Here is a 115,343-nt window from a genome sequence, read left to right as displayed (position 1 = left end):
TCACAAACCACATGCAAACTGTGACCGCCGCCTACCGCCCAGCCTGGCACGACGGCTATCACTACCTTGTTCATAAATCGGATCTGACGCTGCACATCCAAGATATTGAATCTATTGACACCATTGGCGCCCTTGTAGCCCGTATTGGATCTCACCCGCTGATCTCCACCAGAGCAAAATGCCCATCCGCCATCTTTGGGCGACGGCCCCTCACCGGTGATCAATACCACGCCTATATCCTGACTTTCATGACAAATGATGAGGGCTTCCCACAGCTCATCAACTGTTTTGGGGGTGAAAGCATTGCGGCACTCTGGCCTGTTGAATGCAATCCGTGCCACACCATCCAAGGTTTTGAAGGTGATTTCTTCGTACTCTTTTTCTGTTTTCCACTCTAGGTTTGCCATCGTTCTGGAATTGTATTTGGTCCGGTGCAAATGTAAGGATTGGCTGGTAAGAAGGTAATTAGTTCGAAGGAAAATCGGTTAAGCATATTCTTTCTATCAAATATCCATAATTAGCTCCTAACTTTGAGGATCATGAATGGGACGCTAACTGATAAAAAATCACAGTTTGTATGACGCCTGTTGAAATAATCCTTCCTTGCAATAAAATTTTAATAATTATCTTTCTTTGAGATATGAAATTAATTCTTCGAAAAGCGGTCATCACATTTCTGTTTTTTACCTCTTCAGTATCATTATTTGCTCAATTGGATTCAATTTACGAGGGAAGCAATGAAAAAGCCAGTAGTTTTTTTAATGCTTTTGGCCCTCATGACCCTGTATTTTTTGCCTTAGGATATGGGAAAAATTCGGATTTTGAAGACAAGGTAATATATGCCAATTTTCAAATCAGTTTTAGGTTTGAAATATTTAGTATTGCCAAAAAGGAAAACCAGAGTATCTATGATCGATATAGAGGATTCAATTTAATCTACAGTCAACTTTCATTTTGGGACTTGTCGTCTAAGTCTCAACCATTTTATGATACGAGTTACAAGCCGGGGCTCATGTTTTTGTATCAGAAAATTGATGGACAAAACATATCATGGATCCATAGAATCGATTTGGAAGGTGGCTTTCAACATCATTCGAATGGAAGAGAAACAATATACTCCAGGTCAACTAATCAATTTTATTTCAAGCCTACTTTGGTTTGGAAATCTGGGGGTCACCATTTTTTCTTTGCTCCTAAAGTTTGGACCTACTGGAAAACGGAAAAAAGAACCAAAGATATTCAAGACTATTGGGGCAATGCCGATTTTGAACTCACCTGGCGAGCCAAATGGGGACTTCAACTAGAATCCCACAGCATTTTCGCTAAAAACGTGAATACTTTTCATGTCATTGCGACCTATCCTGTCGACAGATTCATTAAAAGATTGAAGTTTTATATAATGTTGGATTATTGGAATGGTGCAGGAAACACCATTCTGAGATACAATGAGAGCACTCAAGGGTTCATTGGTGGCATTGCCTTGACTCGTTAGCAAAGAAACAAAAACAGTGCTCTACATTATCGCAAAATCCAGTCTCAAAGAATTACTCTTAAAAAAACACGATAGTTCTGACTTTTGGATGCAATCAAATGACGGGTAAACGCACCAATTTGAAGCTTATTGGCTTTCACCATATAATTATACTCTACTTCCATACCGTAATCATCCTTTTCAGGATTATTGACTTCGTTGTATAAAATCATCGGTGTTAATAATATATATGACCTTGTAGAAAACACAATCGAATTGACTAATTGCAAAGTAATCCCATGTTGATCTTTTCTAGACAACTCATCTCTACTATCAAATTGGTAACGATAAGACAAATTTGGAAACAAAGAATAGGTTTCCGAAAAAATCAATCCTACAACAACACCAGGAGACAGACTCCACCGCTCCGTTCCCAACCCATTTTCCATACTGCCTGTGGGAAAAAATATATCCATCGACAAACCCAGCCCTCCTATAAACTTATCATAATCCACATACGGAACATAATAAGAGCGCAAACGAATATCAGACAAGCCAAATTTTTCAGTCTTCTGATTATACAAAAATGGAGCTTCAAGCGTAGATTGAAACTTGCCAACAGCATAATTCAAATTGACTCTATATCCCCATGTGTCTACCTCTGATTGAGTGTATTCAAGGTTGTTATTGAGCCTTGTATATATATTCGTTGGCTTTGATAAATCAACGTCATTGGATTCAACTTCTTGTGCAGAGACATAAAACAGCTGAAGGCAAGAAAAAAAAGTTAATATATACTTCATAGTCATTAATAAGTCAGAAAAGCACGCAACCCTACAACTGAATTAAATTCATCATTCACCGTTCTATAAAATTGAAAATTCGGTGCGAAGTTAAGGTACTGGTTCACGAAGAATCTCCAATAAAAATCCATTCCAAACTCCTCCTGACCTGCACGGCTATTGATCATTGTTGAAAAACCTGCCTGATCGCCATTTCTACCCAAAGGATTTTTAAAGGTTAATCCAGCGACATAAGCAGCATTGAGTTTGTCAATTCGGTTTTTTCCATTCGAAAACTTCAAAATCAAAATAAGATCATCAGTCAAACCTTGATTGGCGGTGTACAATACCCCTGAGCCGGACGGCGTTTCTCCTTCTCCTCCCTGGTAGTAATAAATAAGATTATGATCAGAATACAAACCTTTTCCAGCTCCTATTTTGAATCGCATAAACCCAAAGTAATTCCACAACGAACTGCTAAAGTCTGGCGCATAAAGGAAATTATTTTTCTGCTGACCATCCGTCACCATTCCCCCGAAACTTAAGGATTTCGAAGCATGTATCTCCGTATAAAATCCCATACCGCCATCAATATCAGGAACCGGGTCAGAAGCCGAACTCTTAGAAAAGTAATTGTATTTGTCCCATCCGGAATAGTTGGTAAAACTGGTAAGAAACAAAGGATCCATTTTACCAAAGGTCAAATCCAGTTTTCCACTCATCAAAAAATTCTCAACGTATAGATTTTCTAAACTCACATCATGATCTTGTTCATCCGAGGCACTAGGTATCGAAATCATGCCCAACTGTTCGGAGAATTTTTTCGGATAGCTTCCAGACCATAAACTTGTTTGCTCTACCCAGCCGTGCAAATTGAGTTGGTACCGATCATTGTCGATCATCAACCACCTGTAAATGACGCCGGCATCATGATGAATATTATGTGCTGTGTTGTCATTGCCGCTTCCTGCTTGCCACATGGGGGCTAAGTAGAAAAAAGCTGCATGTTCTTCTTTAGAATAGGCCCATCGGTCAAATCGATCTATTTTATCCTCTTCATCATGCGATTCTGCTTCTGAATCATTAAGTGCTTTAATAATATTCTGATCGTCTTGTGCCATAACAGTCAAAGAACAAAAAACAGCAATTATCAACGCTAAATTCTTCATGAGTTTCTATACGAATATTGATTTTAAAAATTCTTTAGCAAGATAAAGCGAATGGCCGTTCCTTCCGGTCGGTTTACTGCCAAATATTCCAAATACCAACGTGTCAAAAACACCCACTTAGTAGATGTTCGGTACCCTAGCTCCATCCCTACTCCATTCACTCTATACTTGTTTACATTAGAAAGATCCGCTCCCCCTTCCTGATTTCCTAATTGATTGGTATTGTATCCAATAATACCCAAATTAAAAACCTTGTCGAAGGTCTTGCCTATGGACCATTCTGTCACCCAGGTAGATGCAGGTCGTATGTTGGTTGTTTTTTGTTTGGAATTGAACTCGAAGGTATTCATTGAACTCAAACTCCATGAGCGTTCTTTATCCAAATAAGCAGTCAACCCTACCCCAACATTATGGGACCAAAAACCTTTTCCTCGGTTGTTATTTGAACCAGCTGTAAAACTTCCCGTAGGCATCCAAACTGCATATCTCGCGTTCACAGCCAACCAATCAAAGTTCCAGGATAACATCAAAGGAATGACCTTGATATCTCCTAGCCCAATGCGCTCAGGGTCGATTTCCAAAGTCTCAGGATTGGGAGCAAGGTTGGTAAACGGTAAAATGAGTGCTGCATTATAATTGGCATTTAGTTTTTTCCATCGTTTGCCCCAAATACCTCCGCTGATATTGGCAATCACATTGACGGGTTTGGATAATGTAGAAACCTTTCCATCATTGTCTTTGTATTCACCAGCATAATAGATGTGTGTGACGTTGACATAGGACCATCCCATCGGAAATCCATGTGCAGAACGTACCCCAAATAAACCTGGGCCGTAATGACCTGTGAGGGCTTGGCCATTGGCTTGCACAACAATTATCAGCAAGAGACAAGAAACAAGGCTTGTAAACTTTCTCATATCATTCTTTTAATACAAAATGGAAATCTTTGCGGATTTCCATTTTGTATTATTAAATAATTTTAACGTTCGTGTCTATGATTGTTTGAACCATGATTGCAACCTGTCAATGCTCCTGGAAGTGCAGCGTAGGCCAACAGTTTCCCTTCCATCAACAAGGCTGTTTTCTCATCATATTGGAAAGTATATTCACCATCCATCAGGGTAGCCATCACTTTGATGTCTTTCAATTTCTCAGGATCAACCTCATAAGGGTTCTCCCCAAGTACTACCAAATCTGCATATTTACCCACTTCAATTGAACCAATTTTATCTTCCATTTGCAATTGCCAAGCAGCATCAATGGTAATCGCCCTGATTGCCTCTTCGACAGTCATTGGTGTTCTGTTTTCTGGAAAGGCTGTAGCATCTGGATTAGAAGCATCTTTTAAAGTTACAGCACACTGTACAACAAACAATGGTCCTTGCATGCTTGCCGGTGTACTCGGTACATCGGCAGAAATACTCACTCTTACACCGTTTCTGGCAAAATGTGGATATCTACCTAATGATGAATTTACTTGCTCTAATCCTCTTATTCTAACATTGTCTTTATCACCGTTACCAAAAGTATTGGTAAAGTTAGGTGTAGAGTTTACTGGAATCTTATTGTCAATGATACGTTGTTGATCATCTGGATGCACATAAATAGCATGGTGTAAGGCACTGCGGTTATTAGGGTCAATTTTACGAGCTGCTAAAATAGCGTCTACTGCTGCTCTAGATGAACGATCGCCATCGGTGTGTACCATTACGTCTAAACCAACTTCGGCAGCTTTTGTAACAATAGTCATGGTTTCCTCTGGTTGCACATTAAACGACCCATTGTGATCTGTACCAGGATAGTTATCAACGTGAGGTGCTGTTCCTGCAACCGTATTCCCTTCTGGGTGAATTTTTAAACTGGTTACCATCAATTTGTCAGAGTTGTATTTTTTGTTCATTTTAACTCCAAAGTCTACAAATTTTTGTGGATCACCTACAGCCGATTTGTATATAGGTAAAGCCACGGTACGCATTTTTAAAGATCCGTCATTTTCCCATCCTTTTAATATGTCCATAGCTACAACAAAATCTTTCTCCATACCACCATGTACATCTTTAATATTAGGTGTTACAATGCCCGGATTTAAAAATGTTGTGGTTCCGTTGCTCGCCCCTATCGTATATAACTGTTCTGCACTTTCACGAATCATATTATCTGGATCCCAGGCAATTTGTCCATACGCCTCAAACCACTGTAGTTCTATACCAACTCCTGTTGGGGTTCCATCGGCATCACGTTTCCAAAAGGTTACACCAGGTACTACATCTGGACTGTCTTTCGTAATGTTTGCTGCTATAAAAGCCGCCGTGTTCAACCAAGCATCGTGGATGGTATTGTCTAGAATAAATGCCGGACGGTTTGGTACAGCCTCATCTAAATCTTTAGCTGTTGGATAACCTTCTAACATGTTGGTGTCCCAGCCTATCCCTTGAATGACTTTTTTATCTGGATTGGCTTCAGCGTATTCCTTTATCATTCTTATGGCGTCGGCTCTATCTTTGGCATCATAAATTTGAACCCCTAGAGATGTCCATGATGAAGCGATTAAATGGTCATGCGCACTCACAAAACCAGGCATCATGGTTTTACCTTGCAAGTCTGTGGTTTCGGTATTGTCTCCTATATAGGCTTGCGCATCGGCCGTTGAGCCCACAAATACAATTTTACCATCTTTTACCGCAACCGCTTCGGCTGAAGGTTGGGCTTCGTTTATCGTATAGATATTACCGTTGGTAAATACCATATCGGCAGCTTCCTGCTTTGATTCTGTCTTGCAGCTAGTGATGACTAGAGCAATTAACATGGTAACTAATAGACTGAGTTTTTTCATTTTAATTTATGTTTTCAGTTTTAATACTTGTTCTACTAATTAGAACAGGGTAGGTTTTACTTTAAACCCCTAATTATTTTTCTATTTCTATCAATCAGAAAAGTATCTCCATGATTTGAAGATACCTTTCCCAATTTTTAAAAGATTACGACCTCATGTTTTATAGTCCTTCTTTATGAGTAAACTCTCCATTTAGAATTGTACCGACACAGATACTTTCTTTTACAAGGTTTTCTGGTTTAATATCTCTTAATGATTTCTCGAAAATAGCCATGTCAGCGTATTTGCCTACTTCAATTGATCCAATTTTGTCTTCCATGCGCATTTGCCATGCAGGAGCTACAGTATAGGCGTGAAGTGCTTCATCAATTGTCATTTTTGGTCTCCATGTTGGGAACGGTTTTGAGCCTTCTAAAGAAGGTTCTACTAAAGTCATAGCTTGTTGCATCAAGTAAGCTGGATAAGCTTTATCTATGCTAGACCCCGGCGTATCTCCAGAAAGAGAAAGGTTTTTATATCGTTTTGCAATCTCCGTGTATTGCGCATAGCATTCTTTAACATAATCTTCATCCATTGTTGCAAAAATGTCTTTTCCTTCCATGCCAGCATCCATCTCGTTGATAAAAACCGGTGTGGCATTGGTAGGAATGTTATTTGCTATTACCTTTTCTTTAGTAGCATTGTCCATCATTGAAATATGGTCTAACCTGTTACGCACATCTCCATAGTTTTCTTTTGCCTCTATGTAAATATCTGTTAAGCGTTTTACCAATCTTGCTCCATCGGCATGTGTGATTATGTCAAGGCCGCTCATATTTGCACGATTAACTACCTCATACATTCTATCTGGCGAAACACCATAATCACCCCAAGTAAAAGCATCTTCTGGGTTTGCCTTTTTGTAAGGCTTTAATTGTGTAGCTCCTCTGGAAGCCCAAGCCAATTCAGGATGGATTTTAACATTGTTTACACGTAACATGTCGTCATTATAGCTTTCACGCATTTCTAAAGTAAAATCTACAACATCTTGCGGATCTGCATCTGGTAATTTGAACATGGGCATTACATTAAGACGCATTTGCGCTTCTCCATTGTCTACACGCTTTTTCAAAATTTTCATGATATCACGCATGTCTTTTTTCATTAAATCTGTACTCACAGCAACTCCTGGTGTTACCAAACCTGGTACCATAGCCGTGGTTACTCCTTGTTTAGCCAAAAAGCCTTGTAAGTTTTCAATAGATTCTGGTACCATTTTTTCTGGTTGCCATGCCCCCATTTTTATATACGCTTCAAAGTAAATCACTTCTATAGCCAAGCCAGTAATGTTACCTTGAGCATCACGTTCCCAATACATTACTCCTGGTTGAATATCTGGAGTCTCATTGGTGATACCTGCGGCTTCTAAGGCCAAGGTGTTCAATCCTGCATCGTGTACAGAATTACCTATAGCAATTGTTGGACGGCCTAAATCCCATTTGTCTAAATCTTTAGCTCTTGGCCCTTGACTTCCAATTATATTTGGCAACCACCCGAAACCTACCAATGGACCTTCTTCGTCTGGATGTGCATCTACGTATTCTTTAAGAATTTTACCAATATCGTCTACAGATCTCGCACCACTTAAATCCACACCATAAACTGTCCATGCAGATGCCACTACATGGTTATGAGATTCAATGAAACCAGGCGTTACATATTTCCCTTTAAGGTCAATGACTTCTGTGTTATCTCCAACAAATTCATTGGCCTGATCAGAAGACCCCACAAATACGATTTTACCATCTTTCATGGCCACAGCCTCTGCATTTGGCTGATCTGGATTCATGGTTTCAATAACTGCATTAGTTAAAACTTTATCCGCCTCAACTACAGTTACATTTTGTTGTTTTGAAGTATTCTGTTCTCCGCATGCTATTAGAAAAACAGCTGCGAGAAGAATGACTGTTGAATTTAAGGTTTTCATTTTAATTTATGTTTTCAGTTTTAATACTTGTTCTACTAATTATAACAGTGCAAGTTTTATTTAAAACCCCTAATCAGGTTTAAATTATTTTCTAATTCCCGCTAAACGTTTGATTTCCTTTATAATAAGTGCCGTTTATTTTTACTTTACTAATTTCATGAGAAGGCACATCGAACAAGTTCTTCTCTAGTACTACAAAATCTGCAGATTTTCCTACTTCAATAGAACCAAACTCTTTATCGCCATTCATTAACCATGCATTACTTATGGTGGCCGCTTTTATGGCATCCTCAAGTGACAATTTATCTATGTCTTTTCCTTGCATAAGCGCTCCTTCTTGTCCGGCTCTGGCTCTGGTGACAAACATTTCAATATTATCCAAAGGTGCAAAACTTGGAAAAGTAGTGGCTACCGGATAATCTGATCCAATACCTACTTTGGCACCTGCTTGAACCACACGACCGGCAGGATAAAAATCGTCAGCTCTATCGCCAACCACATCATAGTTAACATCCATGGATGGTCCTGGCATAATCCATAAGGCTGAGAAACTAACCCCTGCTTGTGCATCATTAAATCGAGGCATATCTGCTGGATCTATCATCATAGCATGCGTCATATTGGCTCTAGCCTTGTCTTTTCCATGTTTGGCTATTGACGCTTCCATAGCATCTACAACAAGCTCAATACCAGCATCACCACACACATGAAAATGCATGTTGATGTTATTAGCATAACATTTATCTACAAGTGCTTTGAATTCATCTATAGGAAAAACGGTCATACCCGTGCCTTCATAACCCGAACCTTCTATATAAGGCTCCTTTAAGAGGCCTGTACCTGTTTCAATAGAGGCATCGACATTAATTTTTATAGAGTTTGAATACACATCGGTACTTTTTGAATTGTTAATTAAGGCTTGCGCAGCAGCAAAATCATCTTCTTGATTTACCGAATAATGCGACATGGATACGCGCATCACGGCACCATGCTTTTCATTAAATGCATGAACGGCATTCATAGCGGGAATGGGTTGCGCAAATAACACCCCTGGATCAAAGGCAGTTGTCAATCCCACACTCGGAAACTTTGGAAAGGCTTTGGTAACTACACTTTCAAGCCATTCTTCAGAAATATCACCAACCATCGGGAAATACACACCAAAATAGGCTGGAATTTCTTCAATAAATCCTGTTGGATTACCATCTGCATCGCGTTGGTAATAACTTTGTTCTGTAGGATCTGGTGTATCTTTTGTAATGTTGGCTACTTTTAAAGCGGCAGTATTTGCCCAAGCGCCATGACCGTCTGAACGCACAAACAGCACCGGTAAATCACCAAAAATTTCATCTAAATCTTCTTTTTTAGGCCCTTCTTTTGGGAAATTGGTTAAATGCCAACCATACGTAATTAAGGGTTCTGTTCGGTCTTCAGGTAAGGATGCTGCGAATTCGCGCAACATTTTATACATTTCTTCATTGGTCTCCGCTGCACCCGTATTAAATTCAGCTGTTAGAATAGAAGCTGCAACCGAGTGAAAATGTGTATCGATAAACCCTGGGGTGGTAAATTGCCCTTTTAAGTCCACCACTTCCGTGGCATCTGCTACATAAGCATTTATTTCGTCATTGCTTCCAATGGCTAGGAACTTCCCGTCTTTGATTGCAAAAGCTTCAGCCCATGGCCGAGCTTCATTGACAGTATAAATTTTGCCGTTGGTGAAAACAGTGTCTGCAGTTTCTTGTTTGGTTTCAGGCTTACAACCAAAGAGAATAGCAGTAAAAGATAGTGCTAATAGCAGATTTATTTTTTTCATGTGAATTGGTTTGTTTCAATATTCTCTTCAATGATAATAGATGTGAATTAGTTCAACCCCACTTTCATTCCTGTTTTTCTAAAGTCAATTTTTTAAATCACACTTCATGGTTATACTTCATAGGCTAAACTATCCACCGAACCAGGCTATCCATTTTTTGTCTAAGGTTTTGAAGCAATAAAAATCTATTGCTAAACAAAAGTCAATGATGATAATAGTATTTTTAAATCATTGACTAATAGCCTACTATAATAATTAAATTCCTAAAAAAAAGAGTCAAGTCAGTGCAATTTTGTTTTCATTGCTCTGAAATCTAACAAATAATCCGATTGGAAAAACGCTTTTCATTCAAAGGGGTATTTTTAATGATTGAACCAATTCTTTTCGAGCAATATTTGGAAATTGAGCCAGCCCTTCTTAATTGAAAGACTATAGATTTTGACAGAGATTTTTAAAAAAACTGAACCATCTTATTGAAAATTGAGTAAAAATAATTGTTCTTTAAGAAAGCAAAATGAACAGAATCTTAATAAGGGTATTCCAGGTTTATGTTCATTTATAATTGAATTCAAATAAATTATATATAGAACTATGAAAAATTTCACCTTAGTAATTTTATCAATTTTAATCCTGTCATCTTGTGCATCCGTCAAGGTTGTATCTGACATGGACAACTCTGTCGATTTTTCTACTTACAAAACGTTTGAATATTACGGCTGGGCTGAGAACAGTGACAAACTGATGACTGATTTGGACAAAGAAAGAATAGAAACGGCTTTTGGGGCTGAATTTAAAAAGCGAGGTCTGGAACTGGTAGAAAATGGAAAAGGCGATATGGAAGTCGCACTCTATGTAGTATCGGACACCAAGCAAAGCACAACGGCACATACCAACTACATGAACACTGGTGGCTACGGTGGTGGCTGGGGCTACGGATATGGCTACGGATATGGTGGCATGGGTACATCTACGACCAACTATACAACAACAGAATATGAGGTAGGTACTTTAGTTGTCAGCGCCTATGATACACAGACAAAGAAATTGATTTGGCAGAGTATTGGGTCAGGAACAGTTGCTGAAGATCCAGCTAAAAGAGCCAAAAACATTCCTAAGGCAGTAGAGAAGATCATGGCAACATGTCCTATCAAGCCTGTAGAATAAGCAAAGTTTGATACTTATAAAAAAAGCGAATCTTATAGATTCGCTTTTTTTATGGCACACATTTCGTTTTTTTGGTCAATAGAATATAACTTTCGTTTATAACCTAATGTAGGTTTTCAATGTATTTTCAAAACTTTAATCTAGCTGATAATAATTTCAATATCGGTAAAGTTGTACTTTGCAATAAGCTTATCAAACATCTGGGAGCGAATCTCACTGATCTTCTTAACTTCAACTGTCGTACGACTAGAAGATAAATAAACTACAGCCAAATAACTACTCCCTGATTTATTGATAAAACTTTTTTCATAGGTCAGATGTTCATTGCTACATTCTTTCAACCAGCTGATAATCTCTTCTTTTTCTTCTTGGTCTTGTAGACTCCCGCCACCAATCTCTATAAAGGATGTTTTTAGAATGGTGAGCGGAGTTTTTAAAAAGGCCACACTCAATATGATTACTAAAATAGCATCTCCAATCGAGTGAAGGAAAGCCAAAGGACTGGTCTCTGGGATAAAAGAAATCATCAAGAAAGAAGCCCCAAGCAACAAAGACATAATGCCATCAATAATCAAAGATTTGGCTTCAACCTGAAGGATGGTACTCTGTCTCTTCGTGGCTCTAAACCGATTGTTGAAATACATTGACATGCCAAATGACAGCACTCCCATGGCTACTGCATAATAAAGTATGGGGCCATAAGTCACTTGGCCTATTTCGTCCCCCATAAAAAAATGTATTACTTCGATCCCGTTTTGTAATAAGGCCATCAAAATAATACCCAATAGTATCAGCCCTTTGAAAAACACAAAAAGCGATTCATAGAGATACAGTCCAAAAGGGAAAGAATCACTTCTGTTGTGTTTGACTTTAGAAATATAAACTGCTATGCCACTTACCAAAGTAGCTATCATGGAAAAGTTACCATCCAGCAACAAGGCTTCAGAATTCGTCAGAAAATAGAAATAATAGCCTGAAAACGCCATTATCAAATTGGCGAAAACGCCCACCCAGAGGGCTTGTTGTTCTATCAGATTATTGTCAGATGGCACTAATCGTACTTACAAAAAGATAGTCAGTCCAGCTCTGAAAGTATTTAAACTGTTGTCAAAATCTCTTTTATAAAACCCTGTGAGCTGCATTCCATTCGCCAACGTATAGGCACCGAATATTTCTTGAACAAAACCATCAGTAGTTACGCCGTTGGTTTTTGTATTAGCCCAAATCGGAGTAACCTGTATAAAGAAATTATCGGAGAAAACTAAAGGAGTAATCACTTGAAATGTGAATCCAGTGGTTGAAAAATCACCAATTGCCATTTTTGCAGCATCATTGACTGGTTTGGAAGAATACTGGTATGACACAATCGGGAAAAACTGAATCCAGTCTGCCGCCATCAAACCGACTGTAATCCCAGGTGAAATAGTCCAGCGACTATCTCCTAATCCGTCTTCAAAACTGCCTGTGGGTGCAAATACATCTACAGAAGGTCCGAATGCTCCAAAAAATTTATCATAATTTTTATAGGGCAGATAAAAATACCTAGCTCTTATATTACCGATTCCAAATTTATCTGTCACACTATTGTGAAGTAAGGGTATCTCCCCTAGAATAAGATGCTCACTTGAAGGGGCCCAGGTGATATTCCCTCTATACCCAAACAAGTTCCCGCCATTGATTTCCTGGTATTCCAGCGTATTATCCAGGAATGTATAAAAATTTGTAGGTTTGGATGCGTCAATTTCTTCATCTTGCGCTGAAACAGTAAATGAGGCAAGTATTAAGAGTGAACATATGTAAAACTTAAAGCTCTGACCGAAAAGGGATAATATATTCATGAGATTGAGAATTTGGTTTAATTTTGATATTTATGTCAAGTAAATAAAGTTAGCATATGACTTGTAAAAAACTAATAAACCTATTGCCAATTTTTATGATGCGTTATTTGGCCACATTTGTACTTGTCATGTGCTATTTGAGTGGCTTTTCTCAACCCATAAATTACAATCAACCATATAACTCAACCTACCTCGCCAAATACGGTATTTCTCCTAAGATATTTAACCTTATTTTGTCTCCAATGTATCAAGAGGAAGCCTCTTTTACTGCTGATTGGAAACTCAGGGACGAAACGAATAATAAGAGCAATGACATCCAAGTTCAAATGGATTATGATCCTCACTATGCCTATGGCAACCAACTCTTCATCATTGTAAAGGATGAAAAAGTGTATGAGAGGATGCCCGAAAAGAAAATCAAAGGGTATGTATCTCGTCAAAACGAAAAATTCAAAGAATTACAAGGATTTGATCTGATTGAAGAAAGTGATGTTGGTCTTATTTATGAAGAAGGCGATAGTACAGTTTTAGGTTTTAATATCAACAAATCCCGACTACCGCTTAAAATAAAAAGATACAGCAAATTACAAGGCAGGGTATTTTTGAAGAACGGTGACTTGCAACGGATCACTTTGTCTTCTAGCAATTTCAAATCGGAAAATATTAAACACAATGAATTTTTGATTGAATTATCTTTTGTTGGAAATAAAAATACTGGCTATCTATTAAGTAAATACCTAGTTAAAGGAAAAGGCCTAAAAAAGAAAGAAAATTACACCTACAATGATTTGATTGAGGTAATCTCATACCAATCGAAAGAAAAAGAACCCATTTCTGAATATCCGATTTCAGAAAGCACACTCTCAAGTACAGGAATTTCTGATACCTTCAAGATCAAACTGGAACGATCTATGCCTTTCCTCGGAAATGCTGCTCGAAAGGCGGGTTATGAATTGCCTCTTCCCTGGGGCATTAATTTATTCAATCACTTCCAAACAGAACAATTTGGATTGAATAACATCATACTAAATGATATCAATTTGTCTGAATTGGTTTTGGAAGAAGCAAACTCTACTGTAGATGCTGATATTGCCGTGGTCGCCGGGATGGGTGATGTTTGGATTCTTCCCTTTCTAAACTTATCCGTCTTGTACGGAAGAATAGGAGGAAGCACAAATGTGATTTTGCCTTTGACTGAAGAAATGAAAGATTTGCTGGGTTGGATCGGTGATCCGGTAGATCAAATTAATTTCAATGTTGATGTCGCAGGTTCTATAGGCGGGTTTGGCATGACAGCTGCCGGAGGCTATAAAAACCTATTTGCAACTGTAGCAGGCCAGTACATGATTCAAACTTCAGAAGGAACAGGAACGACTGTCAAAGCCCTTGTCGTTACTCCATTGATTGGATTACGAATGCCCAGACTAGTCAACTTCATGGTTGGTGCGCAATATCAATATACCGATACAGATTTAAGTGGGTCTTTCAAGTTGGATGGAGTGGATAATGACTTTTCACTTACCTTGAAGCCTAAAACATGGAATTTTATGGTTGGCATTCAAAGAGATATATCGAACCGTTTCAGTGGTGCTTTTCAAGTGGGAATTGGAGACAGAAAATCTTCTACACTCGTCATTGCCTATCGATTCTAATAATAGAAAGCAAAACCAATGTGTAAATTGACTCGATCCACTTTTGTATTTGCACTGTTCGTTTTTTCTCCAAATAGAAAAAGGTCTTCTTGAGGATCAGATAAATTTACTATTTGATTATCCCCTTTGCTCCTTCCTCTAGAATAAGAAAGGCCATAGATCAATTCATAACTTTTTAGTCTGTGACTCAAACCAGCCGCATATTGATACAAATCCCAATAATCTACTGTCGGAACAAAGTCTTGTGATTCAATTATTGCATTTTTATCAAAATTATTAAAGTCAGTATTAAACCCGAGATACAGCGATGTGTTTGTCGTCAATTTTTGAATCACACCTAATCCAAAATTCACTACTGCTTTGTTAGCCATCTGTGGTACACCAAAAGCGGCCCCTCCATCAAAAATACTCGACGAAGAGAGGTCTTCTCTATGAATCATATCATATGTATTTATTGCTGAATAATAGGCTACTCGTAGTGACAATTCAGTTTTGTGAAACAAATAACTTGCTCCAAAATCTAAAGTCAAAGGTTTTTTGAGTCGTGTGTTGACATTTTTCTGGTCTGTGGTAGATCTTACATTACTTTCAGTCAAAACATCTGAAGACACATAAACAGAACGTGTCATAAATCCTTTTCCTATAAAATCAACATTTAACAAAGGACTAGTAAATGTGAACCCTAATTTCAATCGCTCCAATTGGTAGGATACACCTAATTTGCATAACAGGCCAAATCCTACATATGTGATACTTTCATTGAGATTTGAAGTAGCAATTGTTCTATAAAAAGATGGGTCAGAATTCACTGCAATAGCGTTGGCCTCCTGCAACAAATCATACTGCATAGATCGAACCACACCAAAAGCAGAAATCCCAATCCCCCACTTCTCATTGATTTTATATGCTGCAGAGAATCCCACCCAATTTTCCTTTAAATTGTTTGAGTACCGGAAATTTGCCAGATAATGCTCTGTCTCATCACGATCTGAAATAAGGTCCAAATCAGCCTCCTGTCTCACTGAGAATCTTAGATTAGAATACACCTGGCTCAAAGCAGCATATGAGAAGGTCCACTTAGAGCTGTCTTTAGCCATTAGAATTCCAAAAACGTTTTGAGGGATTACTCCTGCGTACCGATTATCTAAATTTAATCCTTCTCCGGCACCATTTTCAATGTCCACATTGTTTATGAAATATGAAAGCACATTGATTGATACACTAGAACTTCTAACAAAAGGAAGTATTCCAGGATTGTAGTATGCCGCAGATAGGTTTTTATCATTAGAAATCACAGCGCCACCATTCAATGCTCCGACCGTACCTTGATGGACAGACCAATAATTATTTTCTTGAGCGTTGGCTTCCAGTGATACAAACAGCGAATAGAGTAAGAACCCCAAGCCTAGCCATCCATTACCTAAATTAATCTTTTCCAAGATACCTCTAATATTTGCTTTCTTAGAAAGATTCACCAAACCGCACCACTAACTGCCAATCGTCTTTTCCTCTTACAAAGTCTAATCCAATATGCGATTTTTCATCTTTCATGAATTTGTACCTAATCCCTGCACCTGCAGCTGGCAGAAGCTGAGTGAATTTACCATCTTCGTCAGTCACGCTTGCAGCAGCCAATAAACCTACTAATCGCCATTTTTTGTAGAGATGCAATCGATATTCTGATTGAGCTGCAATTTTAACATCTCCTCGGTATCGACCTTCAGTATAGCCTGGAATATCCGTATTCCCGATTACTTCTTGCGCTTCAAAAGGTACATCCCCAGTACTAAAACTGGTCATGGCTCTTAGCGCTACCACATCTTTATTTTTGCGTACGCTGATGTACTTATTGACATCAATTGTCCAGTTATCGAAACTCAAAGCAGGCTCATTCAATTTCTTCAAATAGTGATTAGATGTTAAATTTACTTGCCAACCGCTCATCGGGAAATTGACATCATCCCTGGAATCATAGGTCACATTAAGCCCAGGCGCATGCATTTTGCTTCGACCGGTGAATGGAGGGTCAATTTGATATTCCGTATCAGCAGCATAAGAAACCCAATGTCCTCCAACATACAATCGATCCCAAACGTTATAAGTGGCTGCGGCATATATAAATGAGTATTTCGTGCCGAATTTTATAAAAGTCGGAGGATCCATGATACGATCCAAGAACTGAAAATTATAGTCACCAGATCCACCAGCAAGTGTAAGACGCCAAAGATCCTCTTTCAAATACATCTGATTCCAGCCACCTACAAAAAAATTCTTGTTTTGAGAATACATACCTACTACACCAAAACTGCTTGTAGGAGAGATCGTGTCTAGTCTATTGGGTTTGTAATAACCCATTACAACTCCAACAACTCCCCAACCAGTAATTTGATCCCATGTCGGAACTGGTATGGCCGCCCATTTTATTTTTTTGGCAGAGTCTAATTCTACTTTGGCTGGATCTCCACCTCCAAATTGAGCGAAAGACGAGAAGGATAATACGGACAATACTAGAATTATAGAAAATATTCTCATATAAATTAGATAATTGTATAGCCTCCAAAACTAACACAAGAATTCAGTTAATTCACCTCTACTTTAGAGATTCGCTGTGATTGTTTATAGAAAGAGAGTAAAATTCAAGCTATAAGCATAAAGTTTACTCTGAAAAGCACCTCTGTAAAACACTCCGCATTGGAACTTGTCTCTGAAGATATCGAAGACCAACTCTGCTTCTAAAATAAACTCATCTTCTCGTGCATCATCCACGTCTTTCATATCCCAGATCGGAGTAAGCAAGAAAAATGCATCATCATTGATCACATAGGAAGCCAACACCTGAAAATTTGCGCCATGATCAGCCTCATTCAATTCCTCCGGTACATTTTCAGCCGTTGGTTTGGTGGTATAGGTGTATGATAGGGTTGGAAAAAATGATAGGGTGCCTGTTTTATCCGCCATTATCCCACAAGTAAGCCCCGGTGATAATCGCCATGAACTCGAACCCAATTGATGATCATAATTACCCACTGGAGCCGTAACATCCAAAGACACCCCAAACGACCCAAAGGTCTTACTATAATCTCGATAGGGAATATTAAAATAACGAACCCTTACATCAGACAACCCAAACTTCTGGGAAACCGAATGATATTTGAAAGGCAAGTCCACCAAAATCAAATTATCTTCATTGGGTGTATAACTGAGTCGTGGATTATACCCATAGGTATGATACCCTGGGCCAGTAGCATATTCAAAATAATTGTCTACTTGGGAATATACATTGGTCGGTTTGGAATTATCTTTTTCTCCTTGAGCAAACAAGGTCATTGATAAATGAAGCAAGATCAGAAAAAAACAAACGGATAAAAAAGGTTTCATAAATCAAAAGTAGCCGAACAACTAAGGAGTAAAAAATTAAATCACGTCAAATCCTGATCAACATTTGAATCAATAAAGCATATTGATAAAAACCAAAAACCTGACGGTGACTGCTGAATGAACCTTATGTATTTTAGAAATAATCACAAAGGAACAAATGTGAAGTCAGCAGTTACGCTTTTTGTTCCAGTTGAAAATCATTTCTGCAAGGAATAACGGAGAATGAGTCGCTTTAATATTACTCTTTGTCATCTAAATCACCAACCAATCCTTAGCATCTTCTACCGAATCAAAGGCTTTGGAATTATTTCCTGACACTCTATTGAAACCATTGAATAGCACTTTTTTAGCTCCAGTGATACCGACCACAGCCCTTTTTATGGTTAGATGACTGGTCTTTTTTCCACTCTCTTTGGCTTTATCTACTACATCCTTCACTCCAAAAACACCCGTCATATTGGATAGACGAAGGAGTGGTCTGTTGAGCTCCAATGCATAGTCCGTGGCATCATCCATTACTTGTAGTATTTCCTCTTTAGTCATGTCTTGATAATCGACATATAGTATTTCTTTTCCCTTGTGCGTGATGAGACTGTATCCTGCCATTCTTTAAAATTTTAATGGAGCAATATGATAAATTTTGATCGGCCGTCAAAAGGAAATTCTAATTGCTTCTTACCCTTGCTTTGGATCTTGCCGTCAAGAACTTTGAACTTATGTTTTGATGAATCATGAAGATACAATCCACCGTGGAAGTATTCATCGTTCCTTTATTCGGGGGCGACTGGCAGGTTTGTCGAGGGAACATATATACCCCGCAGCAGCAGATACCCTAGACACTGCCGGGTTTGACTTATAGGTTGATTTCTTTTTTGATGACACTTTACAATATAATTACTAATTATTTTAGTAATTTAGTAGACTCATTGCGGGAAAGTAAAACACATCAATTTCATGGATTACATTAAAGGCAGGGGAGCTCAGATCAACCCTGACAATCGCTTTTTAGAACACAGCTACGAAAAAGATTTATCCTTTTTGCAACACTTACATCAAGCTGGCGAAAAGGAGCGAAAACCTAAAACGGAATACATCACAGTTCATCCCAAAACAATTGTCAACAAAGTAGACAGTCCTGATATTGGTTTTTCGTATTCTCTCAATCCCTACCAAGGATGCGAACATGGTTGCATCTATTGTTATGCGCGCAATTCACACCAATACTGGGGCTATAGCGCAGGCACCGATTTCGAATCCAAAATCCTAATAAAAGCTAATGCCGCCGAATTGCTCAAAGAGAAACTTAAATCCAAATCCTGGAAGCCAGTGCCCATCATGTTGTCAGGCAATACGGACTGCTACCAGCCCATAGAGCGAAAGCTGAAAATCACCAGATCGATTCTGGAAATTTGTCTGAAATATCGACATCCTATTGGCGTGATAACCAAAAACGCGATGGTCACCCGTGACATAGATATACTGAGCGAAATGGCTAAAATGAAACTAGTCAAAGTGGTGATATCTCTCACTTCGCTGAAAGACAAAATCAGAAGTTTGCTGGAACCTAGAACTAGTGCAGTCGGTGTTCGACTGAATGCCATTAGAAGTCTATCTGAAGCTGGCATTCCTACGATGGTCATGATGGCACCCATCATCCCATCTATCAACAGTATGGAGATCATGAAGCTGGCCGAAAAAGTATCAGAAAATGGCGCCACGGACTTGGCTTACACCATTATCCGACTCAATGGGATTATTCCAGAGATTTTCACCGATTGGATAGAGAAAAACTTTCCAGATAGATCTGAAAAGGTGTTGAACCAAATCAAAGAATTGCATGGCGGCTCACTCAAGGACAGCCGATTCAAGACGCGGATGCGTGGAGAAGGCGAACTGTCGAATCAGATTCATCAGATGGTAGCCTTGGCCAGACGCAAGTACAAACTAGGCTTGGAAAAGCATCCTTTCGACCTGACCCTGTTCAGGAGAATCAAAGATGATAATCAGATGGAGCTGTTTTAGTCCTTGAGTAGTGAATTGAAAATTCCGATCTGACCAGAATGGTACAAATCATGCTCCACTATACCCTGGATCAAATAGGCATTATTATAGGACCTGTTGGGCGTTTGCTCTTGAAGCCAATCATCATTTTTAGTCTTCAGCAACGACAACAGAGATTCTTGAGACTCGGATAGCTTGGACAAATAATGGACTTTGGCATCTCCTACAGGTTTTGGTATTGGCCAATCCTTATCACTATTTATCGGTACATCATATTCTTTATTTCCTTTGAGTACCTCTATAGCCAATTGGCGCCAAGCCAGCATATGTTCCAGCAAATGGGCCATGGATTTTTTGCCCGGAGTCACGATCTTAGTAAAATGCTCCGCTGGAATACTTGAGAGCAAAGTCATCAATGACGCCCCGTGCCACGGGCTTCCGTCATAGATTTCTTGAAATTTTTGTGTGAGTTGTTCGATAGTCATAGTCGGTGTACTTAGAAAAAATATTAAATTGAAATCAAACCGTAATTCAACTTTATATGCGAACGATCATCTGCCTCTTCAGTTTCATTCTTAGTAGCCTATTAGCCACCAGGCAAAGCCCAAATCCAGAAATCATTTCTGCTAAAGATGGAGAAATAAAAATCTATCCTGTACTTCATTCGACTATGGCCATCCAATACCAAGAGCTCACGATCTACCTAGATCCATATGGTGGAAAAAAGGCATTTGAAGGCGTTCCAGAGGCTAATTTAATCTTGATCACAGACATACATGGTGACCACATGAATTTGGAAACTTTGAATGAATTAGAAGCTCAATCCACTCAAATCCTTGCGCCTCAGGCGGTAGTAGATCAACTGACTCCAGCATTCACTAATCTAACGGTCCTAGCCAATGGAGAAACTACTTCCATTCAAGGTGTTGACATCCTGGCCATACCAATGTACAACTTGCCTGAAGATTCTACTTCCAGGCATCCAAAAGGCAGAGGCAATGGATATTTATTGACCATTGGGGGCAAACGAATTTACATTTCCGGAGATACGGAAGATATTGCCGAAATGAGGGCTCTTAAGAATATTGACATCGCCTTCATTTGCATGAACCTACCCTACACCATGACTGTAGATGCCGCAGCGGATGCCGTATTAGATTTCAAGCCAAAGGTGGTCTATCCATTTCACTATCGTGGAAAAGGTGGGTTTAGTGATGTGGAATCTTTCAAACGAACAATCAATGTAAGTTCTGACGAGACAGAAGTTCGCTTGATCAACTGGTATCCCGAGAAAGAATGATTTAAAGCTTTCGCTTCTTCCCCATCATATCACCTACCGATAGTTGGTCCTTCTCAAGGAAAAGGATTTCTCCCGATTCTCCGAGCTTTATGCTAGAATCAACTACAATGACTTTGTCATTAAACAAAGACTTTACTTCTTCCTGAGAAGTATGACCGACCACTACTCTTTTGACCTCATAGTAATTCAATACCATATCCAATTGAGACTCTGTAAAGTTTGCATCCTTGAAATATCCTCTGTACCAAATTGGCCCTTGAGAGCCATCCAATAATTTAATTTTTGGGTCATTATATATCGAGTCTTCAGGAACAGCATCAATGATTTGATCTGTAAAAATTCGATTAATAGCTTCAACTGAAAACTTACTCGCAGCTAATGAAGGTGCTAATCCCCCATGCACAAACTGAACGTCATTGATACGCAAGGTAACAGGCTTAGTCCGCAACCATTTGCCAAGCTCAGATTCTGGTCCAAATATTTGCCAATAAGGCATCTGAAATAATTGTTCTGTCTGACGATACTTGTCATGAATATACCTCAAGTCCCCAGTCAAAACCATCACTTCATGGTTACCTAGCAGGTAATGAACTTTGCCGCCGGCAGCAGCAGCTTGCTGTTCCAACTGATAGACAAACCACAAGCATTCTTGTACTTTGTCTCCTCTATCAAATATATCTCCGACAATCACAAAATGACCATCGCCATAAGCCCATTGATTCTGAGCATCTATGATGCCATTATTTCGAAGAATTTTAATAAACAGGTCGTACTGTCCATGTACGTCACTCAGTGCCGCAATTTTCTTCACACCTTGAAAATCAAAAGTCTTAGTGTCCTTATTAGTATAACCTGAGAATAGATACTTGGGATTAAAATACTTTTCGTCCTTGCTTTTGAATTTAGAATAATTTTTCGATGAGATCATTCTTTTATTCGCCACACTATCTTCGACCCACCGGACCAGTAGCTTCTTACCCTTTTCAAAAACATAGGGTCCGTCATTTAAAGGTTCTTCTGATACAAATGCGCCAAGCATAACAAGAAAACTGCCCATAGTGAGCAGGTAGATTAATTTTTTCATAGAATAAATATATCTATTACTTCATTAACGAAAAGCCAAGCGTATGATTTTATTAGATCAATTATTCATACCTCAAACTTTCTGTAGGGTTGGCATTGGCACTGCGCAAGGATCTTATAAATATGGTAATCAGGGCCAAAATCAAGGACAGCAATGCTCCGATTAGAAATATTTCCCAAGAATTGATCAACTCTATTCGATAGGCAAAATTCTCGAGCCACAACTGAATAGCATACCAAGCCAAAGGAATTGAAATCAGACTCGCCACGGCTATCATCAAAACAAACTCTCTGGATATAATTTGAAGCAAGGAAACCACACTGGCTCCCAGTGCTTTCCTAATGCCAAATTCTTTTCTTCTCCTTTCGACCACAAAAGATACCAGCCCAAAAATGCCCAAACAAGCGAGAAAAATAGAAACGCCTGAAAACATCTGAAAGATTCGACTTTGCTGCCTTTCCTCCGCATAGAGCTGCTCCAAAGAGTCGTCCATAAACTCATACGAGATAGGGTAATTTGGCACCAACTCAGCATAAATCTCCTCAACCTCTCTGAGCCCATCAAAGATCTGATTAGGGTCAAGCTTGATGCCCATTCTACGATGGTAGTGCCCAGGCACGATCATCAATGGCTCCATTTTGTTCCGCAAAGAGTTGAAATGATAGTCTTCCGTAACACCCACTACCACATGCTCCAAAGTATCCCACATGGGTATCCTAAACTTAGTCCCTATGGCTTCGTCCAACGAAAGCCCTAAATCCTGAAGTGCTTTTTGATTGACCAAAGCAGCGTGTGCGTCATTGAGTCTGTATTCTTTTGAAAAATCTCGGCCTATCGCTAATTCAATATTAAACACGCTCAAATAGTTTTCATCCACAAAGGCGGTACGCATTCTTATATCCTCCACATCACCTAAAAAGTCAACGGTTGTTCCGTCGTGGTACCCTCCTGGCTCACCAGACATGGAAGTGGCTGACTTGATCTTTGAGCTCTGAAGTAATCTGGTTTTAAAGGCCTCCCTGTTGTCTCTAATTTCTTCGTTATCAAAATCAACCATCACAATGGCCTCTCTGTCAAAACCAAGACTTTTATTATTCACATAATCCAGTTGCTCTTTGATGATGAGTGTGGAAATGATCATGAAAATGGAGATAGAAAACTGCGCAATGACCAGCCCCTTTCTCAACCATAAGTTGTTTTTTCTGAGATGTGTCTGTCCTTTGAAAACCTCCAGCGGCTTCAAATTTGATAGTAGAATTGCCGGATATAGACCAGAAAGTAACACAGTAACGACAAGCAACCCTACAAAAAAAACAATAACCAATGGATCCAACCAGGAAGTGACAACTGAAAGATCGAACATACGATTGAATGTAGGTAACACCACCTCGGTCATCCCAATCGCCAAGAGAATAGCCACCAAACAAACCAGCGTAGATTCACCAAGAAATTGCAACACCAGTCTCATCTTATTGCCACCCAACACCTTTCTCATGCCTATCTCCTTGGCTCTTCTAAATGTTAAAGCAACAGCGAGATTCAGATAATTGAAACAGGCAATGAACAATATGGCCAAGGCCACTCCTGCCAGTAAGATCACCGCATCCTTGTTACCATGTTTGGCCCAGTCGTATCTGACCTGATCAAAATAAATATCGTTGAGTGATTCCAGCTCAATATCAATTCGCTTTCCTGACCTTTCGAAGTCCTTTCCAAAATACTTATCCATAAACTGAGGAAATTTTTTGTTAAGTCCCTCAGCAATCAAAGGCGTTTCTACTCGCACATAGGTAAACAGTCCATTATTCCACCAGCCTTTCATAAAACTGAAATCTTCGATGTACTTCATCGACCCCATAAAATCAAAGTCTAAATGTGAATCAGCCGGCCATTCATCCATCACACCACTAACCACAAATGGTTCTTCTTTATCTAAGATCAGAGTTTTACCCAATGGGTTTTCGTTTCCGAAATATTTCTGAGCTGCTGCTTTGGAAAGCACAATAGCATTTGGCTCATTTAATACCGTAGCGGGATCCCCTACTGACAGTGGAAAAGAGAAGAATTCGAAAAAATTTGGATCAGCAAATAAAAGCTTGTCCTCTTTAAAAGTTTTGTCTTCATATTCAAACAGTGCCTCTGTGGAATATATTCTCAGCGTACTTTGAACATCTACTGGAAAATCCAATGCCAAATGCGGTGCGTAAGGGCCAGAAGTAACCCCTATCTTGTAGTTCTCTCCGTTCATTTCACTCAGACGAATTACGCGATATATTTCATCTTTATTTTTATGAAAATTGTCATGAGCCAATTCGCCTTTGATGTAGAAAAACAAAACAAAAACGCACAACATGCCTATGGCATAGCCACTAATATTGAGTATGGTAGTAGAACGGTGCATCCAAAGTCCCCTTATGGTCTGCACGATATTAAAGTTGAACATGATATAAAATTTTGAGTTTTGACTTATTGATTTCATGGTGGACGGTCGCAAATAGGTCAACACTTGATAGAAAAATTGCCACTTAGATTTTAAAGTGTTAGGATTGAGTCTTTCCCTATATTCTATCAAATTGCCTTCGATCTCTTCATGCAGTCCTTCTCTACAAAGTCGATGAACGAGCCACAGCGCCCAACCAGGTATATGATGGTTTTCAGTTGGCATCAACCAAATTGTAAGGCAAATTGTGGCACCTGATCCCATAGGGATTTGCGCATCTCTTTGATAGTACTTAGCTCAGTTTTGCCGGCTGCTGTTACCTGGTAGATTCGTTTCCTTCTCCCCCCTCTTTCTTTGGTTGGTTCTCCCATTTCGGAAGTGAGAAATCCTTTCTTCTCTAGTCTAGAAAGCGTGGTGTGCAATGCGCCCATGGTTATGGATCGATTGGCTTGTTCCAATAGCTGGTTCTGAAGGCTGATCATATAGGCTTCGTCCTGTAAGATCAAAACCATGAGCAAGACCATTTCTTCAAATTCACCGATTGTACTTCGTTTCATTATATATAATTTTACTTTGCAGAGGTAATATACGAACTTTTAAAATATTAGTTCTGCAAAATGAAAGGAAATGACTTTCAACCTTGGATTAATATTTTGCGTAAGCCATAGACATGCTTGCCAAACTCTATCATACCAACACTCGTGTGCTCCGTTACATGATTTTACCCGTATTGGCTATGATATTGACTCACCTGGTTGCCTACAAAAAGTTACCTTTTGATCCTGAGTACCAATTTCCTATTCTTACCTTTTCTTTTGTCCTGGTTATTTGTGCGATCTGCTGTGAGACCAATTTCATTTGTTATGGAACGATGAAAAAGAGGTACGCAAAGGAAAACTTCAGTAGCCGGTCCATTTTCTACCAACTTTTAATTTCTGGAATATTAACCGCCGTGGTTTTTGGATTATTGATCTACAGTATCAACTATTTTGTCTTTGGGGTAGTAACGCCAGCGACACGATTTCTTTCCTCTCTCTTCATTGCTGAATTGATCATCTTGATGGAAACCTTGTACTTTATCACAAGAGACATTTACTTATATCACACATCTGTGGAAGCATCACCAGCCAAGCAAGTATGGCAAATAGTGAATGGAAGAAAGACGCAGTTGATTGAAGAGGCAGATATCGCTTATTTATTTTCCCACTCAGGCATGGTCTACCTGATTACCAATGACGGAGGTAAGATCCTCACGCAATTCAACTCATTCAATGAAGTGAAAAACACCTATAATCTTGAATCCTTCTTTCAAATCAATCGACAATATCTCATCAAACTGCACGCCATTGATACGGTGATGAAGGAGGTAAACCAGAAACTTCAAATCAGATTATCCCCCTCAGCTCCTGAGATTCCAGCGGCAGCCATGATCAGTCGTTACCGGAGTGTTGATTTCAAAAAATGGATGACTCAGTAAGACCATTCATTCCAAAATCACCTACCATTCATTTTAGTAATTGACAATTGTTCTGCCATCCACTAGCATCGGCCGTAACTATGGACAGAAACCAAAATTTAATTACTATGAAAACAATTTCACTTATGATGCTTGCTTTGGTACTCACCAGCGCAGGATCAAATCGGTCATTATCAAAAAAAGAAATCAAGTACACGATTAACTATCTGGACACCTCTATGTCGCTGGCATTTAGTGCTGTCGAGAATCTGTCTCAGGCACAATGGAACTATAAACCCGATCCAGAATCCTGGTCTATCGCTGACATCTGCGAGCACATGCTGATTGCAGAACGAAACATACTCGTAATGATTCAGAACAAAATCATTACAGATGAAGCAAACCGTCAAGTAGATGAGACTAAATTAATTTCAAATGAAGAAATTATTGCAGGACTAAAAGATAGAGGGGAAGGCAAAAGAAGAAAAACAAACGAGAGATTCGAACCTACTGGCGCATTGAAAACACCGGTGCAGTTTATGACAGAATATAAGGCTGCGAGACAAGCGACCATGGATTTCGTAAAGAACACGGATGTAGATTTGAATACTTACTACTGGCCGAGCCCATTAGGAGACAAGCTGTCTGCGTATCAATGGACCATTCTGCTCAGCGCGCACACGGAAAGACATACAGCACAAATAGTAGAAGTACAATCCAACATCAGTTATCCTATGTAGGATAACGAAATAAAATGGTTATTTGAGTTTACTGGCCACTATTCTTGTGGCCAGTTTCATTTACTAAAGTTTAAAATATAAATACAGCTGAAAGCATTCAATAAATATGACGAAAATACCAAATGTCAATTTCGTATCCATAGTTTGTGAGGCAAATTGATACAGGAATACAAGTAACATCAAAGCCAAAATCAAAGGCCGGAAATGTATCAAAACATTGTACTCAGGAATATGGACAGTAAGACAGTCTTTCCCAATTACTTCCAGTTTAACCGGAACATTCAAGATGGGTGTGGCAAAGATATTCACTCCTTGATAACCTCTTGGGACTGATATGCCACCGGTCATTAATCTAAAAGTATGATTCGAAAAGATGACGTCCGTATATCTTTCTCGTTTAAACCTAATTTCCTTTTCCACAAATTCATATTCAGAAAATTTCTCTGGCTGAACCTGACTATCTATTATGAGTAATATGTTAAAAATAGCAACAAACGCAACAAACACGTTTATTCCTTGAAGAGAGTATTTTATTAATTCGATTTGTCGCAATTCAGCTTCTCTAGCCTTCTTCCTTGCATAGGCCTTTGCTCTTCTTCTCCAATCGTCATACGCGTGATCTTGTACATCGTAATCATAAGCGGGAGCACTGGATTGAATGGTGGACGGTCGTGGACCAACATCCGTTAGAAACTTGTAGGCCTCGTTGATTTCTATAAACTTCTCTCTAGCATTTTCATCCTTGCTCACATCAGGATGATATACTTTCGACAATCGCCGATAAGCCGATTTGATCTGAGCTTTAGAAGCTCCCGGGCTCAATTCCAGAACCTCTAGATACTGATTTTGCATGTGTCAAATATAGTAGAGTAAACTAGAAATTGGCCACAAAAAAAACCTGATGGACACCATCAGGGTTATATATTTAACATTGACCCAATTAGTGAGCCATCATTTTTTCTTTTTTCTTTTTTAGTTGCCTTCTTAGGGCTTCTACCGCCTCATCAGTTCCAGCTTCGAATGACTTTGCTTGCTCTTTAGAAAAAACCTGTCCACCAGGTATATTCAATTTAATCTCTACTATCTTGTTTTCTCTTGCGCCGTCTTTTTCGACCTTTAAGATAACCTCTCCGTCAATGATCCTATCATAAAACGTCTCTAATTTGTCAACTTTCTTTTGAATGAAATCAACCAATTTTTGATCTACGTCAAAATGAAGGGAATGAAACTGTAACTTCATAAGATTAATATTTAATGTTAGAAAATAATTTAAGCCTTTGGATGTGCCTGATCAAATACTGACTTCAGTTTGTCCAAAGAATTGTGCGTATAGACCTGAGTAGCCGCCAAACTGGAATGTCCCAGTAAATCTTTGACTGCATTTAGATCTGCACCGTTGTTTAATAAGTGTGTCGCATAGGTATGCCGCAACACATGTGGGCTTTTTTTATACACTTTTGAAATGTATCCCAAATACTTCTGTACGATTCTATACACCATCATTGGGTAGCACTTTTTTCCTTTGTCGGTAGTGAGCAACCAATCATCTGTTGCTACGACCTGTTCCTTTACTTTTGCATACGCCTCGATGAGTCGAATGTTACCCAAAGTCAAAGGAATAATTCTCTCCTTATTTCTTTTACCTAAAACCTTAATGCTTTGATTGAAATGATCGACGTCCTGGTCTTTCAGATGTATTAATTCGGACAAACGAATTCCTGTGCCATACAGCAATTCGATAATTAATTTATCACGAGTCCCTTCAAAGTCATCTGAAAACTCAACCCGATCCAATAGGACATCCATTTCATCTTTCAAGACAAATTCAGGAAGGGCCTTTGCTGTTTTGAGAGGTCGCAGCTTGGTTGCCGGGTTTTCCGAGATCACCTCTCGCTTGAGTAGGAATTTATAAAAAGATCTTAAGGAAGCAATTTTGCGATTCACCGAGCGCGGATTAATATCAGCCTCAATTAATGAAACCACCCAGGCACGAAGCATTTTGTGGCCTGCTTCTTCAAGGGTCAACTCTAAATCAATACATTCCAGATAATCTTGAAACTGAAGGAGATCAGTCTCATAGGCTTGTACAGTGTGTGAACTGTATCTCTTTTCTTGTAGGAGGTATTTGAGGAATGGTTTTATCATTAGTATAACCTTGATTGAAGGCTATACTAACTTATAAAAAACCAAGCACAAAAACTACTGATCTTAGTAGTTTTCTTTGGCGTACATTTTTTGCTTGTAGGCCGCTTTAATCAACTCTTCTCTTCTAGCAACAGAAGGTTTTTTAAAAGCTGTTCTAGCTCTCAATTGCTTCAAAACACCAGTTTTTTCAAACTTCTTTTTGAATCTCTTCAAAGCTCTATCTACTGATTCGTTTTCTTTTACGTTAATAATCAACATTATCTTCTATTTTTAAACGGGCTGCAAATTTATGACACTTGTCATTAATTCACAACCCGATTCTATAATTATCTTAATTTATTTGCTCTACTTATCGAAAAGCGTCCTTGATATAACCAGCTTTTGTATTTCTGACGTTCCTTCTCCAATAGTGCAAAGCTTCGAATCTCTGTAGAATTTCTCTACTGGAAAGTCTTTTACATAGCCATAACCGCCAAATATTTGCACTGCATCATTCGACACGCTTACGGCAGTTTCCGACGAATGTAATTTGGCCATGGCAGATTCTCGATTTACACTCTTGCCCTGATTCTTCAGCTCGGCAGCCTCTTTGATCAATAACCTGGAAGCCATGACTTGTGTAGCCATATCAGCTATTTTAAAGGAGATGCCTTGGAATTTAGAAATTGACTGATTGAATTGTTGCCTTTCTTGCGAATAAGCCACTGCAGCATCTAGTGCTCCTTGAGCAATGCCAAGTCCTAAAGCAGCAATCGAAATTCTACCACCATCCAATATTTTCAAAGCTTGTACAAATCCCTCTCCTACTTCACCGAGTAAGTTCTCAGCTGGTACTCGACAATCATCAAAAATCATTTCTGCAGTTTCAGATGCTCGCATTCCAAGTTTGTCTTCTTTCTTCCCTCCAGAGAATCCTGGCGTTCCTCTTTCCACTACGAATGCTGTCATACCATGCGAATCACCTGGCTCTCCAGTTCTAGTCATTACCACTGCAACATCTCCAGAAATACCATGTGTAATAAAGTTCTTCGTTCCATTAATTATCCAATGATCACCATCTTTTACAGCAGTAGTTTTCATATTTCCAGCATCTGAACCAGTATTTGGTTCAGTCAAACCCCAGGCACCTATCCATTCTGCACTAGCCAATTTTGGCAACCACCGCTTTTTCTGCTCTTCATTACCAAATTGCATAATATGCCCAGTACACAGTGAGTTATGCGCTGCTACCGACAAACCTATCGAACCGCAAACTTTTGCAATCTCAGAAACTACAGTCACGTACTCATGATAGCCAAAACCAGATCCTCCATATTCTTGAGGAACAAGAACACCCATCAGTCCTAGCTCACCTAATTTCTTAAACAGGGGAATTGGGAATTCTTGACTCTCATCCCACTTCATGAAATTTGGCCTGATTTCCTTTTCACAGAAATCATTTACCATGTCCTTTATCATTTGGCAGTTTTCAGCAACCAAATCCGGCGTATTTTCGCTAATTTTATTCATCTTATCTTGTTGGTTATCAATTGTTAACAGCAATATTAAAAAACATTTTCGCCAATTATACTCTCAGAATTAAATATTGTTTCTTAACCGCGGAAAAAGATTCTAAAAGTTAAGTCAGACGACACCAGAATAGCTATCTATAAAAATTACTTATTAATGTAAGATTGGTTCCAAATATTAAACCTTTCGCTTTATTTTTGCGCCTTTAAAAATTGACTTAGAATATGAAAATTGCAGTTGTAGGAACCGGATACGTAGGATTGGTTACAGGAACTTGTTTTGCTGAAACAGGAAATCATGTAACCTGCATAGATATTGATGAGAATAAAGTTGAAAAACTAAAGAATAAAATCATGCCTATCTATGAACCAGGCCTTGATTTATTATTTGAAAGAAACATCAAACAAGGAAGACTTGAGTTTACTACAAACTTAGCAGAAGGAATAAAAGACGCTAAAATCATATTCTTAGCTCTACCAACACCTCCAGGAGAAGATGGCTCCGCAGATCTTAAGTACATATTAGGTGTAGCTGACAATCTTGGTCCACTGTTGGAAGACTATACTGTCATAGTCGATAAAAGCACAGTGCCTGTAGGCACTGCTGAAAAAGTAACTGCAAATATCAAAAAAGGAGCAAAAGTCGATTTTGACGTTGTTTCGAACCCTGAGTTTCTTCGCGAAGGTGTAGCTCTAGATGATTTCATGAAACCCGATAGAGTGGTAATAGGTACGTCTTCTGAACGTGCTAAGAAAATCATGGATGACCTATATGCACCACTCGTTCGACAAGGCAATCCAATCATCGTCATGGATGAAAAATCTGCTGAATTGACCAAATATGCTGCTAATTCATTCTTAGCCACCAAAATTACTTTCATGAACGAAATCGCAAACATGTGCGAATTGGTTGGAGCAGATGTAGATGCTGTGAGAAAAGGAGTTGGTACAGATTCAAGGATTGGTAAAAGATTCTTATTTGCAGGAATAGGATATGGTGGAAGCTGCTTCCCAAAAGATGTGCAAGCTTTGGCAAAATCTGCAAATGAGGTTAACTATGACTTCGAGATTCTTAGAGCAGTCATGAATAAAAATGAGGCTCAAAAAATGAAATTGATTGATCGCATCAATACACATTACAACGGAGACTTATCTGGCAAAACTTTCGCTGTATGGGGACTCGCATTCAAGCCGTATACTGATGATATCAGAGAAGCCCCTTCATTGCTAAACATCAAAGAGCTTTTAGCTGCAGGTGCCAAGATTAAAACCTACGACCCTGAGGCTATGGAAAATGTTAAAGAATTGTTGGACGATCAGATAGAATTCTGCAAAGATGAATATGATGCTGCCCAAGGAGCAGATGCACTACTCATTATGACGGAATGGCCAGTGTTTCGAACTCCTGACTTTTCTAAATTAGACGGCACATTGAAAAGCAAATTAATCTTTGATGGCAGAAACCTTTACAACACTGAAACTATGGCCGAACTAGGTTATACATACTATAGTATCGGTCGAGCAACTGTGAACAAATAACTATGAATAATATCCTTGTAACTGGGGGACTTGGATTTATTGGTTCTCACACTTGTGTAGAACTAATAAATTCTGGTTTTAAGCCAATCATAATAGACAACCTAAACAACTCAGAACCTTGGATTAAGGATCGAATTGAAAAAATTGTAGGACAGTCCATTGTATTCTACGAAGGCGATTGCAGAGACAAGGAATTGCTTGATAAAATTTTCAATGAACAAAAAATAAATGGCATTATTCATTTCGCTGCTTTCAAAGCGGTAGGAGAGTCTGTCAAAGAGCCTCTAAAGTATTACGAAAATAATGTAGGAGGCTTAACCGCCATTTTAGAAGTTTCGCAAAAACACAGTTGTTCTAATCTGGTATTCTCCTCTTCATGTACGGTATACGGAACTCCCGATCAACTTCCGGTAGATGAAGCAGCTCAAATAAAGAGTGCTGAATCACCTTACGGGACGACCAAAATCATTTGTGAGAAAATCATTCAAGATTTATCAAAAGCAGATGAGAACTACAAATCGATTCTTCTTCGATACTTCAACCCCATTGGTGCTCATAAAACATCATTGATTGGTGAATTGCCTTTAGGAGTTCCTAGCAATCTCGTTCCATTTATTACTCAAACGGCCGCAGGTATAAGGGAGAGTTTAACTGTATTTGGCAGTGATTACAACACCAAAGATGGCAGTTGTGTCAGAGATTTTATTCATGTAACGGATTTGGCTAAGGCACACATCAAGGCCTTAGAGTTTTTGATCAACAAGAACGAAGGTACTTGTGAAGCCGTAAATATTGGCACAGGCAATGGTAACACAGTATTAGAGTTAATCAGTGCATTCGAAAAATCTACAGGACAAAAACTCAATTATACCGTTGGAGATAGAAGAGGTGGTGATGTTGAAGCTGTCTATGCGGATGCTACGAAATCAAGAGACCTTCTAGGTTGGGAAGCACAGATTAGCTTGGAGCAATCCTTATTGGATGCGTGGAATTGGCAAAAAACACTTTAATTAGATGATGGCAAAGAAAATATTAATTACGGGTGGGGCTGGATTTATCGGATCGCATGCCGTAAAGTATTTTGTTCGTCAATATCCACACTATCAAATTTTTAATCTCGATAAGCTTACTTATGCGGGCAACCCAAACAACTTGACCGAGATTGATAAAGAACCAAACTATCATTTCATTCAAGGAGATATTTGTGATAGTGATCTATTGGATCAACTTTTCAATGAACACCAATTTGACAGTGTCATTCATTTTGCTGCGGAGTCTCATGTTGATCGCTCAATTGAAGACCCATTGGCTTTTGTCAACACCAATATTATTGGGACAGTAAACTTATTGAACAGTTGCAGAGCACTGTGGAAAAACAACAAAGTAGATAAGCTGTTTTATCATATTTCAACGGACGAAGTGTATGGTTCATTAGCAGATGGCGAGTTTTTTTACGAAACCACTGCATACGATCCACAATCTCCATATTCAGCTTCTAAGGCTAGCTCAGATCACTTTGTTAGAGCTTATAGCAATACCTATAATTTGCCGGTAGTAATATCAAATTGCTCTAATAACTACGGACCCAATCAGTTTCCTGAAAAACTAATTCCTCTTTGCATTCAAAACATTATAGATGAAAAACCTTTACCCGTATATGGTAAGGGTGTAAATATTAGAGACTGGCTTTTCGTTCATGATCATGTCACAGCGATAGATGCGGTCTTTCATAAAGGAGCAAAAGGAGAAACTTATAACATTGGTGGATTCAACGAATGGAAAAACATTGATCTGGTAAAACTACTTTGCCAAATTATGGATAGGAAGCTGAATAGAGCTCCTGGCACCTGCGAATCACTCATTACGTTCGTCACTGATCGCGCAGGTCATGATCACAGATACGCTATCGACTCCACGAAAATATCTAAAGAGCTTAGTTGGAAACCCTCCTTGCAGTTTGAGGAAGGACTTGAAAAAACTGTGGATTGGTATTTAGCCAACCAACAATGGTTGGCCGACATCAAGTCTGGCGCATACCTCAATAAGTAAATTTCTTCTTGGAATTGGGTTCAATTACTCCCTAATTTAGATTTTCTAATCAATTGATTTCCTATGGATATTTCTTCAGAAGTTGTACTTAAATCCCTTGCCATTCATAAAATCACAGAGGAAGATGGTCTGATCAATTCTTCTCAAGCATTGAATATCGTCGATCGTGATTTAAATCAACTATTGGTCAAATATTTTTTCAAATCCTTTAAAGCTGAAGAGCGCTTTAGATTCACACATGAAACATCGTTGGAATACAATGAAATATACAGCTATGTAAAGGCCATATTTGAATCGCCTAACCACCTGCATGAAAAATCAATTGAGATTGCCAAACATCTTTATACGCATTCAAGAAATCAGAATATAAAAGACGGAGACGTGATGGTCACCTATTTCGAAGATTGCGTACTAGGAGATGAAGTAACGGATGCGATTGGGATCTTCAAAGTCGAAAACAAGGACACTTATATCAAAATCATGGGCCACGGTGGAGTTTTCGACATCAGTAGTGAAGAAGGCATCAGCATCAACAAATTAGACAAAGGCCTCATTATTTTCAACACAGATGCTGAGAATGGCTACCAAACCATGATGGTAGACAAAACCAACAAATCAAGTAACGCGCAATATTGGCAAAAAGACTTTTTAGGTGTAGAGCCATTTAATGATGAATATTTTCATACTCAAAGTATCATCAACAACATGCAGGAATTCGCGCAGGAAGCTTTTGCAGGTCAGACCAAGACCGAAAAAATTGCCTTCGTCAATGAATCCATAGATTATATCAAGGCCAATGATCAATTTGATCAATCTGACTATCAGGAAAAAATACTCCAAGCACCAGAGCTCATTGAACACTTTGAAAATTTTCAAGAGAAGAAACAAGTGGAACAGCCAGAATTAAATCTTGAGCATTTCGATATTTCTAAACCAGCCATTAAAAACACCAAGCGTTTCATTCGCTCAGTGATCAAACTAGACAAAAACTTTCATGTCTATGTGCATGGCAATCGTCATAACATAGAACGCGGGTTTGATGAAAATAGAAAGCAGAATTTTTATACGCTTTACTTCGAAAGAGAAGAATAAGAAAGGGAGCTGCTCAGCCCCCCTTTCCTATACTAGCTACCCAATGCTTCTACAGCAGACTTGACATTATCATCCGGGTTTCTATCAATCAATTTATTGATCGGGTCTATTCCCGCTTTCACTGGTTCTTCGTCAAGCATTATTTTCAGAGATGCCTCACCAGCGGTTACTTTATGCTTTTTCAAATAAATCAAACGATCTTTTTCGCCATCTGTCGGCTTTCCATAGACTCCTATATCCACCCAGTCTTCCATTGCAATTTCAGAGGTATTGCCCAGGCTGTCAGCCCTTAGTTTTTTAGACTCAAAGATCAATTCCAATTCGTATTGCTTCTTTCCCATCTTTTTATAACTCACAGTCTTAGCTTTATTTTCAAACAAAGTGATGTTCTCAAACATATCATCAATAATATATTGAAGGCTATCTGGTGTCACTTCTCTAAAATAGTCTACCAGCATATCTGAAGTCACATAAGGGTCTTCCTGGTAAGCGTAGTCTGCAATGAATCGTTGGAGTGCAACATTCACACTATCCTCTGAGATATAGTCTTGAAAAGCATACATGATCACTGATCCCTTGCGATAGTGAATATATCCTTGTCCTTCTACAAGTTCCAAAGGACGTTCTTGTAGCGTCTCAGATTTTCGTCCACGCAAGTATCTGTCCAATTCATGCTTCAAGAATTTCTGCATCATTTCTGGGGGATACTCTTGTTTCATCACCATCAGGGCAGAGTATTGCGACATGGTTTCAGAAAGCATCGCATTGCCCTGCACATTGGCTTCCGTGACTTGATGTGCCCACCACTGATGCGCCAGCTCATGAGCCGTTACATAGTAAGCCATATCCACATCATCTTCTTCAATTTTCAAATTGAAACCAATGCCTTCAGAAAAAGGAACTGTATTGGCAAAAGATTGAGCAAACGAAGAGTATCTAGGAAACTCCATGATACGCATTTGGTCATATTGATAAGGACTGTAATGAGTGGTGAAATAATCGAAGGACTTTTTCATCGATTTCATCATACGGTCCAAATTGTACTCGTGGCCCTTGTGATAGTAAATTTCCAAATCAACGGAATCACCTGCAGCACTTACCCACACATCTCTCATGATTTCATATCGAGCAGATATCATAGAAAAGAAAGGAAGTATTGGCTTGTCCATTTTATAGTGATAGTAGCTTCTCCCATCCTTTTCCCATTGCTTTTGCAAATAGCCGGGTGCGATAGCCACCTGATCTGGAGAAGTACTCATTACAATTTCAAAATTGACCCTGTCAGCATCATCTGTCAACAGCGACATTGACAATCCTCTTGGGTCGTCTCTTTTGAGCATTTTTTCCTTTTCAGGTAAATCTTGCTCCTTTCTTTTGTCAATAGCCGTGAGCTCAAAATTTTCATTATATCCAAATGAAGGAAACATGAAATTATTGAAAAAAGTACCATTATAGACTACACTCGTATTGGAACCACTTTCCACGAAACCAACAGTTTTAAATTCCACAGTCCAATCCATTTTAATCGAATCTCCAGGATTCATGGGTTTGTTTAATGAATAAATGGTGTATTTAAACTTGTTAAATTCCTCTTTGATTTCAGCTCCTCCTTCAAATTCCAAATTTGAAATTTTCAAACTTTGATCGGAGCCAGCTTGAATATGCACATCCGAGATCACTTCATTTGATTTATTAGAAATGATATAGTAACCCTGTGCAGTAAAATCTCTAGTTTCAGGATATATATCCACACTCAAATTGATATCTACAATTTTTGGCTGGGCAAGCGTTACATATTTTTTCAACTGTTTTTCATAATCCGCCTGTAGCTCATCTTGTTCATCGCTATTCTGGTATTCATTGAGAATGTTGGTATTGTAATAAATATAACATCCCGAAAGGCCAAAAATCATCAATGAACTAAGAATGAAAGTCACCACCGGCTTTGTCAATCTCAGCTTGCCTATTTTAAACCGGGTCTTCAAAATAGATTCCGAACCTCTTACCGCAAAGAATATGGCCATGGCCATTAAAAAACATGAGAATCCAAACCAGTACAAGTCCATCCAAGAAAATGACGTAACATAATGACCGTAGCCATTCATATCCGAATATGTCCCAAGGTTAGCTGACCCAAATTGAAAAAGGCTATGCTCCAATCCTAATGAAGATAAAATCCCAGTGGTAATGAAAAATAATATGATAACCGCATGTCCCAAAAACTTGTTGTTTACCATGACATGTATAAAAAAAGACAACATGGTAAACAGTGCCAGAAAAGTAAAGGTGCTTGAGAATAGGTCGGTAAAATATAGCCCAATCTCATAATCATAATATCCTTTAGCCGTTTGAACAATAATTCCGGATACAATCAGGGATAATATAAGCACAACATATACCAAAAGCATCCCGAAAAATTTGCTGAGTAGATTGATCGCGTCAGTTACCGGCATAGAATCATAGATCAAATCCATCTTGACTGCCCGCTCCTTCCAAATCAATTCGCCAGAGAAAAACACCACGATGATCACAAAAAAGATGCTAAATGATCCGCTAATCAGCTCTAGGACCGCATAAGTACTGGCATAGGTATTTGCACCATACATTCTATTCATGTTGGTAGAACTGATAAATATCAATGCCAAACCACTCAGTACAATCCCTAAAAATGTCACTTCTTTTGTGACTACTTTGAAATAGAATATGGATTGTTTGACCAATTGTTTGAAGATCGATCCCTTACCAAATGACCGGGAGATCTTAGGTATTTCTACTTCTATAGGTTCTAATTTTGTTTGCTCGGTGGCCTTTTTCTTTCGACCAAACCACGGGGTACGCACCACATCAAAGCTGAAGCTATAATACGTCACAACTAGACCTATGATTCCCAAGGAAATCCAGAGCACACGATTCCATAGAAAAGCTCCTTCCAGTGGCAAAAGTAAGGTATTTTGTTCGGCCACTGTCCAGTATTGAGTCATATATTGAATAGTACTCGAAGCCATAGGATCTACAATGGCTGCTGTGAGTTTATTATCTAAGTCTCCAGTGAAATTTCTTGCGATTCTATACAGCACAAAAAAGCCAATACCTTGTGTGTATACCGCCAGCATATTTCTACTCAAAGAACCACTGGCAAAAAACAACACACCTGTGAAAAACAAATTGGGGATAATCACCACAAAAAACGGCTGCCAATAGTACCAGGCATTGAAAGGCAGTAGCTTGTCTGCCTCACGTCCAGGCCACCAAGAGCCTATACCTGGCCAAAACTCTCCTAACATAAAACCCAAACTCAATCCGCTGGCAATGAAAACCATCACAACGAATGATCCGGCAAACCTTCCGAATAAATAGTCTCGTTTTTTAATCGGGTTGCTGAACATCAAAGACTCTGTTTTGTGCTCAAAGTCTCTGAGTACTGCTACTCCCATCACTGCTGACGCCATAAACATGATGATCAAGAACATATTCATAGTCATGGCAGCCAGGACGGCAGGAGCATTTTCCTTGACCATGGCATTGGCTCCACCGGCTCTAACTATATCCGTAGTCATGGCCAGGAATGCCATTAAGAAAAGAATTCCAAAATAAATATAAGTAGCTGGTCGCTTCGACCTGTACTTCAGTTCGAATTTGAATATTTCAAAAAACATAGTTTTAAAATTTAAATTCGAAAATCAAACAGCTACTGGCTCATTGAGTGCCTTCTGCTCGGCACCAAAAATCTGAGCAAAGTATACATCTTCTAAATCCGCATCGACAGACTCAAAAGAACCATCGGGTAGGCTGTCTGCATACACATGAATAATTGGCTTACCCGAAATTAATTTTTCAGAGACGACCTGATAATTCTCCTTGTAATCTTCCAGTTCTGATTTTTCAATCACCTTTTTCCAGATTTTTCCTTTAATCGTATCAATCGATTGCATCGGATTACCTTTGAGAAGCACTTGCCCTTTATTGATAATGGCCATATCAGTGCAGAGCTCTTTGACATCTTCTACAATGTGAGTTGAGAGGATAACCACCGTGTTTTCACCCAATTCGCTTAGCAGATTATGAAATCTGTTTCTTTCCGCAGGATCCAAACCTGCTGTTGGCTCATCCACAATGATCAATTTAGGATCGCAAAGCAATGCCTGTGCAATCCCGAAACGCTGCTTCATCCCTCCAGAATATCCTCCTAGGTTTTTCTTTCTGGATTCATACAAGTTGGTCTTATGCAGTAAGGAGGAAACCAGATTTTTCCTCTCAGACCTAATCGTAACGCCTTTTAGAACAGCCAAATGATCTAACAATACTTCTGCTGATATTTTTGGATACACGCCAAACTCCTGGGGTAAGTAGCCCAATAATTTTCTGACATCGTCTTTTTGTTTCAGGACGTCAATATCACCGAAAGTGACTGTACCGGAATCTGGTTCCTGAAGTGTAGCCAGAGTCCTCATCAGACTGGATTTTCCAGCTCCATTTGGTCCAAGTAAACCAAACATACCAGTATTAATCTCAAGATTGATATCCTTGAGTGCCTGTACGCCATTGGCATACGTTTTAGAAAGATTCTTAATTTCAAGTTTCATAAGGCTGTAATGAGTTTTTGTTTAATGTTGGTGAAATGTTGTTTTAAAAATAACAACTATGCACAAGGCACTAAAATCCAACCGAACAATTCATTTGTGTCCGTTGCCTTACTATTCTTACAATCTGAAGAAGATTATTGCTTAAGAGAAGATTTCCTCAAGCTTTTCATTGGTGAGTGGCTTGCTTACAAAACCAACAATATCAGCGTTGTTTCCTGCTCTGTCTATATCTGACTGAATTACCGAAGACGTAACCATATACAAGCTGATTTTACTCTTAATCTCTTTAGAAATATGTGCGTAATCTTCAAGGAATCCCCAACCATCTTTGACAGGCATGTTGACATCCAACATCACTAAGTCCGGTGCATTCCCGTTGGCCCCTTCAGCCTCTAATTTCTTGAAGAAATCGATAGCTTCCTGACCATTATAAAAGTTCAGGATATCGCATTCGATATTCTTCATCTCGATTTGCTTTTTGATGATCAGTTGAAAAACTTCATCATCATCGATTACGGCAATTTTCTTTTTTTCGCTCATTTACTGCTATTCCTAAAATCAAGCGCTATATTTCAGCTGGTTGTAAGTGCTTTAATTTCACTCTGTTCCAAAATTAATAATAAAATTCGATCCTTCACCTATTTTACTCTCAACTCTGATCGCTCCTCCCATAGACTCTATTTGTGCTTTCGTGATGAATAAGCCTACACCTCGAGCTTCTGGATGATTATGGAATGTTTTTCTAAGTCCGAATATTTTGTCACCATACTTATCCATTTCAATTCCAAGCCCATTATCCTGCACCTCCATGTACTTGATCCCATTTTCAATGAATGTTCTAACACGAATTAAAGGTGAGCGTTTGGAGTCTGCGTACTTCAACCCATTAGTTATCAAATTAATCAATATACTTTCAATATAGACTTTCGGGTATATAATTGAGTCAAATGCTGTAAAGTTTCCCTCCACTTTACCTCCTACCTCGATCAATTCACTTTTTATACTTGCAAGGATTTTATCAAGCACTCGTGATAATTTGACCTTCCTTTTTCTTTTATCCAGTTCCCAAGAAGTTTTGACAACTTCATTAAGCTCGACTATTGTTTCATCCAAATTGGCTACACCCTTTTTCAAATTTTCCCAGACAAAATGATCGGTAGCTTCATCCTGTTCACTTTCTTTGATTTGAATTAGGGACATCATATTAGTGATAGGTGCTCGCAAATTATGCGATGCTATATGAGCGAACTCCTCCAATTGATTATTTTGGCGTGTAAGATGTCCATTAAGTCTCTGTAAATTTTTTTCGTTTTCTAATACTTTTTCCTGAGCCAATTTTCTTTCTGTGATATCATAAATTGCAATTTGTACAGCAGGCTCACCTTCAAATGAAATTAAAGTTCCCATAGCCTCCACCCAAATGACACTTCCGTCCATACAAATAAACTTTTGTTCATTCTTGTGAGCAGTTTTCTTTGTATAAATGTTATGAATCCGTTGACTAGCCACATCCTGAGAATCCGGGTGAATGAAATCCATCGGACTTTTTCCTAAAATCTCCTTGGCAAATTTTGCTTTGGTCAGTCTCACTACTTCGGCATTGATTTTCTTGATTATTCCTTTGGAGTGAATAATTATTCCTACTGGAGAATGATCAAAAAGCGATTGCAATCTTTGAGCATCTTCTGACACTTTGGATTCACTTCGAATAATGGCTCGTTTACGACTATTTACCTCAGTGACGTCTTGCAAACTCGTCAGCGACTTTAGAAACTCTCCTGCCTTATTTTTGACAACTACGGATGAAAATAACACATCCATAATTTCTCCATTCTTTTTCACAAACTGAAACGGTATGTCTTTGCAATACCCCGTTTGAACATATTCAGGAAAGACTTTAGACAAACCGTAAGATTTAGATTCAGGTGTGAGAAAATCAAATGCCATTTTTCCAACAACCTCCTCACGAGTAAAACCCGTAGCTTCCAAAAAATATTCGCCAACTTCAGTAATTTTTCCTTCTGAATCCACCGAATTAAATAAGGCCGGAGTATTATAGTACATCGCCTTAAATTTTTCCTCACTATCTTCTAACAGCTTTGTTCTGTGTAGTCGGTCAAGTTCTGTTGCCGCTCGGGTTGAAAAGATCTTCAGAATTTTATCATAGTGCTGAAAAGTGTGGTAATACTTGTTAAACATTACACACATCACCCCTGCAGCCTTTTTATTATTATCAGGATAAAACAATGGAATGCCTATTAAACCCTGGATGTCTCTTTTTTGAAGAAGTTCGAAATTAGGAAAAACCAATTGACAATCAGCCGGAATACTTATTATCTCTTCGTGGTGAAGGTTTTCAAACGGAGTTCCCTCAATCTTACATGATTCTTGCTCCAACATTTTATTATAAGTAGAAAACGAAACCGTTTTCAGTTCCTTTTTATCGAAAAGGGCGATAAAAGAAAAGTCACCGTTGAATGCCTTGCAAAGCTGCTGAGTAAGGTGATCCAAAAAAGCATGCCCCGTAGAAGCCGCTGTTCCTTGATATATGTTCTGGATAAGATTATAATATTGAATAAGCTCTGCCTCCTGCTTTTTTCTGTGAGTAATTTCTCTTACAATGGCAATTACCTCCGAATCTGAAGCTGGCTCTATATCTACTTCGAAATACTTTTCTGCCCCTTCAGTATCAGGCACTGAAAAAAAAGTAGTTTCTGATTTTTGATTATCTAAACAGAATCGAACGACATCTACCCCATTGGGCAAATAGTCAAATTGATTAATGTTTCTACCAACCAGTCTCTCAGAAATAGGTAATGCATTAAATTCCTTATGAACATGACATTCCAATATCTGACCAGAATGATCTATTCTGAATATAGGATTCTTTACTATACTTAATAAGCTTTGTTGGATATCTATCTCACTCATTGACTAATGTTCATGGACCAATCCATAGGCCTGTGTTAGGTTTCACAATTAAGAACAGCGCTTGTTATTGATTTTGGAAGTAAGACCTTTTCAAATAGTTCGAAAATATAAGGAATAAATCGCAATTCAGAGGGTCCAAAAGATAAGATTCATACGATATTTCCATTTTTCAATTCAAATTTTTCCAATCTTATAATTTTCTTCTTCACCCCATTGGATTTCTTTGTTTACATCTTGCCTTCTCGTATTTTTGCGCCTCATAGAAAATCATAAATCATGCAGAGAGATCAACAAGTATTTGACTTAATCGAAAAAGAAAGACAACGTCAGGAAAACGGCCTTGAATTAATCGCTTCGGAAAACTTTGTTTCCACACAAGTGATGGAAGCTGCTGGAAGTGTATTGACAAACAAATACGCTGAAGGATTGCCAGCCAAAAGATATTATGGCGGATGCGAAGTAGTTGATCAAACTGAAAATATTGCCATTGATAGAGCCAAAGAATTGTTTGGCGCCACCTGGGCAAACGTTCAGCCACACTCAGGTGCACAGGCCAATGCAGCAGTGATGTTGGCTTGCTTGAAAGCTGGAGACAAAATATTAGGATTCGACCTTTCGCATGGAGGTCATCTGACACATGGGTCTCCGGTAAACTTTTCCGGAAAATTATATGAGCCACATTTCTATGGTGTGGACAAAGAAACTGGCCGAATTGATTACGATCAATTGGAAGAAGTGGCAAAAAAAGAAAAGCCTAAAATGATCGTTTGTGGTGCCTCTGCCTACAGTAGAGATTGGGATTATGCCAAATTTAGAGAAGTAGCTGATGAAGTCGGTGCCATATTGCTGGCCGATGTTTCTCACCCAGCTGGTTTAATAGCAAGAGGTCTACTCAACGATCCATTAGAATACTGTCATATCATTACTACCACAACGCACAAAACTTTGAGAGGTCCAAGAGGTGGTATGATCTTGATGAGAGAAGACTTCGAAAACCCATTTGGATTGAAAAACCCAAAAGGAGAGCTAAGAAAAATGACTGCATTGTTGGACTCTGGCGTTTTTCCAGGGACACAAGGTGGACCATTAGAGCATATTATTGCCGCGAAGGCTGTTGCTTTTGGAGAAGCACTTTCTGACGACTACATGGAATATATCGTTCAGGTTCAGAAAAATGGTCGCGCGCTAGCTGACGCTTTTATGAGCAAAGGTTATCATGTGATCTCAGGAGGAACAGACAACCACTGCGCACTAATAGATTTAAGATCTAAGGACTTGACTGGAAAGCTAGCTGAGAATGCACTAGTAAGAGCTGACATTACTGTCAACAAAAATATGGTGCCTTACGATGACAAATCTCCGTTTGTGACTTCAGGTATTAGAGTTGGGTCTGCTGCTGTGACTACCAGAGGCATGAAAGAAGCGGATATGACAAAAATCGTCGATTTGATCGATACAGTTTTGATGAATCCTGAAAGCGATGAAAACTTAGCCGCTGTAAGAGGACAAGTCAATAACTGGATGGCGGACTTTCCGTTATACAAGCATTTAGATACTCTAGTATAAGTACATGCAACAACTGCCCGCGGATCAGCAACACCTTGCAGATGAGTCAGAGATGTCCTTCTTGGATCATCTCGAAGAACTAAGATGGCACATTATTCGTGCCTTCATAGCTATCAGTGTATTCACTATAGCTGCCTTCGTCTCAAAAGAATTTGTGTTTGGGACACTGATACTGGGACCTTCAAGAGTTGATTTCTGGACTTATCAGCAACTATGCCATATCGGTAACCTGATCCAGGTAGAGGCACTCTGCATTGACAAGCTACCTTTCATCATCCAGAGTAGACAGATGACTGGTCAGTTTACGATGCACATTACTTCATCATTTGCAGTAGGTATCATTGCGGCTTTTCCTTATGCCTTTTGGGAAATATGGAGATTCATCAGTCCTGGCCTTTATATCAAGGAAAGAAAACTAGCCAGAGGAGCAGTTTTTTACGTGAGCTTGTTATTTACTATAGGCGTACTTTTTGGGTATTTAATCCTCACTCCTCTTTCGGTAAATTTTTTAGCTAATTACCAATTGGATCCTTCGATACTAAACGAATTTGACATTGTATCCTATGTCTCTACCGTTACTACTTTGGTACTGGCATGTGGACTTTTGTTTCAGCTACCCATGGTGGTATACTTCCTGACTAAGGCTGGTTTGTTAACTCCGGATATTATGAAGAGTTATAGAAAACACGGCATTGTTGCAATATTTTTGTTAGGAGCTATGCTCACACCACCAGACCCCTTTAGTCAGATACTGATTGCAATTCCTTTGATTGGCCTGTACCAGTTTAGTATCATGATATCAAACAAGACGTTCAAAAACATTTCAAGAGATTTAGATTAATTTTATAATCAAAACCCAAAACCATGAAAATTGCCATAGGAGGAGATCACGCCGGATTTGAATACAAGAAGGAAATTATTGATATGCTAGAAGCTGCAGGTCATAGCACGCAGAATTTTGGCACTGACACAGGTGATTCGGTAGACTATCCCGATCATGTCCATCCTTTGGCCACTTCCGTGGAAAGTTCTGAAAATGATCTGGGTATTTTGATCTGTGGCAGTGGTAACGGTGTAGCCATGACTGCCAACAAGCACCAAGGCATTCGTGCAGCCTTATGTTGGCAAAAAGATTTGGCAGAACTAGCCCGTCAACATAATAATGCCAACGTAATTGCCATTCCGGCCAGATTTGTATCATTAGACATAGCCAAAGAAATGGTTTCGGCATTTGTTTCGACTGACTTTGAGGGTGGTAGACATCAAAATAGAGTAGACAAAATTTCTTGTTAAAAAAATTGCTACTCCTTTAATAAATAGATTTCAGGATACCCCTCATGGTGAATGTATTGCGAAGCAATCGTCGGCATGATCCTCAATAATTCCGGCATAGTTTGCTCCTGGTCGATGATCACCTCGGGTAAATCCTCATTGAATTTTACAAATACCTCCGCACTGTTATCATAATAATTAAGTGCTTTCAATTGTAATTGACTTAAGGGCCAATTGAGATAGGGGGTGGCCAAAGAAGCGCTTTTATAATGGTGCAAATCATCACCCAAGACAAGTACTTTCTTCCCTGTCAAGAGTCGACTATACTCACTTTCTTCAATCATCATAGATTCGTAGCTCACAAACCGATCTACATGAAACCATTTATTTGAAAAAGCCAGGTGGTTATACAACACCAAGATCACGATGATACCAACACTTAGTTCAGCAACTATCCAGTTCTTGATTATCAACACATAATGTGCAACAAAAAAGGCCACTGTAGGTACAAACAGTATGAGTTGATAGGTAGAAATCTCCCTTGCCATCATCATAGCCAAAAAGCCTGATAAAAAAAACATCAGCATCACCTGCTGTATCTTTTCCTGAAAGTTGATGTATTTGCCTAGTTTACGAACTTTGTAAACAGAGGTGAAGAAAATCAATAGTGGTACCGTAGTGATAATTGTTAACTCGGTCCAGTTTAGATATTTGAAGGTATCAATAGTCCATAGTGAATTCACCACATGATGCTGGAAAATAAGGTAATCATCATACCAATAGAAATACAAACTTGCTAAGCCTGCAACTATAACAAACCCATAAACAAGCAGCATCATTCTCCTGAGAATAGACCCGGTATAAAGTACCAGCGAAAGAATAGTCACTACAAAATACCAAACAGAAGGCAGATAAAACAATGCGGCAATTCCGAGAAATACTCCCGTGAAAATGAATAGCTCATCCTTGGTCTGATTATCCATCCGCTTGAAGAGATTATTCATCGCAAGTAGGACAAAAGTCATACTAAGCAAAACCGGCGATAGTGTCAGGAAGTCGAAATACGAATTCATGAAAACCATGTATAAGAGTGCCGGCACATAGGTACTTCCATTGTACGCTTTGTTTCTGAGCATCACATTATTGAAAACACCAGCCTGCACAACTACCAGTAAAACAGAAAGAATGAAATATGGCACTCGAGTCTTGCCAAATATGATAAAGAACCATTTGTATACTAACACGGCCAGTGGTGCCGTATAATCCCAAACATCCTGATACATGATGTAATCACCAGAACCCAATCGCTCACCGATCAACAACCACTTCAACTCAGGCAAAATCATCGGAACCCCTGAGATAAACATGGGCACACGAATCACCAACAAAAGCAAAAAAACACCAACTAAGCGGTAAGGATCATTGGTTTTAAAGAATGTTAGCAAGATTTATTTAGTTTGATTTGACAATATTCTCAAGCCACAAAAATAGATTTTCTCCTTGTCTGCTTAGTGCTTTAGGGGCAACTTATTATTTTTTATGAAACTCAACGCCGACGAAAATAAGGTTTTAATAAAATATAATATAAATTAACTCTGACGATTTGAATATTATCTTCATCAAATAAGAAACTATAAATGTCTGAGTTAATCCTGACAAAAAACTGAATATCAGTATTTTCGTCAATTATTCGTTACGCAAAACGAATAATCACGGATTAATCGGGATATTTGCAGTGAGATATGAGTAGCACGAGACAACTGAAGTACGCAGGGTTGATTAAAAAAGACCTGAGCGAATTATTCCAAAGAGATTCCAGACATTGGTTTGGCAATGCATTCGTTACCATAACAGATGTAGAAGTCAGCCCTGACCTGAGCTTTGCTAGAGTTTTTTTGAGCCTCATGATGGTAGATGATGAACCAGCATTTCTTGAATTAGTAAAATCTAAAAAGAGTGAAATCAGAAAGGCACTCGGATTAAAAATAGGCAAACAGGTGCGAATAGTCCCTGACCTCAATTTCTATCTGGATGACACCCAAGAAAACGCTCAGAAAATCGAAGATTTATTGTCGGGTCTTCATATCCCACCTGCATCGGAAGAAGACGAAAGTGAAGATTAACATTTGAACCTCCCATTTTTTATATCGAAACGCTATTTCTTCTCTAAGAAGAAGAAAAATTTCATAAACATCATAGCCATTATATCTATGCTGGTGGTGTCTATCGGTACCGCGGCTTTGATCATTGTACTCTCCGTATTCAATGGAATGGAAGGACTTTTGCGATCCATCTACGGCACCTTCGATGCACCTTTACAGGTCTTACCCAGTGAAGGCAAGTCATTTCAATTTACTGAAGACCTAAAAACAAAAATTGAAAGCATAGATGGTATTCTGGACATCACAGAAGTCATCGAAGACAATGCTCTGATTCGCTACAACGACGCCCAAATGATTGTCAAGATAAAAGGCATGAGTGACAATTTTGTCGAACAGGGGCGAATGAAGGATGCTATTCGACAAGGGGAATTGAAATTTCAAGACAACAATACATTGTATGCTATTATCGGTAGAGGCATACAATTCAATCTGGGCGTTTCTCTTCGTAATGATTTTTTGGCTTTACAGTTTTTCTACCCAAAAAATGTAAAACCGGGTACGATAGACCCGTACAAATATTATAATCGCGCGAATATAATGCCTGGTGCTGTTTTCGCCTTGGAGCAACAATACGACGACAACTATGTTTTTGTGCCTATAAGTTTTACAGAAAGATTATTTGACTATAAAAACAAGCGCACTTCATTGGAACTGATGGTAGATCCCGAAATGGATTTGTTGAGGATTCAGTCGAAACTATCGAAGGCCTTAGGAGATTCCTATACGGTGCTCAATAGCGACCAACAGCATGCCGACTTATATAAGGTACTGAAGATTGAGAAACTTTTTGTATTCATCATTTTCTCCATGATTGTTGGCATCGCTTCCATCAACATCTTCTTTTCTCTTTCCATGCTAGTCATTGAGAAAAAGCCGGATATTAGTAGCCTGTTTGCGATGGGAGCTTCAAAAAAACTTATTCGCAAGATATTCTTAACCGAAGGAGCAATCATTGCCTTTATCGGAGCGGGGAGCGGACTCATTCTGGGATTCACTATTTCCTGGCTACAACAAACTTATGGCATTATTTCCATGGGTGTAGCTTCATCAGTAACCCAGGCTTACCCTATTGAAATTATTGCAACAGACTTTCTGTTCACAGCCTTCACTATTATTTTTATCACTTTTGTGGCATCCGTACAACCAGCCATCATGGCTTCTCGTCAAGGGATTCAACACAAATAGATCTTTGAGATATCATAGATAAAAATTTCTCTCTATTTTGCGAGCTGAATTTTCATGAATCGATTCGCTAAAAATATCAATCAGTTCACTGAGAAAACTGGACGGTTAGTTTCCTGGCTCAGTCTTCTCCTTGTCATATTAATAGGTCTGGACGTAGTATTAAGATATGCTTTGAATTGGAGCAGTTCAGCCAATCAAGAACTCGAATGGCATCTGTTTGCAACTTTATTCTTGCTAGGATCGGCCTATGCGCTTAAACATGACAAGCATGTACGAGTAGACGTTTTCTATTCTCGTTTTAGTGAAACTAAAAAGGCATGGGTCAATTTGATAGGTACAATCATTTTCCTCATCCCATTCTGTTTGGTCGTGATCCAAACCTCCATACCATTTGTGATAGATGCCTGGAAAATAGCTGAATCCAGTCCAGAACCAGGAGGGCTCCCTCACAGATTCATCATAAAATCCACTATACCTATTGGTGCGAGTTTATTGCTGATACAAGCCATTTCGGAAGTTCTGACCGCTTTGTCTTACCTACTAAATCCAGCGAATAAATGATTTCAGAATATTTGCCGCTTTTGCTGTTTGCGCTAGTCTTTATTCTGATCCTATTCGGATATCCAGTGGCATTTACACTTGGTGGACTTTCTATTTTAGCAGGAGTTCTCATATATGACATTGACTTTTTCTATCTGCTTTCTCTTCGGATTTACGGTACCATGCACAACTTTGTCCTGATCGCTGTCCCGCTATTTGTTTTTATGGGCATTATGCTTGAAAAATCAGGATTAGCCGAAAGTTTATTGAACACTATGGCCAGTCTATTTGGCAAAATGAAAGGTGGTCTGGCCGTTTCAGTGGTGATTGTTGGAGGTATGCTGGCAGCATCCACTGGTATTGTAGGGGCTACGGTCATCACCATGGGCATGATCAGCTTGCCCACCATGCTCAAGCGAGGATACTCACCTACTTTAGCCACTGGTACTATAGCTTCATCAGGTACATTGGGCCAAATCATTCCTCCTTCTGTGGTTCTCGTCCTATTGGGTACGGTATTGAATGTTTCGGTAGGAGATCTTTTCACGGCCGCCATTGTGCCAGGCGTTGTTCTCGTTGGGCTCTATATCATTTATATCATCGCTGTTTCTTATCTCAAACCAGAGTCAGCGCCAAGCATAAGTAGACAGGAGCGAGAAGACTTTTGGTCAGAAGGAGCATGGAAGAGAATTGTGGTAGCTTTCGTTCTACCCTTCATGCTCATCTTACTTGTTTTAGGTTCCATCTTTGCCGGGATTGCATCTCCAACCGAAGCGGCAGCTGTCGGAGCCATTGGCGCCATGGGTTTGACCGCCATCCAGAAGAAATTAAATTTATCCATTCTCAAAGAGGTGATGCGGGACACTACGTTTCTGACCTGCATGGTATTTATGATATTGGTAGGAGCCACTTCGTTTTCATTGATTTTTCGTGCCATGGGTGGAGACCGATTGTTGTCTGACCTAATTACACATGGGGGGCTTTCTCCTCATCTTTTTTTGGCTGTCGTGCTATTGGTTGTTTTTGTGGCAGGTTTTTTTATCGATTTTATCGAAATCATCTTCATTATTGTGCCGGTGGCTGCACCAATTTTTGCGGCTATGGGTGTTGATTTGATATGGATTGGGATATTGATTGCACTCAACTTGCAGACCAGTTTTCTTACGCCACCTTTCGGTTTTTCGCTATTCTACCTCAAAGGAGTGGCGCCACCTGAGATTAAAACCAGTCACTTGTATAGAGGAATTATTCCATTTGTCGCCATCCAAATATTACTACTTGTTGCCGTTATACTTTTTCCAGAAATAGTTACCTGGTTGCCGGATTTATTGAAGGATTAGTTAAGCATTCACAATGCTAGTTGGAGCTTGATTGACTTCAGTCTTAGCTGCTCTATACATCACATAGAAACATCCAATCATTACTACATGACTAATATCATTGAAGTTGAACCACTCATTGATGGAAATCTTAAACAAATGAATAAATGCCGGTATCAAATTAGTCAGTACACCTATAATGACTAGTGCAGATCTTTTGTCCTTGTATCTGGCATAGTGAGCCAACGACACAGGAATCACCACGCCTATCAAGCCAACTATAGAATCAATTAATACACTAGAAAAATGTTGAAATATGAGCACAGAAGCCGACATAACCATGAGCTGAGTGTAGCAAAAAATTCTAACAATTGATTTGACCTTAGAATTCTCTATTAATGGCAAAACCGCTAGCTGCGCACAAAAAATAGAAATACCACTCAACAACCAGGCTGCATGATGAAACTTATGACCCACGTAATGGATAAAACCATGAGCCGTACCCCCTGTGATTGAAGCCAAACCCATAAACAAGAAAAATAGCGCCCAAAACTTCTGTGAGAGGTCTGCACGATCATCATAAAATAGTCGATGGCCATACACAAAACAGGCAGCTGCTACCAGCCAGTTGGTAATCCATGTCATGGGCTCAGTTACCTGCAGGCCAAGCAGTTCTATAGTGGGTACTTCTTGCATCGCGCAATGATAATAAAGCTCGAAAGACTTCGTGCTTCATTCCCATGAACTTTCTCAAAGTTTATAACTTTAGGCAAGTATCTACCTATTTTTACGACTATGTGGCAAAATGAAAACGACACGTTAACAAGAACCTTTAAGTTCAAAGATTTTACGGCAGCTTTTGGCTTTATGACCAAAGTGGCTATAGAAGCAGAAAAGATGAATCATCACCCCAATTGGTCCAATGTCTACAATCAAGTAACCATCACGCTTTCAACCCATGATGCTGGAAATATTGTGACCGAAAAGGATCGGAAATTGGCTCAAAAAATAGACTCCTTGCTCGGCTAATGGAATTCAACGCATCTCTTTATTTAGTGCCTACACCTATTGGTAATTTGGCAGACATTACACTACGTGCATTGGAAGTGTTGAAAACGGTGGACATCATACTGGCCGAAGATACGCGTACCACCGGCACTTTGCTCAAACATTACGATATCAAAAATCAGCTCAAAAGCTACCATATTTTTAATGAACACAAGCAAATAGAAAATCTCATAGAAGAGTTTAAAGCTGGTAAAACAATGGCATTGGTATCAGATGCTGGCACACCAGCCATAAGTGACCCTGGCTTTTTATTGGTACGCGAATGCTTAAAAGCTGACGTCAAATTGGAATGCTTGCCCGGTGCTACAGCATTTGTTCCTGCTCTGGTAGCCTCTGGTTTGCCCAGTGACCGCTTCGTCTTCGAAGGGTTTTTACCACAAAAAAAAGGAAGGCATACTCGATTACAGGCACTGGTTGAAGAAACGCGCACCATGATCTTTTATGAGTCTCCGCATCGTCTAGTAAAGGCGCTAAAGCAATTCGGCGATACACTTGGATTTGATCGTCAAGCTTCTGTTTCTAGAGAATTGACTAAATTATATGAGGAAACCGTAAATGGTACCATTCAGGAAATCATCGACCACTTTGGAGACAAAAAAATAAAAGGAGAAATAGTAGTGATAATTGCTGGAAAATGAATCTGAAGAAAATTACCGAACAAGTCGTAGACCTATCACTCGAATGTGGCGCATTCATCAAAAAGGAAGCGGAAAGTTTTGACTACGAAGACGTAGAACTCAAAGGAAAAAACGATCTCGTTTCTTACGTAGATAAAGAAGCCGAGAAAAAGATGGTTGCGCAGCTTAAAAAAATTCTACCCGAAGCTGGCTTCATTACAGAAGAAGGGACAGAAAAAGAATCAGACACCGAATACAAATGGATTATAGATCCGCTAGACGGTACCACGAATTTCATTCATGGTCTACCAATATATTCCACCAGTATAGCTCTAACGAAAGGAAAGGAAATCGTTTCAGGCGTTGTATTTGACATTGGTCGAGATGACTGCTTCCATGCTTACAAAAATGGAGGTGCCTCTTGCAATGATAAATCCATTCAGGTTTCTAAACTTCCCACCCTGGGAGACAGTTTGCTCGCCACGGGATTTCCCTATTACGATTTTGACCGAATGCCTGAATATCAATCCATCTTAAATGAGTTGATGCAAAATGCGCATGGTTTGAGGAGACTAGGCAGCGCAGCTATCGATTTGGTATATGTTGGATTGGGTCGGTATGAAGGTTATTTTGAATACAACCTAAATCCTTGGGATATAGCTGCGGGTGCATTGATTGTAGAAGAAGCAGGTGGCACGGTGACTGATTTTTCTGGTGGGGACAATTACCTCTTCGGCCGTGAAATTCTAGCGGCCAATACGATACATGCCGAAATGCTAGCGATTATCAAAAAGCACTGGTAATTTTGCCATCAAATGGTACAGGAATTATTGATTTGGATATTTTTTGGTTTGGCGGCCTTTTTTGTAGCACGAAAGATATATCTGGAATTTACAGCAAAAGATGGTTGTCCAAAAGGCTGTGGGACCTGCGAGATTTCTAAATCAGAAACTATTCAAATGAACTCATCAATTAAGTCTATCAAATGATTTTGGCAACAGTCAATTAGCACTTAATTTTACTCCTCGAAATTAGTATAATAAACACAGGGCATTGACCCTTAAAAACATTTAGAATGGCTTTTGGTTTTTTTAAGAAGAAAAAGAAGAAGGAAAATACTGATTCAAGATATATCAACTTGACAGTAAAGGAAGTAGTCAAAGAAACCAATGATGCGGTCACTTTGGTGTTCGAACAGCCTGAAAATGGTGACCTGAATTATCAGCCGGGCCAGTTCATCACTTTGATTCTAACTATTAATGGAAAGAAAGTAAGAAGAGCCTATTCCTTGTGCAGTGCACCCTCACTAGGAGAATTGCCGGCAGTAACTGTCAAAGCAGTAGACGGTGGCATCATGTCCAATTATATCAACACCGAAGTAAAGTCTGGGGATGTAATTCAAATCATGGAACCTATGGGTTCATTCGTTTTAGACATCGCTCCTTCCAATAAAAAACAAGTATTCCTTTTTGGAGGAGGTAGCGGCATTACACCTTTGATGTCCATTGCTAAGTCTTTGTTGAAAAACGAAACAGAAAGTAGAGTTTCGCTTGTTTATGCAAATCGAGATATTGATTCGATCATTTTCAAAAGTGTAATAGAATCACTTCAGGAAGAATATAAAGAAAGACTGGATGTTGTGCATTTTCTAGAAACTCCTCCAGCAGAATGGTCAGGTCATATAGGATATATGACTAAAGAGAAGATTGCTGAGATCATTACTGAATTGAAAGGTGAGGAATACACAGATTTTTCTTTCATGACCTGTGGCCCAGAGCCTCTAATGAACATCGTATGGGAAACCCTGGAAGAATTAAAAATCCCTGAAGACAAAAAGTTTAAGGAGAGTTTTGTTGCAGGCAACACATCACCTAGTGCTATCATCGCCGATGCCAACGGAGCCAAAGAAGTTACCATTCTATTAGAAGGTGAAGAATACACCTATGAAGTACCAGCAAATAAAACCATTTTGGAAGCTGGCTTGGATCGCAACATAGATATGCCATACTCTTGTCAGAGTGGACTCTGCACAGCCTGCAGAGGAAAGTGTCTGCAAGGGACCATCAAAATGGACGAAGACGATGGATTGTCTGATGAGGAAAAAGCTGAGGGATACGTACTCCTTTGTGTGGGGCACCCTGAAAGTGATGACGTGAAAGTGGAAATCGGTTAAGAACCGGTATTGAGGTTTGCAAGCTCGATTTCAGCAGCAATATAGCCAAAAGCCATCCAGTACGGGCTGTCTATGATCTGGTTGAACACTGTAACCGCTCGGTCTGATTCGCCATTATAATAGTACCAGTTGCCAACTCCATAACCTGAAGTTATGTCTTCGATGGAAATTTCTTCTTCAATTTCGGTGTTGAATAACTGCTCTGGTTTTTTTAAGCCCTTATACATAAGAAGTCTATTGTGATAGGCATAGTTTTCAATCACATTCATTTTCACTTTAATTGGCTCCAGCAAAGTTTCGGCAGCTTCCATATTGCCCAATTTCCTATAAGTCATATACAACCAATCCGTTGCTGAAACCAGCATATCATCGTTGTTAGAAATAGCAATGCATTTCTTATAGGCAGACACAGATTTATCGTAATTGCCTTTCATATAATAAGCCAACCCCAGGTGATACCAAATATTGAATTGTACAGAATTTCGAGGGATATTTCTTCGGTTTGGGAGTCCATCCGTCTCCATTTGAACAGGTGCATTCCTTGAATAAAAAACAGCCTTTTCCAAATCCTGAATTGCCTTGTCAAATTGTCGGATAGATAAATACCGATGCCCTCGGTGTCTATAGAGTTTATAAGATTCAGGAAACTTATTCAAACCAAGAGTATAAATCTGAATAGCATATTTGTATTGATACAGATAGGATAATCTTCTTCCATACCAAATTATATTCTCAAGACTATCAGGATTATTATTAAAATTTTCTTCCGCTTCTACTAACTGCTTTTGTCTTTTTTGATAAACTTTTTCAGGAAGAACAGGAGGATACAGTTTTTGGCCAAGCAATGAAACCGCTTCATGCTCTGTTTCTTCCACAACCTCTGCACCCAAATTGGATACATCAGACACGATAGACTTTTTTACTTGCGTGTCTTTTGTGTTTTCTATTTGAATACAACTACTCAAATAGCATAGTAATAATACGATACCTATGATTCTTTGCTTCACCGAAAAATTTAATTACTATTCTTGAAATAATACAAATAAAACCAACAAGAATTCTAAACTTGCCATCTTTAGTTATCTCATAACCAAATCTAACTCAACAAACTTATAATGCTAAAAATTACATAAACGATTTCCTGAATTATAAGAATTCTCTCCCTGTAATAAAGTCTATTTATTCAAATATTCCTCTAATGTAAAAACAACTCAAGAATGCTTTTCCATCACTCAACCAAATAATTTATTGAATGAATACAGGTTCACAATTCTAATGATGTTAAAATCAAGGAAACGAGATCTTGGCGGTATATAATTTTTTCTATCTTTAGGCTGATAGGCTCCGATCTATAATTTTAATTAATACAAATACTAATTAATAATGAGTGAATCAATTGTAAATTTTTTATCAACATGGAGTAATGCCATGTACATTCTTTCACCGCTCTTCCTCGGTATTGGAATTTTCATATTCGCTTACTATAAAATAAAGTTGGTAAGTACTAAAGTATTTAAAGATAAGTACGACTTGGTTAGCAAGCGCGAATATGGCTTTTTGCTCAGTGCGCACTTTTCAATAGCAACCGCTATATTTTTCATCTGCAATACTTATGAGGCAGAAGGCTTGGGTCATTCCTTCTTGTGGTTTTGGATTCGACTGTTCATATCACTTTGCATTGGCGTACTTTATGGTTACGTAGCACTGCTCATGCTAAAATTTTATTATCCTACCCAGCAAGCGAAGAGGTTAAAAGCTTACAGGTATGAACCCAGAGTGAATCCAAAAACTGGCAACACAATGAAGCTTCTTAGCGAAGAGGAAGAGGATGCTTATCTTGACGAAGGCATGCAAGCTGAAGAGGATGTGTTTTCTGTAGACTATGATGTTTGGATCGATATAGAAACTGGTGATACACATATTGAAAAATATGAAGGCAGACTACATGCGATGGAATGTGATCGGTGTGGATTTCAAACATTGAGGCTTGAGAAGGAAGAAATTACTCAGGAAATCACTGAAGGTCAGGAAGGCGAACTTATAAAGCATTATAAATGCACCTATTGCAAACGAATCAAAAGAAGGACCGTTAAACTTTCAAATCAAAAATCTGCTAGTGATTTTAAGGTAACTGAAACCACTCAATTCGTGGAAGATCCGCTGAACGACGGGCCGCGAGTGGTTATGGTAAAAGTAGATATCCATTCTACTGATGGACAAATCAAGAATTTTGAATTTCAAAATGTGAAAGAAGCCCAAAAATTCCTTAAAGAATTTGATTTGAGCAAACTAGAGGAAGAGTAAATTTAATATTAAAGACTTTATACAAGAAAAGCCATCTCGCCCGCGATAGTTATCGGGGCAAGATGGCTTTTTATATCTTTAAAAGACTAATTAAGCCTTCGCTTCAGGAGTAACTACTGAAACGAAAGATCTGTTTTGTCTTCCTTTTCTGAACTCAACTACACCGTCGGTCAATGCGAACAAAGTGTGGTCCTTACCCATTCCAACATTTTCTCCTGGATGGTGTTGCGTTCCTCTTTGTCTTACGATGATATTTCCAGCAACAATGTCTTGTCCACCAAATATCTTCACTCCCAATCGTTTACTATGGGATTCTCTTCCGTTTTTCGAACTACCTGCTCCTTTCTTATGTGCCATGGTATTATATTATTTAATATTTTCGATTAAAACCTTAGTCAATGACTGTCTGTGGCCATTTTTCACTTTATATCCTTTTCTTCTCTTTTTCTTGAAGACAATTACTTTGTCATCTTTCTCCTGAGCAAGGATTTTACCTGAAACCTTGGCACCCTTCACTGTTGGGGCACCTACTTTGACCTTACCATTGTTATCAATTAACAATACACGGTCAAACTCTACGGAAGCGCCAGCTTCACCCTCCAAACGAGGAGTGTAAACATACTGATCTTGCGTTACTTTGAACTGCTTACCGGCTATATCAACTATTGCGTACATAATTTGTAATAAATCCAGTTTTAAAAATTGGTTTGCAAAAGTAAAATTTATCTAAGAGAAATCAAACCCTTTCAATAGCATTTTAGTCGATATAAAAAAATAAAAAAAAATTCATCTTTTTTGCATCCCCGATTCAAGCGCAAATGAATAGAAGTTATGGTTTAAAATAAAGGCTTTCAACATGCTATATTTCAATCATTTAAATGTTTTTTTTATCGCGTCAAGAATCACGTTTTGGGGGCCATTTCGGCCTTGTCTTTTTACCTTCTTTTTTTCATATTTGTACTGCTTGTTCAAAGGACTCGACACACTAACGAACAAGTAATCCAATAGAGAAATGAACACCACCGTCCTGCCTCGTGTAGGACACGAAAAAGGCGAATAATGACTGGCTTCAGTATCATTAGTCACGACTATTGTTTGTCCTTTTCAAAAAGAAATGAAGTAAAGAAAAATGGCAAAAGACATCTCACAGGACGAACCTATACTTAAAGAGAATAAGGACAGGTTTGTACTATTTCCCATCGAAAAAGATGACATCTGGCAGTTCTATAAAAAGGCAGAAGCAAGCTTCTGGACTGCCGAAGAAATTGATCTCAGTCAGGACCTAAAAGATTGGGAGAACTTAAATGACGGCGAGCGTCATTTTATTACTCATGTATTAGCCTTCTTTGCTGCCAGTGATGGTATCGTAAATGAGAACCTTGCGGAAAACTTCGTTTCGGAGGTTCAATACACAGAAGCTAAGTTTTTCTACGGCTTCCAAATTGCCATCGAAAACATTCACTCAGAGACTTATTCATTGCTCATTGACACATATGTCAAGGACAATAAAGAAAAAGATAAATTATTCCACGCAGTAGAAACGATTCCATGCGTTAAAAAGAAAGCCGACTGGGCTTTGAGATGGATCGACAATGGATCTTTTGCAGAAAGACTGATTGCATTCGCTGCAGTAGAAGGAATCTTCTTCTCAGGTAGCTTCTGCTCTATCTTTTGGTTGAAGAAACGAGGTTTGATGCCAGGACTTACCTTCTCTAACGAATTGATTTCAAGAGACGAAGGATTACACTGCGATTTTGCATGCTTATTATATAATGACCACTTGGTAAATAAACTATCTACAGAGACAGTGGAGAAAATCATTATAGATGCAGTAGAAATAGAAAAAGAATTTGTGACTGACGCTATTCCAGTGAAGCTGATTGGAATGAATGCAGAGTTGATGTGTCAGTATATTGAGTTTGTGGCTGACAGACTATTGCTAGAGCTTGGATGTTCTAAACAATATAATGCTAGCAACCCATTTGATTTTATGGAGATGATTTCCCTTCAAGGGAAAACAAATTTCTTTGAAAAGAGAGTAGCTGAGTATCAAAAGGCGGGCGTGATGAAAGATGCGAATGACGACTCAGTTAAATTTAGTTTAGACGAAGATTTTTAAAATATTATATACGTATATATCCCTAATACTTATAACCTGTTTGCCTTATGTTAGTACTTAAAAGAGACGGAAGGAGAGAATCCGTCAAATTCGACAAAGTCACCGCCAGAATAGAAAAACTCTGCTACGGACTAAACACCAACTTCATTGAGCCAGTAGACATTGCCAAAAAAGTAATCTCTGGAATTTATGATGGAGTAACTACGGTAGAGCTAGACAACCTTGCTGCTGAAACGGCTGCTTCGTTGACTACTGTGCACCCTGACTTTGCTAAACTCGCAGCTAGAATCGCTATTTCTAACTTGCACAAGACAACAAGCAAGTCTTTCTCGAATACGATGAAAAGACTCTACACTTACATCGACCCTAAGACTGGAGAAAATGCTTCACTCCTAGCTACTGATGTATATGGTATTATCAAGAAAAATGCAGCGTTACTAGATTCTTCTATCATCTATGATAGAGACTTTAGCTACGATTATTTTGGTTTCAAGACTTTGGAGCGTTCGTATTTGATGAAATTGGATGGGCAAATTGTGGAAAGACCACAGCACATGCTGATGCGTGTAGCGATTGGTATTCACAAGGAAGATATTGAGGCAGCAATCGAAACGTACAACCTACTCTCTGAAAAATGGTTTACGCATGCTACGCCTACTCTTTTTAACGCAGGTACTCCAAAGCCACAGCTATCTTCATGTTTCCTTCTGACGATGAAAGATGATAGTATCGACGGGATATACGATACATTGAAGCAGACAGCTAAAATCTCTCAATCAGCTGGTGGTATTGGACTAAGCATCCACAACGTAAGAGCTACAGGGTCTTACATCAAAGGGACCAACGGCGTATCTAATGGCATTGTGCCGATGTTGAGAAACTTCGACATGACGGCCAGATATGTTGATCAAGGCGGTGGAAAAAGAAAAGGGAGCTTTGCTATCTATCTTGAGCCATGGCATGCGGACATTTTCGAATTCCTTGATTTGAAAAAGAATCATGGTAAAGAAGAAATGAGAGCAAGAGACTTGTTCTACGCCCTATGGGTACCAGACTTGTTTATGAAACGAGTGAAAGAAAACGGCGATTGGACATTGATGTGTCCAAACGAATGCCCTGGATTGGCCGACACCTATGGGGATGAATTCGAGAAGCTGTACGAAAGATATGAGGCTGAAGGAAAGGGTAGAAAAACCATCAAAGCACAAGACCTATGGTTTGAAGTACTCGAATCTCAGATTGAAACCGGAACACCTTACATGCTTTTCAAAGATTCGGCCAACAAAAAATCGAATCAGAAAAACTTGGGTACGATCAAGTCGTCCAACTTATGTACGGAAATCATGGAGTACACGTCTCCAGATGAAGTAGCAGTATGTAACTTGGCTTCTATTGCTTTGCCAATGTACATTACCGAAGATGGTATGTTCGACCACCAAAAGCTGTACGATATCACTTATGTGATCACGAAGAACTTGAACAAAGTAATTGATGTCAATTACTACCCAGTGCCGGAGGCTAAAAACTCCAACATGAGACACCGTCCTATCGGTATCGGAGTTCAAGGATTGGCAGATACTTTCATTCAAATGAAAATGCCATTTGATTCTCCGGAGGCTAGACAATTGAACAGCGAAATTTTCGAGACTATCTATTTCGCTTCGATGACTGCTTCAAAAGATATCGCTAAAGTGGATGGCGCTTACGAGACGTTCAAAGGGTCTCCAGTGTCAAAAGGTATTTTCCAATATGACATGTGGAATGTTACTCCTTCTGAAAGATGGGATTGGACAAGCCTGAAGAAAGAAGTGAAAAAGCATGGCATAAGAAACTCATTGCTATTGGCTCCAATGCCAACGGCATCTACTTCTCAGATCTTGGGTAACAACGAGTGCTTCGAACCTTACACTTCAAACATCTATACCAGAAGAGTACTTTCAGGTGAGTTTATTGTTGTAAATAAGCACTTGATGAACGATTTGATTGCATTGAACCTTTGGGATGACAGCATGAAAAATAGAATCATGCAGGCCAATGGATCTATCCAAAACATTCCTGAGATTCCTCAAAACATCAAGGATCTCTATAAAACAGTTTGGGAGATCTCTCAAAAGTCAATCATCGACATGTCAGCAGACAGAGGTGCATATATCTGCCAAAGCCAAAGCTTGAACATTCACTTGCAAGAGCCTAACTTCGGTAAGATGACCTCGATGCACTTCTACGCATGGGAGAAAGGATTGAAAACTGGTATGTACTACTTGAGAACTAAAGCTGCAGCCGATGCCATCAAGTTTACCATATCGAAAGAAGAGAATACTAACTTCATTCCTGCTAATGATAAGGAAGGCGAAGCTAACTCACAATTCGAATGTGTAGGATGTGGTAGTTGATCCAATAGAAAATTACTAATTGAAAGCCTTTCTGAAATTGATCAGAAAGGCTTTTTTATTGATTATAATAAATTTCTAGTTGATCATTTTCAATTTGTTTTGACTCTTCAGGATCACATTTCAAAGAAGGGGCAGATATTCCAGCCTCAAACTGTGTTTCGCTTGAGAAGACCCTCGCCTCATCCCACAACCCTTGATCAATAATGGATTGAAGCAGATGTGCTCCTCCCTCCACAAATACAGACTGGATACCGCGTTGTCTCATATCAAGGAAAATATCTTCGAGTAAATTCTCTTCTTTTACTTTCACCCACTCCAAATTTTCTTCTTTTCCTTCTTTTTTAAGGTTGTAACAAATAGTAGGTATCTCCTGATCAAATAAATGCAAATCTCGGCTCAGCGTTAAGTTTTTGTCGATAACCAATCTTATGGGGTCATCCCCTTTCCAATCTCTTACATTTAGTTTGGGGTTATCATGTTTGGCTGTATTAGTTCCTACCCAGATGGCGTCCTCCTCAGCACGCCATTTGTGTACCAGTTTTCTCGAATGTTCTCCACTAATCCATTTAGAATCGTAATTTTCTCTGGCAATAAAACCGTCGGCCGTTTGTGCCCATTTTAAGATGACATAGGGTTTTTGTTCTTCTACTCTGGTGAAAAAACGCTTGTTAAGATTTCTCCCTTCTTCGGAAAGCACACCTACTTCTACGTCGATTCCTGCTTCTTTGAGTTTTGCTATCCCTCCTCCATTAACTAACGGAAAGCTGTCCTGGTTACAAATCACAACTCGCTTCATTTGGTGTTTGATAAGTAAATCAGCACATGGTGGTGTTTTTCCAAAATGAGCACATGGCTCTAAAGTCACATAGGCAGTTGCTTCCCTCAGTAACTTCTTGTTTTTAACGCTGTTGATTGCATTCACTTCAGCATGCGCCTCTCCATATTTTTCATGCCAGCCTTCCCCAATTATTTTACCTTCATGTACGATTACACATCCTACCATTGGATTTGGGCTCACCACACCTAGCCCTTGTTCAGCCAATTCTAAGGCACGTTGCATAAATACTTCGTCTTCCAGATTGCTCATTTTATCAAGTCTTATTCATTCAAGATTAGCTTACAATCAAGCGCTTGCTTTCGCTCATTATGTGTAATCAAATTTACACCGTTTAGTTATTTTTGTTTCATGAAGGAATACTTTCCTAAGCATACTTTTCAAAACACTACTTCACTTCTAAATCCAGTTTTTGGACTCCAGGAAAGCCAGGCATTGTCCTATATCGTTTTAGATAAAGTATTCAATATTTCGAAGACTGCTATCATTGTTAATGATCCATTTATTCCAGACACTTTTCAGCTAAAAAACTATGAGTCAATTGTTCAGAGATTGCTCAAAAATGAACCCATCCAATATATCTTTAAAGAAGCAGAATTTTATGGCAACACTTTTTATGTAGATAAGAATGTTCTAATACCACGTCAAGAAACGGAGCTACTCATCCAAATCATCAGTAGTTTTAAAAACTGGGAAAAGCCTAAAATGGCTGATATAGGTACAGGGTCAGGTTGCATTGCCTGTTCACTCGCGTTGTCCATAGCAGATTCACAGATAGTTGGGTACGATGTAAGCCCTGAAGCTCTCCAAATTGCTCAGCACAATGCTTCAAAGCTAAATGCCCATGCCGTTTTCTCTCCACTTGATATTCTAGAAGATGAAATTCCACATATAGAATTGGATTTAGTCGTAAGCAACCCACCCTATGTGATGGACCAGGAAAAGCAACAAATGAAAAAGAACGTATTGGACTTTGAACCTCCACTGGCACTTTTTGTGGCTGACGAAAATCCTCTGATTTTTTACAAGACCATCATGGAGAAAGCTAAAAAAGCTTTAAAAAGAGGCGGTGTGCTTTTCTTCGAAATCAATGAGCAATTTGGCAAGGAAACACTCTTGTTATTTCAACACTATGGCTATAGCGAACCAAAAATTTACAAAGACATCCACGACAAACAACGATTTGCTTCAGCTATTTGGGAATAGTCCGTTTCTGACCTCATTCACTTTTTCGACAAAAGTCAAATACTTTTCCTTTAACACATGGTCCGTGGATAGTAAACGCGTCAATTGAAATCTTTTCCACTTCCTAATGAATCCATTTAGAGCAACTAAACTAAAGAAGGAGATTCCTATACATAACACTGCTACAGGCCATTGAGAGGTAAAATCATAAGACCAGCTCACTAAGTACCACCACCAAATGCAAAACCCTAGCAGGGAAAATCCAAATTTTAGAGAAGCCACAAATTCAGCTTCTTTTACCCTGGTTTTCACAAATAGATACACCGGTAATAGCACCGGAAGATTGACTAACAATCCAATCAACGCCAAAGGAGCTAAAAGCAACATGACCAATTTTTCACCTGAGGCGATTGGCCTAAAGGGAAAAGACATTCCTCTCTCTTCCAGTTCCTTTTTTTGCTCAGCAAATTCACGGATATCCCCAGTTTTTCCAGATAGTTTTCGAGCAGCTTCATTGATTCTGTCAGGATTGATTAACTCATGAGCCTTTTGATCATGAAAGAATATAGCATCTAGCCCGACATATTCCTTTCTATCCAAAGAGACATGAACTTTACTCAATGCTTCAGTAAATTGGGCTGTTAGTTTATTATAATTTTCTGCATTTTCTTCCTGCTTCTTTACTACTATAGGTTCTCCAAAAACAACATGGACAGTAGACCTAAATCCCACATGATCTGAATAATTAACACCCACAGGAACAACCGAAACCTCTGGGGCTCCTCCTTCAAAATTTACAGCACCTAGCGCGATTCGACTAATTCCTTTTTTCAGCACCCTCCGATGCCTTCTCATATTGTGTTCTCCTTCCGGAAAAAGCATAACGGCATATTTCTTAGCCAAAGCTTCAAAACAAGCTTTGAAAATCTGCTTATTGGCTTCCAACGGGTTGACCCCGTCCTGCGCTCTGTATACAGGCATCAGGTTCAGTGAATTGAAAAAGGCCTTGGCTATAGGATTATTGAATACCCCAGCACGCACTAAATAATGATCAAATCTCGTATTACTTGTAGTGATCAACAGCGCATCAATGAAAGCATTTTCATGATTGGAGCCAAAGATGATTGGCGTGTTTTTAGGAATGTTTTCCAGACCTGTTATTTTGATCTTGCTATAATACAGACGCAAGCCGATCCTAACAATAATCCAAAAAGAATAATACCAGAGATACTTAATTACAATCATTTAATCTATGTGATTGACATAGTGCTCCCATTTCGCGATCACCTCTTGGAGATCTTGGGGCAACTCAGAGTCGAATTGAACAAATTTATTGGAGGTTGGGTGGATAAAACCTAATGACTTAGCATGTAGAGCTTGTCTTGGTATAATTTTAAAACAGTTGTCAACAAACTGCTTGTATTTACTGAATGTAGTACCCTTCAATATTTTATCTCCTCCATAAGTCATGTCGTTAAAAAGCGGATGACCAATGTGCTTCATGTGAGCACGGATTTGATGGGTTCGGCCAGTTTCCAGGTTACACCTGATCAAGGAAACATATCGTAGCCTTTTGATTACTTCGTAGTGTGTAATGGCCTTTCGTCCATGGTCATTTTCAGGAAAAGCAGCTGTTACTCTTCGGTCTTTTAAACTTCTACCCAAGTTAACATCAATGGTACCTTTGTCTTCAACCGGTTCTCCCCATACCAAAGCATAATAAGTCCTCTCTATGCTATGGTCAAAAAACTGTTTGGCTAAACTGGTCATCGCCTTCTCGCTTTTTGCGATAACCAAAAGCCCAGAGGTATCCTTATCGATACGATGAACAAGACCCGGTCTTCCATCATTGTTAGGCATGGTCGGCAAATTCTTGAAATGATACGCCAGAGCATTCACCAAAGTACCAGACCAATTTTGATAAGCTGGATGAACCACCATTCCTGGTTCTTTGTTTACCACAAGTAAATCATCATCCTCAAATATGATATTGATATCAATACTTTCTGGAACGATATCTGTGTCTTTTGGAGGTTCTGGCAAAGCCACTACCACTACATCGCCAGGATGCACTTTGTAGTTAGGTTTGATTTCTTTTTCATTGACTTTGATAAAGCCATCTTTAATGCCAGCTTGAAGTTTATTTCGAGTTACATTGGGCAAACGGTCCATTAGAAATTTATCTACTCGCAAAATTTCTTGTCCTGGGTCGGCCACTATTCTGTGATGTTCGTATAAATCTTCTTCAAATGATTCCTCTTGCATAGTCGGCAAAGGTAAGTATTAGTTTTAGATATTTTGATTATCTTAAAGCAGCAAAGGCAGCAATATTAAAATGTATCTCAAATGACAAATCAATCGGATTTCGCCAAACTTCTCGTTAAGACAGTTTTCTCATTCATGACTTGTGACGGTCACATTTCACCAAAAGAAGTAGATTTCTTGAAGAAATTGGCAAAAGAAAAAGTGGATCTAACGGGCATCGATATAGATAAAGAACTTAATCAAATGATTGAGCTCATAAACCTCAAGAATTTGGATTTTTTTGATGACTACTTCAAAAAATTGAATAATTCAACTTTAACTGAAGAACAAGAACTGCTGCTTTTAGAATCAGCAATCCAAACTATTACTGCCGACGACAAAGTAAAACGAGAGGAAATTAATTTCTTAAAAATATTGAGAACGGCACTTAAATCGCCAGATCAAAAAATCCTAGACAAATTCCCTAAAATTGGGAAAAACTTCATCCACAAAGATGCCTTTACAGACATCTACATCAAGGAGCTTTACAGCAATTATTTTAAAGAAAGTACGCTACCCATGTTTGATTTGTCACAGGTTAAAGATATTTCAGACTCCGTTGATTTTGGAGATAAATAGGCTTTAAACATTGGCCAAGAAGGTACATTGATCATTGGAACAATGGAGGAAAAAGCCCTTTCTGTGCATAGCAAATACACTATTGGAGGAGTTCTATTTGGACTCTCATTTCCGCTATTTTCACAGTTCATAGATGCGATGTTGCATAATCTGGATTTTTCACTTTCAACCATATTACTGCTCCACAATCAGAATGTGATCCATTATGTAGTAGATACGGCTCCTATTGTATTAGGAGTTGCGGGGTATCTATTAGGTGCCTCACATCAAAAAAAGAACAACATAAATAAACGCTTGAGAAAAATAAATGAGTCTCTTGACACCCTTACCTACAAAATAACCCATGACCTGAGAGGACCTGCATTGAATATCAGGAATTTATCAGAAATCTTAAAAACTGATCAGCACCAATTACCTGAAAATAAAAAGACGGAAGTAATAAATAGAATCCATGATTCCATCAATACCTGGCTGCTAACCTTCGAAGATTTTATGACTCTTTTGAAACATGAAAAATCTGGTGAGTTGGAGATTAAAGAATGCGACTTAGAAAGCATTGCACAAAACGTCCTACAAGAACTAGCCAATGATATAGAAAATTCAAAGTCCAAAATAATCACGAATTTCCTAGAAGCGCCTAGTGTGTACGCCTCTGAAACATATCTGAATAGTATTTTGAAAAATTTATTGTCCAATTCGATCAAATATGCTCACCCAGATCGCAATCCTGAGATCAAAATAACTTCGAGTCTAAAGGAGAATCAAGTACGCATCTTGTTTGAAGACAATGGCTCTGGTATCGATATGAATACACATGGAGACAAAATATTTACTTTATTTGAACGATTTAGTGAAAATTCTAAAATCCCAGGATCCGGCATAGGGCTATATTTAGTGAAAGAACAAATCGAAAAAAATAATGGTAACATAGAAGTTAAAAGTTTTCCTAACGAAGGCACTATATTTACTATCCACTTACCTATTACCTCTTAATAAAGAATGATTGACATCAACGTAATATCGAATATCCTATTAGTAGACGATGACCCTACTTCTCTTTTTCTGCAACAGCACTTGCTGACCGATGTGTGCAATTATAAGGGTCAAATTCATGAGTGTCATAATGGAAAAATGGCACTAGACTATATTGAAAACAAAGGAGAATTTGCCACGAATGGCAAAACTTATCCCAAGCCTGAATTGATCCTTTTGGATATCAATATGCCTGTTATGAATGGATTCGAATTCTTGGATGCTTACAAGGTATTACCAAAAGACCTCCGAGGAGGTATTGTCATCTCAATGCTTACAAGCTCACTCAACAAATTAGATAAAGATAAGGCAGAAAAATACCATGATGTTTCTGACTTCATTACCAAGCCAATTACTAAAGATCACCTTCTAGATATTGTAGAAAAGCATTTCGGAAAACAAATGAAATCTTAGTTTTCCTTATATTTTTCAGGATCTACATAGGCAGTCCTTTTTTGTTCTGATACTTTTTCAAAAGTTGGAATCTCAGCCTTCTCAAAATAGTCATCGAACAACTGACCTAGATAGGAATGACTGAATATATCACTTTCTAGAAATTCATCCGGCAACTGAGGATTCAAGTCTGAAATTTGTTTGTCTGTTACGCTAAGTAGTGATCTGAAGATTCGGAAAAACTTAACTTCCTTGTAATCCACTTTCCCATCTGCATAAAGTGTATTGATCGCCATTTCAACCAATTTCAACTCCTGCTCTTGCTTTAGTTGGGCATTTTTCAATACTTTGAAATAATCCTTCAAGAAACCCATACCCATAGTATTAATCACTTCTATTAGAAAGTCTAATTCAGTATCAATATCTATATCGCCAAAGGCATGATCTTCTTCAGCCATTTTTCTAATAAGTGCGACCTCGTTTGGTGCAATATGACCATCACAGGTCATAAAAGAGAAGGCAGTTTTCAATAAGATCTTATTGAAATCGTAAATGTTATTTTGGCTATCTCTAAGTGCCTGATTGCTCACCCAGTCTCCTATTCCTTCGATATTATCCTGGATTCTTTTTCTAATCTGAGCATCTGTAGAAATTTCCTTTGCACTATTCAATATTTCCAATGAACTAGCTTCTGAAAAATCCGAATTGTCTTTCATTGCCTTGAAATAATCAATTCCACATTGCAATATCTCAGCGGCCAACAAATTGGCAATGGACTGATATCTCACATCCTCTGCTCCAATCATTCCCTTTAATTCATCCAAATCCTTTTTAGTATTGAATAAAAGTTCAGTACCTAATTCATAAGCATTCAATCTATTCTTTCTTCGTTCACTTTTTGAGTGCTCTATTTGAGATTCAATCGATCTGGTCAATGTTTCAGCCATATTTGAAGTTCAATGCGTTTAAAACAAGGATAGTTTGCTGGTTTTCCAATCCCTAAGTTGTTCATTTGAATTGGATCTACAAATTAATAAAAAATATCATCCTTTGTTCATTCAAATACTGGCTTTCCTTATTACACATTACTTTTAAGTCATGTTTGAATTAGAATACCCTACTCCGATAGACCCCATCTCACTTCCTCTGTTTTCGGAGAAAAAAGTGGAAGTCTATATGAAGCGAGAGGATCTCATTGATTCAGAGATTTCAGGGAATAAATGGAGAAAGTTGAAATACAATCTCATTGAAGCAAAAGCAAAACAATATTCGACCATTCTTACTTTTGGCGGTGCTTTTTCCAATCATATTGCCGCTACTGCTGCTGCTTGTAAAAGCTTTGGATTTAAATCCATAGGCATTATTCGAGGAGACGAACTAAATGCTCATTCGAATCCTACCCTACAGCAAGCCGCCGCGAATGGGATGGACCTTCAATTCATCTCCAGAAAAGAATATCAAAATAGAAATGATGAAACCTGGGTACGAGAATTAGAAGAAAAATATCAGGCCTTTGTTATCCCCGAAGGTGGCACTAATCATTTAGCACTAAAAGGGGTCGAAGAAATAATGCATGAAATTACTGAAGAATTTGATGCGGTGCTATGTCCAGTAGGCACTGGCGGCACGCTGTCTGGAATTATTAATGGTCTTGATAGTCACCAAAAAGCCATAGGAATCAGTAGTCTGAAAGGCGAATCATATCTCAATGATATGATTTCTGATTTGACAGTGACCGATTCATCCTGGGAACTCATCCATGACTACCACTTTGGGGGTTATGCTAGATTCGATAGTCATCTTATTAAATTTATAAATCAGTTTTACCTTGAAACTCAAATCCCTTTAGACCCTGTCTATACAGGAAAAATGATGTATGGTCTGGTAGATATGATGAAAAACGGGAAATTTTCCAGTGGCAGTCGGTTAATATGTGTACATACTGGAGGATTACAAGGTATTGTCGGATTCAACCGACAACATAAAAATTTGCTCATAACATGAAAATGAATAAAAACCTGATTGATTGGTTGTTCATCACTATTTCTTGGATAATCGCCTGTTTATGTATTACCGCAGTGGGCATATTTTTTCAAGCAATAATATTTCAATTCCTTGAAATATTACCAACTGTTCAAAATCAAACCTACTTCGATTATTTCAATTCTGGTTTCCAGTATATAGAAAGTAGCATTTTTGGACTTGTATTTGGATCAGTATTCTTCGTCGTTTATTGGATATCAGAAAATACCTCACTCAGAAAAGAGTCATTTGGAAAAATAATGTTAATCAAAACAAGTCTCTATTTAATAGGGTTCGTGATTGCATTTTTAATCGTTTTTGGGATAATGATACAATTTGATTTCATTCCTATAAGCAGTATGAAAGATATGAAACACTCACTTACTTCTTGGAAGTTTTACATCGCCTTCGGTTTTTTTCTAACGCTCTTTTCTGTCATAATCAATTTTATACTTGAGGTGAGTAAAAAATACGGGCCTGGAAATCTCTGGCATATATTTATTGGCAAATACCACAAACCGGTGATCGAGAATAGGATTTTCATGTTTTTGGATTTAAAGGATTCCACTGCATATGCGGAAAAACTCGGACATATCATGTATTCTAATTTGATCCAAAAGTGTTTTCTATACCTCAATGAGATTGTATTTGATTACCAAGCTCAGATTTATCAATATGTCGGAGATGAAGCGGTATTGACTTGGGACTCATCAGATTTCGATGCCAGAAAATATAGTATAGAACTGTTCTTTGCTTTTCAAAAAAAATTGGCAAGGCATGCTTCAAAATTTGAAAAGGATTTTGGGTTTGTTCCTGAGTTTAAAGCGGGTATCAATGAAGGCCCTGTCACTGCCGCAGAAGTGGGTTTTATTAAAAGAGATATCGCCTATCATGGAGATGTATTGAATACTGGAGCTAGAATTCAGAACAAGTGCAATGAACTGGGTAAAAGCCTTCTAGTATCAGAAGAGTTTGCACAACAAATCAAAAATTTACATCTCTTTAAACAAGAATTGCTAGGTAAGGTAGCTTTGAAAGGAAAGGAAAGAGCTATAAATATCTACTCAGTAGATCAGGCATAAAAAAGGGCCGCACTCCTCAGTGCGACCCAAACCAACCTAACCTAATCTTAAAATCTTCTTATTCTCCGCCGTTTTGGAAGTTGTCAAAACGAGAGTTGTTTTCAATTCGTGGAAACACATTGTTATCCGTCGCTACATCTGCAGTTTCTTTATTCGGGTCTACTATGATGTTTGTGACTTTTTTATCTTTTGCGAACACTTTGGTCACGACATTTTCATTTTTCTTCCAGATTTCAGCGGGTAGATATTCTCTTTCTACCGACCCATCTTCAAACGTCCACTCCAAAATAATTGGCATGACCAGACCTCCTTCATTTTCAAATGTCAATTCATAAAAATTACGATTGGCATTAGCATTTTTGATAGACTGATCGTTGATCTTATTCATGAATTCTTTCTTTCTGCTAGAAAGAGCAGCCGCTTCCTCTACATTCTGGTAATTAAATACTTCAGCTTCGCTGGCGAAATCCATTAAGTTCTGATTAGACTCCCCGCTTGAAAGATTAGACTTTTTTGTCTTTTTACCTTTGTTTTCAAGTTGGTTTTCTGGAATGTCCATCTTGTACCACTTGACCTTTGACAAAGACAAGTCCACATGATCAGTTGTATAAAACCAACCTTTCCAAAACCAATCCAAGTCAACTGCGGACGCATCTTCCATGGTACGGAAAAAGTCTGCTGGACTCGGTCTTTTGAAGGCCCATCTTTCAGAATATGTCTTGAAAGCATAATCGAAAAGTTCTGGCCCCATAATGGTTTCTCTCAAGATACTCAAAGCTGCTGCCGGCTTGCCGTAGGCATTATCCCCGAATTGCAGGATTTGCTCTGAATTGGTCATGATAGGTCTGATCCCTTCCTTATCCCCTTTCATGTAATCCACAATCAATTTCGCTTCACCTCTCTTCAGTGGTTTGTCTGGGTAGTGCTCTTTTTCAGTCAATGATTGAACAAAAGTATCCAACCCTTCATCCATCCAACTCCACTGACGTTCGTCCGAGTTGATAATCATAGGAAAGAAGTTGTGCCCAACTTCATGAATAATCACACCAATCATTCCCCACTTCTTGGTATCCGTGTAGGTTCCGTCTGCGTCAGGTCTCCCGTAGTTGAAACAGATCATGGGATACTCCATTCCGATTGATGCCGAATGAACTGAAATAGCCACTGGATAAGGGTATTCAATCGTATGCTTTGAATACGTAATCAAGGTATTGGCTACGGCCTTGGTAGACTCGTCTTCCCAAAGTGGATTGCCCTCCTTAGGATAGTATGACATTGCTAAAGGAGTCTTAGTATCTAGTTTCACCGCCTGTGCATCCCAAATAAATTTTCTTGATGCAGCGAAAGCAAAGTCTCTCACGTCTTCTGCATAATATTCCCATGTTTTCTTGCCCGAAGCTTTTGAAGCTTCTGCTTTTCTAGCTTCCTCTTCGGTAACTATGATAACTGGTTTGTCAAATGATTGCTTAGCTTTTGCAAATCTTTCTCTTTGGACTTTTGTTAAGACTTCATTCTCATTTTGCAACTCGCCGGTAGACGCCACTACAAAATCTGATGGTACAGTCAATTTCATGTTGTAATTGCCAAACTCAAGAGCGAACTCTCCACGACCTAAAAACTGCTTGTGCTGCCAACCTTCCACATCATCGTATACAGCCATTCTTGGAAACCATTGCGCAATGGTATACAAGTAGTTGTCGTCATTTGGGAAATACTCGTAACCTGAACGACCTCCCAGCTCCATTCTATCTTGCACATTGTATGACCAAGCCACGTTGAACGAAATTTGCTCACCAGATGCCAACGGCTTGGGTAGATCCACCCTCATCATGGTTTTATTAATAAAGTATTTTAATGGTTTACCCATTTCGTCGGAAACTTCCGAAATTTTAAATCCACCGTCGAATTCATAGCTCTGAGTAATTTTTTGGATTTTTGATCCAGACATCTCTGACTCAATCTCGTCAGGCGTAATCAGCGGCGTATCAGAAGTTTTGCTTCTCATGTTTTGATCCAATTGCAACCATAGGTAGCTCAACTGATCTGGTGAATTGTTGAAGTAGGTAATCGTTTCACGTCCAGTCAAAGATTGGTTTTTATCGTTCAACTCAGCTTCTATCACATAGTCAGCCCGTTGCTGCCAATAGTCTTTGCCTGGTGCACCAGATGCTGTACGGTAGCTATTCGCTGTAGGCAATGTTGTTCCCAATTGTTCAAATTTTTGTTTCCATTCGCCTTGGGCAAATACAAAGATTGGGCTCAATAGAAGTACCCATAAAATATTATTCTTCATTTCTACTGGTTTTATTTTTACCAAAATTTTGTATCTATCATTAGCGTAATCGCCACACCAGCAACTGCTGATGAAATAGCCAAAATCCAGTCTTTTCTAGATACACTTATATATTTATTCATCAAGTAGCCTATACCCATGAAGGCCACAACGATTATAATTTGTCCTACCTCTAAGCCCAAATTGAAGGCAAATAGCTGAGTAATGATAGAAGTCTCATCTCCTAATACTCCCTTTAGGTAGTTGGAGAATCCCATACCATGAATCAATCCAAAAAAGAGGGCGAAATAATAATTAAGCCGACTCATTTTGGCTTGAATGTATTGTTCTCGTCGCCAGATGTTAGAGGCTGCGGTTATAAAAATTGTAACAGGAATTAGGAATTCCACGACGCTAGAATTGATAGTAAAAACATCAAGTGCCACAAGTGCTAAAGTGATCGAGTGCCCAATGGTAAAAGCTGTCACTAAAATCAACACTCGTTTCCAGTCGGTGGATAAATAAACGGCAGCCAGTGCAATCACGAACAAGATATGATCGTAGCCATTTACGTCTAAGATGTGTTCTCTTCCTAAAGAGAAAAACAATTGAAACTCTGACATGCTAGTTGAAAATTACCACTCAAATAAAAGTACCAACGCCTCTGAGAAGATTACTTACTTTTGTTCTCTTCTACTGTCTAACGACCGTAAACATATAATGGAAAACGTGTAATACATGACCTATTTATTTCTTTTGCTGATAAATTATATGAGCGGTATGTCGCTACATGCATTTCATGTATCGGTATGCGAAATTGAGTTTGACGAAAAGCAAAAACAACTAGAAATCACACATCGTATCTTTCTGGATGATCTTGAAATAGCCTTGACAGATTGGTCAAAAGAAAAAGTGGATGTTTTAAATCCGGACGACCCTGATAAGCTAGACCTGATGATTGGTAAATACCTAACTGAAAAAACTTCCTACCACCTCAATAGTAAATCCGCAAGTGCTATTTATCTAGGTTCGGAAAAAGAAGAAAGTGTCATGTATTGTTATCAGGTAATCACTGGCGTGAAAAAGGTGAAATCACTAAAAGTGACTAACAAAACACTTATGGAAATCTATGATGACCAAACCAATATTGTGCATGTTGAAAATGGGGATCAAATGAAGAGCCTGAAATTGTCTAATTCTGAATATTGGGGTGAGGCGAGCTTTGATTAAATCTAACTGAACTGCTTCCGCCATGGCTCGTGTCCACACGAGACTTCATTGCAGTCCATGACGGTTAGGTTCGTGTAGACACGAACCAAGGCAAGAAGTGCAGATAAGAAAACTAGCGGACCCGAGTACAGGAAAGCCCTTCTACATCCACCTAAACTCCTCCCATCGCTCGCCATTGTGCTTGAGCAAGCAGAATCTTGATACCTCAAACTGCCGTTGATACTTTCGATCTTGAAAACAAGTTTTAACCTCAGGAAAAACAGCTTTCTTCAAATCCCGAAAGCCGATGGTCATGTGTGGGTGAAAGCCCCTGTCTTTATAATCAGCATTGAAGATGTTGATCTCACGTCGGACGAAATCAGAAAGTTCTTTTTGCAATTGAGTTAAGACTTTAGTTTTTTCTACATCAACGAAGACCACCCGAGGTTCGAAAAAATCAAAACCATCCAAAGTCACTTGAAAGGGATATAGGTCAAACCTGAATTTCGAAAGCTGTTCGATCAAAAAGTCTTCCCTGTCAGCGCGCCATTTGAAAGGCATATGCAAGGTGATATGCGGTGGTGATCGAAGTGCACCTTTGGAGTTGAATTTCTCTTTCACTTCTTTCTTGAAGGCGATCACTTCCGACAACACTGGCTCATCTGGAATTAAGGCAAGAAAGTACAGGTTTTGCTCTGGTTTAGCCATCGGTCAAAGATACATTGAGCCCTTCTGAGCAGTTTTTGCAAATGTCGATAGAAGCCCGAGCAGTAAGGATGCTTCTTCTGAATCTTTCGTATGGCTCGCTATACCAGATCTCTTTGAATGTCTGGTTGTTCCAATCACCCATCACGTGCGAAGCATCTTTGTCGAAGCAGCAAGGTACTACCTTGCCATCCCAGGTCACCACACAACTTTGCCACATTTTCCAACACTGGTTGTGCAGTGGGTTCTTGAGTTTGTATTTACCATTCTTCCCCTTAGTATAACGAGAATACTTTTGGTTTTCAGGAATCAGATCAGAACCATTTTCGAAATCATAGACCTGTGCGGTCTTGAATTGAATCTCATCCACCCCAATTTCCTTAGCCAAATGTCGGGCTTCTTCTATCTGATGTTCATTAGGCCCAACGACCAAAAACTGAAAGATTAAATGTGGCGTTTTGGCTTTCATTTTCTTTTTCCACTTGACCATGTTGCGCGTGCCATCCAAAACTTTTTCCAGCTGTCCGCCTACGCGGTATTGTTCGTAAGTGACCTGGCTCGTGCCATCTATCGAAATAATCAGCCGATCCAAACCAGACTTAACCGTGGCTTCCGCTTTTTCGTTATCCAAGTAATGAGCATTAGTGCTTGTAGCTGTGTATATTTTGTTTTTGGCCGCATGATCCACCATATCTAAAAAACCGGGATGCAAATAAGGCTCACCCTGAAAGTAGAAGGTCAGATACGTTAAATGTGATTTTACCTCCATAATCTTCTCTTTGAAAAAGTCAACATCCAACATACCCGTTGGTCTGGTGAATGAACGTAAACCACTAGGGCATTCAGGGCATCGAAGATTGCATGATGTCGTGGGCTCAAATGCCATGCTCAGTGGTAAAGATGGATTGACAAAGCGACCCAAGTGCTTCGACTGATAATAGCTCGAAAACACTTTCGCAGCATTCATCGCCTTAGCAGGTGAGAGCTTGGTCAATATGTTGAGACTATCATGGAAATGCAACAGAAGGTAAAATTTTGATGGATACGTATTTTAGTAGATACAAATTTTGAAACCAAACCTGCTCGGCTTTTCTTTACTCAAAATTAAACATACCTATCGATGTCATTCACTTATCGGCTCTTGTTTGTTTTATCCCTAATGACTGCTCAGTTTTCCGCTCGGGCCTCAAATGTAGAGCTATCAGAAGATGCAGAAGTCATTGTACTTATTCTAGACCCTACACAGGTAGAGTTGTATTCTGCTTTTGGGCATAGTGCCTTTCGTGTGAGTGACCCGATCAACCGTATCGATATGGTTTTCAACTATGGCATTTTCGATTTTGATCAGCCCAATTTCTATTTGAATTTTACGAAAGGGAAGCTGTACTACAAGCTCGGTACAGGCAATTACGAAGCTTATAAGAGATACTATTTCAGAGAGGATCGCACTTGGCGTGAACATGTGTTAAATATAGATCAAGAAGACAAACAAGCCATTTTTGATTTTCTCATCGATAACGCAAAGCCGGAAAATGCCAACTACTACTACAACTATTGCTATGACAACTGTGCGACAAGAATGCGTGATGTACTCGATCTAGCCTTAGGTGATCGCATCCAATACGATTTTAGCTATGCCAGCGATTCAATGAGTTTTCGCGATTTAATGGACAAATATTTGACTTATCAACCGTGGGGAGATTTGGGTATAGATATTTGTTTGGGCGCACAAATCGATGAGACCGCCAATGGCTTTCAGTACCAATACATGCCCTTGTATTTAGAAGAGGCTCTGAAAACGGCCAGGCTAAAGTCCGACAGCACGACGGCTCCAATTATTTCATCTTCAGAACTGATGAATGTCAGCTCTGAGCAACCAAGCTCTGATGGCTTCAAACCTATTCATTTGTTTGTGGTAGTGTTTTTTGTGGTAGGACTGATTACTCATAGAGAATTGAAATACAATGCCAACTACAGATTTATAGATGTGATCTTATTCGGGATCACAGGACTTTTAGGATTGTTTCTGTTGTTCTTATGGTTTGGCACAGACCATCTGTCAAAGTATAATTTCAATTTGTTATGGGCCATGCCGCTAAATTTGGCAGCCTTATTTTTCCTATTGAAAAAATCAAAGACTGCTTGGTTGAGGTACTATTTTTTGGCTTTCGGTGGGCTACAACTCTTACTCATTATTTTCAGAGAACTCTTACCTCAAGTTGTTCATTATGCTTTAATTCCTTTCTTGCTCGCTTTAGCTTTGAGGTCATACTATCTGGCTTATTTATTAAAAGGGCATAAAAACACCAACTAAATTGCACTGGTTACACAATTAGATATTCATCAATAACTGTTCTTTACTCATGATTATTTGGTCCGGACGTGGTATTTTGACACCACTTATTTTAGTAGGCTCTATTCTATTACTTATCTCAATTTCTTCTGAAAAAGTAGGTGTTTACACTTTTCCTCTTAGCATTCTATTGGCAGGGGCACTCAATTTCTACTTAGGCAAAAAATGGAATAATGCACGGGGTAGAATAGTCGTTGATGAAGTTACTGGTGAGCGAATTGAGCTAAAGTCGAATCACACGTTGTTTTGGATCAAAATGGAGTATTGGGGTGTAATCTTTGGGGTGATTGGTGTAATGCAGTTGGTGACGGCATTGATGTAAATAATATAGCTCAGGGTTTAAACCCTGAGCTATATTATCATTTCGCCTTCGTTGGTGTTGTCACCATAGTACATTATTATTCATACCTCAGCGTCTCACTTGGATTCTTCACAGCTACTCTAATGGTTTGATAACCAACGGTGAGCAAAGCTGAGGCGATCACTAAAAGAATGGACACACCAATAAACATCCATGGAAAGTCCACGCGGTAGGCATAATTTTCCAGCCAATTGTTCATGGTGTAATAGACTAATGGAATGCCAATCGCGGCTGAAAGACCAATCAACACTACAAACTCCTTATAGAATATGACCAATATCTGCGGAATGGTAGCGCCTAAAACTTTTCGGATCCCTACTTCCTTGGCACGATTGATCGCCATGAAAGCCGACAGGCCAAAGAGCCCAAGTGACGCAACAATAATGGCCAAAATAGAAAAAGTAGCTATCACCTGTCCAAACTGCTGATCTTCTTGAAATAATATTTTAAACCGCTCGTCCAAAAATGAATAAGACAAAGGTGTGTTGGGGAAAAAGCTTTGGTAAGTAGACTCCAGATGTTTTAAACCATCTTGGTAATTGCTCGGAGAAAACCTGACCACTACACGGTTTGAATATTCATTGAAAAAGATAGAAGTGGGCTCTACCTTATTTTTCAATGAAGTACGATTGTAATCTTGCATGATTCCAATCAAACGATAGAGGTGCCCATCTTCACTTTCACCGTATTGTATTTTTTCATTGAGCATAGACTCAAAGTCTTTAACACCCAGTCTCTTCAGAAAAGCTTGATTGACAATAATGGCAGAAGTATCAGTTGCCATATCAGCATTAAAAGTCCTGCCCGCTACCAGTCTGATGCCCACAGCATCCATATATCTTTCGTCGCACCATTGCATATAGGTGGTACCTTCCAAAATATTGGTTTTACCAACGACCTGTACTTCGCCAGTGGTGGAACCAATGTCAGACAAATCTCCTCCGGGTAGAGAATTAGTAAATCCAACATTTTCGATAGCATGATGGTTAAGCAAACTTTCTTTGAACTGTCTGTACTTCTCCATCATTTCTTCTCGGTTGTTGTCGGTATAGCGAGGCCTGCTCAGTCCTACTACATAGTCCATGTCAATCCCCTTATCCGCAGATTGCATATAAGCCACTTGTTGATTTATGATAAACGTGCCCGCCAGCAGCATCAACGAAACAGTGAATTGAACAATAACCAAACCCTTTCTCAACAAAGTGCCTTTGGCTGAATTTCTAAACTTTCCTTTTAGTACCGTCACTGCTTGGAAGTTGGACAATACAAAAGCGGGATACAAACCTGACACAATCGAGCCAACCAAGGCAAAAGAGAACACTTTGAACAAAAAAGCTTTATTCAACCATACATTGTCAATTATATCCTTGCCTACTAATTGGTTAAAACCTGGGTAGACAATCTCCGCCATACCAATCGCCAGAAATGCTGCCAACATATTGAGTAAAAATGACTCAAATAAAAATTGAATAATCAATTGCGTTTTATACGCACCTATAGCTTTTCTCACACCCACTTCCCTGGCTCGATCAATGGCTTTCGCTGTTGAAAGGTTGATATAATTGACCCAGGCAATGATAATGATCAAAATAGAAATGACATTGAGGAAAATAACCGTTTCATTACTTCCATGAATCTCTGGTTCATAAGTATAGTCTGAGTAGAGATGAATGTCTTCTACCGCTTGAAGGTTAAATTCCAAATTAGTATCTGATTCGTCTTCTCCGGAAACTTCGAACATCCGAGGCATCTTGTTTCTTACTTTATCGATGTCTGCTTCAGGAGCCAATTGCAGGTACGTATAATAATTAAAGCTATTCCAACCATCATCATCTAATCTATCCTGCAGACTATAAATCGAAAGCAAGACATCAAACTTATAGTGCGTATTTTCGTGCATGTCTTCGATCACACCTGTCACTTTAAATCCTTCTTCGAAGCCACTTAATACTTTCAATGTCTGCCCGATTGGGTTTTCATCTCCGAAATAAGCCTTCGCTCGTGATTCGGTCAGCACAATGGATTTTGGATCTTTGAGCATCTCACCTGGATCACCTCCGGCAATCACTTTGTAATCAAACATTTCCAAATAATTACTATCCGCAGCAATCACGCGCTTTTCAGTTAGTGATCGGTCATTCTTTCTAATGATCAATTCTATAAATTGATAAGTAACTGTAGCATTCACAAATTCAGGTATTCTTTCTACCAGCGCTGCTCCCGATGGTGCAAACGACATGGCATCTCTCGTGCCAATTACTCCATCCAGTACCTGGTCTGTAGTGAGTCGATAGAGCCGATCAGAATCTGTGAAAAACTTATCGTAGCTCTTTTCGAACTGGACATATTGGTTGATCAATAAAAAGGCTGCCAAGCCAATGGCCAGACCTATGATGTTGATGGCAGAAAATACCTTTTGCTTCACCAGATTTCGGAAGCTGATTTTGAAATAGTTTTTCAACATGCCTGTGGAGTTAAATAATGAGTTTTTGAATAGTGGTCTGATGAGAGCAAGTCGATACAACTTAAGTACCTCGATCAGATAGTAATATTGCGCAGTTCGAGGAGATGCTTCCCTTTTGTCCTGATAGAGTTCTTCCAGGTCTCCCTGAATATCAGGATAATAATCAGGATGGCAGTACCACCGAAAAAGTCGGTCTGCGATTTTTTTTATCATACGAATTTGGCTTCGAGCACCATATCCGGTAGTGCCTTCCATAGTTCGGCACGTACGTCACGGTTGTACTCCAGGGCTCTACGGCCAAAGCTCGTCATTTTGAAAAATCGTTTGGGTTTGCCCCCACGTTTAGCGGTAGTCTCTCCGGTTTCGGATTCCAGAAAACCTTTTTCTTCCATACGGCGAAGCGCCGACTGCAAAGCGCCTAGACTCACCTTTCGTTCAAGGCGTTTTTCTATCTCATCTTTGATCGCAATACCGTAGGCATGGTCATACAGCACGCCTACTGTGAGCAATACAATCTCTTCAAATTCACCTAATTGATACTTTTTCATAAGCAATACCTAAATGTAGTATTGCAATATAGTAAAAAAATACTCAATACCTAAATGTAGTATTGATGGTGCGATGAGGAACAGAAAGTCAACATTACCTCAATATTTCATGAAAATTTGCAATACTATGTTTATCTATGTATTATTGTTCTATGTATTCAAAAGAACTAATGAAAGGAACATTGGAAGTGATCATTTTAAGATTGCTTTCTGACAACAAAAGGATGTATGGGTATGAGATCACCCAACAGGTCAAAACTGAGTCCGATGGAAAACTTCTGATCAAAGAAGGGTCGCTTTACCCTGCGCTACACAAGTTGCTAGATGATGGTGTGCTGACTTTCGAAGAAGAAAAGATCGGAAAGCGTGTACGAAAGTACTATAGTCTAACCTCCAAAGGAGAAGAGAGAAAAGTAGCTCTTCTGGAAGAAATGGACAGTTTTCTAAATACCATGAGGCAAGTAATTTTTAACCCTCCATCACTAAGCCCTAATGTAACATGAGTGAAGAATACGTAGACAAAATCATCAATAGAGTAGCAGAAGATCAGCTCTCAAATATTTCATTGAGAGATGATTTGATCGATCATTTATGCTGTGTAGTCGAAACCAAACTGGAGGCTGGAAAGGATTTCGAAGAGGCCTTTGACGAGGCCTTTGCTCAAACTACACCCAATGGGTGCCAGGAAATAGAACAAGAAACATATTTATTAATCAATTTTAAAAAATTTACAATGATGAAAAAAATCACTTACACACTCGGCTTTTTGTTTAGCCTAATCTTTGTCGTAGGAGCCACTTTTAAGGTCCTCAGCTGGGAAGGTCTCTATTGGGAGGGAGCAGATGTCTGCTTGCTCATAGGAGGCACAGGAAATGCAGTTTTGTTTGTTCCAATGCTACTTTTAAGTGAAAGCACCGGAAAAATCGTGAACTCTCTGACGGAAAAAATATTATGGATAGTTACTGCTTTAGGTCTGACTCTGGTTCTGTGGTTCAAATTTATGAACTGGCAGGGGTCTGGTGAGATGGTTGCTCTGGCCGCACTTGTTGTTGGTTTAGGTGTGCTGCCAGCCTTCTTTTTTAAGCTCTACAAAAGATCACTTCAAAGTATCTAATCAAAGACGCAATTGTTAAAAGAGGTTGTTTCAAAAGTCTTAAACTCGTCATCACGATCCCGATAGCCATCAGGATCGCAATGACGGCCAACTTTTGAGACAGCCTTTTTTTGTTTCTATTGGTGAGGCGAAACAAAACTCCAAACTCCCATTCCAATAAAGATCAGGCCCGACACACGATAGATCAGAAGGACATTACCCTGGATGGCATTAAACTTGGTGCCCAGTTTGATCACTGTGGCTAATAAGCAAAAGGTGCCGGTGGAAATGCCAGTCACATAAATCCAGAAATTTTGATCGGACATAACTATCCAACCCATACTCTGTAGGTAGGCGGTTACCATCAGCCAAAAAGGAATGGCTAGTGGATTTGCCAGACTGAGTAAGATTCCTTTCTTGAAGGCATTTCGTTTTTCACCAATGTTTTTGACTTTCGTTTTCCTAGACTTTTTGAACAGATTTAATACTCCCAATAAGATGAGAACCGACCCAGTGATCATTTGAAAATATTGGGAAATATCTGCACTTTCAGTAAGATAAATCTGAAACCGAACGGCAATGGCAGCATACAAATATTCAGTAGCAGCTGCAGCAACGGCAAAGGCATAGGCTGCCCTAATTCGCTTTTCGAGTGCATACTGCAGGGCACTGATATTAATACTACCTGGCGGAATGGAACCGATGAAACTAAAGAAAAAACCTGCACCAAAGAGTATCAACCAACTCATGTAACTTTCTGTTGATTGTACTTTCTTATTTTCAAGATTTCTTTCAAACCTTTGCGAAAACTGTAATAAGGAATTCCATTTTTCTTGTTTAAAGTAGAAATGTCTGCCAGAACTTTTAGATGATGGATAATGTCCTTGTATGCTTGAATTAAAGAAAAACCAGGCTGGTAGATATGGGCCGGCTCGGCACCTGCTCCGTTGAGCTCCAGAATTTTGAAATGCTCGCCATTGTACAAGTCTTCGACTGAGTGGCACCTCAAATCATATCGACCAAAATAGAAACCATCGATTTGTGCACTGACCTTGTCAAACACCTCAATCAACCTTGAGTCAATCAGATGATTTCCATTAAGGAATGTGGTGCCTCGGCTATGGTTCCCAATTGGATTGAGCTCTACCCTTTCATCACGTTTCGGAATTTGTTTAAGCCTGTCAGGCATTTTTAATTTTAGCTGATCAAGGTGCATTTTCGCCCTTGCATCATCGGTCATCAAGTCCGCTATCGAACGAATACCATCGCCCGTAACACCAAGCATCTCTTTCATCACAATAGAACTCACCGTACCGCGACCACAATTAGGATAACGGTAGTAAAACACACCCAGTTCCACGTCATAAGCCACATACTCTTGCACAAGAAAATCCACTTGAATACGATCTAAATAATCTGTCAGGTCCTTTTCATTTTTTATCATCTCAACCATCCAGCCTCTTTCGCCTATGTCGGGCTTCAAAATGAATGGATAATCTAGTCCTTCTAGTTTCAACCTTTCCAGAAAACTGTCCTGATCAACCGATGGATTCAGTTTGTAGGTTTTGGGAATGTACTGATCAGGAATCAACTTGAATATTTTGTCTTTTGATTCGCCCAGCATCCCACCAAATTCTATGGTTGGGTTGGAAGCTGTAAAAAAGAAAAATGATCTTGTTTTTAGCGAAAGCCAGGCCCAATAAAACATAACTGGAAAATAGAATACGGAAAAAGGCCAAAACTCCCAGCGGAATATCTTTGCCCAAAATACACTGGTGTTCAACTTTTCATAAAGCTTTTTTTTTCTGTATTGGCTCCCGAATCCGACTTTCTGTTTCTACCGCAATGTTCATAAAAGATACTTACGCGTTGGCTTGCTGGGACTGACGAAATTTGATGGTCGAACTGGCCACACCAAAATCATTAGGCAGCTCCAGATCAGGTTTTAGCTCTCTTAGCCCAATTTTCATCAGCGCCATATGATGAACTGCATGTTCAATATTATAAATCAGTTCACGATAGAGGTTGCTTTCCACCTCATTTTTTTCATTGGAATCAACGGCATAGCCTTGTTGTAGAAGTTTAAGCGGTTGATTCCTTTTAATCTCATTTAAAGCCCCCTTTAGATTGGCTACAATAGTTAATGCTTCCAATGTATTGCTTTCCAAAAACACATCTCTCTCCCTTTCGTCATAATTCACTAATCCATGGGGTCTTCCATTCATAAGACAGGTGTAAAATTCCAGTGAATGACGTACATGCTGTCCGATAGAATTGTCGTGAAGGATTAACAGGGACTTGCTATATTCATCGTTGGTGAGATTTTCCAGTAGGTAAGTCAGCTGGTCCAAAATCTTATGCGATGCTGGTATGATATCCATGGAGGTAAGACTTGAGTTTTTGGTTTGTCAATATAATAAATAGTCCAGATTTGTGGCATTTGGTTCTTGACTAAACTCTTTTTCGAAATCAAAAGTTCAAACCACCAATCGCTTGACTACTTCCCATACCAAATCTGACTCAAATCCTTTGTAGATCGCATGAGTGGCTACTTTACTACGTCTTTTGAATAGGTCGGTTTCTTTCACAGCATTTGCTTTTTTCAGAACCAGCTCTTCGAGCGTTTGAAAGTAATCTTCTTCGTCTATTTCCTCCAGCCCTTTTTTGATACAATAAGGAGACAGTTTGTGTGGCGCTATTCCTAGAAGAATCTTTTTTCGACCCCATTTTTTCACTCTAAACTTGCCTCCAATATAGGCCTTTGCGAAGCGTTCTTCATTGATGAAGTTGTCCATGATGAGATCGGTTAAGACCTCCTCTACTTCATCTGGGTAAAGACCTAGATCATACAATTTATTGCGCACCTCTTTCTGTGACCGTTCCTGGTAGGCGCAGAAGTTTGCGGCCTTGAGTTTGGCTTCTTTAGGGGTGTGGCGTTTTGGTTTTTTGGGTTCTTGCACGATTGTCTTCAAGCCAGACAGGCTCTTACTTTCTTTCTTGATAAAGAAAGTAGGCAAAGAAATCAAGGCTGAGAATAAATTCCTAAAATTCAGATTATTCTTGTACTTAAATCCAAACTCTCCCGAATGACTACTCATTCGGGATCAAACAATGGATTTAATCCTAATTTTCTAGATCTGAATTTCTGAACGGAATTAATTCAAGGCCAAATCAAAACCTCAATGATCACTGACATGCCTGTATTTTGAGGAATTTGAAAAGCGTAGTGAAAAAATATAAAAACGTCACTTCGAGGAATCGAGAAGTCCCCTGCGGCATTGCAGTCAGCAAGGGACTTCTCTCCATCGATCGAAGTGACGCAGAGTTTGAAATAGTCGTGTTTCGCTAATAGAAAATCTACTCCTTAATGTATCCTTTTCTCTTCAGAATAGTCTCAACGAATTTGATCTCGTTGTTGGAGTTAAAAATTCTGTGTGGTAGGTGCACATGCTGTGCCTTATTTATGGTCAAAAGGAAATGATCCTTGCCTGCTACGGCTCTTTTGATATTTTCCCATTTCATGGGCATACCTTGCTTGCTGTTGAGTTTGATCAAAATCTGCTGACTATTGATTTCATAGCTTAGTTTTTCAAACATGAACTTGCCCTGCTCCAATTGCGAGATTCCAGCAAACTGGATCAACCAAAACAAGATATACAACGTCAAGGCGATACTTGCGCCTGTGATCCACCAGTGGTTTGGAATCCAAAAATACCCGGCACAAATAGCCAAATAAATCAAAATCACCCACCATTGATCTTTTATCAAATTGCCAAATGCCAACTTCACATACGTCCCTGTGGTCATTTGATATTTTTTAGTTTTTACGTTCATTATTATTTAATTGCTTTCAAACTAATATCTAAACTGGCATAAGAGTGTGTCAGCGCACCTATCGAAATATAGTCTACACCAGTCTCTGCCATTTCTTTTATGTTCTTTTCAGTAATTCCTCCAGAGGCTTCCGTTTTGCATTTACCCCCAATGAGCTGGATGGCTTCACGCATTGCAGAAGGCAGCATATTATCCAGCATAATCACATCGATACCGCCTACCTCTATCGCATCACGCACTTCATCCAAATTTCTGGTCTCTACCTCTATTTTTAAGTCCTTGTCATTTTCCACAAGGTATTTTTTAGTGCGCTCTACTGCTGCTTTGATGCCACCAGCATAATCCACGTGATTGTCCTTGAGCATCACCATATCATATAAGCCAAACCGGTGATTTTCTCCTCCGCCTATTTTCACTGCCCACTTTTCACAAATACGGAAGTTAGGGCCAGTCTTTCTGGTATCTAGCAATTGCGCTCCAGTATGCTTAATCATGTCAGCCAGCTCTCTTGTATAAGTAGCTATGCCACTCATGCGTTGCATACAGTTGAGCACCAACCTTTCGGTAGAAAGAATAGATCGTGCCTTTCCTTTCACTGTCAGTCCGACTTCACCCTCTGATACCACATCGCCATCCTTCTTGAGCAAAGTCACCTCTAGTTCGGTATCGAATCTTTTGAAGATCCATTCTGCGAGTTGCAGCCCTGCGATCACACCATCACTTTTAATCAATAATCTGGCTTCTTGCTGCAAATCTTCAGGTATCGACGCGAGCGTACTATGATCCCCATCTCCAATGTCCTCTTTGAGGGCGGAGTCAATAAATTTAAATATGGCCTTTTTGGTCAGATACTTAATTTTCATTGTTGAAATTAGAGTTTTCGGCTGCTGCGAGGCGCAAAAATATACAACTGAGGTTTATTGAGACAATGAAATAATGAGTTATTGAAGCAATGCATTATGGAAACAATGAAATAATAAGGTTTCAATAGCCAATTACTCATTAACTTCATCCCAAATAACTATCTCACAATGAATCAAGTTTCCGGCCAACTCATAGACATCCTCAACCGCTCAACCTATCCCGCTGTCATTCATTTTGAAAATGGTGTAATTCAAAACATTGAAAAAACAGATGAGGCACCAGACCAATATATACTGCCAGGGTTTGTAGATGCGCATGTGCATGTAGAAAGTTCTATGTTGGTTCCTTCTGAGTTTGGTCGATTAGCCGCAGTTCACGGCACGGTAGGCACCATCTCCGACCCACATGAGATCGGCAATGTACTTGGCGTGAAAGGGGTAGAATATATGATTGAAAATGGAAAGCAGATCAATTTCAAATTTCATTTCGGCGCCCCGTCTTGTGTACCTGCTACCACTTTTGAAACTGCTGGTGCTGAAATCAATGTAGATGATGTGGAGTACCTACTCAAAAAACCAGAAATCAACTATTTAGCTGAGATGATGAACTGGCCTGGTGTGCTATTCAATGACGAGACCGCTTTCGCCAAAATAGCCAAAGCCAAAGCATTGGGCAAACCAGTAGATGGTCATGCCCCTGGTTTGATAGGCGAACAAGCCAAGACCTATGCTGCCGCCGGAATCAGCACCGATCATGAATGTTTTACGCTGGAAGAAGCACAAGAAAAACTCGACTGTGGTATGAAAATCCTCATTCGTGAAGGAAGTGCCGCCAAGAATTTTGAAGCCCTTATTCCTCTATTGGATAAAAACTATGAAAGAATCATGTTTTGCTCGGATGACAAGCACCCTGACAATTTAGTAGAAGGTCATATCAATTTATTAGTGAAACGCGCCTTGGCCAAGGGCAATGATTTGTATAAAGTGCTGCAAGCTGCTTGTGTCAATCCTGTGAATCACTACAATATGAATATCGGACTACTGCAAGAAAATGATCCTGCAGACTTCATATTGGTTGACAACATCGAAGATTTCAATGTTCAACAGACCTGGATCAATGGAGCAATGGTGGCTGAAAACGGCACCTCCAACATCCCAAAAGTCCAAAACACAATCATCAATAATTTTGATTGCCAACCAAAAACTGCAGATCAATTCAAAATAGAGATAAAAGGAAGCAAAGTCCAGGTGATGGAAGCTCTGGATGGTCAGCTTATTACCAATTTACTTTCGTTTGACAGTGGATTGATCTACAACCAAAACCAAACGAATACGGACGAAGATATTCTGAAAGTCACTGTGGTTAACCGCTACAAAGAAGCGACGCCTGCCATTGGTTACATCAAGAATATTGGATTGAAAGAAGGAGCCATCGCTTCTTCAGTTGGCCATGATTCACACAACATTATTGCCGTTGGTGTAGATGATGAGTCGATAGCCATGGCAGTGAATTTGATTATCGCAGCTAAAGGTGGCGTATCGGCCGTTGGAAAAGGTGAAGAGCAGCTGCTAGAGCTGCCTGTAGCCGGCATCATGTCTGAAAAAGATGGCTATGAAGTGGCTGAAGCCTATAGCCAAATAGACGCCTTCGCAAAATCGCTGGGCTCATCACTCAACTCGCCTTTTATGACATTGTCTTTCATGGCGTTACTCGTCATCCCCAAAGCCAAGATGAGTGACCTTGGATTTTTTGATGGGGAGAGCTTTAAGTTTATCGATGTTTTTACGGACTAGAACTATATTGCCATCATGAATAAATCTCTTTCGCGAAATATATTTATTGGCCTTTTTGCAGGCATACTTATTGGGCTCTTTTTAGGAGAATATGCGGAGCCCTTAGGGTTCATAGGTGATGCATTTATTGGCTTGATGCAAATGACTGTGATGCCCTATATCATGGTTTCTATCTTAGGCAATCTGGGCAAAATCAACTTGTCCAAACAAAAAAAGCTGATCTATTCTGCGACTATAATTTTGATATGCTTCATGGGTGTGGGGTTAGTATTCTTGGTTGTGCTTCCTATGTTTTTTCCAACCTGGCAATCCTCTTCATTCTTCAGTTCCAGTCTGGTGCTTCCTCCCCAGGCGATTGATTTTATCAAGATTTACATTCCTTCCAACTTGTTTGGTGCTATGTCTAACAATGTGGTTCCGGCCGTGGTTCTTTTTTCTATCATTGTAGGCATTGCTCTCAATTCTATTCCTGACAACAAAAAATTGATTCATGCCTTTGATGTGATCGCTGATGCACTCAACAAAGCCAACAAGTACATTGTAAAATTGACTCCTTACGGCCTATTTGGTATTGCTGCTCACACCACAGCCACACTTTCTTTGGATGAGCTTGGGTTGATCCAGGTATATATGGTCATTTATACCATGGCAGTAATACTCATAGGTCTTCTATTTCTACCGATGATAGTATCAGCCATCACTCCTTTCAAATACAAGGACATTTTGGGTATCCCTAAAAGCTCACTGATCACCATTTTTGCGACTGGGAAGATTGTGATTCTGTTGCCACAACTCATTGAAAATATCAAGTCGCTTTTCGAGAAATATGGCCATAAAGATGAGGAGATAGATTCCAGCGCAGAATTGGTCATGCCTTTGGCCTATCCATTTCCGAATTTAGGCACTTTGGTCATCATGGTTTTCATTCCATTTGCAGCTTGGTTTGCCGGGCAAGAGTTTAGCATAAATGATCAAGCGGTTTTCCTGGCCTCTGTACTGATGAGCAGTTTTGTGGCACCCATTGCTGGCATTCCATTTCTATTAGATGTTTTGCATTTGCCCCATGATGTCTTTCAGCTATTTATCGTCAGTACGGCATTTACCGATCGAATTCGAGTGGTACTAGGAGCCATTCATTTATTTACGCTATCAGTCATTGCCATCGCTTATGCCAAAGGATTGTTAAAAATAAGTTGGCCGAAGGTTTTTAGAGCCATTTCAATCACTACTGTAGCTACAGTGGTGACTTTACTACCATTCAAACTACTTATAGGTGATAGCTTTCAGGCGTCGTTTGATAAATATGAATCGTTTGCTAAAATGGACATTAAATCAATAAGAGCCCCAGAAGGACATGTCGATTCATTAACTCAACGTATACCCAAATCCATACTGGACATTGAAAAAAGTGGTATTATGAAAGTTGGCTACATGTCAGATGCACTTCCATATGTATTCAGAAACAATAATGGCGAAATGGTCGGCTATGATGTAGAACTCATGCACATTTTGGCCAAAGAGCTCAATGTGACTATTCATTGGGTAGAAGTTCCAAGAAGTAGTATTGTTAACTATGTCAATAGTGGTTATGTAGATATATTTTTATCTGGGCATCCTGTCTTGGGTGATGTCATGGAACATGTAGAATTTACCCAACCATATGCCGAGATTAATCTTGCCTTGCTCGTCAAAGATTATGACAGGAATAGGTTCAAAACCAAAGCAGATATTTGGGCTGACCCTGATGCCATTTTTGCTACTAATCAATCTTCTTACTTAAGAGTGAGAATACAAGAAGAACTGCCAACAGTAAAATTTCAAAATATATCGAGTGCAAGACAATTTTTGACTGGAAAGGTGGAAGCGGATGCCATGTTCTTCAGTGCAGAGGCCGGTTCAGCCTGGACCCTAGTCTATCCAGATTATAGTGTCGTTCGACCTAAAGATTTACACATCAAATTACCAGTAGCTATCATGTTGGCTAGAAACAATACTAACCTAGAGCGCTATTTGAATAATTGGATAGAATTGAAAAGATATGACGGCACATTAGATCGACTTTATTGCAATTGGATATTGGGAGAGGGTACAAAAATAGAGGAGAAAAAATGGTCGGTCATCAGGAATGTATTACACTGGGTAGATTAACATGGATCTGATTTACACGCTCAATATTATTGGTACGTTTGTATTCGCCATATCAGGCGCTATTACAGCTTCTGAGAAAAAGATGGATGCTTTCGGGTCTGCTGTCATTGCACTGATCACTGCGCTTGGTGGAGGTACGCTTCGCGATATTCTGATAGGCAGTCAGCCAGTAGGGTGGATGATGGATACCAACTATCTCTATACGGTTTTGGCCGCATTGGCTTTTAGTTACTTTTTCAAAAAGTGGATAGTGAAACTCACACGAACCATGTTTTTGTTTGACACGATTGGGATCGGTCTTTTTGCCGTTTTGGGTATGCAAAAAACGCTAACTTATGGCCTATCTCCTGCTATTGCGATAATGATGGGAGCAGTTTCTGCGGTTTTTGGCGGCGTACTCAGAGATGTGCTTTCTAACAGAGTTCCGCTCATATTTCGAAAGGAGATATATGCGACAGCATGTTTAGCGGGAGCATCCCTTTACTATGCACTTACTTTTACCTCACTTCCAGCCAGTTGGTCTATATGGATTGCCGTTGTCGTCGTGATGGGCATTAGAATACTAGCTGTAAAAAGAGGATGGGGTCTGCCAGGGATCAAGTAACTAAATACCATGTATAGCTGATTCTCAAGAACAAAATAATATAAATCAACCAGATCCAACGAGTATATGCAGCCACCAACATGATTGCTATAAATAATGAGCGAACCAACGTTTTGATGTCTAGTCCTACCTCTATGATAAAATGAGAGGAAACAAATACAGAGAGCAATATCATGAGTAGTTTGAACCGCTTTTGAAAATAAATCCGAACATCCAGATTCTCCTTACTTTCAGGTGTATAGACATGTGTCGCCATCAAAAAAACCAAGGGTGAGAGTAAGTAAGAAAGAAAAATATAATATGATTGAAAGGTATTTTCAAGGTGTGTGAAAAACTGGTAGAAGTTATGAAATGCAACTTCCAACATCAAAATACCGGTCAGGATAAAAGGAATGTATGGTTTTTTATCTTCAAAAAAAATCCTCCATGGGGAGACTAGTTCGGCTATGGCTATGCCGTAAATCAATAAAGGCAGAATGGCAAAATACTCTTGTGGTTGCATATTAAAATCTCTTTCTTTAAATCTTTTTGGAAATTTAACGTAAAACAAGAAAAAAACTTAGCCCTGATGCTACTCTCCGAATTCCCAGATATTCATTGGCTGAAAAAAGCCATTCAGCAAAACTTCTCAGAGAAGCGATCATGGGATAATAAACCTTTGCCTGCTATGGGCTGGCCAACTGCGATACTAAATGTAAAAACCAAGCAGGTGGAGCGAACAGATATCAAAGGGCCATTCTCTCTATTTCTAAACCTTGCGGGTAAGAGCCAAGTGACCTGCGATCAAAAATCTGTTCAGCTTAATACCGACACCTATCTACTCAGCAATCATGGTCAACACTATGACCTATTGATAAACGAAAAACAATCTACAGAAACCTTCAACATTCATTTTGGTGAAAAGCTCTATCAGGACACTATTCATACGCTCACAAAATCAGATGACCAGCTTTTAGATGAACCTTGTACTCAGGTCATCAAATTCAACCAATGTGTCAGGACTCATTTCAGAGGACCCCAGTTCAATACACTTGTAGAAAAAGTACAAGCCAACTATCAAAATGAAGAAAAGGAAAGTAGTCTTTTTGACCTGCTGAGTTACCTATTGATAGAAAACAATAAACAACTTCGTCAAACTGAGAACCTTTTTAGTGTAAGATCCGCCACCAAAGAAGAGCTGATCAAGCGGATTTACTTGTCCGTAGATTTTATTCACTCCAACTTCAACAAGCCTATCACACTAGATCAATTGGCCGAAGTGGCGATGCTTTCTAAATTTCACTTTTTACGTACTTTCAAATCAATTTTCAAAGTGTCTCCACATCAATACATCAAGCAGATTCGGCTCCAAAAAGCTATTGCGCTAATCAAAGAGGATCAATTACCACTCTACCTTGTAGCCCAGCAAGTCGGCATCGAAAATGGTAGCTCTTTGAGTAGAATGATGTATCAATTGACAGGACAACGACCTTCGTCATTTACCAGTAATTAGCAATTTTGGTCATCACGGTTGCAAGACTGAGTTTTTAATTTTGATTATCATAAAACAAGTAATCATGAATTATTATCTCATTGCTCAAGTTTCCTTTGTCATTCTCACAGCTATCTGCCTCCTCGTCATATTCAAAGGTTTGAAAATTGGAATCAAAAATTTTGAAGAAACGCAGCGCAAACGAATACTCAAACGATACTGGATTGTTCTTTCTATTTGGATAGCCTTTACTTCAGTGGCTTCACTCTCGGGATTTACCACTGATTTTGACAGCCTACCTCCCAGACCCGCTTTGTTTATAGTAATTCCAGCTATTGTACTTGTTTTCATTTTGAGTTCAAAACAAACCTCACTCATTTTGCAATCTATTCCTCCCAAATATTTGATCAACATACAAATATTTAGGGTACCAGTAGAATTCCTTTTGTGGCTGTTACTACTTGCTGGTGTCACGCCTATTCAGATGACTTTTGAAGGACAGAATTTCGACATTCTCGTTGGCCTTACTGCTCCACTAGCTGCCTATCTGGCATTCGCAAGAGGAAGAATAAATAGAAAACTGGCTATTGCCTGGAATGTTTTTGGTCTAGTACTTCTTGCAAATATTTTGGTCATTGCGGTACTTTCTATGCCCACTCCTCTGCGCATATTTATGAACGAACCTGCGAATACTGAAGTCGGAAAATTTCCAGTCATATTCTTACCAGCCATCTTGGTTCCCATTGCTTTCTACTTCCATGCGTTTTCCATCAAACAGCTACTGATGAAAACAAAATAGACTTGAGACAAATTGTTAGACAGTATTCAATCCTTTCATGAATCGAATGCTTGTTTCCAATCTGATTAGATCATCTTTGGAAAAGAAACCATTCAATTATGACCGACACGCTAGCAAAACAGCTCACTCAAATTATTGAGCAATCCCTTCAACAATTTGACTCTATATCAGAAGAAGCCTGGAATAACAAACCCACGCCGGAGAAATGGAGCAAAAAAGAAGTACTTGGACACCTGGCTGATTCTGCCATGAACAATATCCATCGTTTCATCCGAATCAAACAAGGTGATCAAACCAACATTTGGTACGATCAAAATTTTTGGGTGAAGGCTGGTGATTACGAAAGTCAAAATTTAGCATCTGTCAAAGCCTTATGGGAAGCTTTGAACCTGCAAATCGCTCGTGTTTGGAGAAATTTATCTGACGAAGACCTACAAAAAACCATTCCAGTAAAGGATGAGGTGCCTACATTGAAGTTTCTGATGGAAGACTATATTGATCACCTCAATCATCACTTGAAACAGATACTTTAAGATTTGTTTAGTAGCTCTTTGACTTTCTGTTTATAAGTTCTACTGATCGGCAATTGCTCACCTGCTACTTGGACCTGCTCAGCATTGAAGCTTGTGATTTCATTTCTATTGACTAAAAATGATCTGTGGACTCTAATGAATTCTTTGGGTAGTTCTTTTTCAATCTTACTGATTTTTGCCTTAGTGACGATCGGTGAGTTATCACCATTGGTATGAATCTTAACGTAATCGGAAAGGCTCTCTATATATAAAATTTGCTCGTGAGGGACTTTGCGGTTTTTTCTTTCCACACGCACTAGTAAATAACCCTGTTCGGCTTTCTTCTGCTCATATTCCAATCTCTCAACTCTATTACTAGAGGTTTGATATTTTTTGAATAATAAAAAGAACCCTTGAGTAAAAACAATAGCGAATAAAGTCACGCTCAAATTGGATACATCCAAAATAGAAGGGTGCATGGCCGATACTCGATAATTGGCTAAATAAATAAAGGCTAGAAAGATCATAATAATCTCCAAATGGGCAGAGACAATAAAAAGATAGATGAAATAGAGAACAAATTTTCCCTTTCTTCCTTTCATTAGATATTTCGGAACTAAATAAAAGTTGAAGAAATAGGCTGTACCAATCACCACGGGAAATAGAATAGTAACGAAATATATGGAGTACAAATAGCTCTCAAATGAATTTCCATAAAGGAGAATAAGCACTATATACACCACCAGCCAAAACAGGCTCTGACTCTTTATTGTCATTGGTTTTTTCTTTCAATATTCGCTAAATATATTCACAGTTGCGGCATTTGTCGACGACCGACAGGTCTAGCGACGGATTCTACCTAGGTGCGAATAAAGCCTCCTCCTAGCTTTGGAACAAATATTTTCAAACTAAAAAAAGAAATATCATGATTGATTTATTATTTGAAGGAGGCATTCTATTTATGAGTATTCTGACCATCACACTAGCCATAAGCCTAGGCCTAACTATTTTCCACTTGGTCAATAAAACTCAAGACGAAAGTCAATTGGCTTTGATTAAGTCTGTTGGACTCTTTGCACTTGTATTTGGCATCTTGGGACAATTCATTGGGTTGTATGGTGCGCTACAGCATATCAGTCAAGTAGAATCAGTATCATCCGCTATGTTAGCCGGAGGTATTCGGGTTTCTTCTATCACCAGTATTTATGGCATGATTATTTTTGTTGTGAGTTATCTGATGTGGTTTATCATAAAGTTGATCTCTTCCAATAATTAAGTGATATAGATCAGCATTCATTAGTCAGATTGTCCAAAGTTCATCAGTACCTTTGGGCAATCATGACAGACATCCAAAACAGGGCAGACATTGATCAACTCATCCATACTTTTTATGAGAAAATTATGGCAGATAAGGAAATTGGCTTTTTTTTCACTGAAGTTGTAAAGTTGGACTTGGATCATCACCTTCCAAAGATTGCTGACTTCTGGGAAACCACTTTGTTTCATCATGCCAAGTACAAGGGCAACCCCATTACCCCTCATGTGGCCATGCACGAGAAATCGCCTATGACTCAAGCTCACTTTGACCGATGGGTTAAAGTTTTTTGCGAAACTATAGATGATTTGTTTTCAGGAGCGAAAGCCGAGATGGCTAAGCAGCGAGCACATTCAATTGCCACGGTGATGTTGATAAAAATCAAAACCGTCTCGAACGCTTGAGTTTTCCCTTGCGGTTATAATATTTCCAAGTTCCTGTAGGCTCTCCTTTTTTATACTTTTCGTCTGAAGAGATTTTCCCATTATCATGATAAGAAATCCATGTGCCATGCGGAAGTCCATCGAGATAGTTTTCCTGTACTTGCAGTTCGCCATCAAGGTAATATACATTTCGGCTACCATTTCCATTGGAAAGGGTTCCTTTAGGTAGAGTTTCTCCTTGCTCAGAAAAATATTCACTCACATCCAACAACAATCCGTGCTTCCAGTTTTCATCCTGGATCAGTTGTTCATTTTCATAAAAATGCCCCCAAAGACCATTCTTTAGGTCTGCTTGATAGGCTCCTATAGACTTCAATTTTCCCGACTCATAGTAGTCTATCCACTGCGCGTCCTTCAAATTATTCTTGTATTTGCCTTCTGACTGAAGAGTCCCAGATTCATGAAAATATTTCCAAAGTCCTTGCTTGTGACCTGCCTGATACTGACCAATCGAAAACATGATACCTTGAGGAGTCATGCTCACCCAAGTACCAGATTTCAAATCTGACTGATACTGTCCTTCTACACTTAGTGAACCATCCTTAAAATATTCTCTGTACTTTCCATTGCGTACACCGTTAATATAATTGGCTTCTAGTGTTTTTTTTCTGTTGTAATGATATTCCTCGACTTTTCCGTTGAGCAATCCAAATTGATAAGTTTCTGTTCGTTTTATTCTTCCATTGGAATAATAGTAAGTCCAAGTGCCGACAGGCAATCCATCCTCATAAAATTTTTCATAATTCTTATTGCCCAATGAAGAACGCTCTATCCATATACTATCTTTCTTTCCTTCCTTATAATAGCCTGAAAGTGCAACTAACGCATTGTCATAGTATTCGAAATATGCCCCGTGTAACACATCGTTTTCAAAATTCGCCGATGAAATAAGACTTCCAAAATTGTCAAATGAATTGTAGGGCCCTTCTTTCTTCCCTTCTCTTAGAAGAATGGCTTCCGATACAGATTGATCGAAATATTTTAACCAAACACTATCTGGAATTCCTTGCGAGTAGTAGCCTGTCACAATCATGCCATCCCTTCTTCGCTCAAACTTCCAATATCCTTCACGTTTTCCTGAAACAACCACTCCTTTTGCCTGAAATGTGGTATCAACAGTCACTTCTTTATAAAAATTCTGTGCCTTGGTAAAAAAAGGGGAAAGTATAAATACTAGACATAAGAGTGTACATTTTTTCAAATGCATAGAAAGATTAGTCGTTTGCCACAAAGCAAACAATTAACGTGCTAGGATCGATAAAATTTCAAACAATTTTTACCAACGGATCAAAGCCGACGCCCAGGTAAATCCACTACCGAAGGCTGCCAAACATACCAGATCTCCTTCTTTTACTTTGCCTTCTTCCAGTGCTTCGCTCAAGGCCAATGGTATAGAAGCAGCCGTAGTGTTGCCGTACTTTTGAATATTGTTGAATACACGGTCATCAGAAAGCTTCATTTGCTTCTGGATAAATTGGCTAATTCGTAAATTGGCTTGATGAGGAATGAGCATATCTATGTCGTCAGCCTGATATCCATTCTGAACTAGCGCTTCCTGAATGACTTGTTGAAACCTAACCACAGCATGTTTGAAAACAAAATTTCCATTCATGTATGGATAGTATCGAATATCTTCAGGATCATTCCTTTCAATATAGTTGGGTACCCAATCTGTAGTAGCCGGACCAATGAGTGCCAACTCTTCGGCATGCTGACCTTCGGAATGCAGGTGTGTAGATAGGATACCTTTCCCTGCTTCATCAGTGGCCTGCAAAACGGCCGCACCTGCACCATCACCAAAAATCACAGATACACCACGTCCTCGTGTAGTGAAATCCAAACCTCCACTATGCACTTCACTTCCTACCACCAATATGGTTTTGTACATCCCAGTTTTGATGAACTGATCCGCTACAGAAATGCCATATACAAAACCCGAACATTGATTTCTAATATCTATGGCTCCAATTTCTTTTTTGAAGCCTACCTGCTTCTGAAGCATTACTCCTGGGCCTGGAAAATAGTAGTCCGGACTAAGTGTGGCAAAAACGATAAAATCGATATCATCTACTGCAACACCAGCCTTCTCTATAGCCATTTTTGAAGCCTTAGTCGCCATGGTAGAAGTAGTATCCTCTCCTCCAGGCTTAACATGTCTTCTTTCTTTGATACCTGTTCGCTCCTGAATCCAGGCATCATTGGTATCCATGAGTGGTTCCAACTGTTGGTTGGTGACTACATTGTCAGGAACATAATGTCCCATTCCGATAATCTTCGCACTTTTCATATTTATCATTTTTGGCTCTTCGAATATAGTACTACTCTAATACTAGCACCTCTATTCTTCTATTTAATTCTCGGCCCTCTTTTCCTGATCATTAGATGCCAGTGGAACGGCATATCCATAGCCCTTGGTAACCACGCGATTTTTCGCAACACCATGATCAGTCAAATATTTGGCTACAGCCCTAGCTCTTAGGACTGAAATCTTTAGGTTGGTCTTTTCATCGCCAATATTATCAGTATGTCCGGCAATTTCCACGTTCAAATCAATATTTTCTTTCATTACTTTCAGAAGGGGCTCCAGTTTTGGAGCTTCAGATGCATCCAATTGCACTTCACCAAATCCAAAATAGATATTGGAAAGTAGTGCCTTATTCGTAGGTCTAAACTTACTGCCAATATTTTCTACATCGGTATAGGCAGGATCATGATAATCGCTCGTTACAGCAATGTGTGTTTTTTCCTGGTCAATGGAAAAGTCTTTATTTAATGTACCCACAGACGCTGGAGGGGTTTGTATCACTTCCTGGTATACCAAATCGTCATGAAAAAAGATTTCAATCCTCAGTTGATCATCGCTGCCTACATTCACCTCGTATTTGCCATCCTGGTCCGTCATCGTCTTCAATTCCAATCCAGTATTTCTCTTAGGGTAAAAATGAATTTCAGCATCTTCTGCAGGCAAGCCTTTACTATCTATAATAGTCCCTGTGAGTAAGATTTTATTGGACTCATGGAAAAAGAAAATATCATACCCGCCCATAGCACTGAGCCTATCAGAAACAAAATAGCCTGAATTGGTATTGTTATCGATTTTAAACTGAATGTCGTGACCAATTGAATTGGTAGGATAGCCTAAAGAGATCGGTCTTGACCAACTATTGTTTGAAGCATCGAATTCTGACTTGAATACATCATAGCCCCCAATCGAACCAAATCCTTTGGAACTGAAATAAAGTGTGTTTCCATCATCTGAGAGGTAAGGATAATCTTCATCTAATTCTGAAGTAAGAATTTCGGACAGCAATTCAGGTTTTGACCAATGATTGTTTTCAGGATTCAATCTGGATATAAATAGGTCCAAATCAGCTGACTTTCCCCTTTTTCTATGGGCAAATAAAATAGTGTTTTCATCCTCATTGATAAAAAAATGGGACTCCAACTTTGATTCTGACACCTGTCGACTCAGCGATTCTGGCTTGGTCCAATTTCCTTCATCATTGAAACTGGAATATAGGCTACCTTTCTTGTCTCCTTTGTACAAATAGATTTTACTTGATTCATTCACCACTTCTATATTGGCATTTTTTTCTTCAAATGACCCAAAATGTTTCAATATGGTAGGTTCGCTCCAGACACCATCTGACCTTATGCTATGATAGGTTTGAAACGGCTCCTTTTTTCCATCTCCTTGTCTGTCAGAAAGGAAGAGCAATTCATTGGATTGGCTAAAATAAACGGGACTAAACTCGATGGATCTAGAATTAACAGGAGCAGGCAGCTGATCTATTTCATAATTTTCCGAAAGGCTATGATGGATTTCAGCCCGCTCAGCCCAATCAATGAAAAACTTAGTTTCTTCTATTATTAAGGAGCTTTTGTATTTGTCTAATGTCAAAAATTTGTTCCAACTATCCGCTGCCTTCTTGAATTGATTTTGATGAAAATAGGCACGCCCCAGCCAGTAATAATAAAATTTATCACGCTTGCCTTGAGTGCTCTTATATTTTAGTAGGTCACTCATGGGTGAGTTCCTCGGATCGAGCAAAGCATTGCAGATCACCAATCTATAGGCGGCCGTTCGATTGTCTGAATCTATTTCCAGCACTTGTTCATACTCCTGTGCAGCAGTAAGCAATTCTTCTGCATAGAAGTGTTTTTGTGCCTTTTTTTCCAGTTTTTCTACGTCTTGACTATAGCACCACCAAGAAAGTGAACACAGTACTACAAGTATTGTACATTTTCTAAAATACATTACATCATATTGTCTATAATCTCAATATGCTTGTAATAAGATACGAATTTTTGAAAAGAATAGAAACTACTGACTAGCAGTTAATCAAACAGCGTATAATTTCCCAACTGGTCAACAGACGATTCTGGTTTGATTAGATGATCTCCATTATTCGATACATTGGTGATCAGCGGAGATACAGAGTGGTAGCTGATTTGTCCCAGGCTTTCAGTATTGTTGAGTATATCCATTAACTCTTCCAGGGTTGAATAACTATCTAACCATTTTTTCTCCAAGTCCTTGGGGATCACTCCAGGCATAGTTGTCCCAAACTCAGGTATATTTATGTAGTTGGGAATTTCGATGACCTTAAATGTGAAATGCACATTCCCGTCCATGTCTTCATTTTCCTCCCAAATAGCAGGAAGGCTAAACATGGTTTCGGAGGGATTATAAAAATAATGCGGCGTTTTTCTTTTCTTGCTGTATTGTTTCCATTGATAAAACCCATTAGCCGGCACCAAGCATCTATGCTTTTCTAAAGCATTCCGCAGTGTAGTTTTAGACATCAACTGGTCTCTTTCGCAAGTCAACAATTTAGGAGAGATACTTTTATTATTAGACCATTCTTTATTTGTGCCCCAAAAAACAAAAGAAATTTGTCCTTTAGCAGCATCTGTCACCACTGGAAGTTGTTGGGCAGGGGCGGCGTTATAGTTGGGTACAGTAAACTCTTCACCTTTCAAGCCATATCTGGCATTTATAGCTTCAAAATCTGAGTAAATCGCATACCTATCTAACATAAAAAAATATTCTAAAGCTGATTAATGAATCTAAAAGCTCGGTCTTCAGACCAAAAGGTGCCATTGTTTTGTTTAGAAGAAAAACCCACATGGCCTCCAAATTTAGGCATCTCAAAATAAACATTTTTCGAAGATTCGAATTTTGTTTGGTCAAAACAAGATTCTGAGAGAAAAGGATCATTCAAAGCGTTTACAAGAAGCGTAGGAACCTCTATCCCTTCGATAAAAATTTCTTGCACTGCACTTAGCATAATAATCATCAGCAGAATCAAACCCATGCAATGGAGCGGTCACCACATTGTCAAACTGATACATATTCTCTACTTTCATAAGCTGATCTACATCAACAGACCCAGGAATTTTCTCATTTTTTGCCTTTCCTTTTATTTTAAGTGATTTCAAAAAACGGTTACAATAAATAAAATTATGAGGTTTATCAATTTCATGACAAACCCCTTTTAGGTCAATTGGAACAGAAAAAGCAAAAGCAGATTTGATATTTTTATTTCGTTTTGCTTCACCCAAATATTTTAACGTGAGATTTCCACCTAAGCTAAAGCCACCCATGGTAATATTAGGAATCTCTTGTTTCAAAGCGAAATTCACTACAATGTCCAAATCCTCAGTTGCACCGCTATGATAAAACCTCGCCGTATTATTCATTTCTCCACTACAACCTCGGCAATTCCATGCAATCACATTCCACCCTTCGTTATGAAATTTCTTTACCATGCCTTCTATATAAGGCCTATGACTGTCTCCCTCCAATCCATGCGACAAAATGAGCAACCTATCAGAATCAGAACGGTACCAATCCAAATCCAAAAAATCTTGATCTGGTGTATCAATTCTAATCCGTTCATAGGAAGGCAAATTTTTCACTTGGCGTATAATTCCCGGAATTATCGTTTCAAGGTGTCTATTAAAAAGAAGTTTGGGACGTTGATAGTCAGAAGAATGGATTATCGGCATTGAAAATTACTACGTGTTTTTTTTGCTCAAATTTAAAATTTTAAAATATTCTAAGCGATTCTTTTCGAAAACTATATTTTTTTCACCGTTAACGTAAACGAATCAAAATTTTCAATTTAGATAAGTTTGATTAAACCCTATTTCGAGCTAATTTAGCCGTTCGATTTTTAATTAATCATAAATAATGGCGGAAGTAATTAAGATGCCTAAGATGAGCGACACCATGGAAGAGGGTGTAATCGCGTCTTGGCTAAAAAAAGTAGGGGATGAAGTAAAATCTGGAGACATTTTGGCCGAAGTTGAAACGGACAAAGCCACGATGGAATTAGAATCTTACGACGATGGCGTATTACTTCATATCGGAGTAGAAGAAAAATCCGCCGTTCCAGTAGATGGTGTGATTGCTATCATTGGTGAAAAAGGTGAGAAAATTGATGATCTCTTGGCAGATATATCTGGCTCTTCAGCCCCAGCGGCTAAGGAAGAAGCTCCCGCCGCTGCTCCGGCACCAGCTGCCAGCGCAGAAAAAATTGACACTTCAGGTATTAATGCTCAGGTGATCAAAATGCCAAAGATGAGCGATACGATGACCGAAGGAGTCATTGCTTCTTGGATAAAGAATGTTGGCGATGATGTCAAATCTGGTGACATTTTAGCTGAAGTAGAAACAGACAAAGCAACAATGGAACTGGAGTCATATGACGACGGTGTCCTACTATATAGAGCAGTTGAAGCTGGAAACGGCGTCCCAGTCGATGGCGTGATTGCGATCATTGGTGAAAAAGGAGCTGATTTCGAGACGCTCCTAAAAGCAGAAGCTGCGAATACCGAAGCACCTGCTCAAGAAGAAAAGAAAGAAGCGGCTCCAGCACCTGCCGCCGCACCAAAAGCTGCCGCCGCACCTGCACCGGTAGCTCAGGCGGCTCCAGCAGTCAATACTAATGGACGAGTTATAGCAAGTCCATTGGCAAAAAGTTTGGCTAAAGAAAAAGGATATGACATTTCATTGATCCCAGGCACTGGTGATGGTGGAAGAATCATTAAAAGAGATGTAGAAGCATTTGTTCCTTCGGCTGTCCCAGCTGCAGGTGGAGTAGCTGCCACAGGCGCCTTTGGCATAGAAAGCTACGAAGATGTACCAGCTTCTCAAATGAGAAAGGCAATTACAAAAGGAGTTGACTGCCAGTCAATTTGGCGCACCACACTTCTATCTTGACCATGGAAATCGACATGGACAAAACCATAGAAGCAAGAAAAAGCATCAATGAACTGGCACCGGTGAAGATTTCTTTTAATGATATAGTCGATCAAAGCTGTAGCAGCTGCCTTGAGAAAGCATCCAGATGTTAACACTTACTGGATAAGTGACGACACACAATCGTATCAGAAAGAACCACCATATAAGCGTAGGTGTGGCCATGGCAACAGAAGAAGGTCTTGTGGTTCCTGTCGTGAAATTTGCAGACACCAAAACATTGGCTCAGATATCAGCTGAAGTGAAGGATTTTGGTGCTAAAGCCAAAGCAAAGAAAATTCAGCTAGAAGAAATGCAAGGCAATACGTTCACTGTATCTAATTTGGGCATGTTTGGTATTGAGCAGTTTACTTCAATTATCAATGCGCCAGAGTCTTGTATCCTGGCAGTAGGCGGAATCAAACAAACTCCTGTCGTGAAAAACGGAGAGATTGTACCTGGCAATGTAATGAAAATCACACTGACTTGTGATCACAGAACAGTAGATGGTGCTGTAGGCTCAGCTTTCCTTCAAACACTGAAAGGATTCATCGAAGATCCTGTAAGAATCTTGATATAAAAACAAATTTGAAAGGAGAGGTTAACCTCTCCTTTTTTTATTCGTTTGAATTTTTTTAAACCAATAGACATGTCGAAATTCCCAAAAATAAAATCAACCACTGTTTGTGCCATCAAACACAATGGACAAGTAGCCATAGGTGCGGATGGTCAAGCCACACTTGGCAATACCGTTGCGAAAAGCAACGTGAAAAAAATCAGGAAACTTCAAGACGGTAAAATTGTAACTGGTTTTGCCGGTTCTACTGCAGATGCCTTCACGCTTTTAGAACGCATGGATGAAAAGCTCAATTCCTACGGTGGCAATATGAAAAGAGCCGCCATCGAATTGGCCAAAGACTGGCGAATGGATCGTTATCTTCGCAGGTTGGAAGCCATGCTCATCGTGGCTGACAAAGACGAAATATTAGTAGTATCAGGCACGGGTGATGTATTAGAGCCGGATAATGACATAGCAGTAATTGGGTCAGGTAGTATGTACGCTCAATCAGCTGCTTTAGCATTAAAAAAGCATGCAAGCCAATTGTCTGCAGAAGAAATGGTTAGAGAAAGCCTAAATATAGCAGCTGATATCTGCATCTATACCAATCACAATTTGGTGGTAGAAAAGGTGGATTGATAATAATCTTACCCAAATCAATATCAATTTTACATCTTCTTATTTCTGATAAAATTCTAACGGAATTGATTCAGAGATATTTTTGAGCTCTAGGCCTATTGGTTAGATTTGCCGGACTAAATTGAACAACCATGGATATTAAAAAAATCGCCCTAAATGACCTCCACGAATCTCTTGGTGGAAAGATGGTCCCATTCGCCGGATACAATATGCCGGTACGTTATAGCTCAGACAAAGAAGAACACATCCAGGTACGTGAAAGCGTTGGTGTATTTGACGTTTCTCATATGGGAGAATTTCTTCTGGAAGGGCCCAAAGCCTTGGACCTTATCCAAAGAGTAAGTAGCAACGATGCCTCAAAATTGGTGGATGGCCAGGCACAGTATTCTTGTTTGCCTAATGAAGAGGGCGGCATAGTGGATGATTTGATCATCTATCGCATGGCTGATGAAAAGTACTTCCTTGTTGTAAATGCTTCTAACATCGAAAAAGACTGGAACTGGATTTCCAAGTACAATACGGAAGTAGTAAAAATGACCAACCTTTCCGATGAATATTCACTGTTTGCCGTGCAAGGACCAAAAGCAGTTGAAACCTTACAGAAATTGACAGATGTTGACTTGAGTGAAATCAAGTTTTACACCTTTGTGGAAGGCAAAATAGCAGGTGTGGATGACGTAATCATATCAGCTACAGGCTACACTGGAGCTGGTGGGTTTGAGTTATATATCAAAAACAAGGACGCCGAAGCGGTTTGGAAAAAAGTTTTTGAGGCTGGCGAAGAATTTGGCATTCTTCCTATTGGTCTTGGCGCCAGAGATACCTTGAGACTAGAAATGGGGTACTGCCTTTATGGAAATGATATCACAGACACCACTTCTCCACTCGAAGCTGGCCTTGGCTGGGTGACTAAGTTCACTAAAGAATTTACAAACTCTGCCAATCTTGCTAAGCAAAAAGAAGAAGGCGTTACCCGAAGGTTGGTAGGTTTCATTATGGAAGACAAAGGTATTCCAAGAGGGCATTATGAAATAGCTGATGCCGATGGCAATATCATTGGTGAAGTAACTTCAGGTACCATGTCTCCACTAATGGGTGTAGGTATTGGTTTGGGCTATGTGAAAGTTGGACATCACAAAGCAGACTCAGAAATTTATATTCAGGTTAGAAATAAGTCACTCAAAGCCATAGTAACCAAATTACCACTTTACAAAAAATAGATTGAAAAAAAATATAGACGTTTGTCTCTCTCCAAATCTCATAGATCTCTATGATCTTGAAGGAAAAATTGTAGTTGTTGTTGATATTCTAAGAGCGACCTCCGTAATGGTCACTGCCATGGCACATGGGGCAAAAGAAATCATTCCGGTAGCTACGCTCGAAGAGGCAAAGTCATATTTAGACCAAGGCTTCTTGTGTGCTGCCGAGCGTGGTGGCTCACAAGTAGATGGTTTTCCTTTGGACAACTCACCGTTCAGTTATATGAACGAAGAAATCAAAGATCAACCTATCGTAATAACCACTACCAATGGTACTTTGGCCATTACCAAGTCAACTACAGCTGATCAAGTGCTTGTGGGTGCCTTTTTGAATATCCAGGCAGTGGCTGACTACATCATCAATCAAGACAAAGATGTGATTGTGCATTGTGCCGGGTGGAAAGGCAAAACCAATATGGAAGATACCCTTTTTGCTGGGGCTTTGGTAGATCTATTGACCGATACCCACGAATTGGCCTGTGACACCGCGCACCTTTCTCTAAAATACTACCAGTCTGTAAAAGATCATCTCTTTGAAACGGTTAAGAATTCCGCTCATGCCAAACGTTTGAACAAATTGCATGTCATCAAAGACATTGAGTTTTGTGTAAAACAGAGCATTTATGATCTAGTACCTGTCCTTAAAGAAGACAAGTTGGTTCCGGCTAACTAGTGTGACTAACCACATAATCTTCCACTCTTCTTTCTGATTTATACACTTTTTCTTTGCGATAGCTTTCAAAGTGCTTTTCATGCACCTCCAATAAGTCGTCATAAGGTCCCCTTGGTGAGATCAGCTTGGCTAAAATGGGTGCAATTTCCAGCATGATGAATAAGAGAATGATGAAAGTATTGGCGTAATAGATGGTATCATATTTATTTCCCAGTCTGTTTAATGCAGTCAACTGAAAAGAAACTCCATTGATGTCATTCACTTCAATCTGACTCAGGTCATTTTTCTTTAATTTATCAAGCCGCTCAAGTTCGACTACAATTTTCTGATCAATAGCTTCACTTTTCGTAATCAATTCATCTAACTCTGCTTGAGCTTGATCTGCATTTTTTTTCTTGATTTGGTATATCGGTCCAGGGTTAACTTTTCCGCTGCCTCCAGTTCCGTCCGCCTCTTGTCTTGCTATATCTAGCAACTCATTTCTATTTTTTTCCTTCTTATCAAGAGCCTCTTTTAAAGTTTTCTGTTCTGATTTGAGCGAATCGGTATGAAACTGTATCTGGCCTGAATAGTTTTTTCACTACTTGCTATCAACTCCTGCTTTATTAAATCCAATTCGGTAATTATCTCCTTTTCGAAAATTTTTAGCTCAAGCGGTTTTGAAATAACCAGAGCGATTAAAACTGCCAGTATCATTCTTGGTGCAGCTTGAATATACTCCTTGAAAGAGTCATGGGATTTTCGCATGCTCAGTACAATAAACCTATCCAGGTTAAAAATCATTAGACCCCAGACTAAGCCAAAAACTAAAGGCCAAATCAATTGATCAAATACAAAATACATCGCATAGGCTGATGAAATAGCAGCAAGCAAACCAGTAAAAAATACAGTAGCTCCCACCCCAACAAATTTGCTCTTCTCCGAAGTGCATCTATTGAGTATAGAGAAGGAAGCGCCAGAACAGTAGCAGAAGAATTGTTCAAGTTTATTCATAATGGTAAGTTTTGACCTTTGGTAAATTAATAGGTATTAACTAGTTCCTGTTATTACCTATTACATAAACAAAAAAATAGACTAAGAAAGTACCCTTGCAGGAAGCATGAACAATGCTCTGATGAATGCAAACACGCCTTCAACTGCAAACCCTACTAACCTAAAGGGTAGTAAAAACAACCAAATGAGTGGATAAAGGAAAAATAGTCCGATGGCCAACGGCCAGCAAATGACCAATAATATAAGCCAAAGTAGTAGTTTCATAATTCTGAGTTTTACTTCTCCTAACGAAAGAGCAATCTTTTTGTTGGCAAAGCCAATCCTTGGATTTAATGATTTCAATAAACAAAATTTGAATGCCTGCAGAAAAGCCCTAATTTTAGTGCTCTTGGCATAATATTCGCTTCTATCAGACAAATTTAATACTATGAAAAAGTCTCTTCTTTTGGCCATTACCTTACTCATTGGAATAGCCAGTTACGGGCAGACAACCACAGAAAACGTAAAACTTGCCTTGAACGCCGGTAGTGCAAAAGAACTCATCAAATATTTCAATGAGGTAACAGAATTGAAAATAGATGATTCAGGAGCTAACTATAGCCGTATTCAAGCAGAATCTGTACTCAGGGACTTCTTCCAACAAAATCAAGTAGAGAATTTCGATTATATACATAAAGGCGCTTCTCCTGAGGGGCTTAAATACAATATAGGAATGTATAATGCCAAATCCGGTACATTTCGTGTTGTTATCTTACTCAAAGAAGTAAAAGGACAATATGTAGTGGATACTATGAATTTAAATAAAGAGTAAACACTACTTCTTACCTTTTTCAATAGGCGCTAGCCAAATGACAGATTTGTAAAGCCTCCTGACAGTTAATTAAAGCTTTTGGCAAAACATTCAACATCCTGACGTATTCTGGCAGTCAATTTTGTCAGCATTGTTAACACTTTTGGCAGATAACGAAATTTCAATCTTCCTTACTTTGGGGTATTACTAAACTAAAAAGCATATGCATTTTATATGGTATAACCCGGACCTAAACGAGTATAAATATGGAAATGTGGCTGCTTTTAATTTAGATATTGAAACAGCCAATAATCCCAGAGCATATACGGTGCTCATGGAATTTGACAAAGATTCTAAGGAGATGGCCTACAAGATTATAGAGCAATTAAACATTGCAAATACGCAATCCATCGTAAGATTAGCGTCCTAGGTCGAAAAAAGTAGGTGACTCGTAGTGATTTCAACTAGTATTGAGGACGGTTCGTTTTTTTAATACTTAGATAGAATTTGACAGTTGAGTAAAGTAAACTGGCAGATACGAACACTTAGAATTAGGTTTATTTGTAAACGTTAACACATTGGCTATGCATCTTATTTGGTATAATTCTGTAACCAAAAGATATGAGTACGGGAGCTCAGTAGACTTCAAGTCTTTGAAGAAAACTAGTGATTTGGGAGACGCCCTAACTATACTCATGGAATTTACTGGAGATGACAAAGTGTTAGCACACAAGATTATTGGCGAGTTGAACATAGCCAAATCAGAACCTCTCATGGTGGTTTAAAACTATGACTGAAATAGCAACCTTTTTCTCATAGCTTATCCTGTAGACGGCAGGAAATAGTGTTAATAAACGAACCCCGGCTTTTAGTCGGGGTTTATTTTTTGTCAAAAAAGAAAGACGGGAAAGCCTTTCGTTCAGACTGTCCAAACAGGTTTAGTTTGAATTGAGATTTTAGATAACCGAAACCATAACCTAGCAATTGTATAAAAGAAGCAGGAACTGCCAACAACCCAACCAGAAAAGAATTGGTTCTCCAGGCATCTAATCCAATCAACGCTACAAACAAGCTTAAGGGCAATAAACTATAACCAGCAGTCAACGGGGCGGCAACTAGTAAACTCAGCACTCCCAACAAGAACAAAGTAGGGAGCATATACACAAGCTTTCCTGTGCCAGGATACCAACGATTCAGAATTACCCTGACCACACCAAATTTGTAGACCTGCTTGATGAATTTTCCAAAGTCTATCCTACGCTTATGAAATATCACCGCCTCTTGGATCAATGATACACGGTATCCGGCATTCATAATACGAAAACTCAGATCGGGATCTTCGCCAGGGTGAATATCGGAAAACCCACCCACCTTTTCGTAAACTTCTTTTTTGAGTCCCATATTAAAGCTGCGGGGCTGGTACTTGTCCAGTTGCTTCTTGCCTCCTCTAATCCCTCCTGTGGTAAAGAAGGAAGTCATAGCATAATTGATGGCTTTTTGGACATTGGAGAAACTTGGATGTGCAGCATCAGGTCCTCCAAAGGCATCTGGATTGATTTCTTCGATCGACTGGTCCAATTTTTCAAAATAATCTTCAGGAAGCACACAGTCCGAGTCAAAAAAAAGAAAGTATTGACCTTTTGCCCTATCCATCCCATAGTTCCTACTATCTCCTGGACCGGTATTTTTTTTGAAATAGTAAAATATTGGCAACTCATATTGATCCACCAAAAAATCAGATTTCTGATTTGATCCATCTTCCACCAAAACAACTTCAAATGGTTTGATGGTTTGGTTTTGCAGACTATCAAGCATCTCCTTCATCTCGTCGGGACGATTGTACACAGGAATGATTACGGAATACTTTGGATGGGTCATCTGTTCTTCAATCAAATTCTCTAACCTGCAAATTTATTGGCTAAAGCCTTTACAAATTCATGTTTTATTAAATGAAAAGCTGACCTAGCAGGAGAATAGCTTTTATCAATCTTTTTACCTGTCCCCAATCGATCTAACTGCAAATTATAAAATCCAGCTTCTGCCATATCCTCAAATGCCTTTATCCCGGTTCTGACGGAGAAGGCGTCTGGAGTTAGTTCTCCAGCCAAAAATCTGGATGCAAAATCATCATATAAAAGATATGGTCTGGCTATGCCAACTACGTCCAGCAAATTGTCTTTCAAGGATTCATTGCAAAACTTCAATGATCGAATACCTCCGGTAACCATAAGTGGAATGGAACTCTCTTTTCTTACCTTTTCTGCAAAATCAAGAAAATATGCCTCTCTTTGTTTGGTTGATTGTCTGATATTTTCAGCCAGCAAAAATTCTGCGTTTTCATAGGTGCCTCCCGAAATTTCGAGTAAATCAACGCCCAGTTTTTCTAACTGCCGTATCACCCAAAGCGAATCCTCTTCGCTAAATCCGCCTTTCTGAAAATCAGATGAGTTTATCTTTACACCTATTGGAAAATCACTTCCCACTCGACTCCGAGTAGCCTTGACTATTTCAAACAAAAATCTTGTTCTGTTTTCAAGGCTACCACCCCATTTGTCTGTCCTTTTATTTGTAATGGGAGACAAAAATTGGCTGATCAAGTAACCATGAGCTGCATGTATCTGAATGCCTGTAAATCCCGCTCGCTTAGACAACTCCGCAGCATCCGCATACTTATCAATTAGTTCTTGAATTTCATCGACCTCTAAAGGCCTGGGTTTAGCAAAAAAACCAAGTTTCTTTAATTTGACATTCGAGGCTGAAACCGGCCTCAAATTATTGAAAATTGAAGTCTGTCTACCACTATGAGAGATTTGTGTCCAACAATGATTGCCGTGAGAAGTAGCTGCCTCTGCCCACTTTGTCAACTCGGGTAAAAACGACTCATGCATAACGACGTTCCCTGCCGATTCCAAATGAGATTTTTCGAGCATCACGTTACCAGTAATCAGCAATCCGGAGCCTTGTTTGGCCCAATCTTCATAAAGCTTAAAATGCTTTCGATTTGGTTTTAGATTTCCTTCACTATATCGTTCGGTCATCGCGGCTTTAGCCAGTCTATTTTTAAGGATTGCACCACATGGCAATTGCAGAGGTTCATGGATATTCATTACAATACTTCCTTTAAAAATTTCAAAGAGGTATTATAGAATTTCAACACTAGCCTACGCTGATCTTGAATCAAATTATGGGAAGACAATTGGCTAACTGGCAAAACTGCTCCAACCCATTCATCTTCATGCCAGTGCGCTTTTACTGCACTCAAATCGATTAAATTTTTAGTAGGGTAAGGCCATGGGGAACAATAAAAATAGGGTTCCTCGTAATATTTATCACCTGGCGACATTCCCATGTTGATACTTCTGGAAGTTTCCGGATCGCCGGTATCCAGCAAAGTAATCCTTGCTGCTATGTCGAAATGGTGCGGCCAGCATTTTATCTCGGAAGCATTGTCCTCACTCTTCACAAGACTATTTAACAAGGCAGCGGTGTTGTGATACAGCTTACTCAATTCTTGAGCGGCAGCCATATTTTCTATATGAAAAGGTTCACCTTTCGCTGTAGCATACTCTGGTATCGAATAAGGGTAATTCAAATTGATTTTGGAAAAATCCGCACCAAGTTTACTCAATTCATGCTCTAACCAAACCATTACATCAGTCTGCTTGATATTTTCCATGGCAATGGAAGATATGGTCTGCAAATGTTCATCTACCAGATAAACCTCAAATTTGTTCAGGCTAATAGATGACCTAAATTTATTTTCCGTATCTACCCAGCGACCAACTATTCTTTGCAGTTTAAAATCCCATTCTAAATTGGCATTTTCATCTTCATCACTTGGTGGCAGAAAAGAACGCCCAACAGCAGCGACGTTTTGTATCGCCTGATGAAATTGTTCACGTACTTGCGAAAGATCGGAAACATCCGGAAAGGTGAGTAATTGCCAGTCTTTATTCATAGTTCCCATTCTCTGTGAAAGATAAACATTGTCCAGGCCTTAAGCCAAGCTTATTCCTTTCATAATTCTAAATTGTTTGACGGCTGAGCTATCGGTCATGCCAGATATATAATCAGTAATTTCCAAAACAGACTCGTAAGGGCTCTTCGCCCAATCTAATTTGAATTGAATTTCAGCAGGTAAAAGTCGATACACACTTTTGTGTCTGCCAGAGTAGTTTATTTTATCATAAAATTTACAAAAAACAGCTTCTATGAATGACTCCAGCAGTCCGTCGATCACCTCGAACCCTGCAGCTTCTTTCTCCAACACTTGTCTGCTCTGATAGATTCTTTTTACAGAAAAAGCGCTCAACCTTTCCAAGGTACCTGCAGCAGGAATGAGATCGGTAAGCGCCTTATCAAATGCTCCTTTCAAGATCTCTTCTTCATGTGCCATAAATACTTCAGAAGTTTGATGTATCAATGTATTGATTGCCACAGCTCTTAAGACCCCAATTTTCTCTTTATCACTAGCGATGTTCTCCAATTTTTCTGGATAATATCGATCTCCGAGTATTTCTGCCAAAAACTCTCGAGCCTCTTCAAAAGTGACCAGCCCTAATCCAAATCCATCTTCCAGATCAATAATGCTATAACAAATATCATCCGCTGCTTCTACCAGAAAAGCCAAAGGATGTCTGGCATAGACATTCTCTTTCCTTTCAAGCTGTACTAAACCGAGTTGATCGGCCACTTCACAAAATACGCTTTCCTCAGCTTTGAAATAGCCGTATTTTTTTTGGCTTTTTCTAGACTTGTCTCGGTTGGGCAGGGTAGAAGAACATGGGTACTTGGTAAAAGCAGCCAGTGTGGCAAAAGTTAGCCGAAGTCCCTGTTTTTGATTTTTAGTTAATAATCTAAAACCTTGAGCATTTCCTTCAAACCGAACCAAATCGTTCCACTCTTCAGAGGTAAGCAGGTCTTTTATCTTTTGGGCCTTACTATTATGAAGAAAATAGTCGGAAATCGCCTGTTCCCCTGAATGGCCAAATGGCGGGTTACCCACATCATGAGCCAATGCAGCAGCCCCAACTACGGCCCCAAAATCATAAGGAGTCAAGAAGGACAGCTCCTCATTTTTTTTAATTATTGAAGCGCCTACATTCTTCCCCAAAGACTTTCCTACACTAGAGACTTCCAGACTGTGCGTAAGTCTGGTATGTACAAAGTCCTGATCAGGCAATGGAAAAACCTGGGTTTTATCCTGTAAGTTTCTAAAAGGAGCGCTAAAAATGATCCGATCATAATCAATCTCAAAATCACTTCGCAACGGGTTTGAAGTTTTATTCTCTTTATTATCACCAATTCTGGCTGATGACATTAAGCTTTTCCAGTTCATCATGGATTTAAGATTGTCGGTTGACAATGGTGCTGCTTGCCTGAGCCGTAGGAAAAATCGTCATATCTGCTATGGTCACATGAGGTGGTCTCTCCACTACAAACTTTACCGCTTCAGCAATATCCCCGGCATATAAAGGAGTCATTCCTTGATATACACTTTCACTTTTATCTTCATCTCCTTTGAAGCGCACCATGGAAAATTCCGTTTCCACAAGGCCAGGGTGAATTCCTACCACTCGAATACCATAAGGGTTGAGGTCTAATCGCATGCCATTAGTAGCTGCATCTACGCCAAATTTTGAAGCGCAATAGACGTTCCCGTCGGGGTAAACTTCCTTTCCTGCTATAGAACCTATATTAATAATATCACCGGATTTTCTTTTTACCATTCCAGGAGAAATAGCTCTGGTGACATACAAGAGTCCTTTCAGATTGCCATCTATCATAGCGTCCCAATCTGCCAAATCTCCTTCATGAATCGGTGCTCTGCCATGTGCATTGCCAGCATTATTTATCAAGACTTCAATGTCTTTCCATTCTGATGGCAACGAGTCTATGGCGTCATTTACCGCATCGGCATCTGACACATCAAAAGATAAAATATGCACATCCGTTTGACCCTTAAGCTCTTCGGCTAACTTATTAAGCCGGTCTACTCTTCGGCCACAAATAATTAACGCATAATTAGGAGCGAGTATTCTTGCAATAGCTTCACCTATTCCGGAAGTTGCTCCGGTAACAAAAGCAATTTTTTTCATTTTTTGAATGAGGATAATTGAATCCCGAAATTACATGGAATCTATGAGATAATTAAGCGCTCCCTTCTGTTATTCAAAGGTCAAAACTGATACTCAACTGAGGAAAGACCATGTGGGTCCTGCTGATTTCCTGATGTTCATAGTAAAAGTCTCCAAAATCATCCTGTCTTAAGTTTTTTGGGGAAATATACTCCATGGGGCCACTGGCTAGATACAAAACTCTCAAATCCGCTCCAAACGCTTGCTTTAGAAAGGAAAAACCCAATCCGGCACCATAGCTCCAAACACCTTTCGTTTGATCGGCAAAAACAGATTTGTCCTCCATATCCAGGAGAGTATCAAAAAGGTCATTGTTGTACTTGGTAGTTGTAGAAAAAAACTTCCCTCCTCCAAGCAAATCTACATAAGGCTTTATATGAGAATCGGTTTGTACTCTCAGCCGTGTAACTAAGTGCGTCGTGAAAAGTGTGGCTGTTGTTTTAAGAGGCAGCCCGCCTATTTCAGTTTTATCTTTACCCATATAGTTAATTCCTATATCAAGGCCAATCTGAAAAAAATTGCTCTTTTTCGATGGATTCCAAACACCTCCTAAATTTCCTCCATAGCCCAATTTTCTGTCTATATCATCAGCAAAGGTTCCAACTGGAACTGCAAACTGCAATCCGAGCCAAAATTCTCCAACAGGTACACCAGACGTCTCTTGAGCAAATAATTGATGGGATGAGAAAAAGACAAGAAAGAGAAGTACTCTGTTTTTCATTGATTAAATAAGTTTTAATATGGTCAAACGAACACCCAAACAGTTAAAAGTATCCTGAATCAAAGGAAAATCTTTCATTTCAACTCAATAAATTGCGCATTCAACTAAAAAAACAAAAATGAATAAAGTCAAAAACTCATTACTGGCACTGCTAGCTTTGGCTATGGCATGCAGTCCCACTCAAGAAAAATTGTCATATTCAGCTGAAGAGATTGCAGCTGAATCAAAAAAGACTAATGATTTTTTTGAAAAATCATTCAACGACGGTCTTAATAGAAGCCCAGAGTATCAGACGTATCTTGGGATAAAAGACAATCAAGACAAATGGGATGATTACTCTGACAAGAATGCTAAAGCTGAGTTGGAAATTACCAAACAAGAATTGCAATGGTTGAAGGACTCCATCAACTACGAGGCGCTAGATAAAAACACTAAAGTGAGCTATGATCTG

114 protein-coding genes and 1 pseudogene (2 of these 115 running past the window's edge) are annotated in these 115,343 nt (G+C 39.2%); 52 read left to right on the top strand and 63 right to left on the bottom strand.

The features are described 5' to 3' along the window. A protein-coding gene (locus ACOQO5_RS16310) for a 1,4-dihydroxy-2-naphthoyl-CoA synthase (protein ID WP_420582756.1) crosses the window boundary here: on the bottom strand, nt 1-407 show its 5' portion. Its footprint begins 436 nt before the window's first position; the window shows 407 of its 843 coding nt (coding positions 1-407); the start codon lies at nt 405-407; the stop codon falls past the left edge of the window. Nucleotides 408-640: 233 nt separating this feature from the next. Between ACOQO5_RS16310 and ACOQO5_RS16305 the strand changes: the two genes are divergently transcribed. Next, on the top strand, nt 641-1,492 hold the full coding sequence (locus tag ACOQO5_RS16305; protein ID WP_420582755.1) for a phospholipase A: 852 nt from the start codon (nt 641-643) through the stop codon (nt 1,490-1,492). 44 nt (nt 1,493-1,536) lie between these two features. On the opposite strand, the gene ACOQO5_RS16300 is transcribed toward ACOQO5_RS16305, so the two are convergent. The 6 genes from ACOQO5_RS16300 to ACOQO5_RS16275 all read right to left on the bottom strand — a co-directional run bounded on the left by ACOQO5_RS16300 (nt 1,537) and on the right by ACOQO5_RS16275 (nt 10,037). Continuing rightward, the gene (locus tag ACOQO5_RS16300; RefSeq protein WP_420582754.1) at nt 1,537-2,274 is read right to left on the bottom strand and encodes a transporter; all 738 of its coding nucleotides are present in this window, start codon (nt 2,272-2,274) and stop codon (nt 1,537-1,539) included. Between the two features lie 5 nt (nt 2,275-2,279). Then, nucleotides 2,280-3,422, bottom strand: a complete 1,143-nt coding sequence (locus ACOQO5_RS16295) for a hypothetical protein (RefSeq protein ID WP_420582753.1) — start codon at nt 3,420-3,422, stop codon at nt 2,280-2,282. 23 nt (nt 3,423-3,445) lie between these two features. Then, complete coding sequence (locus ACOQO5_RS16290; RefSeq protein ID WP_420582752.1) at nt 3,446-4,339, bottom strand: SphA family protein; 894 nt, start codon at nt 4,337-4,339, stop codon at nt 3,446-3,448. A 62-nt stretch (nt 4,340-4,401) separates the two neighbouring features. Continuing rightward, the gene (locus tag ACOQO5_RS16285; protein WP_420582751.1) at nt 4,402-6,255 is read right to left on the bottom strand and encodes an amidohydrolase; all 1,854 of its coding nucleotides are present in this window, start codon (nt 6,253-6,255) and stop codon (nt 4,402-4,404) included. Nucleotides 6,256-6,415: 160 nt separating this feature from the next. After that, entirely contained in the window at nt 6,416-8,221 is a 1,806-nt protein-coding gene (locus ACOQO5_RS16280; RefSeq protein ID WP_420582750.1) for an amidohydrolase, read from the bottom strand. A gap of 91 nt (nt 8,222-8,312) precedes the next feature. Beyond that, the gene (locus tag ACOQO5_RS16275) at nt 8,313-10,037 is read right to left on the bottom strand and encodes an amidohydrolase (RefSeq protein WP_420582749.1); all 1,725 of its coding nucleotides are present in this window, start codon (nt 10,035-10,037) and stop codon (nt 8,313-8,315) included. A 591-nt stretch (nt 10,038-10,628) separates the two neighbouring features. On the opposite strand from ACOQO5_RS16275, the gene ACOQO5_RS16270 reads away from it, so the two are divergent. Further along, nucleotides 10,629-11,201, top strand: a complete 573-nt coding sequence (locus tag ACOQO5_RS16270) for a DUF4136 domain-containing protein (RefSeq protein WP_420582748.1) — start codon at nt 10,629-10,631, stop codon at nt 11,199-11,201. 140 nt (nt 11,202-11,341) lie between these two features. Here ACOQO5_RS16270 and ACOQO5_RS16265 read toward each other — a convergent pair whose 3' ends face one another. Then, on the bottom strand, nt 11,342-12,253 hold the full coding sequence (locus ACOQO5_RS16265) for a cation transporter (RefSeq protein ID WP_420582747.1): 912 nt from the start codon (nt 12,251-12,253) through the stop codon (nt 11,342-11,344). A 9-nt stretch (nt 12,254-12,262) separates the two neighbouring features. Continuing rightward, nucleotides 12,263-13,039 carry a hypothetical protein gene (locus ACOQO5_RS16260; protein WP_420582746.1) on the bottom strand — a complete coding sequence of 259 codons (777 nt, stop codon included), beginning with the start codon at nt 13,037-13,039 and terminating at the stop codon, nt 12,263-12,265. A 95-nt stretch (nt 13,040-13,134) separates the two neighbouring features. On the opposite strand from ACOQO5_RS16260, the gene ACOQO5_RS16255 reads away from it, so the two are divergent. Beyond that, nucleotides 13,135-14,691 (top strand): hypothetical protein, encoded by a 1,557-nt coding sequence (locus tag ACOQO5_RS16255; RefSeq protein ID WP_420582745.1) that lies wholly within the window; start codon nt 13,135-13,137, stop codon nt 14,689-14,691. Here the strand turns inward: ACOQO5_RS16255 and ACOQO5_RS16250 are convergent. The 4 genes from ACOQO5_RS16250 to ACOQO5_RS16235 form a co-directional block, all read right to left on the bottom strand. Then, a complete protein-coding gene (locus tag ACOQO5_RS16250; protein WP_420582744.1) occupies nt 14,688-16,130 on the bottom strand; it encodes a hypothetical protein in 1,443 nt (480 codons plus the stop codon). The genes ACOQO5_RS16255 and ACOQO5_RS16250 overlap by 4 nt on opposite strands. 22 nt (nt 16,131-16,152) lie before the next feature. Further along, nucleotides 16,153-17,223, bottom strand: a complete 1,071-nt coding sequence (locus ACOQO5_RS16245; protein ID WP_420582743.1) for a BamA/TamA family outer membrane protein — start codon at nt 17,221-17,223, stop codon at nt 16,153-16,155. An 84-nt stretch (nt 17,224-17,307) separates the two neighbouring features. Beyond that, the gene (locus ACOQO5_RS16240) at nt 17,308-18,069 is read right to left on the bottom strand and encodes a hypothetical protein (protein WP_420582742.1); all 762 of its coding nucleotides are present in this window, start codon (nt 18,067-18,069) and stop codon (nt 17,308-17,310) included. Nucleotides 18,070-18,321: 252 nt separating this feature from the next. Continuing rightward, entirely contained in the window at nt 18,322-18,675 is a 354-nt protein-coding gene (locus ACOQO5_RS16235) for a hypothetical protein (protein ID WP_420582741.1), read from the bottom strand. Nucleotides 18,676-19,023: 348 nt separating this feature from the next. On the opposite strand from ACOQO5_RS16235, the gene ACOQO5_RS16230 reads away from it, so the two are divergent. Continuing rightward, complete coding sequence (locus ACOQO5_RS16230; RefSeq protein WP_420582740.1) at nt 19,024-20,091, top strand: PA0069 family radical SAM protein; 1,068 nt, start codon at nt 19,024-19,026, stop codon at nt 20,089-20,091. Here ACOQO5_RS16230 and ACOQO5_RS16225 read toward each other — a convergent pair. Next, entirely contained in the window at nt 20,088-20,555 is a 468-nt protein-coding gene (locus ACOQO5_RS16225; protein ID WP_420582739.1) for a DinB family protein, read from the bottom strand. The two genes, ACOQO5_RS16230 and ACOQO5_RS16225, sit on opposite strands and share 4 nt — an antisense overlap. 56 nt (nt 20,556-20,611) lie before the next feature. On the opposite strand from ACOQO5_RS16225, the gene ACOQO5_RS16220 reads away from it, so the two are divergent. Further along, on the top strand, nt 20,612-21,370 hold the full coding sequence (locus ACOQO5_RS16220; RefSeq protein ID WP_420582738.1) for an MBL fold metallo-hydrolase: 759 nt from the start codon (nt 20,612-20,614) through the stop codon (nt 21,368-21,370). A 1-nt stretch (nt 21,371) separates the two neighbouring features. Here ACOQO5_RS16220 and ACOQO5_RS16215 read toward each other — a convergent pair whose 3' ends face one another. The 3 genes from ACOQO5_RS16215 to ACOQO5_RS16205 all read right to left on the bottom strand — a co-directional run bounded on the left by ACOQO5_RS16215 (nt 21,372) and on the right by ACOQO5_RS16205 (nt 25,451). Further along, the gene (locus ACOQO5_RS16215; RefSeq protein WP_420582737.1) at nt 21,372-22,454 is read right to left on the bottom strand and encodes a metallophosphoesterase; all 1,083 of its coding nucleotides are present in this window, start codon (nt 22,452-22,454) and stop codon (nt 21,372-21,374) included. 61 nt (nt 22,455-22,515) lie between these two features. Then, nucleotides 22,516-25,119, bottom strand: a complete 2,604-nt coding sequence (locus tag ACOQO5_RS16210) for an ABC transporter permease (protein ID WP_420582736.1) — start codon at nt 25,117-25,119, stop codon at nt 22,516-22,518. Further along, nucleotides 25,119-25,451 (bottom strand): PadR family transcriptional regulator, encoded by a 333-nt coding sequence (locus ACOQO5_RS16205; protein ID WP_420582735.1) that lies wholly within the window; start codon nt 25,449-25,451, stop codon nt 25,119-25,121. The genes ACOQO5_RS16210 and ACOQO5_RS16205 overlap by 1 nt, the downstream gene beginning before the upstream one ends. Before the next feature lie 113 nt (nt 25,452-25,564). Between ACOQO5_RS16205 and ACOQO5_RS16200 the strand changes: the two genes are divergently transcribed. Then, a complete protein-coding gene (locus tag ACOQO5_RS16200) occupies nt 25,565-26,371 on the top strand; it encodes a LytTR family DNA-binding domain-containing protein (RefSeq protein WP_420582734.1) in 807 nt (268 codons plus the stop codon). 107 nt (nt 26,372-26,478) lie between these two features. Beyond that, the gene (locus ACOQO5_RS16195) at nt 26,479-27,090 is read left to right on the top strand and encodes a DinB family protein (protein ID WP_420582733.1); all 612 of its coding nucleotides are present in this window, start codon (nt 26,479-26,481) and stop codon (nt 27,088-27,090) included. Between the two features lie 63 nt (nt 27,091-27,153). Here ACOQO5_RS16195 and ACOQO5_RS16190 read toward each other — a convergent pair whose 3' ends face one another. The 5 genes from ACOQO5_RS16190 to ACOQO5_RS16170 form a co-directional block, all read right to left on the bottom strand. After that, the gene (locus tag ACOQO5_RS16190; protein WP_420582732.1) at nt 27,154-27,942 is read right to left on the bottom strand and encodes a J domain-containing protein; all 789 of its coding nucleotides are present in this window, start codon (nt 27,940-27,942) and stop codon (nt 27,154-27,156) included. 88 nt (nt 27,943-28,030) lie between these two features. Beyond that, entirely contained in the window at nt 28,031-28,330 is a 300-nt protein-coding gene (gene hpf / locus ACOQO5_RS16185; RefSeq protein WP_420582731.1) for a ribosome hibernation-promoting factor, HPF/YfiA family, read from the bottom strand. A gap of 29 nt (nt 28,331-28,359) precedes the next feature. Then, complete coding sequence (locus ACOQO5_RS16180) at nt 28,360-29,235, bottom strand: tyrosine-type recombinase/integrase (protein WP_420582730.1); 876 nt, start codon at nt 29,233-29,235, stop codon at nt 28,360-28,362. 63 nt (nt 29,236-29,298) lie between these two features. Continuing rightward, the gene (rpsU, locus tag ACOQO5_RS16175; RefSeq protein WP_318170303.1) at nt 29,299-29,493 is read right to left on the bottom strand and encodes a 30S ribosomal protein S21; all 195 of its coding nucleotides are present in this window, start codon (nt 29,491-29,493) and stop codon (nt 29,299-29,301) included. A gap of 87 nt (nt 29,494-29,580) precedes the next feature. Then, nucleotides 29,581-30,744 carry an acyl-CoA dehydrogenase gene (locus ACOQO5_RS16170; RefSeq protein WP_420582729.1) on the bottom strand — a complete coding sequence of 388 codons (1,164 nt, stop codon included), beginning with the start codon at nt 30,742-30,744 and terminating at the stop codon, nt 29,581-29,583. Between the two features lie 224 nt (nt 30,745-30,968). Between ACOQO5_RS16170 and ACOQO5_RS16165 the strand changes: the two genes are divergently transcribed. From ACOQO5_RS16165 to ACOQO5_RS16150, 4 genes are all read left to right on the top strand, one after another. Then, nucleotides 30,969-32,282, top strand: coding sequence for a UDP-glucose dehydrogenase family protein (locus tag ACOQO5_RS16165; RefSeq protein WP_420582728.1), 1,314 nt, complete (start codon nt 30,969-30,971; stop codon nt 32,280-32,282). Nucleotides 32,283-32,284: 2 nt separating this feature from the next. Further along, complete coding sequence (gene galE / locus ACOQO5_RS16160) at nt 32,285-33,292, top strand: UDP-glucose 4-epimerase GalE (RefSeq protein WP_420582727.1); 1,008 nt, start codon at nt 32,285-32,287, stop codon at nt 33,290-33,292. A gap of 7 nt (nt 33,293-33,299) precedes the next feature. Continuing rightward, complete coding sequence (gene rfbB / locus ACOQO5_RS16155) at nt 33,300-34,331, top strand: dTDP-glucose 4,6-dehydratase (RefSeq protein WP_420583432.1); 1,032 nt, start codon at nt 33,300-33,302, stop codon at nt 34,329-34,331. A 63-nt stretch (nt 34,332-34,394) separates the two neighbouring features. Next, the gene (locus ACOQO5_RS16150) at nt 34,395-35,423 is read left to right on the top strand and encodes a nucleoid-associated protein (protein WP_420582726.1); all 1,029 of its coding nucleotides are present in this window, start codon (nt 34,395-34,397) and stop codon (nt 35,421-35,423) included. Between the two features lie 32 nt (nt 35,424-35,455). On the opposite strand, the gene ACOQO5_RS16145 is transcribed toward ACOQO5_RS16150, so the two are convergent. From ACOQO5_RS16145 to ACOQO5_RS16130, 4 genes are all read right to left on the bottom strand, one after another. After that, nucleotides 35,456-39,079 (bottom strand): ABC transporter permease/M1 family aminopeptidase, encoded by a 3,624-nt coding sequence (locus tag ACOQO5_RS16145; protein WP_420582725.1) that lies wholly within the window; start codon nt 39,077-39,079, stop codon nt 35,456-35,458. Between the two features lie 24 nt (nt 39,080-39,103). After that, nucleotides 39,104-40,006, bottom strand: coding sequence for an ABC transporter ATP-binding protein (locus ACOQO5_RS16140; protein ID WP_420582724.1), 903 nt, complete (start codon nt 40,004-40,006; stop codon nt 39,104-39,106). Nucleotides 40,007-40,147: 141 nt separating this feature from the next. Beyond that, complete coding sequence (locus ACOQO5_RS16135) at nt 40,148-40,546, bottom strand: response regulator (RefSeq protein ID WP_420582723.1); 399 nt, start codon at nt 40,544-40,546, stop codon at nt 40,148-40,150. 57 nt (nt 40,547-40,603) lie between these two features. Then, complete coding sequence (locus tag ACOQO5_RS16130) at nt 40,604-42,937, bottom strand: PAS domain S-box protein (protein WP_420582722.1); 2,334 nt, start codon at nt 42,935-42,937, stop codon at nt 40,604-40,606. A gap of 276 nt (nt 42,938-43,213) precedes the next feature. Between ACOQO5_RS16130 and glyA the strand changes: the two genes are divergently transcribed. The 3 genes from glyA to rpiB are packed head-to-tail and all read left to right on the top strand — an operon-like array spanning nt 43,214 to nt 45,796. Next, nucleotides 43,214-44,503 (top strand): serine hydroxymethyltransferase, encoded by a 1,290-nt coding sequence (gene glyA, locus ACOQO5_RS16125; protein WP_420582721.1) that lies wholly within the window; start codon nt 43,214-43,216, stop codon nt 44,501-44,503. Nucleotides 44,504-44,516: 13 nt separating this feature from the next. Continuing rightward, complete coding sequence (gene tatC / locus ACOQO5_RS16120; RefSeq protein ID WP_420583431.1) at nt 44,517-45,344, top strand: twin-arginine translocase subunit TatC; 828 nt, start codon at nt 44,517-44,519, stop codon at nt 45,342-45,344. A 23-nt stretch (nt 45,345-45,367) separates the two neighbouring features. Beyond that, entirely contained in the window at nt 45,368-45,796 is a 429-nt protein-coding gene (gene rpiB, locus ACOQO5_RS16115) for a ribose 5-phosphate isomerase B (RefSeq protein ID WP_420582720.1), read from the top strand. Nucleotides 45,797-45,804: 8 nt separating this feature from the next. Here the strand turns inward: rpiB and ACOQO5_RS16110 are convergent, their stop codons facing one another. Then, nucleotides 45,805-47,220 (bottom strand): hypothetical protein, encoded by a 1,416-nt coding sequence (locus tag ACOQO5_RS16110; protein ID WP_420582719.1) that lies wholly within the window; start codon nt 47,218-47,220, stop codon nt 45,805-45,807. 297 nt (nt 47,221-47,517) lie between these two features. On the opposite strand from ACOQO5_RS16110, the gene ACOQO5_RS16105 reads away from it, so the two are divergent. The 4 genes from ACOQO5_RS16105 to ACOQO5_RS16090 are packed head-to-tail and all read left to right on the top strand — an operon-like array spanning nt 47,518 to nt 51,002. Then, the gene (locus ACOQO5_RS16105) at nt 47,518-47,898 is read left to right on the top strand and encodes a ribosome-binding factor A (RefSeq protein WP_420582718.1); all 381 of its coding nucleotides are present in this window, start codon (nt 47,518-47,520) and stop codon (nt 47,896-47,898) included. Nucleotides 47,899-47,901: 3 nt separating this feature from the next. Then, nucleotides 47,902-49,122 carry an FtsX-like permease family protein gene (locus ACOQO5_RS16100; protein WP_420582717.1) on the top strand — a complete coding sequence of 407 codons (1,221 nt, stop codon included), beginning with the start codon at nt 47,902-47,904 and terminating at the stop codon, nt 49,120-49,122. Nucleotides 49,123-49,176: 54 nt separating this feature from the next. Beyond that, nucleotides 49,177-49,683: a TRAP transporter small permease subunit gene (locus ACOQO5_RS16095; RefSeq protein WP_420582716.1), complete on the top strand. Its 507-nt coding sequence runs from the start codon at nt 49,177-49,179 to the stop codon at nt 49,681-49,683. Next, the gene (locus ACOQO5_RS16090) at nt 49,680-51,002 is read left to right on the top strand and encodes a TRAP transporter large permease (RefSeq protein ID WP_420582715.1); all 1,323 of its coding nucleotides are present in this window, start codon (nt 49,680-49,682) and stop codon (nt 51,000-51,002) included. Before ACOQO5_RS16095 ends, ACOQO5_RS16090 begins: the two co-directional genes overlap by 4 nt. On the opposite strand, the gene ACOQO5_RS16085 is transcribed toward ACOQO5_RS16090, so the two are convergent. Beyond that, complete coding sequence (locus tag ACOQO5_RS16085; RefSeq protein ID WP_420582714.1) at nt 51,003-51,677, bottom strand: DUF6962 family protein; 675 nt, start codon at nt 51,675-51,677, stop codon at nt 51,003-51,005. It abuts the gene before it with no gap. 99 nt (nt 51,678-51,776) lie between these two features. Here ACOQO5_RS16085 and ACOQO5_RS16080 point away from each other — a divergent pair, with 99 nt between their 5' ends. The 4 genes from ACOQO5_RS16080 to ACOQO5_RS16065 all read left to right on the top strand — a co-directional run bounded on the left by ACOQO5_RS16080 (nt 51,777) and on the right by ACOQO5_RS16065 (nt 54,839). Beyond that, a complete protein-coding gene (locus tag ACOQO5_RS16080; protein WP_420582713.1) occupies nt 51,777-52,010 on the top strand; it encodes a 4a-hydroxytetrahydrobiopterin dehydratase in 234 nt (77 codons plus the stop codon). Beyond that, on the top strand, nt 52,010-52,687 hold the full coding sequence (gene rsmI / locus ACOQO5_RS16075) for a 16S rRNA (cytidine(1402)-2'-O)-methyltransferase (RefSeq protein WP_420582712.1): 678 nt from the start codon (nt 52,010-52,012) through the stop codon (nt 52,685-52,687). Before ACOQO5_RS16080 ends, rsmI begins: the two co-directional genes overlap by 1 nt. Beyond that, complete coding sequence (locus ACOQO5_RS16070) at nt 52,684-53,469, top strand: inositol monophosphatase family protein (protein ID WP_420582711.1); 786 nt, start codon at nt 52,684-52,686, stop codon at nt 53,467-53,469. The genes rsmI and ACOQO5_RS16070 overlap by 4 nt, the downstream gene beginning before the upstream one ends. Before the next feature lie 272 nt (nt 53,470-53,741). Next, a complete protein-coding gene (locus ACOQO5_RS16065) occupies nt 53,742-54,839 on the top strand; it encodes a 2Fe-2S iron-sulfur cluster-binding protein (RefSeq protein ID WP_420582710.1) in 1,098 nt (365 codons plus the stop codon). Here ACOQO5_RS16065 and ACOQO5_RS16060 read toward each other — a convergent pair. Continuing rightward, on the bottom strand, nt 54,836-55,846 hold the full coding sequence (locus tag ACOQO5_RS16060) for a tetratricopeptide repeat protein (protein ID WP_420582709.1): 1,011 nt from the start codon (nt 55,844-55,846) through the stop codon (nt 54,836-54,838). The genes ACOQO5_RS16065 and ACOQO5_RS16060 overlap by 4 nt on opposite strands. 376 nt (nt 55,847-56,222) lie before the next feature. Between ACOQO5_RS16060 and ACOQO5_RS16055 the strand changes: the two genes are divergently transcribed. Beyond that, nucleotides 56,223-57,143, top strand: a complete 921-nt coding sequence (locus tag ACOQO5_RS16055; RefSeq protein WP_420582708.1) for a hypothetical protein — start codon at nt 56,223-56,225, stop codon at nt 57,141-57,143. A gap of 90 nt (nt 57,144-57,233) precedes the next feature. On the opposite strand, the gene rpmA is transcribed toward ACOQO5_RS16055, so the two are convergent. Together rpmA and rplU are read right to left on the bottom strand one after the other, a co-directional pair. Further along, on the bottom strand, nt 57,234-57,500 hold the full coding sequence (gene rpmA / locus ACOQO5_RS16050) for a 50S ribosomal protein L27 (RefSeq protein WP_420582707.1): 267 nt from the start codon (nt 57,498-57,500) through the stop codon (nt 57,234-57,236). Nucleotides 57,501-57,509: 9 nt separating this feature from the next. After that, nucleotides 57,510-57,818, bottom strand: coding sequence for a 50S ribosomal protein L21 (gene rplU / locus ACOQO5_RS16045; RefSeq protein WP_420582706.1), 309 nt, complete (start codon nt 57,816-57,818; stop codon nt 57,510-57,512). Nucleotides 57,819-58,284: 466 nt separating this feature from the next. Here rplU and ACOQO5_RS16040 point away from each other — a divergent pair, with 466 nt between their 5' ends. Together ACOQO5_RS16040 and ACOQO5_RS16035 are read left to right on the top strand one after the other, a co-directional pair. Beyond that, nucleotides 58,285-59,262 (top strand): ribonucleoside-diphosphate reductase small subunit, encoded by a 978-nt coding sequence (locus tag ACOQO5_RS16040; RefSeq protein ID WP_420583430.1) that lies wholly within the window; start codon nt 58,285-58,287, stop codon nt 59,260-59,262. Between the two features lie 47 nt (nt 59,263-59,309). After that, complete coding sequence (locus ACOQO5_RS16035) at nt 59,310-61,655, top strand: ribonucleoside-diphosphate reductase subunit alpha (RefSeq protein ID WP_420582705.1); 2,346 nt, start codon at nt 59,310-59,312, stop codon at nt 61,653-61,655. A gap of 55 nt (nt 61,656-61,710) precedes the next feature. Here the strand turns inward: ACOQO5_RS16035 and ribD are convergent, their stop codons facing one another. Beyond that, on the bottom strand, nt 61,711-62,742 hold the full coding sequence (gene ribD / locus ACOQO5_RS16030; RefSeq protein WP_420582704.1) for a bifunctional diaminohydroxyphosphoribosylaminopyrimidine deaminase/5-amino-6-(5-phosphoribosylamino)uracil reductase RibD: 1,032 nt from the start codon (nt 62,740-62,742) through the stop codon (nt 61,711-61,713). A gap of 99 nt (nt 62,743-62,841) precedes the next feature. On the opposite strand from ribD, the gene prmC reads away from it, so the two are divergent. Continuing rightward, a complete protein-coding gene (prmC, locus tag ACOQO5_RS16025) occupies nt 62,842-63,696 on the top strand; it encodes a peptide chain release factor N(5)-glutamine methyltransferase (protein ID WP_420582703.1) in 855 nt (284 codons plus the stop codon). Here prmC and ACOQO5_RS16020 read toward each other — a convergent pair. After that, nucleotides 63,679-64,920, bottom strand: a complete 1,242-nt coding sequence (locus ACOQO5_RS16020; RefSeq protein ID WP_420582702.1) for a lysophospholipid acyltransferase family protein — start codon at nt 64,918-64,920, stop codon at nt 63,679-63,681. The genes prmC and ACOQO5_RS16020 overlap by 18 nt on opposite strands. Then, nucleotides 64,921-65,940, bottom strand: coding sequence for an RluA family pseudouridine synthase (locus tag ACOQO5_RS16015; protein ID WP_420582701.1), 1,020 nt, complete (start codon nt 65,938-65,940; stop codon nt 64,921-64,923). 81 nt (nt 65,941-66,021) lie between these two features. Here ACOQO5_RS16015 and ACOQO5_RS16010 point away from each other — a divergent pair, with 81 nt between their 5' ends. The 3 genes from ACOQO5_RS16010 to ACOQO5_RS16000 are packed head-to-tail and all read left to right on the top strand — an operon-like array spanning nt 66,022 to nt 68,004. Then, a complete protein-coding gene (locus ACOQO5_RS16010) occupies nt 66,022-66,558 on the top strand; it encodes a TerB family tellurite resistance protein (protein ID WP_420582700.1) in 537 nt (178 codons plus the stop codon). A 42-nt stretch (nt 66,559-66,600) separates the two neighbouring features. Beyond that, complete coding sequence (locus tag ACOQO5_RS16005) at nt 66,601-67,551, top strand: sensor histidine kinase (protein ID WP_420582699.1); 951 nt, start codon at nt 66,601-66,603, stop codon at nt 67,549-67,551. Nucleotides 67,552-67,557: 6 nt separating this feature from the next. Further along, nucleotides 67,558-68,004 carry a response regulator gene (locus ACOQO5_RS16000; protein WP_420582698.1) on the top strand — a complete coding sequence of 149 codons (447 nt, stop codon included), beginning with the start codon at nt 67,558-67,560 and terminating at the stop codon, nt 68,002-68,004. Here ACOQO5_RS16000 and ACOQO5_RS15995 read toward each other — a convergent pair. Further along, nucleotides 68,001-68,930, bottom strand: a complete 930-nt coding sequence (locus tag ACOQO5_RS15995) for a TerB family tellurite resistance protein (protein WP_420582697.1) — start codon at nt 68,928-68,930, stop codon at nt 68,001-68,003. The two genes, ACOQO5_RS16000 and ACOQO5_RS15995, sit on opposite strands and share 4 nt — an antisense overlap. A 151-nt stretch (nt 68,931-69,081) precedes the next feature. Here ACOQO5_RS15995 and ACOQO5_RS15990 point away from each other — a divergent pair, with 151 nt between their 5' ends. Together ACOQO5_RS15990 and ACOQO5_RS15985 are read left to right on the top strand one after the other, a co-directional pair. Further along, nucleotides 69,082-69,987 carry a 1-aminocyclopropane-1-carboxylate deaminase/D-cysteine desulfhydrase gene (locus ACOQO5_RS15990; RefSeq protein WP_420582696.1) on the top strand — a complete coding sequence of 302 codons (906 nt, stop codon included), beginning with the start codon at nt 69,082-69,084 and terminating at the stop codon, nt 69,985-69,987. After that, entirely contained in the window at nt 69,984-71,087 is a 1,104-nt protein-coding gene (locus ACOQO5_RS15985) for an adenylate/guanylate cyclase domain-containing protein (RefSeq protein WP_420582695.1), read from the top strand. Before ACOQO5_RS15990 ends, ACOQO5_RS15985 begins: the two co-directional genes overlap by 4 nt. Before the next feature lie 58 nt (nt 71,088-71,145). On the opposite strand, the gene ACOQO5_RS15980 is transcribed toward ACOQO5_RS15985, so the two are convergent. Together ACOQO5_RS15980 and ACOQO5_RS15975 are read right to left on the bottom strand one after the other, a co-directional pair. Then, on the bottom strand, nt 71,146-73,380 hold the full coding sequence (locus ACOQO5_RS15980; RefSeq protein ID WP_420582694.1) for a M1 family metallopeptidase: 2,235 nt from the start codon (nt 73,378-73,380) through the stop codon (nt 71,146-71,148). Between the two features lie 17 nt (nt 73,381-73,397). Next, entirely contained in the window at nt 73,398-73,982 is a 585-nt protein-coding gene (locus ACOQO5_RS15975; protein WP_420582693.1) for a HupE/UreJ family protein, read from the bottom strand. Nucleotides 73,983-74,097: 115 nt separating this feature from the next. Between ACOQO5_RS15975 and ACOQO5_RS15970 the strand changes: the two genes are divergently transcribed. Next, the gene (locus tag ACOQO5_RS15970) at nt 74,098-74,589 is read left to right on the top strand and encodes a DUF6702 family protein (RefSeq protein WP_420582692.1); all 492 of its coding nucleotides are present in this window, start codon (nt 74,098-74,100) and stop codon (nt 74,587-74,589) included. Nucleotides 74,590-74,730: 141 nt separating this feature from the next. Here the strand turns inward: ACOQO5_RS15970 and ACOQO5_RS15965 are convergent, their stop codons facing one another. Next, nucleotides 74,731-75,276 (bottom strand): 2'-5' RNA ligase family protein, encoded by a 546-nt coding sequence (locus ACOQO5_RS15965; protein ID WP_420582691.1) that lies wholly within the window; start codon nt 75,274-75,276, stop codon nt 74,731-74,733. Beyond that, a complete protein-coding gene (locus ACOQO5_RS15960) occupies nt 75,269-76,240 on the bottom strand; it encodes an SPASM domain-containing protein (RefSeq protein WP_420583429.1) in 972 nt (323 codons plus the stop codon). Before ACOQO5_RS15960 ends, ACOQO5_RS15965 begins: the two co-directional genes overlap by 8 nt. Before the next feature lie 153 nt (nt 76,241-76,393). Between ACOQO5_RS15960 and ACOQO5_RS15955 the strand changes: the two genes are divergently transcribed. Further along, nucleotides 76,394-77,587 carry a DUF4105 domain-containing protein gene (locus ACOQO5_RS15955; RefSeq protein WP_420582690.1) on the top strand — a complete coding sequence of 398 codons (1,194 nt, stop codon included), beginning with the start codon at nt 76,394-76,396 and terminating at the stop codon, nt 77,585-77,587. Nucleotides 77,588-77,636: 49 nt separating this feature from the next. Then, nucleotides 77,637-77,948 (top strand): hypothetical protein, encoded by a 312-nt coding sequence (locus ACOQO5_RS15950; RefSeq protein WP_420582689.1) that lies wholly within the window; start codon nt 77,637-77,639, stop codon nt 77,946-77,948. 76 nt (nt 77,949-78,024) lie between these two features. Here the strand turns inward: ACOQO5_RS15950 and ACOQO5_RS15945 are convergent, their stop codons facing one another. Together ACOQO5_RS15945 and ACOQO5_RS15940 are read right to left on the bottom strand one after the other, a co-directional pair. Further along, nucleotides 78,025-80,664, bottom strand: coding sequence for an ABC transporter permease (locus tag ACOQO5_RS15945; RefSeq protein ID WP_420582688.1), 2,640 nt, complete (start codon nt 80,662-80,664; stop codon nt 78,025-78,027). Further along, on the bottom strand, nt 80,661-80,999 hold the full coding sequence (locus ACOQO5_RS15940) for a PadR family transcriptional regulator (protein WP_420582687.1): 339 nt from the start codon (nt 80,997-80,999) through the stop codon (nt 80,661-80,663). Before ACOQO5_RS15940 ends, ACOQO5_RS15945 begins: the two co-directional genes overlap by 4 nt. A gap of 170 nt (nt 81,000-81,169) precedes the next feature. Here ACOQO5_RS15940 and ACOQO5_RS15935 point away from each other — a divergent pair, with 170 nt between their 5' ends. Beyond that, a complete protein-coding gene (locus ACOQO5_RS15935; RefSeq protein WP_420582686.1) occupies nt 81,170-81,502 on the top strand; it encodes a PadR family transcriptional regulator in 333 nt (110 codons plus the stop codon). Beyond that, the gene (locus ACOQO5_RS15930; protein ID WP_420582685.1) at nt 81,499-82,113 is read left to right on the top strand and encodes a hypothetical protein; all 615 of its coding nucleotides are present in this window, start codon (nt 81,499-81,501) and stop codon (nt 82,111-82,113) included. Before ACOQO5_RS15935 ends, ACOQO5_RS15930 begins: the two co-directional genes overlap by 4 nt. A gap of 116 nt (nt 82,114-82,229) precedes the next feature. On the opposite strand, the gene ACOQO5_RS15925 is transcribed toward ACOQO5_RS15930, so the two are convergent. The 6 genes from ACOQO5_RS15925 to nadC form a co-directional block, all read right to left on the bottom strand. Next, entirely contained in the window at nt 82,230-82,841 is a 612-nt protein-coding gene (locus ACOQO5_RS15925) for a LysE family transporter (protein WP_420582684.1), read from the bottom strand. Further along, nucleotides 82,838-83,800: a hypothetical protein gene (locus ACOQO5_RS15920; protein ID WP_420582683.1), complete on the bottom strand. Its 963-nt coding sequence runs from the start codon at nt 83,798-83,800 to the stop codon at nt 82,838-82,840. Before ACOQO5_RS15920 ends, ACOQO5_RS15925 begins: the two co-directional genes overlap by 4 nt. Nucleotides 83,801-83,954: 154 nt before the next feature. Continuing rightward, nucleotides 83,955-84,473, bottom strand: coding sequence for a DinB family protein (locus ACOQO5_RS15915; RefSeq protein ID WP_420582682.1), 519 nt, complete (start codon nt 84,471-84,473; stop codon nt 83,955-83,957). 96 nt (nt 84,474-84,569) lie between these two features. Next, nucleotides 84,570-85,190, bottom strand: coding sequence for a regulatory protein RecX (locus tag ACOQO5_RS15910; protein ID WP_420582681.1), 621 nt, complete (start codon nt 85,188-85,190; stop codon nt 84,570-84,572). A 259-nt stretch (nt 85,191-85,449) separates the two neighbouring features. Beyond that, nucleotides 85,450-85,926 (bottom strand): YcxB family protein, encoded by a 477-nt coding sequence (locus ACOQO5_RS15905; RefSeq protein ID WP_420582680.1) that lies wholly within the window; start codon nt 85,924-85,926, stop codon nt 85,450-85,452. A gap of 2 nt (nt 85,927-85,928) precedes the next feature. After that, entirely contained in the window at nt 85,929-86,789 is an 861-nt protein-coding gene (nadC, locus tag ACOQO5_RS15900) for a carboxylating nicotinate-nucleotide diphosphorylase (protein ID WP_420582679.1), read from the bottom strand. 168 nt (nt 86,790-86,957) lie between these two features. Here nadC and ade point away from each other — a divergent pair, with 168 nt between their 5' ends. Genes ade through ACOQO5_RS15885 form a run of 3 tightly spaced genes read left to right on the top strand, consistent with a single transcriptional unit; the run spans nt 86,958 to nt 91,335 of the window. Further along, the gene (ade, locus tag ACOQO5_RS15895; protein ID WP_420582678.1) at nt 86,958-88,583 is read left to right on the top strand and encodes an adenine deaminase; all 1,626 of its coding nucleotides are present in this window, start codon (nt 86,958-86,960) and stop codon (nt 88,581-88,583) included. A gap of 15 nt (nt 88,584-88,598) precedes the next feature. Beyond that, complete coding sequence (locus tag ACOQO5_RS15890) at nt 88,599-90,731, top strand: cation:dicarboxylate symporter family transporter (protein ID WP_420582677.1); 2,133 nt, start codon at nt 88,599-88,601, stop codon at nt 90,729-90,731. Nucleotide 90,732: 1 nt separating this feature from the next. Next, nucleotides 90,733-91,335, top strand: a complete 603-nt coding sequence (locus ACOQO5_RS15885; protein WP_420582676.1) for a trimeric intracellular cation channel family protein — start codon at nt 90,733-90,735, stop codon at nt 91,333-91,335. On the opposite strand, the gene ACOQO5_RS15880 is transcribed toward ACOQO5_RS15885, so the two are convergent. Continuing rightward, nucleotides 91,328-91,837: a hypothetical protein gene (locus ACOQO5_RS15880; protein WP_420582675.1), complete on the bottom strand. Its 510-nt coding sequence runs from the start codon at nt 91,835-91,837 to the stop codon at nt 91,328-91,330. The two genes, ACOQO5_RS15885 and ACOQO5_RS15880, sit on opposite strands and share 8 nt — an antisense overlap. Nucleotides 91,838-91,903: 66 nt before the next feature. Between ACOQO5_RS15880 and ACOQO5_RS15875 the strand changes: the two genes are divergently transcribed. The 3 genes from ACOQO5_RS15875 to ACOQO5_RS15865 all read left to right on the top strand — a co-directional run bounded on the left by ACOQO5_RS15875 (nt 91,904) and on the right by ACOQO5_RS15865 (nt 94,138). Then, nucleotides 91,904-92,827: a helix-turn-helix domain-containing protein gene (locus ACOQO5_RS15875; RefSeq protein WP_420582674.1), complete on the top strand. Its 924-nt coding sequence runs from the start codon at nt 91,904-91,906 to the stop codon at nt 92,825-92,827. A gap of 64 nt (nt 92,828-92,891) precedes the next feature. Further along, nucleotides 92,892-93,605: a hypothetical protein gene (locus ACOQO5_RS15870; RefSeq protein ID WP_420582673.1), complete on the top strand. Its 714-nt coding sequence runs from the start codon at nt 92,892-92,894 to the stop codon at nt 93,603-93,605. Nucleotides 93,606-93,703: 98 nt separating this feature from the next. Continuing rightward, nucleotides 93,704-94,138, top strand: a complete 435-nt coding sequence (locus ACOQO5_RS15865; protein ID WP_420582672.1) for a DinB family protein — start codon at nt 93,704-93,706, stop codon at nt 94,136-94,138. Here the strand turns inward: ACOQO5_RS15865 and ACOQO5_RS15860 are convergent. Then, the gene (locus tag ACOQO5_RS15860) at nt 94,135-94,893 is read right to left on the bottom strand and encodes a LytR/AlgR family response regulator transcription factor (protein WP_420582671.1); all 759 of its coding nucleotides are present in this window, start codon (nt 94,891-94,893) and stop codon (nt 94,135-94,137) included. The genes ACOQO5_RS15865 and ACOQO5_RS15860 overlap by 4 nt on opposite strands. A 149-nt stretch (nt 94,894-95,042) precedes the next feature. Here ACOQO5_RS15860 and ACOQO5_RS15855 point away from each other — a divergent pair, with 149 nt between their 5' ends. Continuing rightward, a complete protein-coding gene (locus tag ACOQO5_RS15855) occupies nt 95,043-95,393 on the top strand; it encodes a MotA/TolQ/ExbB proton channel family protein (RefSeq protein WP_420582670.1) in 351 nt (116 codons plus the stop codon). Nucleotides 95,394-95,455: 62 nt separating this feature from the next. Continuing rightward, a complete protein-coding gene (locus ACOQO5_RS15850; RefSeq protein WP_420582669.1) occupies nt 95,456-95,836 on the top strand; it encodes a group III truncated hemoglobin in 381 nt (126 codons plus the stop codon). Here the strand turns inward: ACOQO5_RS15850 and ACOQO5_RS15845 are convergent. From ACOQO5_RS15845 to ACOQO5_RS15825, 5 genes are all read right to left on the bottom strand, one after another. Further along, nucleotides 95,814-97,082: a toxin-antitoxin system YwqK family antitoxin gene (locus ACOQO5_RS15845; RefSeq protein WP_420582668.1), complete on the bottom strand. Its 1,269-nt coding sequence runs from the start codon at nt 97,080-97,082 to the stop codon at nt 95,814-95,816. The two genes, ACOQO5_RS15850 and ACOQO5_RS15845, sit on opposite strands and share 23 nt — an antisense overlap. A gap of 69 nt (nt 97,083-97,151) precedes the next feature. Then, the gene (locus ACOQO5_RS15840) at nt 97,152-98,162 is read right to left on the bottom strand and encodes a 3-oxoacyl-ACP synthase III family protein (RefSeq protein ID WP_420582667.1); all 1,011 of its coding nucleotides are present in this window, start codon (nt 98,160-98,162) and stop codon (nt 97,152-97,154) included. Nucleotides 98,163-98,225: 63 nt separating this feature from the next. Further along, nucleotides 98,226-100,133: an OmpA family protein gene (locus tag ACOQO5_RS15835; protein ID WP_420582666.1), complete on the bottom strand. Its 1,908-nt coding sequence runs from the start codon at nt 100,131-100,133 to the stop codon at nt 98,226-98,228. Nucleotides 100,134-100,213: 80 nt separating this feature from the next. Continuing rightward, the gene (locus tag ACOQO5_RS15830) at nt 100,214-100,915 is read right to left on the bottom strand and encodes an SOS response-associated peptidase (protein WP_420582665.1); all 702 of its coding nucleotides are present in this window, start codon (nt 100,913-100,915) and stop codon (nt 100,214-100,216) included. A 177-nt stretch (nt 100,916-101,092) separates the two neighbouring features. Further along, on the bottom strand, nt 101,093-101,887 hold the full coding sequence (locus ACOQO5_RS15825) for a YheT family hydrolase (protein ID WP_420582664.1): 795 nt from the start codon (nt 101,885-101,887) through the stop codon (nt 101,093-101,095). Between the two features lie 184 nt (nt 101,888-102,071). Here ACOQO5_RS15825 and ACOQO5_RS15820 point away from each other — a divergent pair. The 4 genes and pseudogenes from ACOQO5_RS15820 to ACOQO5_RS15805 all read left to right on the top strand — a co-directional run bounded on the left by ACOQO5_RS15820 (nt 102,072) and on the right by ACOQO5_RS15805 (nt 106,251). Beyond that, nucleotides 102,072-103,701, top strand: a pseudogene (locus tag ACOQO5_RS15820) (2-oxo acid dehydrogenase subunit E2). A gap of 69 nt (nt 103,702-103,770) precedes the next feature. Next, complete coding sequence (gene hslV / locus ACOQO5_RS15815; protein WP_318170232.1) at nt 103,771-104,319, top strand: ATP-dependent protease subunit HslV; 549 nt, start codon at nt 103,771-103,773, stop codon at nt 104,317-104,319. Nucleotides 104,320-104,450: 131 nt separating this feature from the next. Beyond that, complete coding sequence (gene gcvT, locus ACOQO5_RS15810; RefSeq protein ID WP_420582663.1) at nt 104,451-105,539, top strand: glycine cleavage system aminomethyltransferase GcvT; 1,089 nt, start codon at nt 104,451-104,453, stop codon at nt 105,537-105,539. Between the two features lies 1 nt (nt 105,540). Continuing rightward, entirely contained in the window at nt 105,541-106,251 is a 711-nt protein-coding gene (locus ACOQO5_RS15805; protein WP_420582662.1) for a 2-phosphosulfolactate phosphatase, read from the top strand. Here ACOQO5_RS15805 and ACOQO5_RS15800 read toward each other — a convergent pair. The 3 genes from ACOQO5_RS15800 to ACOQO5_RS15790 form a co-directional block, all read right to left on the bottom strand. Beyond that, a complete protein-coding gene (locus ACOQO5_RS15800; protein ID WP_420583428.1) occupies nt 106,244-106,810 on the bottom strand; it encodes a DUF4407 domain-containing protein in 567 nt (188 codons plus the stop codon). The two genes, ACOQO5_RS15805 and ACOQO5_RS15800, sit on opposite strands and share 8 nt — an antisense overlap. Further along, nucleotides 106,765-107,244, bottom strand: a complete 480-nt coding sequence (locus tag ACOQO5_RS15795; protein WP_420582661.1) for a DUF4407 domain-containing protein — start codon at nt 107,242-107,244, stop codon at nt 106,765-106,767. Before ACOQO5_RS15795 ends, ACOQO5_RS15800 begins: the two co-directional genes overlap by 46 nt. A gap of 81 nt (nt 107,245-107,325) precedes the next feature. Beyond that, a complete protein-coding gene (locus ACOQO5_RS15790) occupies nt 107,326-107,586 on the bottom strand; it encodes a hypothetical protein (protein WP_420582660.1) in 261 nt (86 codons plus the stop codon). Nucleotides 107,587-107,671: 85 nt separating this feature from the next. On the opposite strand from ACOQO5_RS15790, the gene ACOQO5_RS15785 reads away from it, so the two are divergent. From ACOQO5_RS15785 to ACOQO5_RS15775, 3 genes are all read left to right on the top strand, one after another. Then, nucleotides 107,672-108,055: a DUF4783 domain-containing protein gene (locus ACOQO5_RS15785; protein WP_420582659.1), complete on the top strand. Its 384-nt coding sequence runs from the start codon at nt 107,672-107,674 to the stop codon at nt 108,053-108,055. A 202-nt stretch (nt 108,056-108,257) separates the two neighbouring features. Further along, complete coding sequence (locus ACOQO5_RS15780) at nt 108,258-108,464, top strand: hypothetical protein (protein ID WP_420582658.1); 207 nt, start codon at nt 108,258-108,260, stop codon at nt 108,462-108,464. A gap of 154 nt (nt 108,465-108,618) precedes the next feature. Further along, a complete protein-coding gene (locus tag ACOQO5_RS15775; RefSeq protein WP_348305677.1) occupies nt 108,619-108,819 on the top strand; it encodes a hypothetical protein in 201 nt (66 codons plus the stop codon). A 94-nt stretch (nt 108,820-108,913) separates the two neighbouring features. Here the strand turns inward: ACOQO5_RS15775 and ACOQO5_RS15770 are convergent, their stop codons facing one another. The 6 genes from ACOQO5_RS15770 to ACOQO5_RS15745 all read right to left on the bottom strand — a co-directional run bounded on the left by ACOQO5_RS15770 (nt 108,914) and on the right by ACOQO5_RS15745 (nt 114,892). Then, a complete protein-coding gene (locus tag ACOQO5_RS15770; RefSeq protein WP_420582657.1) occupies nt 108,914-109,912 on the bottom strand; it encodes a glycosyltransferase in 999 nt (332 codons plus the stop codon). Nucleotides 109,913-109,932: 20 nt separating this feature from the next. Then, a complete protein-coding gene (locus tag ACOQO5_RS15765) occupies nt 109,933-111,141 on the bottom strand; it encodes an NADH:flavin oxidoreductase/NADH oxidase family protein (RefSeq protein WP_420582656.1) in 1,209 nt (402 codons plus the stop codon). Further along, nucleotides 111,141-111,992 (bottom strand): hypothetical protein, encoded by an 852-nt coding sequence (locus tag ACOQO5_RS15760; protein ID WP_420582655.1) that lies wholly within the window; start codon nt 111,990-111,992, stop codon nt 111,141-111,143. The genes ACOQO5_RS15765 and ACOQO5_RS15760 overlap by 1 nt, the downstream gene beginning before the upstream one ends. A gap of 39 nt (nt 111,993-112,031) precedes the next feature. Then, nucleotides 112,032-113,375, bottom strand: coding sequence for a deoxyguanosinetriphosphate triphosphohydrolase (locus ACOQO5_RS15755; protein WP_420582654.1), 1,344 nt, complete (start codon nt 113,373-113,375; stop codon nt 112,032-112,034). Between the two features lie 4 nt (nt 113,376-113,379). Beyond that, entirely contained in the window at nt 113,380-114,132 is a 753-nt protein-coding gene (locus ACOQO5_RS15750) for an SDR family NAD(P)-dependent oxidoreductase (protein ID WP_420582653.1), read from the bottom strand. A 73-nt stretch (nt 114,133-114,205) separates the two neighbouring features. Then, on the bottom strand, nt 114,206-114,892 hold the full coding sequence (locus ACOQO5_RS15745; protein WP_420582652.1) for an outer membrane beta-barrel protein: 687 nt from the start codon (nt 114,890-114,892) through the stop codon (nt 114,206-114,208). A 118-nt stretch (nt 114,893-115,010) separates the two neighbouring features. Here ACOQO5_RS15745 and ACOQO5_RS15740 point away from each other — a divergent pair, with 118 nt between their 5' ends. Next, nucleotides 115,011-115,343, top strand: partial view of a DUF885 domain-containing protein gene (locus ACOQO5_RS15740; RefSeq protein ID WP_420582651.1) — the beginning only. It continues 1,488 nt past the right edge of the window; the window shows 333 of its 1,821 coding nt (coding positions 1-333); it begins with the start codon at nt 115,011-115,013; the stop codon falls past the right edge of the window.

Origin of the sequence: Reichenbachiella sp. (assembly GCF_965223055.1) — a bacterium.
Classification (GTDB): Bacteria; Bacteroidota; Bacteroidia; order Cytophagales; family Cyclobacteriaceae; genus Reichenbachiella.
This window is presented reverse-complemented; position numbering and strand designations above follow the sequence as displayed.

What these genes read in the sequence shown, in the direction of transcription:
- ACOQO5_RS16305 (WP_420582755.1), top strand. Translation starts at nt 641, where the DNA reads ATGAAATTAATTCTTCGAAAAGCGGTCATCACATTTCTGTTTTTTACC.
- ACOQO5_RS16300 (WP_420582754.1), bottom strand. Translation starts at nt 2,274, where the DNA reads ATGAAGTATATATTAACTTTTTTTTCTTGCCTTCAGCTGTTTTATGTC.
- ACOQO5_RS16295 (WP_420582753.1), bottom strand. Translation starts at nt 3,422, where the DNA reads ATGAAGAATTTAGCGTTGATAATTGCTGTTTTTTGTTCTTTGACTGTT.
- ACOQO5_RS16290 (WP_420582752.1), bottom strand. Translation starts at nt 4,339, where the DNA reads ATGAGAAAGTTTACAAGCCTTGTTTCTTGTCTCTTGCTGATAATTGTT.
- ACOQO5_RS16285 (WP_420582751.1), bottom strand. Translation starts at nt 6,255, where the DNA reads ATGAAAAAACTCAGTCTATTAGTTACCATGTTAATTGCTCTAGTCATC.
- ACOQO5_RS16280 (WP_420582750.1), bottom strand. Translation starts at nt 8,221, where the DNA reads ATGAAAACCTTAAATTCAACAGTCATTCTTCTCGCAGCTGTTTTTCTA.
- ACOQO5_RS16275 (WP_420582749.1), bottom strand. Translation starts at nt 10,037, where the DNA reads ATGAAAAAAATAAATCTGCTATTAGCACTATCTTTTACTGCTATTCTC.
- ACOQO5_RS16270 (WP_420582748.1), top strand. Translation starts at nt 10,629, where the DNA reads ATGAAAAATTTCACCTTAGTAATTTTATCAATTTTAATCCTGTCATCT.
- ACOQO5_RS16260 (WP_420582746.1), bottom strand. Translation starts at nt 13,039, where the DNA reads ATGAATATATTATCCCTTTTCGGTCAGAGCTTTAAGTTTTACATATGT.
- ACOQO5_RS16255 (WP_420582745.1), top strand. Translation starts at nt 13,135, where the DNA reads ATGATGCGTTATTTGGCCACATTTGTACTTGTCATGTGCTATTTGAGT.
- ACOQO5_RS16245 (WP_420582743.1), bottom strand. Translation starts at nt 17,223, where the DNA reads ATGAGAATATTTTCTATAATTCTAGTATTGTCCGTATTATCCTTCTCG.
- ACOQO5_RS16240 (WP_420582742.1), bottom strand. Translation starts at nt 18,069, where the DNA reads ATGAAACCTTTTTTATCCGTTTGTTTTTTTCTGATCTTGCTTCATTTA.
- ACOQO5_RS16235 (WP_420582741.1), bottom strand. Translation starts at nt 18,675, where the DNA reads ATGGCAGGATACAGTCTCATCACGCACAAGGGAAAAGAAATACTATAT.
- ACOQO5_RS16230 (WP_420582740.1), top strand. Translation starts at nt 19,024, where the DNA reads ATGGATTACATTAAAGGCAGGGGAGCTCAGATCAACCCTGACAATCGC.
- ACOQO5_RS16225 (WP_420582739.1), bottom strand. Translation starts at nt 20,555, where the DNA reads ATGACTATCGAACAACTCACACAAAAATTTCAAGAAATCTATGACGGA.
- ACOQO5_RS16220 (WP_420582738.1), top strand. Translation starts at nt 20,612, where the DNA reads ATGCGAACGATCATCTGCCTCTTCAGTTTCATTCTTAGTAGCCTATTA.
- ACOQO5_RS16215 (WP_420582737.1), bottom strand. Translation starts at nt 22,454, where the DNA reads ATGAAAAAATTAATCTACCTGCTCACTATGGGCAGTTTTCTTGTTATG.
- ACOQO5_RS16210 (WP_420582736.1), bottom strand. Translation starts at nt 25,119, where the DNA reads ATGCCAACTGAAAACCATCATATACCTGGTTGGGCGCTGTGGCTCGTT.
- ACOQO5_RS16205 (WP_420582735.1), bottom strand. Translation starts at nt 25,451, where the DNA reads ATGAAACGAAGTACAATCGGTGAATTTGAAGAAATGGTCTTGCTCATG.
- ACOQO5_RS16200 (WP_420582734.1), top strand. Translation starts at nt 25,565, where the DNA reads ATGCTTGCCAAACTCTATCATACCAACACTCGTGTGCTCCGTTACATG.
- ACOQO5_RS16195 (WP_420582733.1), top strand. Translation starts at nt 26,479, where the DNA reads ATGAAAACAATTTCACTTATGATGCTTGCTTTGGTACTCACCAGCGCA.
- ACOQO5_RS16190 (WP_420582732.1), bottom strand. Translation starts at nt 27,942, where the DNA reads ATGCAAAATCAGTATCTAGAGGTTCTGGAATTGAGCCCGGGAGCTTCT.
- hpf (WP_420582731.1), bottom strand. Translation starts at nt 28,330, where the DNA reads ATGAAGTTACAGTTTCATTCCCTTCATTTTGACGTAGATCAAAAATTG.
- ACOQO5_RS16180 (WP_420582730.1), bottom strand. Translation starts at nt 29,235, where the DNA reads ATGATAAAACCATTCCTCAAATACCTCCTACAAGAAAAGAGATACAGT.
- rpsU (WP_318170303.1), bottom strand. Translation starts at nt 29,493, where the DNA reads ATGTTGATTATTAACGTAAAAGAAAACGAATCAGTAGATAGAGCTTTG.
- ACOQO5_RS16170 (WP_420582729.1), bottom strand. Translation starts at nt 30,744, where the DNA reads ATGAATAAAATTAGCGAAAATACGCCGGATTTGGTTGCTGAAAACTGC.
- ACOQO5_RS16165 (WP_420582728.1), top strand. Translation starts at nt 30,969, where the DNA reads ATGAAAATTGCAGTTGTAGGAACCGGATACGTAGGATTGGTTACAGGA.
- galE (WP_420582727.1), top strand. Translation starts at nt 32,285, where the DNA reads ATGAATAATATCCTTGTAACTGGGGGACTTGGATTTATTGGTTCTCAC.
- rfbB (WP_420583432.1), top strand. Translation starts at nt 33,300, where the DNA reads ATGGCAAAGAAAATATTAATTACGGGTGGGGCTGGATTTATCGGATCG.
- ACOQO5_RS16150 (WP_420582726.1), top strand. Translation starts at nt 34,395, where the DNA reads ATGGATATTTCTTCAGAAGTTGTACTTAAATCCCTTGCCATTCATAAA.
- ACOQO5_RS16145 (WP_420582725.1), bottom strand. Translation starts at nt 39,079, where the DNA reads ATGTTTTTTGAAATATTCAAATTCGAACTGAAGTACAGGTCGAAGCGA.
- ACOQO5_RS16140 (WP_420582724.1), bottom strand. Translation starts at nt 40,006, where the DNA reads ATGAAACTTGAAATTAAGAATCTTTCTAAAACGTATGCCAATGGCGTA.
- ACOQO5_RS16135 (WP_420582723.1), bottom strand. Translation starts at nt 40,546, where the DNA reads ATGAGCGAAAAAAAGAAAATTGCCGTAATCGATGATGATGAAGTTTTT.
- ACOQO5_RS16130 (WP_420582722.1), bottom strand. Translation starts at nt 42,937, where the DNA reads ATGAGTGAGATAGATATCCAACAAAGCTTATTAAGTATAGTAAAGAAT.
- glyA (WP_420582721.1), top strand. Translation starts at nt 43,214, where the DNA reads ATGCAGAGAGATCAACAAGTATTTGACTTAATCGAAAAAGAAAGACAA.
- rpiB (WP_420582720.1), top strand. Translation starts at nt 45,368, where the DNA reads ATGAAAATTGCCATAGGAGGAGATCACGCCGGATTTGAATACAAGAAG.
- ACOQO5_RS16105 (WP_420582718.1), top strand. Translation starts at nt 47,518, where the DNA reads ATGAGTAGCACGAGACAACTGAAGTACGCAGGGTTGATTAAAAAAGAC.
- ACOQO5_RS16095 (WP_420582716.1), top strand. Translation starts at nt 49,177, where the DNA reads ATGAATCGATTCGCTAAAAATATCAATCAGTTCACTGAGAAAACTGGA.
- ACOQO5_RS16090 (WP_420582715.1), top strand. Translation starts at nt 49,680, where the DNA reads ATGATTTCAGAATATTTGCCGCTTTTGCTGTTTGCGCTAGTCTTTATT.
- ACOQO5_RS16085 (WP_420582714.1), bottom strand. Translation starts at nt 51,677, where the DNA reads ATGCAAGAAGTACCCACTATAGAACTGCTTGGCCTGCAGGTAACTGAG.
- ACOQO5_RS16080 (WP_420582713.1), top strand. Translation starts at nt 51,777, where the DNA reads ATGTGGCAAAATGAAAACGACACGTTAACAAGAACCTTTAAGTTCAAA.
- rsmI (WP_420582712.1), top strand. Translation starts at nt 52,010, where the DNA reads ATGGAATTCAACGCATCTCTTTATTTAGTGCCTACACCTATTGGTAAT.
- ACOQO5_RS16070 (WP_420582711.1), top strand. Translation starts at nt 52,684, where the DNA reads ATGAATCTGAAGAAAATTACCGAACAAGTCGTAGACCTATCACTCGAA.
- ACOQO5_RS16065 (WP_420582710.1), top strand. Translation starts at nt 53,742, where the DNA reads ATGGCTTTTGGTTTTTTTAAGAAGAAAAAGAAGAAGGAAAATACTGAT.
- ACOQO5_RS16055 (WP_420582708.1), top strand. Translation starts at nt 56,223, where the DNA reads ATGAGTGAATCAATTGTAAATTTTTTATCAACATGGAGTAATGCCATG.
- rpmA (WP_420582707.1), bottom strand. Translation starts at nt 57,500, where the DNA reads ATGGCACATAAGAAAGGAGCAGGTAGTTCGAAAAACGGAAGAGAATCC.
- rplU (WP_420582706.1), bottom strand. Translation starts at nt 57,818, where the DNA reads ATGTACGCAATAGTTGATATAGCCGGTAAGCAGTTCAAAGTAACGCAA.
- ACOQO5_RS16035 (WP_420582705.1), top strand. Translation starts at nt 59,310, where the DNA reads ATGTTAGTACTTAAAAGAGACGGAAGGAGAGAATCCGTCAAATTCGAC.
- ribD (WP_420582704.1), bottom strand. Translation starts at nt 62,742, where the DNA reads ATGAGCAATCTGGAAGACGAAGTATTTATGCAACGTGCCTTAGAATTG.
- prmC (WP_420582703.1), top strand. Translation starts at nt 62,842, where the DNA reads ATGAAGGAATACTTTCCTAAGCATACTTTTCAAAACACTACTTCACTT.
- ACOQO5_RS16020 (WP_420582702.1), bottom strand. Translation starts at nt 64,920, where the DNA reads ATGATTGTAATTAAGTATCTCTGGTATTATTCTTTTTGGATTATTGTT.
- ACOQO5_RS16015 (WP_420582701.1), bottom strand. Translation starts at nt 65,940, where the DNA reads ATGCAAGAGGAATCATTTGAAGAAGATTTATACGAACATCACAGAATA.
- ACOQO5_RS16010 (WP_420582700.1), top strand. Translation starts at nt 66,022, where the DNA reads ATGACAAATCAATCGGATTTCGCCAAACTTCTCGTTAAGACAGTTTTC.
- ACOQO5_RS16005 (WP_420582699.1), top strand. Translation starts at nt 66,601, where the DNA reads ATGGAGGAAAAAGCCCTTTCTGTGCATAGCAAATACACTATTGGAGGA.
- ACOQO5_RS16000 (WP_420582698.1), top strand. Translation starts at nt 67,558, where the DNA reads ATGATTGACATCAACGTAATATCGAATATCCTATTAGTAGACGATGAC.
- ACOQO5_RS15995 (WP_420582697.1), bottom strand. Translation starts at nt 68,930, where the DNA reads ATGGCTGAAACATTGACCAGATCGATTGAATCTCAAATAGAGCACTCA.
- ACOQO5_RS15990 (WP_420582696.1), top strand. Translation starts at nt 69,082, where the DNA reads ATGTTTGAATTAGAATACCCTACTCCGATAGACCCCATCTCACTTCCT.
- ACOQO5_RS15985 (WP_420582695.1), top strand. Translation starts at nt 69,984, where the DNA reads ATGAAAATGAATAAAAACCTGATTGATTGGTTGTTCATCACTATTTCT.
- ACOQO5_RS15980 (WP_420582694.1), bottom strand. Translation starts at nt 73,380, where the DNA reads ATGAAGAATAATATTTTATGGGTACTTCTATTGAGCCCAATCTTTGTA.
- ACOQO5_RS15975 (WP_420582693.1), bottom strand. Translation starts at nt 73,982, where the DNA reads ATGTCAGAGTTTCAATTGTTTTTCTCTTTAGGAAGAGAACACATCTTA.
- ACOQO5_RS15970 (WP_420582692.1), top strand. Translation starts at nt 74,098, where the DNA reads ATGACCTATTTATTTCTTTTGCTGATAAATTATATGAGCGGTATGTCG.
- ACOQO5_RS15965 (WP_420582691.1), bottom strand. Translation starts at nt 75,276, where the DNA reads ATGGCTAAACCAGAGCAAAACCTGTACTTTCTTGCCTTAATTCCAGAT.
- ACOQO5_RS15960 (WP_420583429.1), bottom strand. Translation starts at nt 76,240, where the DNA reads ATGAATGCTGCGAAAGTGTTTTCGAGCTATTATCAGTCGAAGCACTTG.
- ACOQO5_RS15955 (WP_420582690.1), top strand. Translation starts at nt 76,394, where the DNA reads ATGTCATTCACTTATCGGCTCTTGTTTGTTTTATCCCTAATGACTGCT.
- ACOQO5_RS15950 (WP_420582689.1), top strand. Translation starts at nt 77,637, where the DNA reads ATGATTATTTGGTCCGGACGTGGTATTTTGACACCACTTATTTTAGTA.
- ACOQO5_RS15945 (WP_420582688.1), bottom strand. Translation starts at nt 80,664, where the DNA reads ATGATAAAAAAAATCGCAGACCGACTTTTTCGGTGGTACTGCCATCCT.
- ACOQO5_RS15940 (WP_420582687.1), bottom strand. Translation starts at nt 80,999, where the DNA reads ATGAAAAAGTATCAATTAGGTGAATTTGAAGAGATTGTATTGCTCACA.
- ACOQO5_RS15935 (WP_420582686.1), top strand. Translation starts at nt 81,170, where the DNA reads ATGAAAGGAACATTGGAAGTGATCATTTTAAGATTGCTTTCTGACAAC.
- ACOQO5_RS15930 (WP_420582685.1), top strand. Translation starts at nt 81,499, where the DNA reads ATGAGTGAAGAATACGTAGACAAAATCATCAATAGAGTAGCAGAAGAT.
- ACOQO5_RS15925 (WP_420582684.1), bottom strand. Translation starts at nt 82,841, where the DNA reads ATGAGTTGGTTGATACTCTTTGGTGCAGGTTTTTTCTTTAGTTTCATC.
- ACOQO5_RS15920 (WP_420582683.1), bottom strand. Translation starts at nt 83,800, where the DNA reads ATGTTTTATTGGGCCTGGCTTTCGCTAAAAACAAGATCATTTTTCTTT.
- ACOQO5_RS15915 (WP_420582682.1), bottom strand. Translation starts at nt 84,473, where the DNA reads ATGGATATCATACCAGCATCGCATAAGATTTTGGACCAGCTGACTTAC.
- ACOQO5_RS15910 (WP_420582681.1), bottom strand. Translation starts at nt 85,190, where the DNA reads ATGAGTAGTCATTCGGGAGAGTTTGGATTTAAGTACAAGAATAATCTG.
- ACOQO5_RS15905 (WP_420582680.1), bottom strand. Translation starts at nt 85,926, where the DNA reads ATGAACGTAAAAACTAAAAAATATCAAATGACCACAGGGACGTATGTG.
- nadC (WP_420582679.1), bottom strand. Translation starts at nt 86,789, where the DNA reads ATGAAAATTAAGTATCTGACCAAAAAGGCCATATTTAAATTTATTGAC.
- ade (WP_420582678.1), top strand. Translation starts at nt 86,958, where the DNA reads ATGAATCAAGTTTCCGGCCAACTCATAGACATCCTCAACCGCTCAACC.
- ACOQO5_RS15890 (WP_420582677.1), top strand. Translation starts at nt 88,599, where the DNA reads ATGAATAAATCTCTTTCGCGAAATATATTTATTGGCCTTTTTGCAGGC.
- ACOQO5_RS15885 (WP_420582676.1), top strand. Translation starts at nt 90,733, where the DNA reads ATGGATCTGATTTACACGCTCAATATTATTGGTACGTTTGTATTCGCC.
- ACOQO5_RS15880 (WP_420582675.1), bottom strand. Translation starts at nt 91,837, where the DNA reads ATGCAACCACAAGAGTATTTTGCCATTCTGCCTTTATTGATTTACGGC.
- ACOQO5_RS15875 (WP_420582674.1), top strand. Translation starts at nt 91,904, where the DNA reads ATGCTACTCTCCGAATTCCCAGATATTCATTGGCTGAAAAAAGCCATT.
- ACOQO5_RS15870 (WP_420582673.1), top strand. Translation starts at nt 92,892, where the DNA reads ATGAATTATTATCTCATTGCTCAAGTTTCCTTTGTCATTCTCACAGCT.
- ACOQO5_RS15865 (WP_420582672.1), top strand. Translation starts at nt 93,704, where the DNA reads ATGACCGACACGCTAGCAAAACAGCTCACTCAAATTATTGAGCAATCC.
- ACOQO5_RS15860 (WP_420582671.1), bottom strand. Translation starts at nt 94,893, where the DNA reads ATGACAATAAAGAGTCAGAGCCTGTTTTGGCTGGTGGTGTATATAGTG.
- ACOQO5_RS15855 (WP_420582670.1), top strand. Translation starts at nt 95,043, where the DNA reads ATGATTGATTTATTATTTGAAGGAGGCATTCTATTTATGAGTATTCTG.
- ACOQO5_RS15850 (WP_420582669.1), top strand. Translation starts at nt 95,456, where the DNA reads ATGACAGACATCCAAAACAGGGCAGACATTGATCAACTCATCCATACT.
- ACOQO5_RS15845 (WP_420582668.1), bottom strand. Translation starts at nt 97,082, where the DNA reads ATGCATTTGAAAAAATGTACACTCTTATGTCTAGTATTTATACTTTCC.
- ACOQO5_RS15840 (WP_420582667.1), bottom strand. Translation starts at nt 98,162, where the DNA reads ATGAAAAGTGCGAAGATTATCGGAATGGGACATTATGTTCCTGACAAT.
- ACOQO5_RS15835 (WP_420582666.1), bottom strand. Translation starts at nt 100,133, where the DNA reads ATGTATTTTAGAAAATGTACAATACTTGTAGTACTGTGTTCACTTTCT.
- ACOQO5_RS15830 (WP_420582665.1), bottom strand. Translation starts at nt 100,915, where the DNA reads ATGTTAGATAGGTATGCGATTTACTCAGATTTTGAAGCTATAAATGCC.
- ACOQO5_RS15825 (WP_420582664.1), bottom strand. Translation starts at nt 101,887, where the DNA reads ATGCCGATAATCCATTCTTCTGACTATCAACGTCCCAAACTTCTTTTT.
- hslV (WP_318170232.1), top strand. Translation starts at nt 103,771, where the DNA reads ATGTCGAAATTCCCAAAAATAAAATCAACCACTGTTTGTGCCATCAAA.
- gcvT (WP_420582663.1), top strand. Translation starts at nt 104,451, where the DNA reads ATGGATATTAAAAAAATCGCCCTAAATGACCTCCACGAATCTCTTGGT.
- ACOQO5_RS15795 (WP_420582661.1), bottom strand. Translation starts at nt 107,244, where the DNA reads ATGAATAAACTTGAACAATTCTTCTGCTACTGTTCTGGCGCTTCCTTC.
- ACOQO5_RS15785 (WP_420582659.1), top strand. Translation starts at nt 107,672, where the DNA reads ATGAAAAAGTCTCTTCTTTTGGCCATTACCTTACTCATTGGAATAGCC.
- ACOQO5_RS15780 (WP_420582658.1), top strand. Translation starts at nt 108,258, where the DNA reads ATGCATTTTATATGGTATAACCCGGACCTAAACGAGTATAAATATGGA.
- ACOQO5_RS15775 (WP_348305677.1), top strand. Translation starts at nt 108,619, where the DNA reads ATGCATCTTATTTGGTATAATTCTGTAACCAAAAGATATGAGTACGGG.
- ACOQO5_RS15770 (WP_420582657.1), bottom strand. Translation starts at nt 109,912, where the DNA reads ATGACCCATCCAAAGTATTCCGTAATCATTCCTGTGTACAATCGTCCC.
- ACOQO5_RS15765 (WP_420582656.1), bottom strand. Translation starts at nt 111,141, where the DNA reads ATGAATATCCATGAACCTCTGCAATTGCCATGTGGTGCAATCCTTAAA.
- ACOQO5_RS15760 (WP_420582655.1), bottom strand. Translation starts at nt 111,992, where the DNA reads ATGAATAAAGACTGGCAATTACTCACCTTTCCGGATGTTTCCGATCTT.
- ACOQO5_RS15755 (WP_420582654.1), bottom strand. Translation starts at nt 113,375, where the DNA reads ATGATGAACTGGAAAAGCTTAATGTCATCAGCCAGAATTGGTGATAAT.
- ACOQO5_RS15750 (WP_420582653.1), bottom strand. Translation starts at nt 114,132, where the DNA reads ATGAAAAAAATTGCTTTTGTTACCGGAGCAACTTCCGGAATAGGTGAA.
- ACOQO5_RS15745 (WP_420582652.1), bottom strand. Translation starts at nt 114,892, where the DNA reads ATGAAAAACAGAGTACTTCTCTTTCTTGTCTTTTTCTCATCCCATCAA.